A 115,343-nucleotide genomic window follows, 5' to 3' on the forward strand; every position below is an offset into this window, starting at 1 on the left:
AGCCCTGGCTCACGCACCAGCTGATCGCCTGACCTCCATCCCTTTCCAACTTCCGAACAGACCTTCATGAAAATCGCAGTCCTTCCCGGTGACGGCATCGGCACCGAAATCGTCGCGGAGGCCATTCGTGTCCTCGACGTGCTCGATCTCTCCTTTGAAATGGAATCGGCGCCGGTCGGTGGCGCGGCCTACGAGGCGCACGGGCATCCGCTGCCCGACGCCACGCTCAAGCTGGCCAAGGAAGCCGACGCCGTGCTCTTCGGCGCGGTGGGCGACTGGAAGTACGACAAGCTGGAGCGCTCGCTGCGGCCCGAGCAGGCCATCCTCGGCCTGCGCAAGAACCTCGGCCTGTTCGCCAACTTCCGCCCGGCCATCTGCTATGAGCAGTTGGTCGATGCGTCCAGCTTGAAGCCCGAGCTCGTCGCCGGACTCGACATCCTGATCATCCGCGAGCTGACCGGCGACATCTATTTCGGCCAGCCGCGCGGACGCCGCACCGCAGTCGATGGCCATTTCCCGGGCGCCGAGGAAGCCTTCGACACGATGCGCTATTCGCGTCCCGAGATCGAGCGCATCGCCCACGTCGCGTTTCAGGCGGCGCGCAAGCGCAGCAAGCGCGTGACCAGCGTCGACAAGGCCAACGTGCTCGAGACCTTCCAGTTCTGGAAGGACGTGGTCACGGAGGTCGGCAAGGAGTATCCCGACGTCGAACTCGACCACATGTACGTGGACAACGCCGCGATGCAGCTGGTCAAGGCACCGAAGAAGTTCGACGTGGTTGTCACCGGCAACATGTTCGGTGACATCCTCTCGGACGAGGCGGCGATGCTGACCGGCTCGATCGGCATGCTGCCCTCGGCCTCGCTCAACGCGGGCAACCAGGGCCTCTACGAACCGAGCCATGGCAGCGCGCCCGACATTGCCGGCAAAGGGGTTGCCAATCCATTGGCTACAATCCTGTCCGCTGCCATGATGCTCCGCTTTTCCCTGAACCAGCCCGAAGCCGCCGACCGAATCGAGTCGGCGGTCAAGCATGTGCTCGCGAAAGGCCTGCGCACGGCAGACATCTGGTCCGCAGGCACCACCAAGGTCGGCACCCGCGAAATGGGCGACGCGGTGGTGGCGGCCCTGTCTTCCTCGATCACCAAAACGGCGATTACCGGCTAACCACAGCCCGATTCGTCACGCCCCTCCCCGGCTCTGACGAGCCGGGCGCAAAGAGAAAACAGCTTTCTTTTTTCACAAGGGCAATCTGAAAATGGCGAACGCAAATCAACCTCTGGTCGGCCTCGTGGGCTGGCGCGGCATGGTGGGCTCGGTCCTGATGGATCGCATGCAGGCCGAAGGCGACTTCGAACTGATCGAGCCGGTCTTCTTCTCGACCTCCAACGCCGGCGGCAAGGCCCCGGCGATGGCCAGGAACGAGACCCGGCTCCAGGATGCGCACGACATCGAGGCGCTCCGGAAGTGCGACATCGTCGTCACCGCCCAGGGCGGCGACTACACCACCGAAGTGTTTCCCAGGCTGCGCGCCGCAGGCTGGAAGGGCCACTGGGTCGACGCAGCGTCCACGCTGCGCATGAACGACGACGCGATCATCGTGCTCGATCCGGTCAATCTCCCGGTCATCCAGAACGCGTTGGCCAAGGGCGGCAAGAACTGGATCGGCGGCAACTGCACGGTGAGCTGCATGCTGATGGGCGTGGGTGCTCTCTACAAGGCCGGGCTGGTCGAGTGGATGACCAGCATGACCTACCAGGCGGCCTCTGGCGGCGGCGCGCAGCACATGCGCGAACTGCTCACGCAGTTCGGCTCGCTCCACAGCGAAGTGCGTGCGCTGCTGGACGATCCGAAGTCGGCGATCCTCGAGATCGACCGCAAGGTGCTCGGCCGGCAACAGGCGCTGAGTGCCGCCGAGACGGCGAATTTCGGCGTACCGCTCGGCGGTAGCCTGATCCCGTGGATCGACAAGGATCTCAGCGACGGCATCAGCAAGGAAGAATGGAAGGCCGGCGCCGAGACCAACAAGATCCTGGGCCAGGGCGCTGCCTTCGGAACGGCCGCGACGCCGGTCGACGGCTTCTGCGTGCGCGTCGGCGCCATGCGCTGCCACAGCCAGGCGCTGACCTTCAAGCTGAAGAGGGACGTGCCGGTCGCCGACATCGAAGCCTTGATCGCCGCGGACAACGCATGGGTCAAGGTGGTGCCGAACACGCGGGAAGCCACCATGAGGGATCTCACGCCGGTGGCAGTCACCGGCACCATGGGCATCCCTGTCGGCCGCATCCGCAAGCTGGCGATGGGACCGGACTATGTGGGCGCCTTCACCGTCGGCGACCAGCTCCTGTGGGGCGCCGCCGAACCGCTGCGCCGCATGCTGCGCATCCTGCTCGAAGCCTGAGCCACCGCAGGACGGCCGAAACGGCGTTCTGCGTTGCTGCATCACAACGCGACAGGCATGCCGAAGTTGGCACGCACTGGGTAGATAAGGCCTGTCGCCTTGTCAGTGCAGGGTGATGATGTTAACGTCCCCTTACACTTTTGGGCCGCGCTGCCCCTACCAGCATGACACGACATCCGTTGCCTGCGGCCCGCCTCCCGGCGCCTTGCCAGACCCCGACGTTTTCCGGCCGGGGGCGGCTGTCCCTTCTGAGCGCGGCGATCACTCTGGCCCTGGGCTTCGTCAGCACCGATGCTTCGGCGCTCGCGCTCGGGCGGCTCAATGTCCAGTCGGCGCTGGGTGAACCGCTTCGCGCCGAAATCGACGTCACCGAGATCAGCGCATCCGAAGCCGACGGCCTGCGGATCGCCATCGCTTCGCCCGAGGCCTTCCGCGCTGCGGGCGTGCCTTACAACGCCGTGCTGTCGGACATGAGGGTGGGCCTGCAGCGACGCGCCAACGGGCGCTATGTCGTGCGCCTCACCAGCAACCGCCAAGTCAGCGAACCTTTCATCGACCTGCTGCTCGAGGCCAACTGGAATTCGGGCCGCATCGTGCGCGACTACACCGTGCTGCTCGATCCGCCGGGCAGCCGGCTGGCCGCGGCGCCGGTTGCGCCGATCGCACCGCAAATCAGCGCAGCCCCGCCGCCGCCGCTGCGTTCCACCGCGCCGGCCGCCGTCGAACCCCCGATCCGCCGCCCATCGCCGGCGGCGGTGCCGAGCGCTCCGGCCGCAGCCGCGACGCAGGCAGCGCCGAGGGCGGCAAACGCGAGTCCGGCCGTTCGCACCCCCGCGGGCGGCGATCAGCACGTCACGGTACAGGCCGGCGATACCGCCAGCAAGATCGCCGGCGCCTACAAGACAGCGGACGTATCGCTCGACCAGATGCTGGTGGCGCTGCTGCGTGCCAATCCCAATGCCTTCATTCGCGGCAATGTCAACCGCATCAAGGCCGGTGCCGTGCTCGACTTGCCGGATCCGTCCCAGGCGAGCGCCGTTCCTGCGACCGAAGCGCGGCGCATGGTGACAGCGCAGAGCCACGACTTCAGCGAGTACCGCCGCCGCCTGGCGGATAACGCCCCCGAATCGAACGTCGCCGACGCCGGCCGCCAGGCCTCGGGCAAGCTGCAGGCCAATGTCGAGGATCGCAATGCGGCGAATGCAGCAGCCGACAAACTCAAGGTCACGCAGGGCGGCCCGGCGAACGTGTCCGCCGAAGACAAGCTGGCGCAGACCCGGCAGGCACAGGAGAGCAGCGCCCGCGTTGCCGAACTGTCGAAGAACATCAGCGAGCTGAACAAGCTGCAAAGCGCCAGCGGGACCGCTGCTACGGCAAGCAGCGCCGCACCCGCTGCGGCAAGCGCTCCGTCGGTCGCAGCCTCCGCTGCGGGAAGCACTGCGGGCACGGGTAACGCGGCATCCGCAGCAAGCGCGATCAGCCTGCCGACGCCCGCTGTCGTCGCGCCCGCTGCCGCGGCATCTGCCACAGCAGCCGACGGGGCGACGCAAGCCGCCTCGTCGGCCGCAGCCACCGCCTCCGCTGCGCCCAAGGCACCGGTCATTGCCAAGCCGGCGGCCACGCCTGCGCCGACAGAGCGCGGGTTCTTCGCGGAACTGCTCGACAACCCGCTCATGCTCGGTGCCGCTGCACTGATCGCGCTGCTGGTCGCCTTCCTTCTCTATCGCGTGCTGGGCCGCAAGCGCCCCCAAAGCGGCGACAGCGTGTTCATCGAAAGCCGCATGCCCAAGGACTCCTTCTTCGGCGCCAGCGGCGGCGAGTCGGTCGACACCAAGAACCGGGGCAATTCGGTCGTTTCCTCGCTGTCTTACTCTCCCAGCCAGTTGGACGCAGGCGACGTGGACCCGGTGGCCGAAGCCGATGTCTATCTGGCCTACGGCCGCGATCTGCAAGCCGAGGAAATCCTGCGCGAAGCACTGCGGGTCAATCCTGAACGCACCGCCATCCACCTCAAGCTGCTCGAGATCCATGCCAAGCGCCGCGACCTGCGCGCCTACGAGGCGCTCGCGGCCGATGTGCACAAGCTGACCGGCGGCACCGGCAGCGACTGGGGTCGCGTGGCGGAGATGGGCAAGGACCTGGATCCCGGTAACCCGCTGTATGAATCCGGCAGCCGCGGCGTCTCCGCCGCCGAAGCCGCCGCATTCGCAGGCACATTGGCAGCGGCGACATCCTCGCCCGCGCCGGCCCTGAGCCCGAGTTCCAGCCCGGTCATGCCACAGGTCGTCGCAGCGCCTCCACCGGCCTTCGTGCCTTCCGTGGCGCCGCTCGATTTCGATCTCGACCTGGCCAAGCCCTCGACGCCGGCGCCGCTCACGGCCAGCCTGCCGCCGACACCGTCGCCGGAGCCATTCCCGTCGACGGTGCGCGAGGTTCCGCGCACCCCGACGCCCGCAGCCGCTGCGACGACCGACGCCGCTCCGCTGAGCGCCATCGCAGCACTTCATCTCGAGAACGACTTCGACACCGCACCGGGTGTGCTCGAGCCGATTCCGCGCGCGCCCTCGCCCGAGGACGAAATGACGCAGCCGGCAACCCTGCGCGCGGGCTTGCCCGGCGATTCCGGCTTCATCGAATTCGACATGAGTTCGCTGGCCGGCCTGCCGGATCGCAACCCGTCCGACACCGAGCGTGGCCGGCTCGAACCGCTCGAAGAAGGCGCGGAGAGCCCGCATGCGATCAAGCTTTCGCTGGCGCGCGAACTGAAGGCACTCGGCGATGTCGAAGGTGCCCGCTCACTGATCGAGGAAGTCGCTGCCGAGAGCTCGGGCGACGTCAAGGCCGAAGCCAAGCAACTGCTCGGCCAATTGCGCTGAGCGGCCATGGCGCCGCCCACTCCACCGTGAGGCTGGCGCTCGGCATCCGCTACAACGGCCAGGGCTACCAGGGCTGGCAGAGCCAGCTGTCGGGCCAAACCGTCCAGGACAAGCTCGAAGCGGCGCTCACCCGCTTCGCCGCCCAGCCGATCTCCACGCTCTGTGCGGGCCGCACCGATGCCGGTGTCCATGCCTTGATGCAGGTGGTGCATTTCGACACGGCCATTCACCGCACCCCCTTCTCCTGGGTGCGCGGCACCAACCGCTTCCTGCCCGCCGACATCGCGGTGCAATGGGCGCAGCCGGTGCCCGACCAGTTCCATTGCCGCGCTAGCGCGCTCACGCGCCGCTACCTCTACGTGCTGTCGCAGTCGCCGGTGCGGCCGAGCCTGGATGCGGGCCGCGTGGGCTGGTCGATGCGCGCACTCGACGGCAACGCGATGCGCGAGGCGGCCACGATGCTGCTGGGCCAGCACGACTTCAGCTCGTTCCGCGCTTCGGCCTGCCAGGCACGTTCGCCGATCAAGGACCTGCGGCGCATCACGGTCACGCGGCACGGCGAGACGGAACGCTGCCAATGGCACTTCGAATTCGAGGCCGATGCGTTCCTGCATCACATGATCCGCAACATCATGGGTTGCCTGGTGCGCATCGGCCATGGCGACGAGCGTCCGGAATGGATGCGCGAGGTACTGGAAGCCCGCAGCCGCAAGGTCGCCGCCCCGACTTTCTCGGCGGATGGCCTGTACTTTCTGGGACCGCTCTACGACGCCGGCTGGGGCTTGCCGCCGGAGGCAACGCTGCAGGCGGGAGGCGTTGCGTATGATGGTCCGCCATGACTTCCGTTCGCCACGCTGCCCGTACACGCATCAAGATCTGCGGGCTGACACGCGAGGAGGACGTGGACGCAGCCGTCGGTGCCGGTGCCGATGCGATCGGCTTCGTGCTGTATCCGGCCAGCCCGCGCGCAGTCACCGTCGAACGCGTGGCGCGGCTGGCCGCCAGGTTGCCGCCCTTCGTGACGCCGGTGCTGCTGTTCGTCAACGAAGAGGCCGCAGCCGCAAGGGCCGCTCTCGCTGCCGTGCCCGGTGCCGTCGCGCAGTTCCATGGCGATGAGACACCTGATCAATGCTGGCAGGCGAGCGGTCGGGGCGCGCACCGCTTCCTGCGCGCGGCTCGCATTCCGATCGGTACGGCCGGCGCCGGCTTCGATCTCGTAAAATACGCGTCCGATTACTCCCGCGCCCACGCCATCCTGCTCGACGCCCACGTCGAAGCCTATGGCGGTGGCGGCAAGGCATTCGATTGGTCACATCTTCCACCCGCCGTCGACGCTCACCTCGTCTTGAGTGGTGGGCTCACACCTGCAAACGTGGGCGATGGCATTCGCCAGCTGCGGACGGCGGCCCGGTCGCTGTCCGTTGACGTGAGCTCCGGCGTCGAGGTCTCCAAAGGCATCAAGGACGCCGTGAAGATTCGCGAATTCGTGGCCGCCGTGCGTGCGGCCGACGCCCTGTTCTAGCTGACTGCGCCTCGATCGTCTGGCGCGGCCGGCCCACCGATCGAGACCATGACCACCTACCAGCAACCCGACGCCACCGGCCATTTCGGCATCTACGGCGGCACTTTCGCCAGCGAAACGCTGACCCACGCGATCAATGAATTGCGCGACGCCTACGCCCGGTACAAGGACGACCCCGAATTCCTGGCCGAATTCCACTACGAGCTCGCGCATTTCGTGGGCCGACCCTCGCCGATCTACCATGCGGCGCGCACCAGCCGCGAAATGGGCGGCGCGCAGATCTACCTCAAGCGCGAGGACCTGAATCACACCGGCGCCCACAAGGTCAACAACACCATTGGCCAGGCCATGCTCGCCAAGCGCATGGGCAAGCCGCGCGTGATCGCCGAAACCGGCGCCGGCCAGCACGGCGTGGCCACGGCCACCATCTGCGCACGCTACGGGCTCGAATGCGTGGTCTACATGGGCAGCCAGGACGTGAAGCGCCAGAGCCCGAACGTCTACCGCATGAACCTGCTGGGCGCAACCGTCGTGCCGGTGGAATCGGGCAGCAAGACCCTGAAGGACGCGCTCAACGAAGCGATGCGCGACTGGGTCACCAACGTCGAAAATACCTTCTACATCATCGGCACCGTCGCCGGCCCGCATCCCTATCCGACCATGGTGCGCGACTTCCAGAGCGTGATCGGCATCGAATGCATCGAACAGATGCCCGCCATGCTGGCCGCACAAGGCCTCGGCGGCGCAGTTGGAGATCGGCAACCCGACGTGGTGGTCGCCTGCGTGGGCGGAGGCAGCAATGCGATGGGCATCTTCCATCCCTACATCCCGTTCGAAGGCACGCGCCTGATCGGCGTGGAGGCCGCGGGCGAAGGCCTGGACAGTGGCAAGCATTCGGCTTCGATCCTGCGCGGCAGTCCCGGCGTGCTGCACGGCAACCGGACCTACCTGCTGCAGAACGAGGACGGTCAGGTGACCGAAACGCACAGCATCAGCGCCGGCCTCGACTACCCCGGTGTCGGCCCGGAGCATGCCTACCTGGCCGACATCGGCCGCGCCGAATACGTCGGCATCACCGATGCCGAGGCGCTCGAAGCCTTCCACTACCTGTGCCGCACCGAGGGCATCATTCCCGCCCTCGAATCGAGCCATGCCTTCGCCCACGCGATGAAACTGGCGAAGACCATGCGCCCCGACCAGTCGATCCTGGTCAATCTCTCGGGTCGCGGCGACAAGGACATCGGCACGGTGGCCGATCTCTCCGGCGTCGACTTCTACGACCGGCCGTCGATGCGCGGCCTCAGCGTGAAGGGAGGCCGCGCATGAGCCGAATCGCCGCCACCTTCGAAGCCTTGCGCAAGGACGGCCGCAAGGCACTGATCCCCTACGTGACCGCGGGCTTTCCTTTCGCCGACATCACGCCGGAACTCATGCACGGCATGGCCGAAGCGGGCGCCGACGTGATCGAGCTCGGCGTGCCCTTTTCCGATCCGATGGCCGACGGTCCGGTGATCCAGAAGGCCGGCGAGGCCGCGCTCGCGCTGGGCATCGGCATGAAGCAGGTGCTGGCCATGGTCGCCGCCTTTCGACGCCAGAACGACAGCACGCCCGTGGTGCTGATGGGCTACGCGAATCCGGTCGAACACTACGACCTGGTGCACGGCAAGGATTCGTTCATCCGCGATGCCGCGGCGGCCGGCGTCGACGGCCTGCTGGTGGTCGACTACCCGCCCGAAGAGTGCGAGGAATTCGCCGCCAAGCTGCGGGCGAGCGGCATCGACCTGATCTTCCTGCTCGCGCCCACCAGCACCGGCGAGCGCATGGCACAGGTTGGCCGCATTGCCACCGGCTACGTCTACTACGTCTCGCTCAAGGGTGTGACCGGTGCGGGCCATCTCGACACCGAAGCGGTCGGCCGGATGATCCCGCGCATCCGCGAGCACATGCAGCTGCCGGTCGGCGTCGGTTTTGGCATTCGTGACGCACGCACCGCGCAGGCCGTCGGCTCGGCCGCCGATGCGGTCGTGATCGGCACCCGCATCATCCAGCTGATCGAGAACCAACCGCGAGAGGCGGTGGTGCCGGTGGTGCGCGAATTCCTGTCCGTAATCCGGCAGGCACTGGACGCCCTGCCCACGGCGACGCCCAAGAACACGGCTGGCCGATAATCCGCATGCCCTCACCCCGGATGGAGACTTCATGAGCTGGCTCGAAAAACTGCTTCCCCCCAAGATTGCGCCCACCGATCCGAGCGAGCGCCGCCAGATGCCGGAAGGCCTCTGGATCAAATGCCCCAGCTGCGACACGGTGCTCTACAAGACCGACCTCGAACACAACCAGAACGTGTGCCCGAGCTGCGGCCACCACCACCGCATCGGCGCGCGCGCGCGGCTGGACGCCTTCCTCGATCCCGAAGGTCGCTACGAAGTCGGCCAGGAAGTGCTGCCGGTCGACGCGCTCAAGTTCAAGGACAGCCGCAAGTACCCCGAGCGGCTCAAGGAGGCGCTCGAGAACACCGGCGAGACCGACGCGCTCGTGGTCATCGGCGGCTCGGTGCACAGCATCAACGTCGTGGTGGCCTGCTTCGAGTTCGACTTCATGGGTGGCAGCATGGGCAGCGTGGTCGGCGAGCGCTTCGTGCGCGGCGTCGAGACCGCCATCGAGCAGAAGGTACCGTTCATCTGCTTCACGGCCACCGGCGGCGCGCGCATGCAGGAAGGCTTGCTGTCGCTCATGCAGATGGCCAAGACCAACGCGTCGCTCACCCGGCTGGCCAAGAAAGGTCTTCCCTACATCAGCGTGCTGACCGACCCGACCATGGGCGGCGTGAGCGCAGGCTTTGCCTTCGTCGGCGACGTGGTCATCGCGGAACCGAAGGCGCTGATCGGCTTCGCCGGGCCGCGCGTGATCGAATCGACCGTGCGGGTGACGCTGCCGGAAGGCTTTCAGCGCGCCGAGTTCCTGCAGACCAAGGGCGCAATCGATTTCATCTGCGACCGGCGCGAACTGCGCAAGACCGTGGCCAGCACGCTGGCGATGCTGCTGCGCCAGTCCGCCGACGCAGTGGTCTGACGGCCGGTACGGACCTCAGCGTCCGAGGGTGAACACCGAGCCCATCAGATTGCCGAGCACGATGGCAACGATCTGCAGCAGCACGATGGCGGCCAGCGGCGACAGGTCGACGCCGCCCACCAGCGGAATGAAGCGCCGCAGCGGTCGCACGAGCGGCTCCGCGAGCCGCGCGATGAGATCCTGCAACATCGAGGATGCGCTCGGCACCCACGACAACACGGCATAGACGATCAGCAGCGCGGTGAGCCCCGACACCGCGAGCTGCAACAGCCCGATCAGCGACACCAGCGGCAGGATCGTCCAGCGGCCCAGGCCGCCCATCAGCAGCCAGAGCAGCAGGAACTTGGCCATCACCAGCAGCCAGGCGGCGATCGCGCTGGCGAGATCCCAGCGCTTGACCGGTGGCACCACGCGCCGCAGCGGCAACACAATCCAGTCGCTGATGGCGAACACGAAGCGGCCCAGCGGGTTGCCGAAAGGCACCCGGTGATACTGCATGTAGAGGCGCAGCAGACAAGCGCCCCCGAGGAGGCCGACGATCACGTCGAGCAGGAACGCGGGGATTTGATAGAACATGGGTCGCGGTCGTGAACGGAATGCGATGATAGCCATGCAAGGTTCATCGATGACGACACCCTCCCTCCTGCACGACCTGCCGTTGTTTCCGCTGGGCACCGTGCTGTTTCCCGGCGGCTTGCTGCCGCTGCGCATTTTCGAGGTCCGCTACCTCGACATGATCGGCAAGTGCCACAAGACCGGCGCGCCGTTCGGCGTGGTCGGCCTCACGCAGGGCAGCGAGGTTCGCCGGGCCGGCGCAGAGGCCGAAAGCTTCTCGGCCATCGGGACGCTCGCCGTCATCCGCGAATTCGACGTTCCCCAGGCCGGCCTGATGCAGATCGAATGCGTGGGCACGCAGCGCTTTCGCATCCATTCCAGCGCGCTGCAGAAGCATGGACTGTGGACGGCCAGCGTCGAAGCGCTGCCCGATGACCAGGCGCTCGAAGTCCCGCAGGATCTGCAGCAGAGTGCGGATTCGTTGCGCCGGCTGGTCACCGCGCTGGAAGAGCGGCGGCGGATGGAGGGCAACGACCGCGTGCGGCTGCCGATCGAGCCGCCCTATCGGTTCGACGACTGTGGGTGGGTGGCCAATCGCTGGTGCGAGCTGCTGCCGGTACAGCCCGAGATCAAGCAGCGCCTGATGGAACTCGACAGCCCGCTGATGCGCCTCGAACTCGTCGGCGATCTGCTCGCACGCACCGGCATCGTTGAATAGGCCGCTATCGATTGGATAGCAGCCGACAAAGCATCGGCGTGCGCTGGCGGCCGGTCCGGCAGGAAGCGCTGGCGGCTAAAATGGCGGGTTGCGTTCGCGCCCCTACCCTGCCTCCATGTCCGATTCATCGACTCCTTCCGCTTCCGCCACTGTCGCAGCGCCCGCTTCCACGGCGGCCGCCACGATCGACGACAACCAGCTCATCGCCGAGCGGCGCGAAAAGCTGAAAGGCCTGCGCGCGGCGCAGGCCGCAGGCCAGGGCGTCGCGTTCCCGAACGATTTCAAGCCCGGCCACCGCGCCGCGGGACTGATCGCAGCGCACGGCGACACGCCGGCCGAGCTGCTCGAAGCCGCGCCGATCGCCGTCAGCGTGGCGGGCCGCATGATGCTCAAGCGGGTGATGGGCAAGGCCAGCTTCGCGACGGTGCAGGACGCCACCGGCCGCATCCAGCTCTACATCACGCGCGACGCGGTGGGCGAAGACGCCTACGCCGCATTCAAGCACTGGGACCTGGGCGATATCGTCGGCGCCGAAGGCTCGGCCTTCAAGACCCGCACCGGCGAACTCTCGGTCAAGGTCACGAAGCTGCGCCTGCTGACCAAGAGCCTGCGGCCGCTGCCGGACAAGTTCCACGGCATGGCCGATCAGGAGCAGAAGTACCGCCAGCGCTATGTCGACCTGATCACCGACGAATCGGCGCGCGAGCGCTTTGCGGCGCGCAGCCGCGCCGTGAGCGCGCTGCGCGAGTTCATGGTGGCCAACGACTTCCTCGAGGTCGAGACGCCGATGCTGCATCCGATCCCCGGCGGCGCCAATGCCAAGCCCTTCAAGACACACCACAATGCGCTCGACCAGGAGATGTTCCTGCGCATTGCGCCCGAGCTCTATCTGAAGCGGCTGATCGTCGGCGGCTTCGAGCGCGTGTTCGAGATCAACCGGAGCTACCGCAACGAGGGCATCTCGGTGCGGCACAACCCCGAGTTCACGATGATGGAGTTCTACGCGGCCTACTGGAACTATCGCGACCTGATGGACTTCACCGAGACGCTGATCCGCACCATCGCAGAGAAGACCGTCGGCCGGCTCGCGCTCGACTACCAGGGCCAACCTGTCGACCTGAGTCTTCCGTTCGAGCGGCTCACGATCCGCGAGGCGATCCTGCGCCACACCGACGCGGGCGACCATGTCGACGATGCCGCCTGGCTCGTCAACGCCCTGCGCAAGCTGGGCCTGACCGAGGACAAGGGCAAGCTCTCGCAGCGCAGCCTCGCCAGCCTGCAGGTGATGTACTTCGAAGAGACGGTGGAAGAAAAACTCTGGCAGCCGACCTTCATCATGGAGCACCCGACCGAGATCTCGCCGCTGGCGCGCGCCAACGACGAACGTCCCGAAGTGACGGAGCGCTTCGAGCTCTACATCACCGGCCGCGAATTCGGCAACGGCTTCAGCGAGCTCAACGATGCCGAAGACCAGGCCGCGCGCTTCAATGCGCAGGTGGCGGCCAAGGACAGCGGCGACGACGAGGCGATGTTCTACGACCATGACTTCGTTCGCGCGCTCGAATACGGCATGCCGCCGACCGGCGGCTGCGGCATCGGCATCGATCGGTTCATGATGCTCCTGACCGATTCGCCGAGCATTCGCGACGTCATCCTCTTTCCTGCGTTGCGCCGGGAATCTTGAACCGCTCTGCGCCCGCGATCGGCATCGATTTCGGCACCTCCAACTCCGCGGTCGCGTCGGTGCAGGGCGATTCGCTCGCCCGCCTCTTGCCGCTCGAAGGATCGGCCACGACGATGCCGACCGCGGTCTTCTTCAACGCCGAGGAGCGCAGCACGCATTTCGGCCGCGAGGCGATCGCGCTGTACTTGGCGGGCACCGAAGGCCGGCTGATGCGCTCGCTCAAGAGCCTGCTCGGCACGCCGCTGATGCAGGACCAGACCGAGATCGGCAACGAGAAGGTGAGCTTCGAGGACATCATCGCCCTCTTCCTGCATGAGCTCGCGAAGCGCGCGCAGACGCAGTTCGGCGCGCCGCCGGCGCAGGTCGTCATCGGCCGCCCGGTCCGCTTCGTGGACGACGACGACGAGCGAGACCGGCAAGCCGAAGCCGCGCTGCGCCGGGCCGCGCGCCATGCAGGGCTGGGCGAAGTCCGCTTCCAGTACGAACCCATTGCCGCCGCGTTCGACTACGAGCGCCGGATCGATCGCGAGGCGCTGGTCCTGATCGTCGACATCGGCGGCGGCACCTCGGACTTCACGGTGGTGCGCCTGGGGCCGAAGCGCGTCGCACTGGCTGATCGCGCCGGCGACCTGCTGGCCACCGCCGGCGTGCACATCGGCGGCACGGATTTCGACCAGCGGCTCAGCCTCGAATGCGTGATGCCGCATCTCGGCTTCCGGCATGTCGGCCCGCGCGGCCGCGAGGTGCCGAGCAAGTCCTTCTTCGATCTGTCGTCCTGGCATCTGATCAACTGGCTGTATGCGCCGCGGGCGATCCGGCAGGTGCAGGCGCTGCGGATCAACTATGCCGACACGCGGCTGCATGACCGCCTGGTCGACGTGCTCGTGCATCGCCATGGCCATCGCATCGCCAACGAAGTCGAGCAGGCCAAGATCCGCAGCGGCACGAGCGACGAGGGCGATGGCGTGGCGATCGATCTGTCGTGCGCGCAGGCGGGCCTCGCGTCCGCGCTCACGGCCGGCGACATGCAGCGGCATCTCGCCACGCCGATCGACAACGTGGTGTCGTGCGCGCGCGATTGCGTCCGGCGCGCGAACCTCGGCACCGACAGGCTCGATGCCATCTACCTGACGGGCGGCTCTGCGGCGCTGCACCCGTTCCAGCAGGCACTGCGTGACGCATTTCCGCGCACCGAGCTCATCGAAGGAGATCTGTTCGGTGGCGTGGCCGCCGGCCTGGCCTACGCCGCTGCCGCCGTCGGCGCACGCGCGCCGCAAGCGGCATGAAGTACCTCGCTGCCTATCCCGCGGCGCTGCAGGCGCAGGTCGCGCAGCTGGTGGTGCAGGACCGGCTCGGCGAATGGCTGCAAAAGCGCTATGGCCGCACGCACGACATCCGCACCGACCGCGCGCTGTACGACTACGTGAGCGATCTGAAGAGCCGTTTCATGCGCAATGCCGAGCCGCTGTCGAAGGTGGCGTTCGACGGCAAGCTGCACGTGATCCGCAATGCGCTCGGCACCCACACGACGGTGTCGCGCGTGCAGGGCGGCAAGCTCAAGGCCAAGCGCGAGATCCGCGTCGCGAGCCTGTTCAAGGAAGTGCCGATCGAATGGCTGCGCATGATCGCCGTCCATGAGCTGGCGCACATGAAGGAACGCGCGCACGACAAGGCCTTCTACCAGCTGTGCACGCACATGGAGCCGGACTATCACCAGTTGGAGTTCGACCTGCGGCTCTATCTGACCCATCTCGACGGCGGCGGCGGCCCGCTCTGGCAGGCCGCAGGCTGAAGGCCGCTGTTCAGGCCGTACGGCCGGGCAGCGCCATCTCCAGCGCACGCTGGTAGGCGGGAGAACGTCGCAGCGCATCCCCATCGAGCGCCGGCGCACGCGGCAGCAAGGCCCGCCGGCGCGCCTCGCTGGCGGCATCCGGCCGCCAGCGCCGGCTGCGCCGTGCCGCGGCAAAGCCGTCGAGCAGTTCGTCGAGCACCCTGCCTTCGCCCACGCTCTGGTTGCACAGCAAGGCGAGATCGCAGCCGGCGTCGAGCGCCGACAGTGCGGCATCGGTGTAGCTCAGCAGTTGGCCGTCGATGCGGCGCGCGGCCTCCATGCTGAGGTCGTCGCTGAAGACTGCGCCGTCGAAGCCCAGTCGGCCGCGCAGGATCTGCCGCAGCCACTTCGACGAGAAGCCGGCCGGCCGCGCATCCACCTTGGGATAGATCACGTGCGCCGGCATCACGGCCGCGAGGGTGCCGGCCAGCCAGTCGTAGGGCCGGGCGTCGTCCGCCAGGATCGTCTTCAGCCCGCGCCGGTCCACGGGTATCGCGACGTGCGAGTCGGCCCGCACGAAGCCGTGGCCGGGGAAGTGCTTGCCGCAGTTGGCCGTCCCAGCCTGCAGCAAGCCGTGCATCAGGCTCTTGGCGAGCAGCGCGACGACGCGCGGATCGCGATGAAAGCTGCGATCACCGATCACGCTGCTCGCGCCGTGATCGAGATCGAGCACCGGCGTGAAGCTGAAATCGACACCGCAGGCGCGCAGTTCGGCGGCGAGCACGAAGCCGCATGCCGTGGCCGCCTGCGTGGCGCGCATCGGATCCGCCATCCAGAGTTCGCCGAGTGCGCGCATGGACGGCAATCGCGTGAAGCCATCCGTGCGAAAGCGCTGGACCCGGCCACCTTCGTGATCGACGCAGATCAGGAGGTCCGGCCGCAGCGCCTTGATCTCCGCGTTGAGGGCGGCGAGCTGCGCACGGTCCTGCCAGTTGCGGGCGAAATGGATCACGCCGCCCACCAGCGGGTCGGCCAGCCGCCGCCGGTCGGCATCGTTCAATGCGAGCCCCGCGACGTCGATGATCAGCGGGGCATGCGATGCGGCCTGGGTCATTCGCGGCGCTCGACGACGACGAAGCTCACCGCGAAGTCGGTCTCGTCGGTGACGGTGACATGCGCCGTCAGCCGCTCTGCGTCGAACCAATCCTTGAGGCCGCCGTGCAGCACGATCACGGGCTTGCCGCTGCGCTGGTTCGCGATCTCGCACAGCCGCCAGGCCATCGGCGTGCGCATGCCGGTGCCGATGGCCTTGCTGAAGGCCTCCTTGGCGGAAAAGCGAGTGGCCAGGTAACGCAGGCCGCGCTCAGGCCAGCGCGCGCTGCGCGTGCGCCAGACACCGAGCTCCGCGTCGCTGAGGACGCGCTCGGCGAAGCGTTCGCCCTGGCGCGCGAAGGTGGCAGCGATGCGCCGGACGTCGCAGATGTCGGTGCCGATACCGTAGATCATCTCAGCCGTCCCGACATGGGCATGCGCACGTGGAGCGACCGGTGCCGAAGACGCATCTACTTCGCCTCGCCGATGCAGCGCAGGTACTCGCGCGTGGTCGCGGCATAGCCGAGCTCCAGCGCGTCGGCGACGAAGGCATGGCCGATCGACACCTCGCGCACGCCCGGGACGGCGCGCAGGAATTCGGTGAGGTTCTCGCGGCTGAGGTCATGCCCAGCATTGACCTCGAGTCCCGCGGCCTGCGCCGCGCGCGCTGCCTCCACATACAGCTGCAGAACGGCGTCCGCCCGGGAGGTGTTGCGCGAGGCGGCATAACCCTCGGTGTAGAGCTCGACGCGATCGGCACCGACGGCCTTGGCGGCCGCCATCATGCCCGGCTCCGGGTCCATGAAAAGACTCACGCGAACCCCGAGCGCGTGGGTTTCGGCGATCAGCGGGCGCAGGCGAGCAGCGTCTTCGGGAAAACTCCAGCCGTGGTCGCTGGTGGATTGCGTTTCGCTGTCGGGCACGAAGGTGGCCTGGTGCGGACGCAGCTCGCGCACGTAGTCCATCAGGTTGTGGAACGGATTGCCTTCGATGTTGAACTCGATCCCGGGCCAGTCCTTCGCCAGCAGGGCCGACAGGTCGCGCACGTCCTGCGGGCGGATATGGCGCTCGTCTGGCCGCGGATGCACCGTGATGCCATGCGCGCCGGCATCCAGGCACAGCGCGGCGGCAAAGAGCACGCTGGGGATGCCGAGGGGCCGGGTGTTGCGCACCAGCGCCACCTTGTTGAGGTTGACCGAAAGGGATGTGCTCATAGGGCTTGCAGGTCTCTCATCATCTGCCGCGTGCGCAGCGTTGCGACACCGCAATGGTAGTTGAGCAGCGTGCGCAACTGGTTGCGCAGCGAACTGTTGGTTCCGGCATTCATCAGGGCGACCTGGCGCAGCGCGGCAGGAAACGGCGCGCGCTCGCCGAGTGTGTGCTCCACCGCCCGCCATTCCGAACCTTCGAGCGCGGCCTCGTCCTGCGCGGCCTGACGCAGGCCGGCTTCCGGCACGAGGGCGTAGCGCACGTCGTCCTCGAGCGGCGCCAGCGTGAGCGTCTCGGCATCGAGTGCCGGCAGCAAGCCGACTTCGCGCAGCAGCAGCAGCTCGAAGGCGCGAAGGGCCGCGGCTTGCGTCGCGGCCTGAGCGCCCGCATGGTCGCCGGCCAGCACCTGGACGACGCCGGCGTAGGCGTCGAACAGCGCCTCGTGCGCGTCGTCGCGGGCCAGCAGGCGCAGCAGGAGTTCGTTGAGGTAGTAGCCGGACAGCAGCGCTTCGCCGGTCGGCATCACGTGGCCGCCCATCCACTCGGCCGCCTTGAGGCTGCGGATCTCGGCATCGCCGCCATAGGACAGCTGCAGCGGCTGCAGCGGGAGCAGCACCGGCCGGAAGTTGGAGCTCGGTCGCTTGGCGCCCTTGGCGACCAGCGCGATGCGCCCATGGTGCCGGGTGAAGACCTCGAGAATCAGGCTCGATTCGCTCCAGTCGTAGCGATGCAGCACATAAGCCGGCTCATGGGAGGTGCGCTTGACCGCCATGCAAGCTCATTCATACCCGAAAGATCGCACGCGCGCCTCATCGTCCGCCCAGCCCGAGCGCACCTTGACCCAGAGCTCGATGAAGACCTTGGCATCCATCAGCTTCTCGAGTTCCTGCCGCGTCTCGGTGCCGATGCGCTTGATGCGCTCTCCCTTGTCGCCGATCACCATCGCCTTGTGGCCGTCCCGCTCGACCACGATGGTGGCGGCGATCTTGAGCAGGCGCTTCTGGCCCTTGCGCGCGGGCGGCTCTTCCTCGAACTTGTCGATGATGACCGTCGAGGTATAGGGCAGCTCGTCGCCGGTGAGCCGGAACAGCTTCTCGCGCACCAGCTCGCTGGCCAGGAATTGTTCGCTGCGGTCGGTCAGCTCGTCCTCGGCATACCACCAGGCCTGCTCGGGCAGGTATTTCTCGCAGATGCCGAAGAGGCGCTCGACATCCTTGGCATTCTTGGCCGACATCGGCACGAACTCGGCGAAGGCGTGCTTGCCCTGCATGGTCTGCAGCCAGGGCGCGATATCGCCGCGGCGATGGACGTTGTCGAGCTTGTTGGCGATCAGCACCGTCGGAATGCCGGTGCCGAGCAGCTTCAGCACCCGTTCGTCGGCCGGCGTGAAACTGCCGGCCTCCACCACGAACAGGATCAGATCGACATCCGAGACGGCACCCACCACGGTCTTGTTGAGCGACCGGTTCAATGCGTTGGCATGCAGGGTCTGGAAGCCGGGCGTGTCGACGAAGACGAACTGCGTCGCGCCTAGGGTGCGCATGCCGGTGATGCGGTGCCGGGTGGTCTGCGCCTTGCGCGAGGTGATGCTGATCTTCTGGCCGACCAACGCATTGAGCAGTGTCGACTTGCCGACATTGGGCTTGCCCACGATGGCCACGAGACCGCAGCGCTGCGAGGATGGAGTGCCCTCGGCACCGCCTGGCTCTTCGGGCCGGGTCATGGAAGGATCGGTTGCGTCGTTCATTGGGATGCCTTCGCGCCGCGCGCCTTGAGCCGGATCAACATGGCCGCCGCGGCGGCCTGCTCGCCGGCGCGGCGCGAGCCGCCGATGCCGCGTTCGCACAGGCCCAGTTCGGCCACCTCGCACTCGACATCGAAAGTTTGTTTGTGGGCCGCACCCAGCGTCCCGACGACGCGATAGGCCGGCAGCTTCATTTTGTGGCCCTGCAGCCATTCCTGCAATTCGGTCTTCGGGTCCTTGGCCGCCGCTTCCATGCGCGGATTGATCTCGACCGCCTCGTAAAGGCGATGCACCAGCGCCTGCGCGGGACCGTAGCCCGCATCGAGGTATACCGCACCGATCAACGCTTCCAGCGCATCGGCCAGGATCGAAGGCCGGCTCGAACCACCCGAGCGCGCCTCTCCTTCACCGAGGCGCAGCAGCGGTGACAGGGCCAGCTTGATCGCAAGCTGATGCAGCGTCTCCTGCCTGACCAGGTTGGCGCGCACCCTGGACAGATCGCCTTCGGGCAGCGCCGACAGACGCGCGTAGAGCAGATGAGACACGGCGAGGTTGAGCACCGAGTCGCCCAGGAATTCGAGCCGCTCGTTGTGGTCCGCCGAAAAGCTGCGGTGCGTCAGCGCAAGCTGGAGGAGGCGTCCGTCCGAGAACGAATGCTGGATGCGCGCCTGCAGCGCGGCAAGGCCGCCCTCCGGGGGGTGTTTCATTCAGTGCGACTGGCCCTGGTACTTGAGCGTCAGGTAGGCCGGGCCGAAGAGATGGATCTCGCGCTGGTACGCAAACGACACCACGACCTTGTCGCCGACCTTCTGGACGTCGAGGTCCTTGCCGGCGACGGAGGTGAAGTCGTCGATGGCCTGGGCGCGATCGAAGATGGCCCGTACCTCGGGAACCGTCGCACCCTCCGTGGCCTTGTTGGCTGCCTTGAGAATCGCCTGGTATTCGATCAGCGTCGGAATCACCTGCGCCACGACGACGCCGAGGCAGGCCAGCACGATGGCCACGAACAGCAGCCCGATGAAGGAGATGCCGCGCTGCTTTTGTTTCGACTCGATTGCTCTCATGCTTGCCCTCTTCCCCTCGAATGAAAAATCTGAATCGTTATTGGAATCCGCCGATGCGCTTGAGATTGCCGAAATTCATCCACACGAAGAACGCCCGGCCCACGATGTTCTGGTCCGGAACGAAGCCCCAGTAGCGCGAATCGAGCGAGTTGTCACGGTTGTCGCCCATCATGAAATAGTGGCCCGGCGGCACCTTGCAGACGACACCCTCGACACTGTAGCGGCAATTTTCCTGATTCGGGAAGGGCATGATCTCGGCCTCGGACAGGCCTGCGCGACGGTTGTCGTCATTGAGCAATTTGTGCTGTTTTCCGCCAAGATTTTCCGAGTACTGCTTGAGGTAGCTCATCGTCTCCTCATCGAAATAGTCGGGCACCGGGTCCTTGCTGATCGGCTGCCCGTTGATCGTGAGCTTCTTGTTGAGGTAGGCCACCTCGTCGCCCGGCACGCCGACCACGCGTTTGATGTAGTCCATGCTCGGCTTGGGCGGGTAGCGGAACACCATCACGTCGCCACGTGCGGGCGGCGTCCCCTCGGTGATCTTGGTGTTGATGACCGGAAGCCGCAGCCCGTAGGTGAACTTGTTGACCAGGATCAGATCGCCGGTCAGCAGGGTCGGCATCATCGAACCTGACGGGATCTTGAACGGCTCGAACAAGAATGAGCGCAACAGGAAAACCGCCAGGATCACCGGGAACAGGCCTGCGGTCCAATCCAGCCACCACGGCTGCATGATCAGCCGTTCGCGCGTCGTGGTGTCGACCTTGTCGACCTGCGTGATGCCCTGACGGGCCAGCTCTTCGCGCCGCTGCGCCAGCGAGGCGTCGAGCGTCTCGGCCGCACGCCGGCGCTTCGGCAGGAAGTAGAACCGTTCCGCCAGCCAATAGATACCCGTGACGACGGTGGCCAGGAAGAGCAGCAATGCGAAGTTGCCTTCGATCGCGCCGAAGTACCAGGCGCCGATATAGCCCGCAAAGGCGGCGAGGATCAGTGAGGTGAGAAATGCCATCGTTAGTCTTCGACTTGCAGGATGGCGAGAAAGGCCTCTTGCGGGACCTCGACCGTGCCGATCTGCTTCATTCGTTTTTTGCCCGCCTTCTGCTTCTCGAGCAACTTCTTCTTGCGAGTGATGTCGCCGCCGTAGCACTTGGCGAGCACGTTCTTGCGGAGGGCTTTGATTGTCTCACGCGCGATGATGTTGACGCCGATCGCGGCCTGGATCGCGACGTCGTACATCTGGCGGCTGATGATCTCGCGCATCTTGGAGACGACCGCCCGGCCGCGGTACTGGCTCTGGCTGCGGTGAACGATGATCGACAGCGCGTCGACCTTGTCGCCGTTGAGCAGGATGTCGACTTTGACGACGTCCGATGCGCGGTATTCCTTGAACTCGTAGTCCATCGACGCATAGCCGCGAGAGACCGATTTCAGCTTGTCGAAGAAGTCCAGCACGATCTCGCCGAGCGGCATCTCGTAGGTCAGCATGACCTGTCGGCCGTGGTAGGCCATGTTCATCTGCACGCCGCGCTTCTGATGGGCAAGCGTCATCACGGCGCCGACGTATTCCTGCGGCATGTAGAGATGAACCGTGACGATGGGCTCGCGGATCTCCGACATCCTGCCGATGTCGGGCATCTTCGACGGGTTCTCCACCATCACCACTTCGCCGTCGTTCTTCATGACCTGATAGACGACGCTGGGCGCGGTCGTGATCAGGTCCTGATCGAACTCGCGCTCCAGCCGCTCCTGCACGATTTCCATGTGCAGCAAGCCGAGGAAACCGCAGCGGAATCCGAAGCCCAGCGCCTGGGACACTTCCGGTTCATAGTGCAGCGACGAATCGTTGAGCTTGAGTTTTTCCAGCGCGTCGCGCAGCGAGTCGTACTCGCTGGCCTCGGTCGGATAGAGGCCGGCGAAGACCTGCGGCTGGATTTCCTTGAAGCCGGGCAAGGCTTGCGTCGCCGTGGCGGCTGCGCCACCCGTGCCGGGCTTGATCAGCGTGACGGTGTCGCCCACCTTCGCGGCCTGCAGTTCCTTGATGCCCGCGATGATGAAGCCCACCTCGCCCGCTTCGAGCGATGGACGAGGCTCCGTCGCCGGGGTGAAGACGCCGAGGTTGTCCGCGTTGTAGGTCGCACCCGATGCCATCAGCTTGATGCGCTCGCCCTTTGCGAGGCGGCCATCGACCACGCGCACCAGCATCACGACGCCCACGTAGGCATCGAACCAGCTGTCGACGATCATGGCCCGCAAGGCGGCGTTGGGATCGCCTCGGGGCGCGGGCACCTTGCTGACGATGGCTTCGAGGATCTCGTCGATGCCCATGCCGGTCTTGGCCGAGCAGGGAATCGCATCGGTCGCATCGATGCCGATCACGTCCTCGATCTCGGACTTCGCATTGTCGGGATCGGCTTGCGGCAGATCCATCTTGTTGAGCACCGGCACCACCTCGACGCCGAGATCGAGCGCGGTATAGCAGTTGGCAACCGTCTGCGCTTCGACACCCTGGCTGGCGTCGACGACGAGCAACGCGCCTTCGCACGCGGACAGCGAGCGGCTCACTTCGTAAGAGAAGTCGACATGCCCCGGCGTATCGATCAGATTGAGGTTGTAGACCTGTCCATCGCGCGCCGTGTAGTGCAGTGCTGCGGTCTGCGCCTTGATGGTTATCCCACGCTCTTTCTCGATGTCCATCGAGTCGAGAACCTGTGCTTCCATATCGCGGTCGGCCAGTCCGCCGCAACGCTGTATCAAGCGGTCCGCGAGCGTCGATTTGCCGTGATCGATGTGCGCGATGATCGAAAAGTTTCTGATGTGATTCATCAACGAGAACGCTTAAGTACTTGAATTGGTTCGTGCGCGGAAAGCGACAGGCAAGAAAAAAGGGCGCGTCCCCGAGAGACGCGCCCTGAACCAACAAGCAATGGCAACTGCAGTAGTTGGAACTTCATTGTAGGCAAAAAGGGGGGCGCGTACAGCCGGGCCGAAGCCCCGGAACCGTCGTTGCAGGTCAGCAACATGGAGGTTATGAACAGCTTATCAACACGATCGGTGGACCGTTTCCTTAACAACTTGTGGGCGATCTGTGGAGCGCCGGTGGACGGGTGCCTCACATCTCGCATGGTGAAGAGAGGGCCCTTGCTTATGCGCACTCCGGCGAGGCGATGGAGCCTATTCTACTGAAATTCATCGTTAGCTCGACAACAAGTTAGTGAATACAAACAAATATAGATCTTTCGATGCGCCAAGAATTTTTTATTTCCGTGCTCGCCGTCGTCGCAAAGCTACCAAAAAAGGGCCCCAAACCCGACTGCGGGGTGGGGCCACTTGACGCTGAGCGCCGGATCAGCGTGAAGGCCGGATCAGTGCGTATTGGGCCCAGTCACCTCGCCTGAAAAGCACGCTGATCGGCTTGGCCTTGTCAGCCTTCGCCAGCACCGACTCGAATTCCTTGACGCTGGAAATCTCGACGTTGCTGATCGCAAGCACGATGTCACCCTCGCGCAAGCCAGCCCTGGCGGCGGCTTCGGCGGCCGCGTCGACCCTGACGCCGTTCTTGAGCTTGAGCTCCTTTTTCTGCGCCTCCGTGAGATCGCTGAGTGCGAGTCCCAGCGATTTGGCGGCAGCGGACGCGGGCGACTTGGCGGGTGACTCATCCCGCTCCGACGCACGCTTGGCAGGCTTGTCGGGCTCGATCTCCGCCACCGTTACGGACAGATCGCGCGTGCTGCCGCGGCGAAACACCGTAACGGAACTCTTGGTGCCCGGCTTCGTGTTGCCCACGAGGCGCGGGAGGTCGCTGGGTTTTTCGATGGTCTTGCCGTCGAACTTGGTGATGATGTCACCCGGCTCGATTCCGCCCTTGTCGCCCGGCGATCCGGCTTCGACGCCGCGCACCAGAGCGCCCTGGGCCTTGCCCAGGCCGATGGACTCGGCAACGTCCTTCGTGACCTGGTCGATCTGCACACCGATGCGCCCACGCGAAACCCGGCCGGTAGCACGCAGTTGATCGCTGACGCGGATGGCTTCGTCGATCGGGATCGAGAACGAAATGCCCATGAATCCGCCCGAGCGCGAGTAGATCTGGCTGTTGATGCCCACCACCTCGCCCCGCATGTTGATCAGCGGGCCGCCGGAATTTCCGGGATTGATGGCAACGTCGGTCTGTATGAACGGCAGGTAGTCGCCTGTGTCGCGCTGCTTGGCGCTCACGATGCCTGCTGTCACGGTATTTTCGAGGCCGAACGGCGACCCGATGGCCATCACCCATTCGCCGACGCGCAGTTTGGATACGTCGCCCACCTTGACCGCTGGCAGCCCCGTCGCATCGATCTTCACGACAGCTACATCGGTCCGCTTGTCGACGCCAATCAACTTCGCCTTGAATTCGCGCTTGTCGGTCAGCGTGACGAGCACCTCCGACGCATCTTCCACCACATGTGCGTTGGTCATCACAAAGCCGTCGGACGTGAGGATGAAGCCGGAACCCACACCTCGCGGGCGCTCTTCCTCCTGCGGCGCTTGCGGCCGGTTCGAGCGCGGTCCCTGGCGTGGCGTCCCGGGCATCGGTTGGCCGAAGAAACGGCGGAAGAACTCCTGCATTTCCTCGTCCATCTCGCCATTGCCCTGCGGCGTCACCTTTTCGACGGTTCGGATATTGACCACCGCCGGTCCGACTTGATCGACGAGATCGGTGAAGTCGGGAAGGGTCCGCACCTGCGCGTGGGCCGGCATGGCCGGCAGGAAAGCAGCGGCGGAAGCAAGGGCAAGCGCGCCCGCCATCAGGTATGAACGGATTTTGTTCCCCTCGATCTTGAACATCATCGGTTTCTTTCGTGTGAGAGAGAGCTAAGACAACAACAATACCTTCAACGGCTCGCCGAAGTTTTCAGGCGTCCGGAAAGCGATCAATGCGTGTGGACAAGACTGCGGGCAAACGCGTCGAGCGTCTGTGGCGGCACTTCGCCGACCGCCGTCAGCCACCAATCGCCATCCTTGCCGGTCAGTCGGCGCGTCAGCGTGTAGGTGGCGCCCAGCGCAAGAACGACTTCCCGAGGCTGACGCTGCGCATCGTAAGGCTCGACGAACAGCGAAACCGATGCAAGGCCGTCCGAAAAAGTCCATTGCATCGTGTGGCCCTGCGGACCGTCACCCATCGGACGCCGGTAACAGCTGATCGGCCTGAAGCCGGCGATCGGCGTCTTGAGCGACCAGCCTTCTTTCGACGCCGTGGTGCGCTCGAGCTCGGACTTCTCGATCCGGTAGCCCGCAGTGCTGCTCATCATCTGTGCGAGCGCATGCGCCTTGACCGGCGCATCGAGTTGAAGCTCAGAAAATGCGGACTGCTCGATCACCCGGTTCTCGTTGTCGATGGTCTGAAGCTTGACCACCAGGCCCGTGCGCCGTTCGCTCCAGACGCGGTAGCCGAAGCGCAGGCCGTCGCTCGGCTCGAGTTGGACCACGTCCGCATCGAACCCGGCAACCCGGTCCTTGCCGAGCACGCGCGCGTTGTAGAAATCGTCAATGGAAGAATCAGGACTGCCGAGGAGATTGGGAAACAGTTCGAGATTTTCGCGTTTCTCGCTCTTGACGATCTTGGCCTCGGGCAAGAAGGTCATGACCTGATCGTTGCGGCGGAAGGTCGAGCGCGGCGGCCCCGAAAGAGCCTCGATGCGCTCCATCTGGAGATCGCCCTCGCACACGTGCCAGATACGGGCGCTCGACAGGTTGCCCACCGCAGCGGAAACCACGAAGGTGCCCGCATAGCTGCGCTGTCGTGAGGCGGCATGCATGCGCTGCAGCCATTCGACCGCCCCGAGCTTTGGCATCTCCCCGCCTGAGGCGTTGGCCCAGCTTTTTGGAGGCGGCACGGGCGCGCGACCTTGTGCCACCGCGGCCTGTCCGGCGCACAAGGCAGCCATCAGAACCACGGCTCCACGGGCGGAAGTCGACATTGGAACAATCATCTCGACGGCTGCAGGCGCGCGTTCAGCGCGAGGGTCCTTCGAAGGTGGCATTGCGCAGGAAGCCGGAAGGCATTTGCGCGCCGCCGACCTGCCGATGCGCTTCGAGCAACTGATCCAGACGAGGATCGCGCAGCATGACCTGCGGGCCGCCGCTTCCGACAACCACCCGCGTCGGCGTGAACGAGGACATGGCCTGCTGAGGCGAAATCGACGCGGCAAGAACCGAATTCGAGGTCTGCTGCTGCGCCAGTTGTGCATCGCCCGGCTGGGGGGCGGCGCTGCCGCCGACCCAATTCCATCCGATCGCCGCCGCCGCCGCCAACGAGGCCGCCCCCGCAACGAGCTTCCATCGAAAGACCGGCTCATTGGCTGCTTCGAGATGAGGCGTGGCAGCAGGCTGCGGCTCGACGAACAGCGAAACAGGCGCGGCCGGCTCGGCCTCGAGGCGACGCTGCAGCCGGGAAAGGAATTCGGAGGAATCGCTGCAGGCGGTATGAACACCGGAACGCAGCACGTCGCCGACGAGGTGGTACGTGTGCCAGGTCGCGCGCAACTCACCTTCGCTGCCGACCTTGCCGATCGCCTGCGCGAATTCATCGCCTTGCAAATAGCCATCGACGAGTGCCGACACCTGCTCGCGACCTGTACTTGTGTGGTTCATTTCATTCACCTGCTTACCAACGTTTGCCGGACTGGTTGTCCAGCAATGGCTTGACCTTTGCCGAAATGGCTTCACGCGCCCGGAAAATCCGCGACCGCACCGTGCCGATCGGGCAGTTCATCACTTCGGCGATCTCTTCATAACTCATCCCTTCGATCTCGCGCAGCGTGACGGCCTGCCGCAATTCGGCGGGTAGCGCCTCCATGGCCGTTTCGACGGCCTCGGCGATCTCGTTGGCAGCCATGACGGATTCGGGCGTCTCGTCGCTGATTGGTTCGTTTCCGGGCCGGTAAGTTTCATCGTCGTCTTCGGAAGACGAGCGCAGGGCGCTTTCGGAGACGGTCGGGTCGCGCTTCATGTCGACCAGGGCTTTCTTGGCCGTATTGACGGCGATGCGGTAGAGCCAGGTGTAGAACTGCGCTTCGCCGCGGAACTGATGCAACGCCCGGTAGGCTCGGATGAAGGTTTCCTGCGCAATGTCCTCGACCAGATTCACGTCCCGCACCATCCGGCCGATCAGCCGCTCGATGCGCCGCTGGTACTTGATCACCAGCAGTTCGAAGGCCTTCTGGTCGCCGGCGACCGTTCGCTGCACGAGTTGAAAGTCAACTTCGCCAGGCTTCGGCTCTGCGGCGGGCGCGCCGATCAAACCGGCGTCCGGTGGCACGGGCGGCAAGGAAGCGGTCATGAAAGGGGTTGATGTCCGCCGGTGGACGTTGCGCGCCCGGAGCCGGCGGCCGATCCCGCTGACGGAGCGCGCGAATATACCGCACGGCGCAGATCTCGCCAGCGTTCCGGCTTTGCATGCCGGTCGAGCCAGATCCAGCGCCGCGTGCGACCGGACTCGATCACGCGCACCAGCAGCAAGGATTGCAAGTCGAGCGCCACGTGCGCTGCCGCGGTCCGCAGCACCGTGCTGCCTGAAAGCGACCAATGCTGGCCGTCGAAACTCAGTTCGGCGGGCGCGGCACGGCGGCTGAAATCGCGCAAGGCCAGCGCGCTGGCAAGGGCGACGCCCAGGGTCAACGACGCCTGCCGCCAACCGAAGGCCTCGAATCGAATGCTCACGAAAACGGACGACCCGACGCCGAAGATCCAAATGATCAGGACCAGCAGATCCGCATTGCGCGAGCGCCCCACCGGATAACTCACCGACGGGGCGCGGTGCATGGGTCGGAGGAAATCAAACGCGCTTGAACACCAGCGAGCCGTTGGTGCCGCCGAAGCCGAAATTGTTCTTGAGCGCGACGTCGATCCTGAGATCGCGCGCCTCGTTGGCGCAATAGTCGAGATCGCACTCCGAATCCTGATTGAAGATGTTGATCGTAGGGGGGCTCTTCTGCTCATGCACCGCCAGCACGGTAAACACGGACTCGATGCCGCCGGCACCACCCAGCAGGTGACCCGTCATCGACTTCGTCGAATTCACGACCAATTTGCGGGCGTGGTCGCCAAAGGCATTCTTGATCGCGTTGGTTTCATTGACGTCGCCGATCTGCGTCGAGGTGCCGTGCGCATTCAGATACTGAATCTGATCGGTGTTGACGCCCGCGTTGTTCAAGGCCATCACCATGGACCGACGCGGCCCGTCGACGTCAGGAGCGGTCATATGAAACGCATCGGCGCTCAGGCCGAAACCGGACACCTCGGCGTAGATCTTGGCTCCGCGTGCCTTCGCGTGCTCGTATTCCTCGAGCACCAGCACGCCAGCGCCTTCTCCGAGAACAAAGCCATCGCGATCGCGATCCCAGGGACGGGAGGCGGTGGCCGGATCGTCATTGCGCGTCGACAGCGCACGCGCCGCAGCGAATCCGCCGATGCCGAGCGGCGATACCGTGGATTCCGAACCACCGGCGATCATCACATCCGCATCGCCATATTCGATCATGCGCGCGGAGACGCCGATCGCGTGCAGGCCGGTGGTGCATGCGGTGACGATCGCAATGTTCGGGCCCTTGAACCCGTATTTGATCGACACGTGACCCGAGATCATGTTGATGATCGACGCCGGCACGAAGAACGGCGATACGCGGCGTGGCCCGCGATTGACCAGTTCGCCATGGGTTGCCTCGATCAGAGGCAGCCCCCCGATTCCGGAACCGATATTGCAGCCGATGCGTACCGCCTCCTCGTGAGGCAGCGCGTCGCCGGTCGGCAAGCCGCTGTCCTGCACTGCCTGTATCGCAGCCGCGAGCCCCAGATGGATGAAGCGATCCATATGGCGCGCTTCCTTCTCGGGTATGTACTTCGTGATGTCGAAACCCTTGACCTCGCCCGCGAATTTGCAGGCGAAGGCACTCACATCGAACTTGGTGATCGTGTCGATGCCCGACTTCCCGGCCAACAGGTTGGCCCAGGATTCGGCGACGGTATTTCCGACAGGAGAGAGGCAACCGAGCCCGGTCACGACGACGCGGCGTTTGGTCATGCCGGCAAACCTTTCTGGAAGCGCCGAGGCTGTCGTGCGACGCATGCGGACATCAACGCCGCAGGCCGGAACGAGCGTTCAGCGAGGCCGATTTCAGGCCTTTTGATTCTTGGTGGCGTAGTCGACGGCATTCTGGACCGTCGTGATCTTCTCGGCATCTTCGTCGGGGATCTCGATGCCGAACTCGTCTTCGAGCGCCATCACGAGTTCGACCGTGTCGAGCGAGTCTGCGCCAAGGTCGGCGACGAAAGCCTTTTCGTTGGTGACCTGGGACTCTTCAACGCCGAGTTGCTCGGCAATGATTTTCTTGACACGTGCTTCGATATCGCTCATTTGGTTCCCTCTGAGGGTTGTAGGTAATCGGGGATTTTAGCCGGCCGCATTGTGGCATTTGCCACGCGGCCGTTCGAGAAAAGTGGGTGGCCCCGCGGGCGCTCACATGTGCATGCCGCCGTTGACGTGCAACTCCTGCCCCGTGACGTAAGCCGCCTGGGGTGAAGCCAGATACGCGACCGCATGCGCAATATCGGCTGGTTTGCCGAGATGGCCTAGCGGAATCGCCGAAAGCAGCGCCTGCTGCTGCGCTTCGGGCAGGCTGGCCGTCATGTCGGTCTCGATGAAGCCGGGCGCCACGCAATTGACCGTGATATTGCGACTGCCGAGCTCGCGCGCCAAGGCACGCGTCATTCCAGCAACACCGGCTTTGGCGGCCGCATAGTTGGCCTGGCCAGCGTTGCCCGCCGCGCCCACGACGCTGGTGATATTGACGATACGGCCATAGCGCTGCTTCATCATGGGGCGAATCACCGCACGGGACACGCGGAAAACGGCCTTGAGATTGGTGTCGAGCACAGCATCCCAGTCGTCGTCCTTCAATCGCATGGCGAGGGTGTCGCGGGTGATGCCGGCGTTGTTGACCAGCACATGAATGGCACCGTAAGCCTTGACGATTTCATCGACCAGCGTTTCGACCGCCTTCACGTCGTTGACGTCAAGCACCCGCCCTCGGCCGTCATGGGCACTCAGAGCGGACGTGATCTTGGCAGCCCCTTCGTCTGTGGTCCCGGTTCCGATGACCTTGAGACCACGCTGTGCCAGCTCGAACGCAATCGCCGCGCCGATGCCGCGCGACGCGCCAGTGACCAGTGCGATCTGGCCTTCGAATCTTGGTGTACTCATAGAAGAAAATCCGGAATCTCGGCCTTCAGCCACCGAGCAGTTGCCTGGTTTCGGCGAGCGTCGCCGGGTCATACACCGATACAGCGGCAAGTTCCGGCGCGATGCGCTTGGCCATCCCCGCCAAAACCCTGCCCGGACCACATTCGACAATGGCGTCGACGCCCCTGCTTTTCAACGCCTGAACGCTTTCCACCCATCGCACCGGCCCGGCCGCCTGACGGACCAATGCCGCCCGAATGCGATCGGCGTCGACTTCGATGCTGACATCGATGTTGTTGACAACGGGAATCTGTGGCGTGGCCAGGCTGATCGACGCCAGCCGCTCGCGCAACGCCTCGGCAGCCGGCTTCATCAGGCTCGAATGGAAAGGCGCGGATACCGGGAGCAGCAGCGCGCGCTTGGCGCCGTTGCCCTTGAGGATCTCGCAGGCTTTGTCGACGGCCGCCTTGCTGCCTGCGATCACGGTCTGCACCGGATCATTGAAATTCACCGCCTCGACGATTTCAGCGCTACCGGGACCGAACGTGGCCGTCGCTTCGGCGCAACCTTCCTTCACCTTCTCAGCATCCATGCCAAGGATCGCCGCCATCGCGCCGACGCCAACGGGCACGGCATGCTGCATGGCCTGTGCCCGAAAACGCACCAAAGGCGCGGCCTGCACCAAGGTCAAGACTTCGGATGCCACCAATGCGGAATATTCACCCAGCGAGTGGCCCGCCACGACCGACGGCTTGGCGCCGCCTTCTGCAAGCCATGCCCGCCATGCCGCGATGCTCGCGACCAACATGACGGGCTGCGTGTTGGTGGTCAAGGCAAGCGCTTCTTTCGAGCCTTCGTGGATGAGCCGTGCGACATCTTCGCCCAGCGCATCGGATGCCTCGCGCAGCGTTTCAGCGACCGCAGGATGATCGCCCCAGGCGTCCAGCATCCCCACCGCTTGAGAGCCCTGTCCCGGAAAGACAAAAGCAAAGGACTTCATTCTTGGTATCTCCGATCGCGTCACAGCCTTTCCCAAGGCAGCGCCCGCGCTACAAGTCCAGCAGTATTGCACCCCAGGTGAAGCCGCCACCCACGCCTTCGAGCATGACGGTATCACCCTTTTTGACCTTGCCTGAACGCACGGCCTCGTCCAGGGCCAGCGGAACTGAAGCAGCCGAAGTGTTGCCGTGCTCGCCGACCGTCACGATCAGCTTTTCGAGCGGCACTTTCAGCTTTCTTGCAGTTCCCTCCATGATGCGGATGTTGGCTTGATGAGGAATCAGCCAATCGATATCCGCCTCCGTCTTGCCCGCCTTCTGCAATGTGTTGCGTGCGGCATCCTCCAGCACACGAACGGCCAGTTTGAAAACAGCCTGTCCGTCCATGTGAAGCAGTGGCGTCCCGAGCACGTTGCCACCGGACACATGACCGGGGACGCACAGGATGCCCACGTGCTTGCCATCGGCGTGCAAGTCACTCGCAAGGATGCCCGGCTCTTCGCTGGCCTCGAGCACCACGGCGCCGGCGCCGTCGCCGAACAGAACGCAAGTCGTGCGATCGTTGAAGTCAAGAATGCGCGAAAACACTTCTGCGCCGACGACCAAGGCGCATTTGGCGGTGCCGGTACGAACCATTGCGTCGGCGACCGTGAGCGCATACACGAAGCCGCTGCAAACCGCCTGGACGTCGAATGCCGGACATCCGGCAATGCCGAGTTTGTTCTGAAGGATCGCCGCCGAGGAAGGGAACACCATGTCGGGCGTCGAAGTGGCAACGACGATCAGATCGATGTCGGCGGCAGTGCGGCCGGCTGCCTCGATGGCATGCCTGGCGGCTTCCAGTGCCAGATCACTGCTCGTGACCTCAGGCGCTGCGAAATGTCGAGCGCGAATGCCGGTGCGCTCGATGATCCATTGGTCGGAGGTCTCGATGCCGCGTGCAGCGAGTTCGAGCGCGAGATCATCGTTGGTCACCCGGCGTGGGGGCAGATAGCTGCCAGTGCCGGTAATGCGGGAAAAAGCGGTCATCAAGCGTGGAGTGCCGCCGCGTCGGCCGGCACCGCCGATTTCTGCCGGGCAAGCAATGGCGCGGCGTGGGCGATGCGGGCCCGCACGCGATCGAGCAGGTTGTTGCGAGCGGCATCATAAGCGCGATCCAGCGCATGGCCGAAGGCCACTTCGTCCGCGGACCCATGGCTCTTGAACACCAGCCCCCGCAGCCCGAGCAAGGCTGCGCCGTTGTAGCGACGGTGGTCGAGTCGACGCTTAAGTGCCTTTAAAACAGGATAGGAGACGATGGCAGCAAATTTACTGAAAAAGCCGTTCGAATACTCAATCCTGAGAAAGTCCACGATCATGGAGGCAACGCCTTCGGTTGCCTTCAATGTCACGTTGCCGACAAAACCGTCACACACCACGATGTCGGTCGTGCCCTTGAAAATATCGTTGCCCTCGACGTTTCCATAAAAATTCAGATCCTGAGAACTCGCGGCCTTTTGAAGCAGTTGACTGGCTCTTTTGATCGTTTCACTGCCTTTTATCGCTTCTTCGCCCACATTCAGCAATCCCACGCTGGGCGATTCGTTGCCTGTGAGTGCGGATACGAGAGCCGATCCCAGCACGGCAAACTGCAGCAGATCCTCGGCGTCGCAATCCACATTGGCACCAAGGTCGAGCACCGTGGTGGCTCCGCCCTTGCTGTTGGGAAGCTGAGGAGCGATGGCGGGTCTGTCGATGCCATCGAGGGTTTTCAGAAGATAGCGGGCAATAGCCATCAAAGCGCCAGTGTTGCCAGCAGATATTGCTGCCTGTGCAGCACCGTCCTTGACCTGCTGGATTGCTACACGCATCGAGGAGTCTTTTTTCTTGCGCAGGGCAACCTCGATAGAGTCATCCATGCCAACCACTTCGCTGGCACCAATCACCGTGGCGCGCGGATGAGAGAAGTCTGCGAGCGCTGCGGGCGCTCCGACCAGGAGCAGCGAGGCTTCGGCATGCCGCTCAAGAAATGCCCTGCAGGCCGTGAGCGTGACGCGCGGCCCGTGATCGCCGCCCATGCAATCAACTGCAAGGGTGATCACAGGACGCCCTGTAGGGGCTTCGGAAGAAGTGACCATCAAAACAAAGGCCCGACGCTACAAAGAAAGTAGCCTCGGGCCTTGGCCTTGAAATAGGAATCAGGCTTCGGACTTGGTCTTGAGGACCTTGCGACCGCGATAGAAACCGTTCGGGCTGATGTGGTGGCGCAGGTGGGTTTCACCCGTGGTCGGTTCGACCGCGATACCAGGCACGCCCAAGGCGTTGTGCGAACGGTGCATGCCGCGCTTGGACGGCGACTTCTTGTTTTGCTGGACGGCCATGCTGGCTCCTGAAGAAATGCGGATGGATTGGTGAGCATGCGAGGCGACAGCAACGATAAAACGTCCACAGCGGCGCGCGCGAAGCCCATGATTATAGCCCAAGCCGCCCAAGTGGCGCCAAGCACTCGCGTCTGTGCTTCATTCCGGCTTTCGGGGGCGAAGGGTGCCCAGAACGGCGAAGGGATTGGGACGCGCACCCTCTTCGCCATTGAAATCGGGATCCTCGGCAGAAAATCGAGTCGGCTCTGGGCACACCTCATGCCGCGGCGTGATAGGGATTTCCATCAGCAACTCGTCCTCGACCAGCGCGCGCAAGTCGAAGTCGCGGCTCGACACCAGGACATCTTCCTCCGACGCTTCATCCTCTGCCGCCGCAATGGCTTCGTCCTCGGCGAAACGGAACCAGCGGTCGATCTGCAGGTCCACGTCGACCGGACCGAGGCAGCGCTGGCAAACCAAAGGAACGCGAGCCCCCGCCGACAAATGCAACCAGGGAACCGTCCCCCCGGCAGAGCCGCCTCGGCAAGCCCCTGTGGCTTTCCAATGGACGGTCGATCCAGGAGCCGGGGCGGCCAGTTCCGCTTGCAGGCGCGGGTAGCTTGCGAGCGGATCCTCTCCCGAAACAGTGGCCGCGGTCTCGGCAAAAGCATCTACGTCGAGTCGGCTGGGGTGAAATTCTCTCGTCATCGGGCTCAGTCTAAACCGCTCGCGCACAATCATGGCCCATGCAACGTGCCGTCATTCTTGCCTCGACCTCGCGCTACCGTCGCGAACTTCTTGCGCGGCTGCGCCTGCCTTTCGACGTGCGGGCATCCGAAGTCGACGAAACGGCGCTGGCTGGCGAAACGCCGCGTGCGCTCGCGGAGCGTCTCGCGCTGGAAAAGGCAAGCGCTGTCGCCACCCGCTTTCCCGAGGCCGTCGTGATCGGCTCCGACCAAGTGGCCGATCTTGCAGGTGAAGCGCTCGGCAAGCCCGGGGATCACGCGCGCGCAACAACTCAACTGCAACGCATGAGCGGTCAGACCCTGGTCTTTCAGACAGCGGTTGCGGTAGTCTGCGGGGCAACAGGCTTCATGCAGCGCGACCTGGCCTCCGTGCGTGTCACATTCCGTGACCTCAGCGAGGCAGCGATCGAAGCCTATCTTCGTGCGGAGCAGCCCTACGATTGCGCCGGAAGTGCCAAGAGCGAAGGCCTCGGCATTGCCCTGCTCGACACCATCGAAAGCGATGATCCGACAGCCTTGGTCGGCCTGCCTTTGATTCGCACCGCCAGGATGTTGCGCGCTGCGGGAATCGCGCTGCTGTGAGCTGCGGAAAACTCTATCTGGTGCCAGCGCCACTGGACTTCGGCTGCGATACGCAGGCGCCGCTCCAGGAGGTGCTGCCGCTCGGCACCCTGCTAACTGCCGCCGGCATCACCCATTGGATCTGCGAGAACGCCAAATCGGCCCGCGCCTACCTGAGGCGCATCGATGCCGTCGCCCCGCTTGCTGCGCCGTTGCAGGCTCAGCACATCCAAGAGCTTCCTCGCGAGGTTCACAAGAAGGGCGACCATGCCGGCCAGTTCGACGCCCGCCCCTTGCTTGCGGCCGCACTCGAAGGCCATGACATCGGACTGCTCAGCGAGGCGGGCATGCCGGCCGTTGCCGATCCGGGGTCTTCGGTGGCGAGGGCGGCGCACGACCTGGGCATCCAGGTGGTTCCGCTCGTCGGACCCACATCGCTCCTGCTCGCACTTGCAGCGAGCGGACTCAACGGTCAGAACTTCGCGTTCGTGGGCTACCTTCCGCAGGACGGCGCTGCACGCGTGCAGCGCATCCGGGAACTCGAAGTGCTCGCGCTCAAGACCGGGCAGACACAACTTTTCATTGAAACACCGTACCGCAACGCCGCGTTGCTGCACTCGCTGATCCAGACCTTGCAGCACAACACAAGGCTCGCGGTGGCCCGCGGACTGACGCTCGCCGATGCGAGCCTGCGCAGCGAAACCGTGAAAGCATGGCGCGCCCGCCCGTCGGCTGCCGACGAGCGAGCACCGGCGATCTTTGCCATCGGACGCTAGCGTTGTCGAACCCATTGATGATCGTTGCCCGCACGCGCTGGGCTTCACGCGCACAGTTTTTCGGTTCGGGGTTCATCTTCGCGACGTGGGGAGTTCACATTCCGACCGTCAAGACCCACTACGGTGTCGATGAAGCAGCACTCGGCCTCGCCATGCTGGCCGCAGGGATCGGGGCACTTCTGGGTCTGACGCAAGCAAGCCGTTGGATCGGCCGCCAGGGCGCACGGAACACTGCTCGATTCTGCGGGGCGGTCTACGCACTTCTTTTGGCCGGCTTGCTGGTCATGCCAGGCTATGCCGCGCTGCTGGGATTGCTCGCCGTGTTCGGCGTCGTCACGAGCGTTTTCGACGTGGCGATCAACACCGAGGCGGCGCAGCTCGAACTTCGAGGCGGCAAACCCTTGATGAGCGGCATGCACGGGATGTTCAGCCTGGGGGGCATGGCGGGCGCCGTGACCGGCGGCGCAGCGCTCGCAACGGGCATGCCGCCGCAGCATCATCTGACACTGGTTGCCGTGGCAATGGCTCTCGTCATCGCCCTTTCCGCCAGAGACATGCTGCCCAAGGCAGCGACTGCTTTCGCCAGCACGGAGAGCGGCTTCCGGCTCCCTCGCGGCGCGCTCATCGTGCTTGGGCTGTTGGCGGCACTGGGGCTGATCGCCGAGGGCGCGATCTACGATTGGAGCGTGCTCTATCTGAAGCAGGAGCTCGGCAGTCCTCAGCACCAGGCCGCACTGGCCTACGCAAGCTTCTCGGCGGCCATGGCAGCGGCTCGCTTCAGCGGCGATGCGATGCGGGCCCGCGTGACGCCTTCGGCCCTGCTGCGCGCAAGCGCCTTGCTGGCGGCCGCGTCAATGACACTGGTATTGATCAGCCATGCACCCTGGCTGGCCCTGATCGGGTTTGCAGGCGTGGGCGTCGGCTTCGCCAATGTGGTGCCGATCCTGTTCGCTGCGTCGGCGCGCGTGCCGGGCGTCGAGCCCGCGCGCGGCATCGCGGCGGTTTCGGCGGCGGCTTACCTGGGTTTCATGGCCGGGCCGCCGGTAATCGGCTTTCTGGCCCAAGTGAGCACGCTGACCGCTGCGCTCTATGTCGTGGTGGCCTTTGCCGCTGCGCTCGCTGCATCGGCTCGATACGCAAGTCCCGACTGACTCAGTGCAATGCCGGTGCCAAGCGCATCGCCCGCACCGAAGCATCGCCCATCGCCGCGCCGAATTTCTTGGCCAGCTTCTCGGCCACATTGTCCCGCCGCGTGTAGTCGATCACGTCCTCTGCCTTGATCACCTCGCGTGCAACGAAGTCGACGTTCCCGAGTTGGTCGGCCAAGCCCAGGTCCACCGCTTCTTGCCCGCTCCAGAACAGGCCGCTGAAGAGACCGGGCGTATTGACTTTCAATCGATCGCCACGGCCCTTCTTGACCACGTCGATGAACTGCGCATGAATCTGGTCGAGCATCTGCTGCGCATGCGCACGCTGGGCGTCGTTCATCGGACTGAAAGGATCCAGGAAGCCCTTGTTTTCGCCGGAGGTCAACAACCTGCGCTCCACGCCGAGCTTGTCCATGAGGCCCGTGAAGCCGAAGCCATCCATGAGGACGCCAATGCTTCCGACGATGCTGGCCTTGTCGACGTAGATCTTGTCGGTCGCCGCGGCGATGTAGTACGCCGCCGATGCGCAGCTTTCCTCGACCACGGCGTAGATGGGCTTGTTGTACTTGGCACGCAGGCGTTTGATCTCGTCGTTGATGATGCCCGCCTGCACCGGGCTTCCGCCCGGCGAATTGATCAGCAGGATGATGCCTTTGGCACCGTCGTCTTCGAAAGCGGTCTTCATGGCTGCGACCACGAATTCCGCACTGGCATCGGCGCCGGCGGCAATCTCGCCCTTGATCTCGACCACGGCAGTATGCGGCGTGGCCTTGGTGCTGGTCGGCGCGGCGCGCGACATGGCGAACCAAACCAGGAAGACGAAGAAGGCAAGCCAGCTGAGGCGAACGAAGGTCTTCCAGCGGCGAGTGGCTTTCTGTTCCCGCAACGAAGCAAAAGCCAATTTCTCCAGCGTCGCGCGCTCCCAGCCGGATTGCTGCGTCGGATCGTTTCTGGACATGTTTCTTGTGCCACCTTGAACAGGAGAATTGGGCGCTGTGCGCTCGAAAGGCTCGAAACCTTCAGGTTCCGTGCGGTTGGAATCGGTCATGTCAGAACGCCAGGGGTTGGAGGTTCCAGGCAGTATGCCAGTGCACCACACCGTCCCGTTCGCTGAGCTCGATCTTCACGAGACCGCCTCGGCAGGGGCCTCCGACGCACGCGCCAGTGTCCGGCTTGTAGACCGCACCGTGCGTGGCGCAAAGCAGCCATTGGCCGCTGTCGTCGAAGAAGCGATCGGGCTGAAAATCCAGTTCCATGGCGACGTGGCTGCAACGGTTCAGATAGGCGTGCGGCAGACCTTCGTAGCGAACGGCAAAGGCACGACATGTTTCGCCGCCGTGGACCACATCGAAGGGAACGGCACGCCCACCCTCGACCAGATCGGCGGCGTTACACAAGGGAATGCTTTCGCTCATCGGCGAATTTTCAGGCGTTCTCGAGAAGCCATTGCTGGAGATCGGAAACCGAATGCGCCACGTGAAGAGGCGTCAGCGTGTCGAAACTGTCCGGCTCGTGCGCACCGTAGCTCACGCCCACACTCGCGCAACCCGCGTTGACCGCGAGTTGGAGATCGTGCGTGGTGTCGCCGATCATCAAGGTTCGATCGGCCGGCACCTCGAGCTCTTCCATCAATTCCAGCAGCATGCGCGGGTGCGGCTTGCCGAAGGTCTCGTCGGCCGTGCGTGATGCATCGAAGCGATCCCGCAGCGCCACGGTCGTGAGCGCTTCATTCAGGCCGCGCCGCGATTTCCCGGTGGCCACGGCCAGCTTGTGGCCACGGTCGCGAAGCGCGTCCAGCATCGGCAGAACGCCGTCGAACAACACCAGATCATCCTTGCGCTGCAGATAGTGGTAGCGGTAGCGTGCCCCCAGCTCGGGGTACTTTTCCTTCGGCACGTCGGGCGCGGCACGGGCAAGCGCCTCGGCCAAGCCGAGACCGATCACCCATGCGGCATCGCTCTCGCTAGGCTTGGCGCCTCCGACGTCGATCACGGCGGCCTGGATGCAGCGCACGATGAGGCGGGTCGAGTCGTACAGGGTGCCGTCCCAATCGAAGGCGATCAGGTCGAAGCGGCGAGGACGGGCATCAGTCATGCGGAACCAGTCGAAAGATAGGTGGCAAGTGCATCTTGTACTTCCTGCGGCGTCAATGCCTTCAGCTCCGGTGGCAAGGCGGCCTGAAGCGACAGGCGCGCGCCTGTCGCAGGATGTGTGAACTGCAGGCGCCAGGCATGCAGGAACATGCGCTTGAGGCCGAGCTTCTGGAGCGCGCGATTGCGCTCGAAATCACCGTACTTGTCATCGCCGGCGATCGGATGCCCGGCCGATGCAAGGTGGACCCGGATCTGATGGGTGCGACCGGTCTTGATGGTGACCGCCAGCAGCGAGCATTCGCCAGTTTCGGGGCCCAGCGTCAACCCCGCGATGACCTTCACGAGCGTCACCGCACGCATCGCATCGGGATGATCCTTGGCGACGACCTTCACCCGCCGCTCGCCGGCCTCGGGGGCTCCGTTCTGGCCCGGCAGCAGGTATTTGGCGAGCGGAGCATCGAGCACCTTCCTGTTCGCGGGCCAGCGCCCTTCGACCAGCGCCAGGTAGGTCTTGCCGGTCTCGCGCTCGCGAAACTGTTCCTGCAGCGCCGTCAATGCACTGCGCTTCTTGGCGACCAACAGGATGCCCGAAGTCTCGCGGTCGAGCCGATGGACCAGTTCCAGGAAACGCGCGGCTGGACGGGCGGCGCGCAATTGCTCGATCACCCCGGAGCTCACGCCGCTGCCCCCGTGCACCGCGACGCCGGCCGGCTTGTCGATCGCGAGCACTGCTTCGTCCTCCAGCAGCACCGGGAATTCGCGAGCAGGCGCCAGCGGTTGGCCTCCCGCCTGCGCCGGTGCCGATGTCCGCACCGGCGGCAGCCGCAATACGTCGCCGGGCGCGAGGCGTGTCTCCGCCTGCGCGCGCCCCTTGTTGATGCGCACCTCTCCCGACCGGATGATCCGGTAGACATGGGTCTTGGGCACGCCTTTCAGCTGTTTAAACAGGAAGTTATCGAGTCTCTGACCCGCGGATTCCCCATCCACCGTCAGGAAGCGAACTTCTGCTGCCGCGGGACTTGGCTTCGCACCTATAATGTTTTTCACCAGCGCGGTCTTGTAAGTGCTTGATTAATCAGAAGTTTAGAGCACTGCGGGAAGCGTTGCGAGGTCGATGCCGCTTTGGCGTTGGGCCTGCAAGCCACGCGCAAGCGCGCAAGGCGGCAGGCCCTGCATCCAAGTCAAGCCGACGCCCACGAAACACCGATACGGAATACCCAGCCTGCAGGCTCCAGCTGCCGGCGGATCGAAGCGAGTACCTTGTGTTGATGCTGCTGATTCAACTGTGCCTCCGCTGGCTGCTGCCGGCGACCCGGGCTATTGAGTCATCGGAGATACGCGCCACCATTGCGCCAAGCGCCATGGAAAACACGGCGAATCAGCACCACATCGGGCTCGCGCCCATCCATGCGCCCCCACCCCGTCTGCTATTGAGTTGACACTCGATGGCATCGACGCGCCACGCGCCGATGCCACCACAGCAGCCAGGGCACAGCGGCAATTCCTTCGTTTCGCGAGCGTCGTCCGTGCATCGTTAGGTCCGTCATGGACCGGTAGAGCGATACGAACAGATATAAGGACAACGCATCATGAAACGGATGCTGATCAATGCCACGCAGGCCGAAGAACGCCGCCTGGCCATCGTCGATGGGCAGAAGCTCCTCGACTATGAAATCGAAATCGAAGGACGCGAACAGCGCAAGGGCAATATCTACAAGGCGGTCGTGACGCGCGTCGAGCCGTCGCTCGAAGCCTGCTTCGTGGACTACGGCGAAGATCGCCACGGCTTCCTGCCCTTCAAGGAAATCTCCAAGCAGTACTTCGCAGAGGGGGTCTCGGCCAGCCAGGCCCGGATCCAGGACGCGATCAGGGAAGGCCAGGAACTGGTCGTCCAGGTCGAAAAGGAAGAACGGGGCAACAAGGGCGCGGCGCTGACCACGTTCATCTCGCTGGCCGGCCGCTACGTGGTGCTCATGCCGAACAACCCGCGCGGCGGCGGCGTGAGCCGGCGTATCGAAGGCGATGATCGCGCCGAACTCAAGGAGGCGATGGATCAGCTCGAATATCCCAAGGGAATGAGCATCATCGCCCGCACGGCGGGCATCGGTCGCTCGGCGCCCGAACTCCAGTGGGACCTGAACTACCTCCTCAAGCTCTGGGCCGCCATCGACGGCGCGGCCAAGGGCGGCAAGGGTGCGTTCCTGATCTACCAGGAGTCGTCGCTGGTGATCCGGGCCATCCGCGATTACTTCAATCACGACATCGGCGACATCCTGATCGACACCGACGACATCTACGATCAGGCGCAGCAGTTCATGGCGCACGTGATGCCGGAACACGCGGCACGCGTGAAGCGCTACCGCGACGACGCCGCGCTGTTCAGCCGCTTCCAGATCGAACACCAGATCGAGTCGGCCTACGCGCGCACGGTGCAATTGCCCAGCGGCGGCGCCATCGTGATCGACCATACGGAAGCGCTCGTCTCGGTCGACGTGAATTCCGCCCGCGCCATCAAGGGCGGTGACATCGAGGAGACGGCCACCCGCACCAACCTCGAGGCCGCAGACGAAGTGGCCCGCCAGATGCGCCTGCGCGACCTGGGCGGACTGATCGTGATCGACTTCATCGACATGGATGAATCGAAAAACCGCCGCGAAGTCGAAAGCCGCTTGCGTGACGCGCTGCGGCAAGACCGTGCCCGCGTGCAATTCGGCTCGATCAGCAAGTTCGGCCTGATGGAAATGAGCCGTCAGCGCCTGAAGCCGGCGCTGAGCGAAGGCTCCTCGATCCCCTGCCCGCGTTGCGGCGGCTCTGGCCACATACGCGACACCGAATCGAGCGCACTGCAGATCCTGCGCATCATTCAAGAGGAATCCATGAAGGACAACACGGCGGCCGTGCATGTCCAGGTGCCGGTCGAAGTCGCGTCCTTCCTGCTGAATGAAAAGCGTCCCGAGATTGCGAAGATCGAGCTCAAGCAGCGCGTGACCGTGCTGATGGTGCCCAACAAGACGCTCGAAACGCCCAACTACAAGCTGGAGCGGCTCAAGCACGACGATCCTCGCCTCGACCATATCGAGGCCAGCTACAAGATGGCCGACGAGATCGAAGACCCCACTTCGGTCACGCGTCGCTCGCAAGAACCGACCAACAAGCAGACGCCGGTGATCAAGGGCGTGTTGCCGGATGCGCCCGCGCCCATCGTCGCGCCCAAGCAGGAAGCCCCGCGTCCGCCGGCCGTTGCGCCCGCCCCCCTGTCAACGCCGCCTGTGCCCGTCGCCGCCAACAAAGCTGCCGAAACGGGCTTCATCGGCTGGCTCAAGAGCCTGTTCGCTGCCACACCTGCGCCTGCAGCTGCGCCGACGCCGCCGGTCGCGATTCCTGTCGAGGCACCGAAGCCACGCCGCGAAGGCCGACCAGGCCGTGATGGCGAGGCCCGCACCCCGCGCGACGGCGATCAGCGCCGCGGCGGTCGCGGCGAGGGCCGCAATGGTCGCGACGGCGAACGCCGGGGCGGCCGATCAGGTGAACGCCGCGACGGCGAGCGTCGCGAGGGACGCGAAGTTCGCAGCGATGCCCAGCCACGAGAGCAGCGCGAAGCACGCGGCCCGCGCGACGGCGAACGCCGGGGTCGCGGCGAGCGCCGCGACGGTGAAGCCCGTCTTGCACCGCAGGAATCGGGCGATGCTCAGCTCGACGCGCGCACCATTGCCCCCGTGGCGTTCGCCGGCGATGAAGGCGCCGCACCAGCGGAACGTGCGCCGCGTGGACGCGGAGAGCGCCGGGAACGCGGTGAGCGCAACGCCGATGCGACACGCGAAGGCACTACCGACGCCGCACGCGAGATCGACGGCGACGCATCGCAGCTGCAGGACAGCGCGGCCCCAGACCGCGGCGCCCGCAATGCACGCGAGGAGCGCACCCCTCGCGGCGAGCGCAACGAGGGCCGTCGCGAGCGGCGCAGCGACGTTGCGCCGCGGGCCGTCGAAGAACCTGCGGACTCGCAGCCACTCGACGCCGGCGCTGTCGGCACTGCCGCGAACGAAGAGGATTCGGGCGCCTCTGCACCGCGCAAGGACGGCGACGAACGCCGCGGGCGCTCGCGCGATCGCTACGGACGTGACCGCCGCGAGCGCAGCCCGCGCGAGGAGGCCGACGCGACCACCGCACAAGCGTTCGCAGCAAGCTCTGCCGGCGACGCTCAGGCCACTGAGCAACCTGCCGGACGCGCCGAACGACCCGCGATGCCCTCGTCGCCCTCGTCGCCCTCGTCGCCCATCGTGGTCGACCTCAAGGCGCCGACCTCGCGCGCACTTCCCAAGGTCCAGCCTTTCGAACTGCCGATCGATGAACTCGCGCAGATCGCCGAAGGCTCAGGGCTGCATTGGGTGAATTCCGACGCCGACCGGGTCGCGCAGGTTCGCGCCGCCATTGCGGCGGAACCCAAGCCTGCTCATGTGCCTCGCGAGCGTCCGCCAATGATCGTGGTGGACGAAGGCCCGCTCGTCCTCGTCGAAACTCGACGCGACCTGAGCACGATGCTGCTGCCGTTCGAGCAACCCTTGGACGACGCGACGCGTCACTGAGGAAAAAGGGAGGCCATCGCGCCTCCCTTTTTTTGCGCCGGCGCCAAGACACGCCAACCGGTGCAAGGGGTCGCGCCAGGCCGCCCTGACACGCCACGGCACCGTCCTTGGCATCACGGTCTCCTGTGTAACCTTTTGAATTCACGCGTATCGGTACGTTCTTGCTGCATTGCAGCAGGTTCGGCCGCAGCATTAAGTCACAAGAATGCAAAACGCCGCATCTCTACAACACTTGTTGGTCCAGAAGCGTTAACATATTGTCATACAAAAGGACTACACTCTCGACGAAGATGTTGCGCCGCACAAGGAGCCTTCTGAACTCACCTTACAGAGGGACGGTGCACTTCATTTATCGGAAGATGTACGGCTTTTGTTCACAACACAGCGCCTTCATGATGTGTTCAAATTCTTGCCAATAGTAGTAAAGCGTTACACTGCCGCGCATTGAAGATTGAGGCAGCACCCGACACGGGGGACTTTCAAAATGTTTCGTTCCGACTCGACTGCACACGGCCACGTAGTTCGACGCTTTACGCCAGACGGCGGCGGCTCTTCGACCCCGCCCGTGCATGTACAGCCGCGCAGGCTCAGCTATCTCGAGCGCACGACGAAACGTGCAATGGACATCGTTGGTGCATTGATTTTCTTTGCCGTTTTTGGCCCCTTGTACCTCCTTGTCGCGTTGGGCGTGCGGATCAGCATGGGACGTCCGGTGCACTTCTGGCAGAACCGCCTCGGGGAACGCGGCCAGAGGTTTCGCTTCTACAAGTTCCGCTCGATGGTCCACAACTCGGAGCATGTGCTGGACGAATTCCTGAGCCGCAACGACATGGCCCGCACAGAGTGGGACACCTTCCAGAAGCTGGAAAAGGATCCGCGCATCACGCCCATCGGCCAATTCATTCGCAAGCTCAGCCTCGACGAGTTGCCTCAGTTCTGGAACGTGCTCAAGGGCGACATGAGCATCGTCGGTCCGCGTCCCTGCATGGAGCGGCAGCGCAGTCTCTACGGCAAGGGTTGGGAGCACTATTGCGCAATGCGTCCCGGCATCACCGGACTGTGGCAGGTCAGCGGCCGCAATCGACTTTCGTATGCACGGCGCGTTGAGCTCGATGTGGAATACGTCAACAACTGGTCGCTCTGGCTCGACATCAAGATCCTGTTCAAGACGGTCCGCGCAGTGATCACCGGCGAGGGCTCGCGGTGACAGTCATTCGGCCGGTCGTTCTTTGCGGCGGCAGCGGCACGCGACTGTGGCCGCTCTCGCGACAGACCTTGCCCAAGCAATTCGTGCCCTTGATCGGCGGCAGGAATCTCCTGTTGCTTACGCTCGAGCGTCTGCGGCTCCTCAATGAGGAAGTCACATGCGTCGCTGCAGAGGAGCACCGCTTTCTGGTTCAGGAAAGCATCGAGGCTGCCCACGTGTGCGGCAAGCAACTGCTCGAACCGGTGGCTCGCAACACCGCTGCCGCAATGGCGGCGGTGGCGCTTCTCGCCGCCCCTGACAGCCTGCTGCTGTTTGCGCCTGCAGATCACCATATCCCGGACGCCGATCGCTTCGTCAAGACGATCCGAAAAGGCGTTCCCGCCGCACTCGCCGGCTACCTCGTGGCATTCGGCGTGGAGCCGACCTTCCCCAGCACCGCGTATGGCTATATCCGCCAGGGCGACCCGCTGGACACGCTGGGCACCGACGCAGGCCATGCCGTGGCCGCGTTCATCGAGAAGCCTGCGGCACCGAAGGCCGAGCAGCTGCTGCTGGCCGGTGGTCATCTCTGGAACGCCGGCATCCTGCTGGTGCAGGCCAAGGTATTGATCGCCGCGCTCGAGCAGCATGCGCCCGATATCCTCGAGGCCTGCCGGCTCGCAACGGCTGCCGTCGAAGCGGACGGCGATTTTCTGCGCATGGACAGTGCCGCGTTCGGACGCTGCCGCAGCCAGAGCATCGACTACGCAGTGCTCGAAAAGTGCGAACGGGTCGCTGTTCTTCCCTTTCAGGGCCGCTGGAGCGATGTCGGCAGCTGGAATGCCGTCGCCGAATTGCACACACCCGACGACCATGGCAATCGGGTCAGCGGCCAGGGCTTTGCCATGGGCGCGCACAACACCTTCGTCTACGCCCCCAACCGCCCTGTCGTGGCGCTGGGCACGAAGGACCTGCTCGTGGTGGACACGCCGGACGCTCTTCTGGTGGCGCACATCGATTCTGCCGAACAGGTCAAGGACGTGGTCGCGCTGCTCGCTACGCGAGGTCACAGCCAGGCGACACGGCATCGTCGCATCCCCAGACCATGGGGCGCCTACGACAGCATCGATGATGGTGAACGTTTCGCCGTCAAGCGCCTGACGGTGAAGCCCGGCGCGCAGCTCGCGCTGCGGATGCATCATCATCGGGCAGAGCATTGGGTTGTCGTCAAGGGCACGGCCAAGGTGAGATGCGACGACAGGACGCGACTCGTCAAGGAGAATGAATCCATTTACATCCCCGTGGGCGCCATGTACAAACTGGAAAATGCCGGCAAGACAGTCCTCGAGGTGATCGAAGTGCAGACGGGCGGCTACCTCGGCGAAGACGACATCGTGCGCTTCGACGACATGCCCTTGCCGGCGGTCGATCGCGAAAAGAAACTGGCCTGACCTTCGCGCCGGCAACTCGCCGGCTTCCATTCCATCCGCAACGCCGACATTCCAATGAGCGAGTTTCAGAAGCGAATTTTCGTTGCAGGGCATCGCGGCATGGTGGGCAGTGCCATCGTGCGCTGCCTCGAAGCCCGGGGCTACACCAACATCCTCAGCCGTAGCCGCTCCGAACTCGATCTGACCGACCAGGCGCACGTCCGGTCTTTCTTCGCCGAAGAAAGACCGCAAGAGGTCTACGTCGCCGCGGCGAAGGTCGGCGGCATTCATGCCAACAACGCCTATCCGGCAGAGTTCATCTACTCGAATCTGATGGTGGAAGCGAACCTGATCCACGAAGCCTGGCGCACGGGCGTGGAGAAGCTCCTGTTCCTCGGCTCGAGCTGCATCTATCCGCGGCTTGCGGCGCAGCCCATGGCCGAGGATGCGTTGCTCACCGGCAAGCTGGAGCCGACCAACGAGCCCTATGCCGTCGCGAAGATCGCAGGGATCAAGCTCTGCGAGAGCTACAACCGCCAGTACGGGACCGATTTCCGCAGCGTGATGCCAACCAATCTCTATGGCCCGGGCGACAATTACCACCCCGAAAACAGCCATGTGTTGCCTGCCATGATCCGGCGTTTCCACGAAGCCAAGCTGGCCGATGCGCCCTCCGTCGTCATCTGGGGCACGGGATCACCGAAGCGGGAGTTTCTCTACGTCGACGACATGGCAAGCGCATGTGTCCACGTCATGGACCTTCCCCGGGAAACCTATACGGCCCACACCGAGGTCACCATGAGCCACATCAATGTCGGCACAGGCGAAGACCTGTCGATCGCAGATCTCGCGCACTTGGTGAGCGACGTGGTGGGTTATCGTGGCACCATCCGCTGCGATGCCAGCAAGCCGGACGGGGCGCCGCGCAAGCTGCTCGACATCTCCCGGATTCGCAAGCTCGGATGGCAGCCCAGCACGTCGCTGCGCGCAGGCATCGAGCGTGCGTATGAAGACTATTGCAACGAAGTGCTCGTGGCCTGACGGCCTGCCTTTCCGGTCCTGATCCTGCGTATGAACGCTGCGTCCATCTCACTCATTCCACCAGGCTCCGGGGGAGTGCGAGACTATGCGTCCATCCTCGGCAACCGGCTCGGTGCGCCGGCGATGGAGCTGACGCACAGCACCGACGTCGCGTCCCTCTCCGGTGAATTCCTGTTCCTGCATTTCAGCGGCTACGGATTCCAGAAGCGCGGCATCCCGCTGTGGCTGGTCAGCAAGATCCGCAGCCTGCGCACCCGCTTCAAGGCTTTCGGCATTGTCTTTCACGAGCTCTTTGCGACCGGGCCGCCCTGGGGCTCCGCCTTCTGGCTCAGCGGTTGCCAGCGACGCATTGCGCGCGAACTTCTCTCGCTCGCCGATTTCTGGCTCGTCAGCGGGGAAACCTACGCACATTGGCTGCTGAAGCAGGCGCACGACACGCCCCACCGCGTCCTTCCGGTGTTCTCCACCGTCGGAGAGCCGGTGTCGACTGGCACCGAACGCGAGCGCAAGCTTGTCGTCTTCGGTTCCGGCTCCGTTCGAGCCCGTGCCTATGAATGGGCGGACGGCGAGATCTTCCGCTGTGCCCAACGCCACGGCCTCGAGATCCACGATATCGGCACGCCGCTTCCCAAAGGCCCGCTTGCGCAGCGACTGGCGCAGGAAGGCGTCATTGCGCGCGGCATGCTGCCGGCCGAGGAAGTGAGCCTGGCGCTGTCCCGGGCCAGCTACGGCGCACTGGCCTATCCGACACGATTCGTGTCCAAGAGCAGTATCTTCGCCGCCTACTGCGCGCATGGCATTTGCCCTCTTCTGCTTTCGAAAACCTACGACATGCACGACGGCCTGAAAGCCAACGTCCACTATGCGGCGGGCATCGATGCGCTCGATCGCTCGATCGTCGATCCGCGCACGATCGGTGGTCAGGCGCGCCAATGGTATGAGCAGCATGACATCGAGGCCCATGTCGTGGCCTTGAAGACAATGACCACCGAGGTGCGCAGGTGAGCAAGAGCACGAAGCCGGCCGCCGGCGCCCAATCACCCGGTACCCACACATGAACGTGGCCGCAACAACAACCTATCCCCGGGCGCTGAGCAGACCGACGTCGCTCAGCCGCGCCGGGTATCTCTTTCTGGCCGTCTTCCTGCTCGTCGTTTTCGAGGGCGCGGTACGCAAGTGGGTCTCGTCGTCGCAATCGGTATCGCTGTTGCTGGTCCTGGTGCGCGACCTGCTGGCCTTCATTCTGATCATCCAGGCCTGGAAGGGTGGCCACTTCAAGAAAGAAAAGAAGATCGCCGCGATCATGTTCGCGTGGTCCTGTCTGGTGCTCCTGTGGGGTCTCGTGCAACTCGTCGGCGGAGAAAGCTCGCCGATCGTGCTGATCATCGGGATGCGCTTCTGGCTCCTCTATACGTGGTTCGCCGTCGCCGCTGCATGCACGATGAACGAAGCGGACTATCGCGCCGCGATCATGGTGGCCGCCATCATCATGCTCATCCTGGCGCCATTGGCCCTGGTGCAGCATTACTCGCCGCCGGGAGCTCGCATCAACATGCAGCTGGACGGCAACGAGGACGACGTCTTCGTGGTCGTCGCGGGCGTGGTTCGAACCACCGGCACGTTCAGCTTCACGACCGGCTTCGCCAACTTCATGACGCTCGTGGCGCCGATCGTGTTCGGTCTCCTCGGCGCGAAAAAGAGAACGACCTTCCAGTACCTTTTGGCGCTCGCTGTTTTCCTGGCCTTCGGCATAGGCGCCGTGATGAGCGGATCCCGGACGGCGGTGATCTCGTCGGGTGCAATGTTCGGGGCCTACCTGGTCGGCAGACTGCTGTTCTCGAAGATGCGCAACAAGCCGGCGGCGGCGGTCGCCGTCGTCGTCGCGCTGGCATTCACCGCGCTCCTTGCCTACTTCTTCCAGGATGCGATCGACGTCACGCAGACACGTTTCGAACAGGCCTCCGCGGCCGAGGATTTCGGCGGACGCGTTTTCACCGTCCTGTTCGGCGAGTCCATCGCCTACAACCTCATGACGTGGCTGGGCTACGGCATCGGATTCGGCTCGAACCTGGCCACGTTCTTCCGCACCGGTGGAGCCTTCTTCGCGCTCGCCGAATCCGAGGGCGGCCGCATCGTGTTGGAAGGCGGCCTGGTGGGCGTCGTCTTCCTCGCCCTCAAGGCGATCGCGCTCGGCCTCGGCATCGCGAAAAGCGTCAGGATTTCGGCCAGGACGAATTCGCCCTTTCCCCTTCTCGTCTGGCTGACGACAGCCATCGCGCTGCTCACGTGGTCCTCCATCGGGCAATTGACCGCGAACGGACTGCTCGGCGTGATGCTCACCTTCGCTCTCCTGCTCTTCCGGTATCCGAGGCTCGAGATCTTCCCGCCCCGCACCTCGCGACAGTGAGGCTGCTCCACCTCATCCCCTCCGTCGACCCTCGTGGCGGAGGCCCCATCGAGGGCGCGCGTCGAATCCACGACGCCTTGAGTGCCATGGGGCACCATGGCGAGCTGGTGAGCCTGGACAATCCGGACGCCACATTCGTCGCCGACTTTCCGGGCAAGGTGACCGCGCTGGGGCCTTCGGTCGCCGGCTACGGCTACAACTCGCGCCTGGTCCCGTGGCTCAAGGCGCATGCGGGCGACTACGATGCCGTCATCGTCAACGGTCTGTGGCAGTACATCGGATTCGGCGCCTGGCGTGCGCTGCACGATTCACCCACGCCCTACTTCGTCTACAGCCACGGCATGCTCGATCCGTGGTTCAAGCGCCGCTACCCGCTCAAGCACCTGAAGAAGTGGCTTTACTGGCCCTGGGCCGAGTACCGCGTGCTGCGCGACGCGGCCGCCGTGCTCTTCACCTGCGAGGAAGAGCGGCTGCTGGCCCGCGAATCGTTCTGGCTGTATCGCTGCCGCGAGGCGGTCAGTTCGTACGGCACCTCCGCACCACCGCAGAACGCACAAGCCCTGTCCGAGACTTTCCTCTCTGCGTTTCCCGACCTGAGGCAAAAACGCCTGCTCCTCTTTCTCGGCCGCATCCATGAAAAGAAGGGCTGCGACCTGCTGATCGAAGCCTTCGCACGCGTGGCTGCTGCGGCGCCGGAAGTCCAGCTCGTGATGGCCGGGCCGGGCGAAGAAGCCCTGACCCGCCAATTGCAGAGCCGAGCAGCCGCACTGGGCCTTTCTTCGCGCATCACCTGGACCGGCATGCTGGCGGGCGATCTCAAGTGGGGGGCTTTCTACGCCTCGGAGGTGTTCTGCCTGCCGTCGCACCAGGAAAACTTCGGCATCGCCGTCGCCGAAGCCCTGGCCTGCAGCCGGCCGGTCCTGATCAGCAACAAGGTCAACATCTGGCGCGAGATCGAAGAAGATGGCGCAGGCTTCGTCGAGACCGATACGCTGGATGGCACGACGTCGCTGCTGCAACGCTGGCTGGCCTCCACGCCGGCCGAACTCGCTGCGATGCGCATGGCCGCATTGCGTTGCTTCGATCATCGATTCCAGATGGAGCACGTGGCGGAAAAGCTGGTCCGGATCATTCGCGAGCACTCGCCGCTAAGCTCGTGATCCATGAAACTGCTCGTCTACGGCATCAACTTCGCACCAGAGCTCACCGGCATCGGCAAATACACCGGCGAGATGGTGGCATGGCTGGCAGCGCAGGGGCACGACGTGCGCGTCGTGACGGCGCCGCCCTACTACCCTGACTGGGCGGTCTGGCCCGGCTACAGCGCCTCTCGCTACACCACGGAGAACTGGCGCGGAGCCAAAGTGTTGCGCACGCCGCTGTGGGTTCCGCGCAAGGTGAGCGGCGCGAAGCGCCTGCTCCATCTGGCGAGCTTCGCACTGACCAGCGTGCCCGCACTGCTCGCGCAATGGCGCTGGAAGCCGGACGTGGTGTGGGTCACGGAACCGCCGATGTTCTGCACGCCGGCCGCACTGATCTTCGCGCGGCTGCGCTCGGCCAGGGCATGGCTGCACATCCAGGACTACGAAGTGGATGCCGCCTTCGACCTCGGGCTGCTCAAGGGCGCATGGCTGCGCGCACGCGTGGCCTCGATGGAACGCAGCCTGATGCGCCGCTTCGACCGGATTTCCACCATCTCCCAGCGCATGATCGAGCGCGCACGCAGCAAGGGCACCGACGACGCGCGACTGGTGTTCCTTCCCAACTGGGCCGACGTCTCGGCCATCCAGCCGCTCGGCGCCGACAGTCCATACCGCGCCGAACTGGGCATTCGTTCCGATGCGGTGGTGGCGCTCTACTCGGGCAACATGGGCGCCAAGCAGGGCCTGGAACTGTTGGCCGAGATGGCACTGCGGCTGAAGGACCAGCCCGGCCTGGAGTTCGTGTTCTGCGGCAACGGAGCAGGCCGTGCGGAGCTCATGAAGCGCTGCGAAGCGCTGACCAACGTCCGCTTCCTCGATCTTCAACCGGTCGAACGGCTGGGCGATCTGCTTGGACTGGCGGACATCCACCTGCTGCCGCAGCGCGCGGATGCCGCGGACCTGGTGATGCCCTCCAAGCTCACCGGCATGCTGAGCAGCGGCAGGCCCGTGGTGGCCGGTGCGCGCCCCGAAACCGAACTCGGCCAGGTCGCTGCCGAATGCGGCATCGCCGTGGCGCCGGACGACGCACAGGCCTTTGCCGATGCCGTCGTCTCGCTGGCCTCGAACGCCGAACGGCGGCGCGAGCTCGGCATCCGCGCGCGCGCCTATGCGGAGCAGCGTTTCGATCGCAACGCGGTGCTGGCCCAGTTCGAGCGCGACCTGGAAGCCTGCCTGGCCGGCAACTCGCGACGCTGAAAGCGAAACGGCCCGCTGTAGCGGGCCGTTTCGGCAAGGGTGCGAGGCCGGTCGCGACATCGCGTGTCGCCTGGCCCCTTTCTTCACTGCTCTTCGGGCAGGATGCTCTCGTAGTTGTAGTTGGTGTAGCGATAGCGGCCGTACTTGTAGGCAGCGTAGGCGCGACGTCCGACGTTCATGGCGTTGAGCAGCACACCCGTCGCCGCCTTGCCGCTCATGGCCAGCCGGCGCGTGCTTTCCTTGAGTTCACCCATGGTGGAATGATCGACCCGCGCGACCAGCAGCACCGTGCCCGCGTGCGCCGCCACGGTCGACGAATCGGCCGCCACCAGGATCGGCGGCGTGTCGATGACGACCAGGTCGTATTGCTCCGACAGACGCTCCAGCGTGGTCTTGAACGAATCGGACACCAGCAGTTCCGCCGGGTTGGGAGGCAGTTGGCCCGTGGCCAGGAAGTCGAGATTGGGAACCACCTGGCGATGCACCGTCTGCTGCACCGTCAGGCTGCCCGCGATCAATTCCGACAGGCCGCCATGGCGCTGCAGGCCGAAGTACTGGTGCGTATGCCCACGCCGCAGGTCGGCGTCGATCAGCAGCGTGCGCCGTCCGGCAGCCGCCATCAGCGCGGCGAAGTTCGCGGTCACGAAGCTCTTGCCGACGCCGGGTGTCGGGCCCGAGATCATCACGCGGTTGTTGGGCGACTCCAGCATCGCGAACTGCATCGCAGTACGCAGGCTGCGCAGGCTTTCCACGGCACTGTCGTCCGGATTCTCGATCGCCAGCAGGCGCACGCCGGTCGCACCGCTCAGGCGCCGCTTGGCGATGGCCGTCTGCGCGGAACTGAGTGGAATGGTCGAGAAGACCGGCAGGCCGCTGTCGGCCTCGACCTCGTGCGGGTCGCGGATGCGCTGCTCGATGAACGAATTCCTGACGAACGCGACGATGATGCCCAGCAGCAGACCCAGCGCCAACGCGGCCGAGATGATGACCGAGCGCTGCGGCTTGATCGGGGCCTCGGGCAGGATCGCCTCGTCCAGCACACGAACGTTGCCAACTTTGCCTTCCTTCACCAGCCGCAATTGCATCGCATTGTTGAGCAGAGACGAATACAGATCCGTATTCACCTTCACGTCGCGCTCCATGCGCACCGCCTCCTGCGGATCGCAGGCAGGCCCTTGATGCGCATCTGGATGTTGGCGATATCGGTCTTCAGCGTCGCGATCTGGGTGTCGAGGGTCTGGACGCTCGGATGGTTGGCAGTGAATCGGGCCTCGAGTTCGGTCCTGCGCTGCTGCGCTTCGAGCAGCTTCGTCTGGCGATCCACGGCTTGGCCGAGAATCAACGCCGCTTCCTCGTTGAAAGCCACCGTCCCCTTCTGGTTGCGATAGCGGTTGTAGATCTCCTCGGACGCTTCCATCTGCTTCTTGAACTGAGGCAGTTGGACATCGAGGAACGCCAGGGTCTTCTGCGCTTCAGCAGATTTGCGCTCGACGTTCTGCTTGACGTACTGGTCACCCACCGCATTCAGCACGCGCACCAGCTTGTAGGGGTCGCCATCCTGCAGGGAAACGTTGATGATGCCGGAGGCCTTCACGCGCTCAGCCAGATTGAGGCTCGACTGCAGCCCGATGATCGTCGGCAGCTTGGGGTTGCGCACCACATTGAACTGGGCACCCGGCTTGCCAGCCAGTTCGGTGATCAGCAACTCGATCGGCCCGCTCGCGGTGTTCGCCTTCAGCGGCGTTCCCACGGTGCCCGTGATCGCCTGCAGGCCCGGGTATTCGAGCGAATACTGTCCGCCGGCCCTGGCCGTCACCGTGAAAAGCCGGCCTTCCAGCGAAACCGGCACGTCGAAATCCGCCACGGTGATGCGCTCGAGCCCCGACACATAGCCACCGAAGCCCATGAATCCCGGATCGGACAGGCCGGTCGCGCGCCGCGCCATCCAGCCGCCGATATAGGGAACGTAACGCGGACTGGCCGCGATGTAGAGCTTGCTGGCATCCACGGCCTCACCGACGATCCTGCGCGAACGGATGATCTCGATTTCCGCACTGGCCGGCGTCTTGACGTCGACCAATCCACCGGCCTGGCTCAGGATGCTCTTGGAGCCGGTGTCCGGATCCTCGACCTGGATCACCATGTTGGATTCGTAGATCGGCCGTTCGAGGAACGCATAGATGATCCCGATCGCGAACACCACCAGCGTGATGATGGCGATCAGCCACTTGTTCGCGAGCAGGACATCGACGTAGTGCCCGAAGTCGAGGCTGTCCTCCTCCTCCGCGCTCGAAAGGGGAGGGGTCGTTTTGGGAGTGAGAGAGGAATTCATCGACTGGATACTCTTGAAATTCGTTTGACCCATTGCTGCGCACCGTCCTCAATGAGCGCGAGCGAGCGCTGGAAAATGCTGCGATCCGCGCGATACGGGTCGGGCACGTCCTGATCGCTGAACTCGCAAAGACGAAACACCTTGCCGGCGGCGAAAAGATAGCGCTCCTCGATCGCACGTCGCTGCTCGCGGTCCATCACCAGGATCAGATCCGCGCGCTGAACCAGTTCGAGCTCGATCTGGCGCGTCTGATGCTGGCTGATGTCGATGCCCCGCTCGTTCATCAGTTCACAGGCGATCGGGTCGGCTCCCCGGCCGAGCAAAGCGTGCAGTCCCGCCGAACCGACGTCCCGGCCGGGCAAGGCCTCGCGCATCAAGCCTTCGGCCATCGGACTGCGGCAAATGTTTCCTATGCACACAATGAGAACGTTCTGAATGGTCACTGTCCGGCTCGCCGAGTGCTCAGATCGCGGTAAGAGGTCGCGGTCGTCGACGTCGGGAGGATCAGGCTCAGCACACGGTTCCACTGCACCAGCGGGACCGGGTCGACGTAGACCACGTCTTTGGGCCGCAACGCGAAACCTTCCGCCATGGCCAGCGACGTGGGCGTCCGGGCATCGAGGTGGAAGATCGATTGACCACCCTGTGCTTCATTGCGGATCACATAGATCTGGCGCGGGTTCGCGGAAGCCAGGTTGACGCCACCGACTTCGGTCAGCGCGTCGTTCAGACTGAGCTTGCCGTTGCGCATCAGGACGCCGGCCTGCTGGCTGACTTCGCCGAACACCGACACCTTGCGCTCTTCGCGGCTGCGCACGAAGATGAGATCGCCGGACTTCAATGGAATCTGGCTCGGCGCGATGCCGGCGTCGGCCATCGCATTCAGATCGAGCTGCGTCGTCTTGCCGTCGCGCGTAAGCGTGACGGCAGAGCGGTCGCCCGTCGCCAGCACGCCGCCGGCACGGGCCAGCGATTCCGCCAGGGTCATCGGAATGTCGGTGAAGATCTGCAGGCCGCGATTTCCGACATCACCTTCGACGTAGGCGCGCTTGCTGCGAAACGCCTCCACGCGAACGCTGAGCTGCGGCGACTTGAAGACACGGGACAACCGCTGCACCAGCGTGTCCTGCAGCTCCTGGATGGTCATGCCGGCGGCGTTCACCGTTCCCGCGTAGGGAAAGCTCAACTGGCCGGAACCCGAGACGATGTAGCCGGGCGCGGGCGAGATGCTGGCCGGATCGGCCACCGTGGTCGCCGGCGTCGCGCTGAAGACGATCTCGGGATGGTCGTAGACGACGATGCCCACGACGTCACCCGGACCGATCTTGTAGGGCTGCGGCTCGCCGATGAGCGCCATCACGTCCGGACTCAAGGCCCTGGACACGGCCGCGCGCTGCGCACGCAGCAATGCAGGCGTGATCTCGGTGATCGCCCCCGGCGGCGGCGGATCGATGTCGGGGGTCGAGAAACCCGACGGGGAGACTGCCTGGGCCGCATCGCTGCTGGCAGAGCTGAACCCGGGCGCAAGGGGCGCACAGGCCTGCAGCAACAGACTGGTCGAGGCAAATACAGCGACGTGTAATAGAAAACGTTTCAAACCCAACTCCGCGTCGTGACTCTAAATGAATACTTTTGCAAACAGTTACGACTGTACCTCAGGGAACCGAATCACTCAAATTCTTTCTTGGGGTAGATCGTTAGGACGAGCAGAAACACACGGCCGAGGCCAAAAAGAAGTCCTGGAACAATAGCCGCAAGCTCGCCCAACATGCAATGCATCGGTATCTCCTGCTATCAAAAAAATAGCGCCCCGCCCTTTCAGGGCGTAGCCTCAGGGGCTTTCGGTCTGGGCCGCGCGCTTCCAGGCGGCCGACGCCTGATCGGCGTCGTCGCGGGCTTCGGCAAGCTGTGCCAGCGCTTGCCAGGCGCGACGATGCAGGTTGGCATCCTGAAGCCCAAGGCCCGCCTGCGTCAACAACTGTTGCGCCTTGCCCCAGAGCTGACGCTTCATGCAGGCCATGCCGGCCAGATATTGCAGGTTCGGGTCGCGCGGGTTGTTGCGCTGCGCCGATTCGATGCGCGCCAGCCATTCGGCGTCGATCGATTCGAGGCCGGCCTCCAGCGCGCGCACGAGTTTCACGCGCCATGCCTCCCCGAGGCCGTTCGCGTGCTCGACCATGCGCTCCCACACGGGCAGCAGCCAGGCGCGCGCCAGGATGAGATCGCCGCGCAGCACGACCATTCGCTGCGCCGCATGGATCGCCACTTCGGGCATCTCGCGCTCCGGCGTCTCCAGCTCGCTCCAGGCGCGCAGCAATTGGGCCGGATCGTGCGCACCCGACAGCAGCTCCGTCGCGAGCCCTCGCACGATGCTCTGTGCAGCCGATTCCGAAAAAGCGCGATGCTTGGCCAGCAGACGGGCCGTCTCCAGCGCTTCCAGGGTTCGCCGGTCCTGGCGCGCGGCCTTCAGCCGCAGACGCAACGCCAGCGTCCGCCGCTGTGCGCCGAGCGGGAGCTCCTCGAGCCTCGCCAGAGCGGCAGGCGCATCGCGATCGTCGAGCGCCCAGCGCGCTGCGCGCAACTGCACGCCCTCACGGGTTTCGGAGCCGGGCAGCGCGCTGCGACCGGCACTTTCGGTGAGCGCCTGCTGGAGATGGGCATCACGCGCCGCCCTGTCCTGCAAGGCCTGCGCGCTTTCCGCCGCCAGCAGGTGCGAGAGCACGCGTATCTGCTGGGCTTGCGGCAGGTGGGCATCGAGTGCCGCGATCGTGCGCTCCTGCGCCAACGCCGCCTGCGCAGCCTTGCGCGAACGCGAGAAGCGGCCGGCGAGCAATTGCGCCAGCGCGTCGAGCAAGGCGGCGTGCAGGGCCCGCTCCTTCTGCTGCAGGCGCCATTGCCGCGCCTGTCTGGGCAAAGAGAACAGCGCTGACAGGCCGCGCAATGCGAGATGCAGCAGCACGAAGGTGCCCAGCAGGATCAGCAGGACCAGATTCAGCGAGAGATCGACCCGCCAGGGCGGCCAGAAGACGGTGATCGTGCCCTGGTTGTTGCCGGCGAACAGCGCCACCGCCGACGCGATGCCGAAGAGTGCGAGAAACCAGAGTACCGCCCGCATGGTTCGACTAGCGCCCGGCAGCGGCCGTCGCGAGAGCGGCCAGCGTTTCATCGATGCGCGGCGGCTCGCTTGTCTTCATCTGCGCCTGCAGCTGCTGCAGCAGCGTCGCGGCGGCCTGCACGCGACGCGAGGCCGGATCGAAATAGCGGTTGATCGAGGCCGACACGTTGGCCAGTTCGTTGCGTGCCGTGTCGATCTGCCTCGACAGCAGCGCCAGCCGCGCATTGAGCAGCTTGAGCTTGAGGTTCTCGCGCAGGAAAAAGGTCTGGTCCGGCGTCAACAGCACCGCCTCCGGGCGCTCGATCCGTCCGACCCGCAACAGGGAACGCGCCTCGGCCTGGACCATCAGCAGGAAGCGCTGCCACCAGGGCGCATCGGCCGGGATCGGTTCGGGCTGCCATGAATTCAGGCCATCGCCGCGCGTGGCCACCGCATTGAGCGGCGGCAGCTCGTCGATGCCCCGCATCAGCTCGTCGAGCTTCTGGAGCGCTTCGCCGCTGTCGGCACTGGCGCTGCTGCGAAGGCGGTCCGCATCGTGCTGCATCGCGCGTTGCAGGGGTGCCAGCCGCGGCTGCGCGGCGCGCGCGATACGAAGATCCCCGGCCTTGAGCGCCGCCAGCAGCGGCTGAACGTTGCCGGTGACCTGCGCCTGCTGCAGCGCGAGGCGCACGGCCGATTCGATGTCGACCACCAGGTTCTCGTCACGCGAACGCGACAGGCTCTGCATCAGCTCCTCGAGCTGCGCGCGCTGCAGGGCGACTTCGCCGACACGGGTTTCGGTCAGCGCAAGCCGGGCGGCCGTGTCGCGCACCACCTCTTGCGCCTGACGCGCGAGGGTGCGGGCTTCCAGGGACTGCGCCAGCGCATCGGCGCTCTGCCGCGCGAGCTGCTCCTGCATGCCGTTGACCTTCTGCCACAGCGCCAGCCCGATCACAAGCGCCAGCAGTGCAACGATCGCCAGCAGGCCGAATGCGATCCTCGACAGCAGCACGGCGGCCGACGAAGGCACCGTCTGCAGCGGGGCCGGCACCGGCGCACGCACCGCGGGGCCCTGAAGATCGTCGTTCAACACGGAGGCGTCGCTCATTCGAAGGATTCTATCGACGCGACCAGCGATGTCAGCGATGGCCGCGACACCCGCACGGAACCGAAGCCCGCATCCCGCGCAGCCTCGCCGATGCGCGGATGGGTGGCGACGGCGCGTGCCGACGTCCAGTCGATATCGGGCACTGCGCGGCACAGGTTGGCGATCGCCTGCGAGCTGCTGAACAACCAGATCGAATGGCCGTCCATGCTCTCGCCGATCAGCTTCTTCTCAACGTCTCCGAAGATCGGGGTCAGCCGACGGTACGCAGCCACGGCGTCGCAAGTGCCACCGGCCGCCGCGATCTGGCGCGCCAGCCAGTCGCGTCCCTCGGCCTGTCCGGATGCATCGCCGCCGCGCACGACCAGCACGCGCACGCCGGCACGAACCTGCGAGCGCACGCACGCCCACAAGGCTTCGGAATCGAACTGCGCCGCATCGGCGGGCGGCGCGTCGATGGCGGAGGCCGGCACACCCGCGTGCTGCAACGCGCGCGTCGTGCCCGATCCGGTCGCCCAGAAACGCATGCGCAGCGCAGCGGCAGCTTCGGCATACGTATCGAGAAAGAAATACTCGGCCGCGGCAGCGCTCACGAACATCAGCGCGTCGTAGTCGGACAGACACTGCCACGCCGAGCGAAGCGGCGCTGGATCATCGAGCGCGTCGATCACGATCAAGGGCAACGCGATCGCGTCCACCCCCGCCGCGCACAGATCGTCGACCCACCGCGCCGCTTCGCGCGCAGGGCGGGTGACGATCACTCTCGCCGTCGGCATCTCAGTGCGCACCGGCAGCGCGCAGCATCCTCGCAGCATCCTCGCCGAGCGCGGCGGCCTCTGCGAGATCGGCTGCGGCCGCCACCGAGTGCGCTCGCACCAGCGGGGTCGCGCCTTCGGGATCGCCCCAGGCCGCGTCGATGCGCAGGCGGCCGTCGGGCTCCCAGCGCGCATGCGCCGCCAGCGGCATCGAGCAACTGCCGCCCATGGCACGGCTGACGGCACGCTCGGCTGCGGTGGCCAATCCATCGGCCCGGTGCGAGAGCGGCTGCAGCGACGCGATCAGGTCATGGCGGTCCGCACGCACCTCGATGCCGAGCGCGCCCTGCCCTGCCGCGGGCAACATCACATCCGGCTCGAAGGCCATGCGGATGCGGCTTTCGAGACCAAGCCGCTTGAGCCCTGCGACGGCCAGCACGATCGCGTCGTAATGTCCCTCGTCGAGCTTGCGCAGCCGCGTGTCGAGATTGCCGCGCAAGGGTTCGATGCGCAGATCCGGCCGCAGCGCGCGCAGCAGCACCACGCGGCGCAGACTCGACGTGCCCACCACGGCGCCTTGCGGCAATTCGTCGAGCGATGCGTAGCGCGGCGAGACGAGTGCATCGCGCGGATCCTCGCGTTCCAGCACGCAGGCCAGCGCGAAGCCCTCGGGCAGGTCCATCGGCACGTCCTTGAGCGAATGGACCGCGATGTCGGCGTGTCCCTGCTCGAGCGCGAGTTCGAGCTCCTTGACGAACAGGCCCTTGCCGCCGACCTTGCTGAGCGAACGGTCGAGGATCTGATCGCCCTGCGTGGTCATGCCGAGCAGACGGACCCCGTGACCCTGTTGCTGCAGCAGCGCCTTGACGTGCTCGGCCTGCCACATGGCCAGGCGGCTTTCGCGCGTGGCGATCACGATGTTGCTCACAGCCGTTTTCCAATGATGAAGAGAAGCTGAGGGATGCTAGCATGCTGCGGCGCAGCAACGATGCCACCGCTCACCCCGACGAGGAGAAGTTTCGAATGAAGAAGAAGACGAGCCCCGCACCCGCCGTGTCGAAGCGGCGGCACAGCGAAGACCAGCCGCTGATCGACGACATTCGCCTGCTCGGCCGCATCCTCGGCGATGTGATCCGCGAGCAGGAGGGCGAGGACACCTATGCGCTGGTCGAAAAGATCCGCACCCTCTCGGTCGCGTTCCGCCGCGATGCCGACCACGCTGCCGATCGCGCGCTCAAGACGCTGCTCAAGGGCCTGAGCGCCGCCGAGACGGTGCGCGTGATCCGCGCCTTCACCTACTTCAGCCACCTGGCCAACCTGGCCGAGGACCGCCACCAGATCCGTCGCCGCACCGAGGCCGAGCGCGGCGGCGAGAGCGCCGAGGGCAGCCTGCAGACCGCGCTCGCGCGCATCCGCAAGGCGGGCATCACGCAAGAGGCCGTGGTCGAGTCGCTCGCGCACAGCTACGTGTCGCCGGTGCTCACCGCGCACCCGACCGAGGTCCAGCGCAAGAGCATCCTCGATGCCGAGCGCGCCATCGCGCAGCTGCTCGCGGCACGCGATGAAATCCAGTGGCGCCAGCAGGCCTTCGCGGGCGGCAAGGACGCGCTGACGCCACTGGAATATGCGGACAACGAAACGCAGATGCGCACGCGCGTCACGCAACTCTGGCAGACGCGGCTCTTGCGCTTTTCCAAGCTCACCGTCGCCGACGAAATCGAGAATGCGCTGAGCTATTACGAAGCCACCTTCCTGCGCGAGATTCCGCGCGTCTATGCCGACCTCGAAAAAGCGCTCGGCCAGAACGGCACGGCGCCTTCGGTCGCATCCTTCCTGCGCATGGGCCAATGGATCGGTGGCGACCGCGACGGCAACCCGAACGTGACCGCCGACACGCTCAACTACGCGCTGCGCCGCCAGGCCGAACTGGTGCTGCGCCACTACCTGACCGAGGTCCATTACCTCGGCGGCGAGCTGTCGCTGTCGGCCACGCTGATCGACGTCTCGGTCGAGATGCAGGCGCTGGCCGAGCGCTCGCCGGACAAGAACGAGCACCGCGTCGACGAGCCCTACCGCCGCGCGCTGACCGGCATCTACGCGCGGCTGGCGGCCACGCTGCGCGAGCTCACCGGCGGCGAGGCCGCGCGCCACGCCGTCGCACCGCAGAACCCCTATGTCCATGCCGAAGAATTCCTCGCCGACCTGCTTACCATCGAGGAGTCGCTCGCCGACAAGCACGGCGCGGTGCTGGTCACGCCGCGCCTCGGCCCGCTGATCCGCGCGGTCGAGGTGTTCGGCTTCCACCTCGCCACCGTCGACCTGCGGCAGAGCTCGGACAAGCACGAGGCCGTGGTGGCCGAACTGCTCGCCACCGCCCGCATCGAACCTGATTACGCGGCGCTGGCCGAGGACGCCAAGCAGACGCTGCTGCTGCGCCTGCTCGACGACGCGCGGCCGCTGCGCGTGCCGGATGCCGGCTACTCGCCGCTGGCGCAGAGCGAACTCGCGATCTTCGCTGCCGCGCGCACCGCCCGTGCGCGCTACGGCGCGGCGGCCATCCGCCACTACATCATCAGCCACACCGAAACCGTCAGCGATCTGCTGGAAGCGCTGCTGCTGCAGAAGGAAGTCGGCCTCCTGCGCGGCACGCTCGAGCACAACGCCACGGCCGACCTGATCGTGGTGCCGCTGTTCGAGACCATCGAGGATCTGCGCAACGCGGCGCCGATCATGCGGGCCTTCTATGCGCTGCCCGGCATCCATGCGCTGCTGCAGCGCTCGGGTGCGGAGCAGGACGTGATGCTCGGCTACAGCGACAGCAACAAGGACGGCGGCATCTTCACCAGCAACTGGGAACTCTACCGCGCCGGCCTGGCGCTGGTGGCGATGTTCGATGAGCTCAACGCGCAATCCGGCGTGCCGATCCGCCTGCGCATGTTCCACGGCCGCGGCGGCACCGTCGGTCGCGGCGGCGGCCCGAGCTACCAGGCCATCCTCGCGCAGCCGCCGGGCACGGTGCGCGGACAAATCCGCCTCACCGAGCAGGGCGAAGTCATCGGCTCCAAATACGCCAACCGCGAGATCGGCCGGCGCAATCTCGAGACGCTGGTCGCTGCCACGCTCGAAGCCACGCTTTTGCCGGCGACCAAGGCCGCGCCGGCCACCTTCACCGCCGCCGCGGCCGAACTCTCTGCCGCCAGCATGGCGGCCTACCGCGCGCTGGTCTACGAGACGCCCGGCTTCGGCGACTACTTCTTCAGCGCGACGCCGATCCGCGAGATCGCCGAACTCAACATCGGTTCGCGGCCTGCCTCGCGCAACCCGAGCCGGAGCATCGACGACCTGCGTGCCGTCCCCTGGAGTTTCAGCTGGGGGCAGTGCCGTCTCACGCTGCCCGGCTGGTACGGCTTCGGGTCCGCGATCGAAAGCTTCCTGGCCACGGACGGCAGCGCTGCGGCGCGCAAGGAACGCCAGGCCCTGTTGCAGCGCATGTATGCGCAGTGGCCCTTCTTCCGCACACTGCTGTCGAACATGGACATGGTGCTCGCCAAGAGCGACCTCGCGCTGGCCTCGCGCTACGCGGAACTGGTGGCCGACCGCAAGCTGCGCCAGAAGGTGTTCGCGATGATCGAGGCCGAATGGCATCGCACCTCCGATGCGCTGACGCTGATCACAGGCGCCAAGCAGCGCCTGGAAGGCAACGCCGACATGCAGCGCTCGATCCGCTACCGCTTCCCGTACATCGATCCGTTGCACCATCTGCAGGTCGAGCTGATGCGGCGCTACCGTGCCGGACAGGACGAGGATCGGCTGCAGCGCGGCATCCACATGTCCATCAACGGCGTCGCGGCCGGGCTGCGCAACACCGGTTGACGCGCGGCGCGCGCACGTTGTGCGCGCTCTCCTACGTGAACAGGCGGCGAAGGCGACGGGGGGCCGGCTGGATAGGGAGTACCCTGTCCTCCACGTTCTCAGCTCTCGCAATCGCGCGGCGGCTTCAAAGGTCGTTCACAGGAATCCCGCCATGTCTTCCCCGCAATCGCTTGCCCATTCCCACATCGACTTCGTCACCGGCGATTTCGAAGCGCTTGCCTCCCACATGCGACATTGCGCCAGCGCACAGGGCCGGTGGTTTTCCGTCAGGAGCCATTTGCAACGGGTGCGCTCGGTCGCCGCCGGCCGCATCGTGACCATGGCCTGCGTGGCCGTGGTGCTCGGCATCGGACTGTTCGCAATCGCTTGAGCGCCGCGGCGGTCGTCGACCGGCTCGATTCGCTCACACAGTACGCGCGCAAGCTTCTCCTCGGCCCCCACGAGCCGGTCGAGCCTCCCATCCGGGCCGAGCTGTTCGGCGCCCAGCGCTTCGAACAGCATGGCCATAGCCTGGCGCGTGCCCAGGCCATTCAGAGCGAGGCCTCGCGCGGCGACGCCACGCCTTTCTTTCCGCGCGTCGACAAGAACCTCGAGTCGCTGCGCCAGGCCTTCGACTACATCGCGCTCACCTCCCGCAGCGGCCGCTACGTCGCGCCGGCAGCCGAGTGGCTGCTCGACAACTTCCACCTCGTCGAAGCGCAGCTGCAGCAGATCCGCGAAGGCGTGCCGCGCAGCTATTACGCGCGACTGCCCAAGCTCGCCGCGCCGCCGCTGGCAGGGCTGCCGCGCGTCTACGGCATCGCGTGGGCCTACGTCGCGCACACGGACAGCGTGCTGAACAAGGAGCTGTTCACCGCCTTCCTCAATGCCTACCAGGACATCGACGAACTCACGCTCGGCGAGCTGTGGGCGCTGCCGACGACCTTGCGCGTCGTGCTGCTCGAGAACCTGCGGCGCGTGGCCGAAAGCATCGCCGAGAGCAAGGTGGCGCGCGAAGTCGCGCATGCGGTCTGGGACGCGGCCGAAACGCTGTCGACGCAGGACCTCGACGTGCTCTACCGCGCGCTCCAGAGCCGCGGCATGCAGGAAAGCTACCTCACGCAGCTGTGGCAGCGCGTGCCCGTCGAGCACGACGAAAAGGTCGCGCCCCTGGTGAAGTGGACCGAGCAGCACTGCCCGAACGGCCCCGCATTGATCGGCGATGCGCAGACCGCGCAGGCCGCGGCCAACCTCACCGTCGGCAACATCATCACGACCCTGCGCATGGTCGGGCAGGTCGAATGGGCCGACCTGATCGAGCCGGTCAGCCGCTCGCTGCGCGTGCTGCGCGAACTGCCGAGCTTCGGCCGCGAAAGCGAACTCACGCGCCAGCAGATCACCCACGCGATGGAACAGATCGCGCGCACCAGCCGCCAGCCGGAGCGCGAGGTCGCGCAGACCGTGGTGCGTCTGGCGCTCGACGCGGCCAGTCTCGCACCGGCCGAGGAAGACGACGAAACCCGCTGGTCGCGCGCCGAACGCACCGCGGGCTACTACCTCTTCGGGCAGGGACGCCCGGCGCTGGCCGCGGCGCTGAATCCGCGACGCGGCGCGAAGGCGGCCGCGCTGCCCCGTGCCGGCGCCGCGCGCGACTGGCGCCTGCCGCTCTATGCCTTCGTCATCGTCGCCAGCACCGCGCTGCTGCTGGTGGCCGCCGTGCACGGCCTCGACCGCAACGGCTGGCCCGATGCGCGATGGACTGCGGTGGTCGCGCTGTTCCTGGTTGCCTGGCCGCTGTCCGAAGCGGTGATGGCGCTGGTGCACCGCATCGTCGCCGAGTCGGTGCGCGTGCGGCGACTGCCTCGGCTCGAGTTCGCGGCCGGCATTCCGCAAGCCCATCGCGTCCTGGTCGTCATTCCCTCGTTCCTGAGTTCGGTCGAGGCCAATGCCGAGCTCGTGCACCGCCTCGAGCTGCACTGGCTGGCCAACCGCGAAGACCATGCGCAGTTCGCGCTGCTGACCGACTGGGCCGATGCACGGCTGGCATCGATGCCCGGCGACGCGGCCTTGCTCGACGATGCGCTGCAACGCATCGCCGTGCTCAACCAGACCTATCCGGCATCCGATGCCGCGACCCCGCGCTTCGTGCTGCTGCACCGTCCGCGGACCTGGTCCGAGACCGAGCAGCGGTGGATGGGATGGGAACGCAAGCGCGGCAAGATCGAAATGCTGCTGCGCCTGCTGGCCGCGGGCGACGCGAGCGGATTTCTTCCGATGGCGCCGGGCCTGCGCCTGGCTGCGCGCATCCCTTACGTGATGACGCTCGACGGCGATACCGGCCTGCCGCCGGGCGCGCTGCGCGAGCTCGTCGCCGTGGCAGCCCACCCGCTGAATGCACCGCAGATCGACGCCGCCAGCCGCCGCGTGGTCGCGGGCTTCGGCATCTTTCAGCCGCGCATCGCCACCCCCTTTCCGCAACGCAGCGAACGCTCGTTCTTCCACTGGCTGTTCGCGGGCCAGTGCGGATTCGACCCCTACAGCAGCAGCGCGTCCGACATCTACCAGGACGTGTTCGGCACCGGCTCCTTCACCGGCAAGGGCCTGCTCAACGTGGAGGCCGTCCACGCGACGCTCGACCGCCGCCTGCCCGATGGCGCGGTGCTCAGCCACGACCTGCTCGAAGGCACGGTCGCGCGCTGCGCCGTGGTGAGCGACCTGGTGCTGATCGAGGACCATCCGCACCATGCCGGCGTCGCCGCGTCGCGCGTGCACCGATGGACACGCGGCGACTGGCAGCTGCTGCCGTTGATGCTGCGCGCGCGGCGCTACGGCATCGATGCGCTGGGCCTCTGGAAGATGGGCGACAACCTGCGCCGCGCCATGGTGGTGCCGGCATCGACCGCGCTGCTGGCCTGGGTGGTCTTCACGGATTCGTTTCCGCTGCCCTGGGCCTTCGCCGCCGTCGCCGCGGCGCTCGTGCTGGGGCCGCTGCTCGGCGCGCTCGCGGGACTGGTGCCGACCCGGCGCTCGATCGAACTGCGCCACTTCTTCGATGTCGGCTCGACCGAGCTGCTGCGTGCGCTCGCCGGCGCCGCATGGCGTTTCGTGCGGCTTGCCGCCCAGACGCGGCAGCTGCTCGACGCCACGGCGCGCGCCGCATGGCGGCTGGCGGTGAGCCGCCGGCATCTGCTGGAATGGACGACCGCCGCCGAAGCGCAGGCGAAGGCCCGGTACGAGCTGGCGCCCTTCATCCGCCGCGGCGCGCTCACGAGCGGCCTCTGCGTGCTGCTGGCGCTGGCTGCGTCGTTGAGCCCGCATCCCTGGGTCGGCGCTCTTCTCTTCCTGCTCTGGGCGCTGTCGCCCTTCGTCGCCTGGTGGAGCAGCCGCGTGCCGGCCGCGACCGAGGGCGCGCTCGACCCCGGCCATCGCGCCTATCTCGAGCAGGTCGCGCGCGACACCTGGCATTTCTTCGAGCATGTCGTCGGCCCGGAGGACAACCACCTGCCGCCCGACAACCTGCAGCTCGAGCCCGAGCCCACGGTCGCGCACCGCACCTCGCCCACCAACATCGGCATGTACCTGCTGGCGTGCTGCTGCGCGCGCGAGTTCGGATGGATCGACACGCACGCGCTCGCCGCGCGGCTCACGGCCACGCTCGACACCGTCGACCGCCTCGACAAGCACCAGGGCCATCTCTTCAACTGGTACGACACGCAGTCGCTCAAGATGCTGCCGCCGGCCTATGTGTCCAGCGTCGACAGCGGCAACCTGGCCGGCCACCTGGTCGCGGTGGCACAGGCCTGCCGCGACTTCGATGCCGAAAGCCCGCCGGGCACGGCGCTCGAAACCCTCGCGCGGCGCTGCGAGGCCTTGTGCGCCGGCATGGATTTCCGCGGCCTCTACGACGCCAAGCGCCACCTCTTCCACATCGGCCTGCGGGTCGAGGACAACGTGCTCGACGCGAGCTACTACGACCTGCTCGCTTCGGAATCGCGCCTGCTGAGCTTCCTTGCGATCGCCAAGGGCGACGTGCCGCTGCGCCACTGGATGGCGCTGGGGCGGCCCTTCCTGTCCGTGGGCGTGAAGCCGGGGCTCAAGTCCTGGTCGGGTTCGATGTTCGAGTACCTGATGCCGGCGCTGGTGATGGCCGAGCCCGAAGGCGGTTTGCTGCAGGTCGCGAACCTGGCCGCGATCATCGAGCAGCAGGCCTTCGCCACCGTGCAGGATCTGCCTTGGGGCGTCTCCGAGTCGGCCTATTTCGCACGCGACCATTCGCTCGCCTACCAGTACTCGCCCTTCGGCGTGCCGCGACTGGCCCTGCGCCGCACGCCGCCGACCGACCGCGTGGTCGCGCCCTACGCCACCGCGATGGCGACGCTGCTGGCGCCCGACGATGCGGTGATCAACCTGAAGCTGCTCGAATCGCTCGGCGCGCGCGGCGACTTCGGTTTCTTCGACGCGATCGATTTCACCGTCTCGCGCCAACCGGAGGGCCAGCCCTTCACCGTGGTGCGCAACGTGATGGCGCATCACCACGGCATGTCGCTGGTGGCGCTGTGCAACGCGGTCTGCGACGACGCGCCGCGCCGCTGGTTCGGCAGCTCGCCATTGGTGCAGGCGCACGACGCGCTGCTGCACGAGCGCACGCCGCGCCAGATCATCGGCAGCGCCGATCCGCGCACGCCGCCCGAGCCGGCCACCGGCGAGGCGGCGCCCGTGTTCCAGCCGCGCGTGGTCGATCCGATGGCGCCGGCCTTCCAGCCCACGCACTTGCTGTCGAACGGCAGCTACACCGTCGCGCTGCGCGCCAACGGTGCGGGCGTGAGCCGCTGGCGCGCCTTCAACATCAGCCGCTGGCGCGACGATCCGCTGCGCGACGGCTACGGCACCTTCCTCTACGTGCGCGACGTGCAGAGCGGCGCGCTCACCTCGCTGACCGCGCTGCCCGCGCCGGGCGAGGGCTGGCGCTACCGGGCCCGCTTCCTGGCCGACCAGGTGCAGTTCGACGCCAGCGGACCCGAGCTGCAGGCGCGCACCACCGTGCTCATCAGCCCGGAAGACGACACCGAGCTGCGCACCGTCGCGCTGCACAACAGCGGCAGCGAGACGCGCACGCTGGAGCTCATCTCGTACTTCGAGCCCGTGCTGTCGAATCCGAAGGCCGACGAGTCGCATCCGGCCTTCGCCAACATGTTCATCAAGTCGCGCTGGGAGCCCGGCTGGCGCGCGCTGCTGATGTGGCGCAAGCCGCGGCTGCATGGCGATCCGGTGGTGGCCGCGGCGCATTTCGTCGCCTCGGCCGATGCAGAGGTGCTGTCGGTCGACTGCATGGTCGACCGGCGCGCCTTCGTCGGCCGCAACCGCTCGCTCGCCGCGCCGGCGCTCGATGCGCAACCGATGGCCGCCGACGGCACGCCGGTGACCGGGCTCGATCCGATCGCCTCGCTGCGGGTGCGTCTCTCGATCGCGCCCGGCGCCACCGCGCGCGTGACCTTCGCGACCGCGGCCGACGACAACATCGACGACCTGATGCCCTGCATCGACCGCTACCTGCAGCCGATGCACGTCGAGCGCGCAATGCGCATGGCGGCCACGCTCGCACAGGTGCGCCTGCGCGACCTCAGCATCGACCCGGCCAAGAACCTGGCGCTGCAGGACCTGACCACCATCCTCACTTACACCACGCCGCGCGTGATGAAGGACCGCGGCCTGATCGACCTGCGGCAGATCTGGCGCTTCGGCATTTCGGGCGACAAGCCGATCGTGCTGGTCTACATCCATTCGCTGGCCGGCAAGGGGCTGGTCGACACCCTGCTGCGCGCGCAGCCGTGGTGGGGCTTCGGCGGCGTGGCCTGCGACCTGGTGGTGCTCAACGGCGAGCCCAACTCCTACCTGATGCCGCTGCAGCGCGAGATCGAAGCCCTGCGCGACCGGGTGGCGAACCAGACCCAGAACAGTTTCCCGCGCAACGATGCGGCCGGCTTCTATCTGCTGCGCGATCAGGAAGTCGCACCCTCGGAGAAGGCAGCGCTGTCGAGCCTGGCCCGCGCGGTCTTCACCGCGGACGGGCGGGCGCTCGAAGTGCAGGTGGCAGCGCTGCGGGACGCCGCCACCGGTCCGACGGATGACGAGATCGGGCCGCGCGTCGCGCTCTCGGTGCTGCCGTCCGCGGCGCAGGCGGCCGGGCCGGTGACGGCACCGCAGGGCGACTTCGATGCCGACAGCGGCGAGTTCCGTTTCGAGGTGGACCTGAGCCGCCGCACCGCCAGGCCCTGGATCAACGTGATCGCCGCCAACGCGTCCTTCGGCTTCCAGATTTCCGAATCCGGCACCGGCTACACCTGGGCGGCGAACAGCCGCCTGCACCAGTTGACACCATGGTCCAACGATCCGGTGCAGGACCCGGCCTTCGAGCACTACCTGCTGCAGGACCTCGACTCGCGCGAGCTGCTGCCGCTGACGCCGGCCGGCCGCGGCGGCACAGGCGCGGACACGCACCGCGTGCGCCATGGCCAAGGCTACACGGTCTTCGAATGCCGGCACGGCAGCATGATGCTGGAGACCACCTTCTTCGCCGATCGCGACGAGCGCATGAAGCTGGTGCAAGTGAAGGTCCGCAATCAGGGCACGGGCCCACGCCGCCTGCGCGCGCTGGCGATGGTCGAGTGGCAGCTCGGCGCGGCCCGCGGCGAACGCCGCACCGTGCACACGTGGAAGCCCGAAGACCTGCCGGCGGCGTTCGGCCAGCAGCGCGAGTCGAGCGCCGGCTTCGGCGGCAGCACGGCCTTCGTGATGCTCGCGGGCCTGAAGGGCGCGACGCAATGGACCTGCGACCGCAGCGAATTTTTCTCCGGCCGCGGCGCGATCGAATGGCCCGAGCTGCTGCTGCAGCGCGCCGGCAGCGGCCTCGATGCCTGCGCCGCCGTGGCCGGCGAACTCGCGCTCGCGCCCGGCGAGAGCGCCAGCTTCGCCTTCATGCTGGGCCATGCGGACGATGCCGAAGCCGCGATGCAGCTGGCGCGCCGCTGGCAGCAGCGCGACGTGCCGCAGGCGCTGGCACAGGCGCGCGGCTTCTGGGACGAACTGCTCGGCCGTCTGCAGGTGCGCACGCCCGATCCGCTCTTCGATGCGCTGGTGAACCGCTGGCTCGTCTACCAGACGCTGGCCTGCAGGCTCTGGTCCAAGGCCGGCTTCTACCAGGCCGGCGGCGCCTTCGGCTTTCGCGATCAATTGCAGGACGCGATGGCCTTCGCGCTCACCGACCCGGCACGGCTGCGCGAGCAGATCCTCGTCAATGCGGCGCGCCAGTTTCCCGAAGGCGATGTGCAGCACTGGTGGCACATGCCCGGCGGCAACGGCGTGCGCACGCATTTCTCCGACGATCTGCTGTGGCTGCCCTACGCGTCGTCGCACTATGTCGAGGTGAGCGGTGACCGATCGGTGCTCGACGAGGTCGTGCCTTTCATCGAAGGCCCCGCGATTCCCGCTGGCGCCGAGGACGCCTACTACGCGCCGCAAATCAGCGGCCGCACCGCCACCGTGTACGAACATGGCGCGCGCGCCATCGATCGCAGCCTCGCGACCGGCGCGCACGGCCTGCCGCTGATGGGCACCGGCGACTGGAACGACGGCATGAACCGCGTCGGCAACGAAGGCCGCGGCGAATCGGTCTGGCTCGCGTGGTTCCTGTGCAGCGTGGTCGAGCGCTTCGCCCCGATCGCCGAAGTGCGCGGCGAGCGCGAACGCGCCCAGCGCTGGCAGTCGGCGCGCAAGGGCTGGATCGCGGCGCTGCACGCTGCCGGCTGGGACGGTGCGTGGTTCCGCCGCGCCTTCTTCGACAACGGCGCGCCGCTCGGCTCGTCGGCCAACGACGAGTGCCGCATCGACCTGATCGCGCAGGCCTGGTCGGTGCTTTCGGGCGCTTCGGACGACGCGCACACGACGCCGGCGCTGGCCTCGATGAAGCAGCAGCTGCACGACGAGCCCGCCGGCCTGTTGCGCCTGCTGCATCCGCCGCTGGCCCACTCGTCCAACAACCCGGGCTACATCCAGGCCTACCCGCCGGGCGTGCGCGAGAACGGCGGCCAGTATTCGCATGCCGCGGTGTGGGGCCTGATGGCGCAGGCGCTGCATGGCGACATCGAGGGCGCGTGGCAGAGCTTCGAAGGCCTGAGCCCCGCGCATCGCGCGCGCGATGCGGTGCGTGGGCCGGCCTACGAGATCGAGCCCTACGTGATGGCGGGCGACGTGTATGGCGCCGCACCGTATGTCGGGCGCGGCGGCTGGAGCTGGTACACCGGCTCGGCCGCCTGGATGCATCGCGCCGCCATCGAGACCCTGCTCGGCCTGACGGTGCGCGGCGAGCGCCTCTCGCTGACGCCGCGCGTGCCGGCGCACTGGCCGGGCTTCGAGATCACGCTGAAGCTGGCCGGCCGCGAACTGACGATCCGGCATGGCGCCGCAGTGACGCCGCCGACGCACCATGCGGGCATCGGCGAATGGGTGGTATGGCGCACCCTGCCGGACAAGGCCGTGCTGCAGGTGGGCTGAGGATCAATCCCCGAGCAGCTCTCCGATGGGCTGCAGGTCTTCGACGCGCTCGCAGATGGACTTGACGACCATCATGATCGGAATCCCCAGCAGCAGCCCCCAGATGCCCCACAGCCAGCCCCAGAAGATCACGCCGACGAACACCGCGACGGGATTCATGCGGCTGGAACGGCTGGTGAGATAGGGCACCAGCAGGTTGCCGACCAGCGTGTGGATCACCAGCGACGTGCCGCCCACCAGCAGGGCCATCTGGATGCTGTTGAATTGCAGAAAGGCGACCAGTCCGGCCGCCGCCATCACGATGACGGAACCGATGTACGGAATGAGATTGGTCACGGCCGCCACGATGCCCCACACCGCCGCGTTCTCCAGCCCGATCGCCCAGAAGGCCAGCCCGGTCGCGACGCCGATCAGCGCGCTCGAGAAGATCTGCACCAGCAGGTAGCGCTCGATATGGCCGGTGATGTCGTCGAGCACATGCACCGTGATCTTTTTCTTCTGCAGGCTGGGCCCGGTGATCTTGACCAGCTTGCGGCGGAAGGTGTCGCCGGAGCCCAGCGAGAAGTAGGTGAGGAAGGCGATCAGCGTGAGCTGCCCGGCCGCGTTCAGCAGCCCCACCGTGCCGGTCCACAGGTAGTCGCGCACATTGAAGGCCGGCCGCTCGATGACCACCCGCGCGACGCCCTTGCGCGCGGCGACCTTCTCCGAATTCTCCTGCGCGGCCTGCTCGAGTTGCGCCGCCGCCTTCTGCACCGTGTCGATCGCGCTGGGATCGGCAGGCCGGTTGCCGCTGCGCATCGCGAGCCGCAGCTTCTGCGCCGCGAGGGGCAGCGAATCGACCAGCGCGGTGGCGTTCCCGTAGAGCGAATAGCCGGTCCAGCCCACCCCGCCGCCGATCGCGATCAGGACCGCTGCCGCGCCGATCCAGCGCGAGATCTTCCAGCGCTCCAGCCGGTCGACCAGCGGCGCGAGCGCATAGGTCAGCATCAGACTCACCATCAGGGGAATGAAGACCGCCTGCGCCCACTGCAGCACGAACACCGTGGCCAGCACGGCGAGCACCACCAGCGATGCGCTGCGCACGTCGACCGGCATGTGCAGCAGCACGCGATCGGGCTCGCGCTGCGGGATCGCGGGTTCGGTCGGGTCCTTGTCCTGCGCGTTCATCGTGGATCCTTGAGCACTTCGCGCACCGCGCTCAGCTGACGGCGCGAGACCGCCACCGGCTCGGGAATGCCCTCGAGCCGCAGCGCCCAGCCTTCGGCGTCCTCGCCGTCGTCGTACTTCTCGAGCGCGCGGATCGCCTCGCGCGCGACCAGCGCATTGCGATGCACGCGCACGAAGCGCGCCGGATAGCGATCCTCGATCTCGGCCAGCGAGCCGTCGAGGATGTGGCTGCGCGATGCGGTCCGCACGGTGAGGTACTTGTATTCGGACTTGAGGTAGAGCACCTCGGCCAGCGGCACGCGCTCGGTGCGGCCGCGGTCCTGGATGACCAGCGCTTCCTGCGTCGCTTCCGTCGACGGCGCGCGCCGTTCCTTCAGGTGGCGTTCCGCCTTCTGCAGCGCCTGCTGCAGGCGTTCGGCCCGCACCGGTTTGGTCAGGTAGTCGACGGCCTCCAGCTCGAAGGCCGTGACGGCATGCACCGCGTGCGCGGTGACGAACACGATGGCCGGCGCCTCCGGCCGGCTGCGCAGGCTGCGCGCGAGTTCGATGCCGTCGATGCCCGGCATGTGGATGTCGAGCAGCACGAGGTCGATCTGCGTGTCGTTCAGTTGCTTCAGCGCATCCTCGCCATGCGCGGCCTCCGACACCACTTCGGCCGCCGGCGATCGGCAATCGGCCAGCAGGTTGCGCAGGCGCGACCGTGCCAGCGCTTCATCGTCGACGATCAGGGTTCGAAGTGAAGTCATGAGGAGGCGGGGATGGCGATCCGCACGCGGTAGTTCTTCTGGTCCATGCCGGCGCTGAACTGCGCCTGCACGTCGTGCAGCAGGCGCAGCCGGTCGCGCACGTTGGCCAGCGCGATGCCGTGGCCGCGCGGCAGCGGCGCATCGGCCCAGCGCAGCGGCGGCAGGCTGTTGACGACCTCGATCACCACCATGCCGCCACGGCGCTGGGTGCGGATGCGGACCCGGGCGCCGTCGGGGCTCGGCTCCACGCCATGCTTGACCGCGTTCTCGACCAGCGGCTGCAGCAGCAGCGGCGGCAGACGCGCGTCGCTGGCCGCGGCGTCGAGGTCCCAGCGAATGCGCAGCCGCTCGCCGAAACGCACCTGCTCGATGGCCAGGTAGCGCTCGGCCAGTCCGATCTCGTCGGCCAGGGTGACCGATTCGCCCGGATCGGCCAGCGCCTGGCGGAACAGCTCGCTGAGGTCTTCCAGCATGGCTTCGGCCTTGGCCGGCTCCTCGCGCACCAGTGCGATGGCGCTGTTGAGCGTGTTGAAAAGAAAATGCGGGCGGATGCGCGACTGCAGTTCCTCGAGCCGTGCGGTGGTGGCCGCGGGCGTTCGGCCACGGGCGCGCAGCACCAGCGCCGTGACGGCCACGCCGGCGAACAACGCGCCGGCCAGCGCGCTCGCGAGCCACGGCGCGGTGCCGAGCACGCCGGTCAGCCGCAGCAGCCCGCAACCGTAGAGCCCGGCCAGCGCGCCGAGCAGCACGCCGGCACCGTACTGGGCCTGGCTCGGCAGGCGGCCGAGCGGCTTCTTCAGACCGCAGGCCGCGAGCAGCCAGAGCAGTGTCGCAGGCAGGGCGCCGCCCGTCACGACGGCCGTCAGCGACAGCCACTCGGCCAGCGTCGACGCAAGAAACAAGGCGGCGACCGCCGCCACCGCCTCGACGAAGAGCACGGCCCGCAGCACCACCCCGATCTGGCATGCATCGAACGATGCCGCCGGCTGGCGCGCGAGCACCCGCGGGCGAACACCGGCCGGCGCTGCGGAGGTGGCCGATAAAATCGATGGGTTGCGCATCACAGAAACATCGGGTGACAAACCCATTATTGCCTCCCAGGCCGTCTTCCATGACCCAAAACCAACTCGACAAGAAATCCGAAGCCTGGTCCGCCCTGTTCTCCGAGCCGATGAGCGACCTGGTCAAGCGCTACACCGCCAGCGTCTTCTTCGACAAGCGGCTGTGGCAGGCTGACATCGAGGGTTCTCTGGCGCATGCAGGCATGCTGGCAGCCCAGGGCATCATCGGCACGCAGGACCACGCCGCGATCGAACGCGGGATGACGCAGATTCGCGAAGAGATCGAAGCCGGCCGCTTCGACTGGAAGCTCGACCTGGAAGACGTGCACCTGAACATCGAGGCGCGCCTCACGCAGCTGATCGGCGATGCCGGCAAGCGGCTGCACACCGGCCGCAGCCGCAACGACCAGGTCGCCACCGACGTGCGCCTGTGGTTGCGCGGCGAGATCGACCTCATCGGCGGTCTGCTGACCGACCTGCAGAAGGCGCTGATCGAGATCGCCGAGAAGAACGTCCAGGTGATCCTGCCGGGCTTCACCCATCTGCAGGTGGCGCAGCCCGTGAGCTTCGGCCACCACATGCTGGCCTACGTCGAAATGTTCGCGCGCGATGCCGAGCGCATGGCCGACGTGCGCAAGCGCGTGAACCGTCTGCCGCTCGGCGCCGCCGCGCTCGCCGGCACCAGCTACCCGCTCGACCGCGAGGCGGTCGCCCGCACGCTCGGCATGGACGAGGTGTGCCAGAACAGCCTCGACGCCGTCAGCGACCGCGACTTCGCGATCGAATTCACCGCCGCCGCCTCGCTGGCCATGGTGCACATCAGCCGGCTCAGCGAGGAGCTGGTCCTGTGGATGAGCCAGGCCTTCGGCTTCATCGACATCGCCGACCGCTTCTGCACGGGCAGCTCGATCATGCCGCAGAAGAAAAACCCGGACGTACCCGAACTCGCGCGCGGCAAGACCGGCCGCGTGGTCGGCCACCTGATGGCGCTGATCACACTCATGAAAGGCCAGCCGCTGGCCTACAACAAGGACAACCAGGAAGACAAGGAGCCGTTGTTCGACACCGTCGACACGCTCAAGGACACGCTGCGCATCTTTGCCGAGATGGTCGGCGGCATCACCGTCAAGCCCGAGACCATGGAAAAAGCCGCGCTGCGCGGCTATGCCACCGCGACCGACCTGGCCGACTATCTGGTCAAGAAGGGCCTGCCCTTTCGCGACGCGCACGAAACGGTGGCTCATGCCGTGAAGGCCGCCATTTCCCACCAGGTGGACTTGTCGGAATTGCCGCTGGCCGTGCTGCAGACCTTCCATCCGAAGATCGAGAAAGATGTCTACGACGTGCTGAGCCTGCGCGGCTCGCTCAATGCCCGCAACATCCTCGGCGGCACCGCGCCGGCGCAGGTTCGGCAACAAATCCTGCGACATCGTGCACGATTGGGCTGATGCATCGGGGTTTACCCCCGAGATTTGTTCCTAAATGTAATAATGTAGTGCTAAAGTTTGGCATTCATTGGCAGGCCGCACGGCGGTGAACGTACCGTTCCACAGCGCCTGCCATCCGCTCCGAATGCCATGGAACATCCCAGCTGCGTCGTCGTCCTTCTCACTTTCAATTCCGCGTCGATCATCCGGGAGACCGTGGGCGCGGCGAAGAAGGTCAGCCCGCACGTGTTCGCGGTCGATTCGCACTCCACGGACGACACGCCCGCCATCCTCGAGGAACTGGGCTGCACCGTCGTGCAGCGGCCCTTCGTCAACTACAGCGACCAGCGCAACTGGGCGATCGCGCAGGTCGAGAAGTCCTACCCCTGGCAGCTGCACCTGGACGCCGACGAGGTGCTGGACGCCCAGGCGGTCGAGGAGATCAGGGCCCTGCTGGCCGGCACGCCGCGCTTCGACGCCTACATCCTGCGCCGGCGCGATTACTTCATGGGCAGGATGCTGCGCCACAGCGGCGTCAATCCCTGGCATCTGAGGCTCTTCCGATCGGGCCAGGGGCGCTGCGAAGCGCGGCTCTACGACCAGCACTTCATCAGCCCTGCGAGGCCGGGCCGCATCGACGGCTTCATGCATGACAAGAATTCGGCGCAGCTCAGCGACTGGATCGCGAGCCACAATCGCTGGAGCGATGCCGAAGCCAAGGAGAAGCTCGGGCCCAGCGCCTTGCCGGACGAGGTCCTGAAGCCGCGCCTCACGGGCGATGCCCGTGAGCGCACGCGCTTCATCAAGGAGGTCTACTACAAGCTGCCGATCGGCCTGCGCGCGCTCAGCTATTTCGTCTACCGCTACTTCTTTCGGCTTGGCTTTCTGGACGGCAAGGAAGGCTTCTATTTCGCGTTTTTTCAGGCATTGTGGTTTCGCATGCTGATCGACGCGAAGATGTACGAACAGCGCAGCGCGAACGCGCAACGCCCTCACTGACTTTTTACGGAGTGACCACACCCATGCGGCAATACAACGCATCCAAGCGAATGCTCGTCACCGGCGGCGCCGGTTTCCTCGGCAGCCATCTGTGCGACCGGCTGATCGAGCAGGGGCACGACGTCCTGTGCGTCGACAACTTCTTCACCGGCACCAAGCACAACGTCGAGCACCTGCTCGACCATCCGCGCTTCGAGCTGATGCGTCACGACGTGACCTTTCCGCTCTACGTGGAAGTGGACGAGATCTTCAACCTCGCCTGTCCGGCTTCGCCGGTCCACTACCAGCACGACCCGGTGCAGACCACCAAGACCAGCGTGCACGGCGCCATCAACATGCTCGGCCTGGCCAAGCGGGTGCGGGCCAAGATCCTTCAGGCCTCCACCAGCGAGGTCTACGGCGATCCCGAGATCCATCCGCAGGTCGAGGCCTACTGGGGCCGCGTCAATCCGATCGGCATCCGCAGCTGCTACGACGAGGGCAAGCGCTGCGCCGAGACGCTGTTCTTCGACTACCACCGCCAGCACAAGCTGCGCATCAAGGTGGTTCGCATCTTCAACACCTTCGGACCGCGCATGCACCTGAACGACGGCCGCGTGGTGTCGAACTTCATCGTGCAGGCGCTCAAGGGCCAGGACATCACCATCTACGGCGACGGCCAGCAGACGCGCAGCTTCTGCTACGTCGACGACCTGGTCGAGGCCATGCTGCGCATGATGGCCACCGGCGACGAGGTGCCGGGCCCGATCAACATCGGCAATCCCGGCGAGTTCTCGATGCTGGAGCTGGCCAACAAGGTGATCGAGATCACCGGCTCCAAGAGCAAGCTGGTGCGCATGCCGCTGCCGGCGGACGACCCCAAGCAGCGGCGCCCCGACATCTCGATGGCGCAGAAGGAGCTCGGCGGCTGGGCCCCGCGCACCCAGCTCGACGAAGGGCTCAAGAAGACCATCGCCTACTTCGACCAGATCCTGTCGGAACCCAAGACCGCCTGACGCTCCCATGAACATCACCATCATCGGCACCGGCTATGTCGGGCTTGTCACCGGCGCATGCCTGGCGGACATCGGCAACAACGTGTTCTGCCTCGACCTCGACGCGCGCAAGATCGCGACCCTCAACGAGGGCGGCATCCCGATCTACGAGCCCGGCCTCGAGGACGTCGTCGAATCGAACGCGGCGGCCAAACGGCTGACCTTCTCCACCGACGTCGAAGCCGCCGTCGCCCACGGCGACATACAGTTCATCGCCGTCGGCACGCCGCCCGACGAGGACGGCAGCGCCGACCTGAAATACGTGCTCGCCGCGGCCCGCAGCATCGGCCGGACCATGGAAAGCTTCAAGGTCGTGGTCGACAAGTCGACCGTGCCGGTGGGCACCGCCGAACGCGTCACCGCCGCGATCCAGGAAGAGCTCGACAAGCGCGGGCGTTCCGACCTGCGCTTCTCGGTCGTGAGCAATCCCGAATTCCTCAAGGAAGGCGCGGCGGTCGAGGACTTCATGCGCCCGGACCGCATCGTCATCGGCTACACCGACGACGAGCCCGGCCGCGAGGCGCTGGCCGCGATGCGCCGGCTCTATGCGCCCTTCAACCGCAACCACGAGCGCACGCGCGTGATGGACGTGAAGTCCGCCGAGTTCGCGAAGTACGCGGCCAACGCGATGCTGGCCACCCGCATCAGCTTCATGAACGAGCTGGCCAACCTCGCCGACCGCGTCGGCGCCGACATCGAGGCGGTGCGCCAGGGCATCGGCTCCGATCCGCGCATCGGCTACAGCTTTCTCTATGCCGGCACGGGCTACGGCGGCAGCTGCTTTCCGAAGGACATCCAGGCATTGACGCGCACCGCGCGCGACCACGGGCAGGCGCTGCGCGTGCTCGAGTCGGTCGAAGCGGTCAACGACGAGCAGAAACGCGTGCTCACCAACAAGGTGCTGGCACGCTTCGGCAACGATCTCACCGGCCGCACCTTCGCGCTCTGGGGCCTGGCCTTCAAGCCGAACACCGACGACATGCGCGAGGCGCCCAGCCGCGTGGTGCTCGACGTGCTGGTGCGTGCGGGCGCCAGCGTGGTGGCGCACGACCCGATCGCGGTCGAGGAGACGAAGCGCGTGCTGCAACTCGACTTCGCCGATGCGCCGGCGCTGCTCGACCGCATCAGCTTCGTCGCCGGCAAGGATCCGATGGAAGCGCTCGCCGGTGCCGATGCGCTGATCATCGTCACCGAGTGGAAGGCCTACCGCAGCCCGAACCTCGAGCGCCTCAAGTCGCTGATGAAGTCGCCCGTGATCTTCGACGGGCGCAATCTCTATGAGCCCGCCACCATGAAGGAAGCGGGCGTTGTCTACCAGGGCATCGGGCGCAACAGCGTCTGAACGCCGGCCGCAGCGCACCGCGAGCCGCCGGGTATCCACTCGGCGCTTTCGAATTGCGGCCTCATACAGGCTTGCGCAGAGACGCGGCCTTCGGATTCAGGACCCCGGCCTTGAATCCGACGGGGTACCGGGACCGTACCGCTAACATGCCGATCGATGTCCGACAATCCACGCATGAGTGCACCCAGTCCCGACGCCGAACTGATGGCGCTGATCGATCGCGTTGGCCATCGAGACGAAGCAGCCCTTCGCCTGCTCTACGACCGCACTTCCCCCAAGCTCTTCGGCCTCGCCATGCGCGTCGTGCGGCAGCGCGAGTGGGCCGAGGACGTGCTGCAGGAATCCTTCCTGACCATCTGGCGCGTGGCCGGCGACTACCGCGCCTCGCTCAGCCCGCCGCTGGCCTGGCTGGGCCTGATCGTGCGCAGCCGATCGCTCGACCTGCTGCGCCGGCGCACGGCCGACCGGGCGCAGCTCACGCAGGAATTCGACGACGTGATGGCCGAGACTTTCGAATCGGATGCGACCAATCCGATGGACAGCGCCGATGCGAGCGAACAGGCCTGGGCGCTGCACCAGTGCCTGAGCCAGCTCGAGGGACGTCAGCGCGAGGTCGTGAGCCTGGCCTATCTGCGCGACCTCAGCCACAGCGAACTGGCGCAGCAGCTCAAGCTGCCTCTGGGCACCGTCAAGACCTGGATCCGGCGCGGCCTGGAGAAGCTCCGCACCTGCATGCAGCGATTCGCGTGAGGACCGCATGAACCTGTCCGCCCATCCCCGACTGCTCGAACTGCTGGCCGCCAGCCATGCGCTCGGCACGCTGCGCGGCGGCGCGCGGCGCCGCTTCGAATCCATCGCCCGCGAGCAGGCGCCCGTGCGCGCGGCCGCGCTGGTGTGGCAGGGCCGGCTCGCCAGCATGACCGAGATGCAGCCGACCGTGGTGCCCGATGCCGCCGTCTGGGTGCGCATCCGCAACCTGATCGAGGCCGAGCAACAGCAGCAGGCGCTCTCGCGCCAGCGCGAAACGCCGGCGCCGCAGCGCGCTGAGGGCGGCTGGCTGCGCAGCCTTGCGCTCTGGCGCGGCGCGGCAGCGGCGGGCGCGCTCGCGACCGTCGCGGCCGTGGTGGTCGGCGTCAACCTGAGCGAGCAGCTGCGCCATGCGCCGGCCGTGCAGTACGTGGCCGTGCTGTCGGACGACAAGGCCGCCGCCTCGATGCTGGTGACCTTCGACCCCAAGAACCGCCAGCTGGTGTTGCAGCGCGTCGGCAGCTACCAGGAAGGCAGCGACAAGTCGCTGCAGCTCTGGGCGCTGCCGCCCGGCGGCGCGCCGCGCTCGCTCGGCGTGCTGACCCATGAACAGGCCCTGAAGCTCAAGGCCACGGAAGCCGACGTGCGTGCCGTGCCGGCGCTGGCAGTAAGCCTCGAGCCGCGCGGCGGCGTGCCCAGCGAACGCGGTCCGACCGGACCGGTGCTCTTCAAGGGCCCCCTGATCGAGAAGACGCTCTGACGATGAAGACCGCGATCCGTCTGGCCGCGCTGGCGCTGACGCTGCTGGGGGCGTTCGCGTCGCAGGCGCAGACCGCGACCGACGCGCCGCCCTCGCCCGCGTACCTCGCAGCCCAGACCCGCTGGCAGGGCGAGCTCGCCGCCTTCGCGCGCGCCGACCAGAAGAGCCCGCCCGGCAGGAACGGCGTGCTGTTCGTCGGCAGCTCCACCATCCGGTTCTGGACCCACGTGGCGCAGGACTTCAGCCAGCAGCCGGTGGTCATCAACCGCGGCTTCGGCGGCTCCACCATGGCCGACTGCAGCCTGTTCGCGCACGAGCTCGTGGTGCGCTACCAGCCGCGCGAGGTGCTGGTGTACGCCGGCGACAACGACCTCGCCGAAGGCCGCACGCCGATGCAGGTGCTCGAAAGCTTCGCCAGTTTCGCCAACACCGTGCGCACGGAACTGCCGGACACGCGCATCGCCTTCATCTCGGTCAAGCCCAGCCCTTCGCGCGAGAAGCTGATGCCGCAGATCCGCGAGACCAACCACATCATCGAGGCCTACCTGAGCCGCCTGCCCAACAGCGAATACATCGACGTCTTCACGCCGATGCTCGACGCCGACGGCCGGCTGCGGCCCGAGCTCTTTCGCAGCGACATGCTGCACCTCAACGACGACGGCTACCGGCTCTGGCAATCGGTCATCGGGCCGCATCTGCCGCCGCCCGCGATGCAGGCCGATGCCGCGGCACGGTAGCGGCCCTCAGGCCTTGCCCCGCCCTTCCCACCAGAGCGTGGCCCGCGCGACGCCATAGAGCCACATGAACACCGAGCCCAGCAGCAGCACGTCGCCCCACCAGGGCCGCACCGTCTGGCTGTCGCCGTAGAAGGCCAGCACCGACAGCACCGCCACCAGGTGCGCGCAGAACACCGGCAGCGACGCCGAGCCCATCGCTTCGAGCCAGCGCAGGCGCGGGATGCGCTGCATGAAGCCCGGCCCGAAGCGGACCACCAGGATGCCGAGCGCCACCAGGTTGACGATCCGCAGTGGACCGAGCTGCCACTTGTCGAACAGCAGGTTGCGCTGCACGTCGCCGCCGAACGGTGCCTGGCCATTGATGCCGTGATGGCGCCAGCAGATGCCGTAGACGGCCACGGCCATGGCCAGCGCCAGCAGCCAGCGCGGGAACCGGAACGGCCGTGCGTCGGGCGCGTTGCGGCTCGCGCCCATCCACAGCCCGACGAACCACAGGAACTGCCACGCGAAGGCATTGAACGCGCCCATCTCGTGGAACGGCACCGGCAGGCCCAGCCAGCGCACGGCGAGTTCGTAGAGCCACTCGCTCAGGCCGAACTGCGCCAGTCCCCACAGCGTCGCGCTCGCCACCATCACGCCGGTCCAGCCATGGCGCAGCGCGAAGGCCAGCACCCAAGGGCTCATCAGCATGAAGAAGATGTACATCGGCAGGATGTCGAGCAGCGCCGGCTCGTAGACCAGCAGCAGCGAGTAGACGAAGGCCTTGTGCGGTTGCGCGAGGTAGTACGACAGCAGATTCTTCACCGCCGGCTGGTCGATGTGCAGTCCGACCGCCGTGATGATCGTGAACAGGAACAGCAGCGTCGCCGCCTGGCACAGGTAGATCTTGAGTGCCCGCCGCCAGAAGGCGCGGCGCATCGCGTCGACGCCTTCGCGATAGGCGCGCCGGCTGTAGACCAGCCCGGCCACGAAGGCCGACAGCAGCACGAAGCCTTCGGCCGCCGAGACGAAGCCGATGGGCTGCCCCATCGGATCGGTCAGGCGGCTGGGCAGATGGGTGAGCGTCATCAGCACGAGCATGAGCCCGCGCAATGCATCGATTTCCCAGTAGCGCTTCATCGACCCCTGCGCGTCGGACAGTGATGCGGTTCGGCGGTCAGGCGAGTTGGCGAATGGCATCGACCACGACATCGCCGTAGTGCTTCCAGGTGTAGGTGGCGGCGTGCTGCACGGCGGCCTCCCGCATCGCCGGCAGCGCCTGCCGGTTCTGATTGAACCAGGCGAGCTTTTCGGCGATGGCCTCGGGCGCGCGGATCGGCACCAGGAAGCCGGTGCGGCCGTCGATCACCAGATCGTCGCCGCCCGTGTTGGGCGTGATGACCACCGGCAGCCCTTGGCTCATGGCTTCCTGCATCACCAGCGCGCGGCCTTCGTAGAGCGAAGGCAGGCAGAACACGTCGCAGCTGCGCATCAGCGCCAGCACCTCGGCATGCGGCCGGCCTCCTTCGTGCGTGAAGCCGTCGTACTGGCGCCGGTAGAAGGCCAGGTCGGTCTGCGGCGCACCCATGACGATCAGCTCGATGTTCTCGCCCTTGAGCAGGCGCATGGCCGCGAACAGGTCGGCCAGCCCTTTGCGCTGGCCCATCGAGCCGACGAACAGCACGCGCAGCGCCCGCGCGGGATCGTCCGGCGGCCGCGCTGCGCCGCCGCGCGACACCGGCGAACCGAAGGGCGACAGAACCTGCGCCTTTTGCGACGCCCAGGCCGGCAGCGAATCGGCCACGAAGCGGCTGGGCACCACCACCAGGTCGGCCAGTTCCAGCTCCTGCGTCTTGCGGTCCAGCTTGGCCTGCGAGTCGGCGATGCCGCCGCCCAGCGTCTCGGCCCATTCGGGCACGCGCTGCATTTCCTCCTGCATCAGCCGGCGGCCCGTTTCCCAATAGGAGATCGGCAGGTCGTAGATGCGCCTCAGGCCCAGTGCCCTGGCCGCCCGGAAGGTGTCGAGCGCGGCGTCCTCGTAGGTATAGACGGCGTCCAGCCGATGCCGACGGTGCAGCCCGGGCAGCGACTTCGCGACGAAGCGATCGAAGTCGCGGATCACGCCGTCGATCGAGGCGAAGCCTTCCTCGTGCCGCAGCCAGTGGTTCCAGCCGGCCTTGCCGCAGACCGCGCGCGCGACTTCGCGCCACGGATGCTGCAGGATCTTTTCCGGCGGCAGGTCGAACTGCCGCCGCTGGAGCTCCCGGCGAAGCCCGCCCGGCAGCAGCTTCGCCGCCAGGCCGTGCGTCGAGGCGGCGAGCGTGGTCGCGAACCGGGCCAGCATGTCCGCCCTGTCCAGGGCGTCGAGCATCGCGCGGACGTTCTGGTTGCCCGCGGGATGGCTGAACAGGAGTTTCATACCGATCGATCATAGTGGAGCGATCCTGCGCATCACGGGCCTGGGCGTCGAGTTGCGCTACGCTGCGAGCCCGAAGGAGAAGACTGTTGAAAACAAGAACGACGATGCGTGCGCTGGCCGCCGCCACGCTGACCCTGGCCGCCCTCGGCGCCCATGCGCTGCAGATCACCAGCCTCACGCCGCAGGGCGAAGTCGCCCGCGTGCGGCAGGTGGTCGCCAAGTTCGACCAGGCCGCCGTCAGCTTCGGCGACCCGAAGGCGCCGGCACCGCTGGCCGTGAGCTGCAGCGACGCGCAGGCCGGCAAGGGCAACGGCCGCTGGACCGCCGACCGGCAATGGGTCTTCGACTTCGAGGATGACCTGCCGCCCGGCGTGCGCTGCACCGTCACGCGGGCCGCCGCCTTCAAGTCGGCCTCGGGCTCCGACCTGAGCGGCCCCGAGCGCTACCAGTTCAGCACCGGCGGCCCCTTCATCCGCAGCTGGCAGCCGAGCTACGGCAAGATCGACGAGCAGCAGCTCTTCATGCTGCAGCTCAACGGCCCGGCCACGCTCGACAGCGTGCGCGACAACGTGTGGTGCGCGGCCGAGGGCATCGGCGAGCGCATTCCTGTGCGGCTCATCGAGGGCGAGCAGCGCGCGGCATTGCTCAAGTCCCTGGGCCTGGACAAGCAGGCCGAGAAGGCGCCGCTGCGTTTCGTCACGCTGCAATGCAACCGCACGCTGACGCCGGCCAGCCGCGTGCAGCTGGTCTACGGCAAGGGCGTGGCCACGCCCTCGGGTGTGGCCAACACCATCGAGCGGCGCCTGAAGTTCGAGGTGCGCGAGCCCTTCGCCGTGTCCTTCACCTGCGAGCGCGAGAACGCGCAGTCCGCCTGCCTGCCGCTCAAGCCGCTGGTGCTGCGGTTCAACGCGCCGGTGTCGCGCAAGCTGGCCGCGGCGATCACGCTCAAGGGCGGCGACAAGGTCTTCAAACCCAAATTCGACGACGACGGCAACGCGCCGCCCGACGACGACGCAGTGGTCGATTCGGTTAGCTTCCCGCCGCCCTTCGCGGAACAAGGGCAGTTCAGCATCGAGCTGCCGCCGAAGTTCCAGGACGCATCGGGCCGCGCGCTGGCCGCACCCGACAGCTTCCCGATGAAGGTCGCCAGCGGCGCCATGCCGCCGCTGGCCAAGTTCGCGGCCTCGCCCTTCGGCGTGGTCGAGCGCCTGGCCGAACCCGGCGGCGTGGCGCTGATGCCGGTCACGGTGCGACGTGTCGAGACCGCGCTGCAGGTGCAGGCGCTGACGCCCGGCAAGGTCAGCGACATGAATCCGAAGACCGATGCCGAGATCATCGCGTGGTTCCGCAAGGTGCGCCGCTACGACAGCAACACCACGATCTCGCGCAAGGAGGCGGCGCGCGACGTCAAGGCCGCGCTGCCGAAGGTGATCGACAAGGACGATGCCGACGACATCCAGACCCGCATGGTGTCGCTGCTCGGTGGCCAGGGCGGCGTCAGGACGCTGGACATGCCCAAGTCCGAGAGCGGCGACCCGCGCCCCTTCGAGGTGATCGGCATCCCGCTCACGCCCGGCTTTCACGTGCTCGAGATCGCGTCGCAGAAACTCGGCGATGCGCTGCTCGATGATCGTTATGGCAGCGGCCGCACGATGTACGTGCGCACCACCGCGCTCGCGACCAACCTCGCAGTGCATTTCAAGCTCGGTCGCGAGAACGCGGTGGCCTGGGTCACGACGCTGGACAAGGGCCGGGTGGTCGCCAATGCCGCCGTGCGCGTGTCGAGCTGCGACGGCAAGCAGGTGGCCACCGGCACGACCGATGCGCGCGGGCTGGTCGAGCTCGCCGGCATCTCGCCCAATGCGCCGGGCTGCCCTGGTGCAGCCGACGAAGATGCCGACGACAGCGGCAGCGGCGCGTACTTCGTGAGCGCCCGCGCCAAGGATGCGCAAGGCGTGGACGACCTGGCCTTCACCTGGAGTGACTGGCAGCGCGGCATCGAGCCCTGGCGCTTCAACGTGCCGACCAGCCTGCAGCCCGAGCCCGACCGCATCGCGCACACGATCTTCGACCGCACGCTGCTGCGCGCCGGCGAAACGGTGTCGATGAAGCACCTGATCCGCACCCAGACCCGCACCGGCTTCGGCCTGCCCGACACGTTGCCCGAGACGCTGGTCATCACGCACGTCGGCAGCGGCCAGCAATACACCCAGCCGATCAAGTGGCGCAAGACCGCGACCGGCGGCGAGAGCGGCGAAAACACTTTCGCGATCCCGCCGGCTGCCAAGCTCGGCGTCTACCAGGTCGAGCTGCGCAACGGCAAGAACGGCGCCGACGCCGATGCCGGCGAAGACGGACAGCGCAGCTACGCCACCGGCGAGTTCCGCGTCGAGGAGTTCCGGCTGCCCGTGCTCGAAGGCCGCATCACGCCGAGCGACAAGAAGCCGCTGGTGGCCGCCACGACACTGCCGACCGACGTGCAGGTCAACTACGTGGCCGGCGGCGGCGCGGCCAACCTGCCGGTGCGCGTCTCGGCGATGGTGCGCGGCAAGAGCCTCGCCTTCGCCGACTTCGATGCCTTCAGCTTCTCGCCGCCGACCAAGGATGGCACCGTCGCCACTGACACCGGCGATGCGCCCGCCGTCGGCGATGACGCGCGCGTCATCGCCGACAAGCTGCCGCTCACGCTCGACCGCAACGGCGCCGGCAAGCTCAGCATCGACAAGATCCCGCTCGCCAAGGCGACGCCGCGCGAGCTGCTGCTCGAAGCCACCTACGCCGACCCGAACGGCGAGATGCAGACGCTGAGCAGCGTGCAGACGCTGTGGCCCGCCTCGGTGATCGCGGGCGTGAAGACCGAAGGCTGGGTCTCCACCAGCCAGAAGCTCAAGTTCCAGGCGCTGGCGCTCGACCTGTCGGGCAAGCCGCAGGAAGGCGTGACGCTCAACGTGCGTGCCGTCGCCCGCATCACCACCACCAGCCGCAAGCGCATGGTGGGCGGCTTCTACACCTACGACAACAAGACCGACGTCAAGGACATCGGCACCATCTGCAGCGGCAAGAGCGATGCGCGCGGCCTGCTGCTGTGCGAGGCCGAGCTGAAGCAGGCGGGCGAGGTCGAGCTGATCGCCAGCGCCACCGACAAGGACGGCCGCGACAGCCGCGCCGCGAGCTCGGTCTACGTGACGAAGCAGGGCGAGCTCTGGTTCGGCGGCGAGGACCATGACCGCATCGACGTGCTGCCCGAGAAGAAGAGCTACCAGCCCGGCGAGATCGCCAAGTTCCAGGTGCGCAGCCCGTTCCGCTTCTCGACCGCGCTGGTGTCGGTCGAGCGCGAGGGCGTGATCGAAACCCACGTGGTGCAGCTCGACGGCAAGGACCCGACCGTCACGCTGCAGGTCAAGCCCGAGTGGGGACCGAATGCCTACGTGAGCGTGCTCGCGCTGCGCGGGCGGCTGCGCGAGGTGCCGTGGTACAGCTTCTTCACCTGGGGCTACAAGGCGCCGCGCGAATGGTGGACCGCCTTCTGGTACGAGGGCAAGGAGTACGTCGCGCCGACCGCGCTGGTCGATCTCAGCAAACCGGCCTTCCGGCTCGGCCTCGCCGAGATCCGCGTCGGCACGCAGGCGCACCTGATCGACGTCAAGGTGACGAGCGACAAGCCCAGCTATCCGGTGCGCGGCAAGGCACAGATCACCATCTCGGCCAGGCTGCCCGGCGGCAAGCCGGCCGCGGGCGCCGAAGTGGCGCTGGCCGCGGTCGACCAGGCGCTGCTGGAGCTGATGCCCAACGACAGCTGGAACCTGCTCGATGCGATGCTGCAGCGGCGCAGCTGGGGCGTGAGCACCTCGACCGCGCAGATGGAGATCGTCGGCCGTCGCCACTACGGCCGCAAGGCCGTTCCGGCGGGCGGCGGCGGCGGCAAGGCCCAGACACGCGAGTTGCTCGACACCCTGCTGCTGTGGAACCCCGCGGTGGTGCTCGATGCGAACGGCCAGGCCACCGTGACCGTGCCGCTCAACGACGCGCTGACCACTTTCAAGATCGTCGCCGTGGCCGATGCAGGCACCGGCCTCTTCGGCACCGGCCAGACCTCGATCCAGGCCACGCAGGACCTGCAGATCGTCAGCGGCCTGCCGCCGCTGGTGCGCGAGGACGACCAGTTCCGCGCCCAGATCACGCTGCGCAACACGACGCAGAAGCCGATGAAGGTCGAGGCCGCGCCGCGCGCGACGCTGCTCACGCTGGCGCCGCAAACGGTCGACATCCCGGCCGGCGAAGCGCGCGAGCTGGCATGGACGGTGACCGCGCCCGCGCAGCTCGCGCAGACGCGTGCCGAAGCCATCCTGTGGGAGATCGAGGCCCACGACACGCTCGGCGGCGCGCGCGATGCGCTGAAGGTGCGCCAGCGCATCGTGCCGGCCGTGCCGCTTACCGTGCAGCAGGCCACGCTGGTGCAGCTCGAGGGGCCGTTCACGCTCGACGTCGCGCCGCCCGCCGATGCGCTGCCCGGGCGCGGCGGGCTCAAGCTCTCGCTGCAGCCGCGGCTGGCCGAAGGGCTGACCGGCGTGCGCGACTGGTTCGCCAACTATCCCTACATCTGCCTGGAGCAGAAGACCAGCAAGTCGGTCGGGCTGCGCGACGGCAAGGCCTGGCAGCAGGTGGTCGCGCAGTTGCCGAGCTACCTCGACGGCGACGGCCTGGCCAGCTACTTCCCGCCGCGCGACGGCGAGGCCAACCGCGGCAGCGACACGCTGACCGCCTACGTGCTCGCGGCCACCAACGAAGCCGCGGCGCTCGACCCCGCCTTCGCGCTGCCCGACGACGTGGTGACGCCGATGACCGAGGGCCTGATCGCCTTCGTCGAGGGCAAGATCCAGCGCGACTTCTGGAGCCCGCGCAAGGACCTCGACGTGCGCAAGCTCGCCGCACTCGAAGCGCTGTCGCGCTATGGCAAGGCGCAGGGCCGCATGACCGGCAGCATCACCATCGCGCCCAACCAGTGGCCGACCAGTGCGGTGATCGACTGGCTCAACATCCTCAAGCGCGTGACGGACGTGCCGCAGCGCCAGCAGCGCATGGACGAGGCGAACAACGTGCTGAAGGCGCGCCTGAGCTACCAGGGCACCAAGCTGATCTTCAGCACCGAGCAGGACGACTACTGGTGGTGGCTGATGGTCAACGGCGACGTCAACACCGCGCGCCTGCTGCTCGCGGTGATGGACGACCCGGCCTGGAAGGACGATACGGCCAAGCTGGTCAACGGCTTCATCGGCCGCCAGCAGAACGGCGCCTGGCACACCACCACCGCCAACCTGTGGGGCGGGCTCGCGCTGGAGAAGTTCTCCAAGCAATTCGAGAGCGCGCCGGTCGCCGGCATCACCGCAGCGACCCTCGGCGCGGCCAAGGCGCAGGTCGACTGGCGCAAGGTCGAGCGCATCAAGACCGGCGACGCGGGTGGCGCACCGAACCAGACCACCTTCTTCGGTGCACCGGCCTCGCCCGGCAACCTGCGCAACAACAGCATGTTCCTTCCGTGGCCCGCGGGCGCGGCGCACGACACGCTGCTGGTGACGCAAAGCGGCAGCGGAAAGCCCTGGCTCACGCTGCAGTCGATCGCCGCGGTGCAGCTCAAGGCGCCATTCGCGGCGGGCTATGCGATCAAGAAGACCGTCACGCCGGTCGAGCAAGCCGTGAAGGGCATCTACACGCGCGGCGACGTGCTGCGCGTGACGCTGGAGGTCAATGCCAGCGCCGACATGACCTGGGTCGCGGTGACCGATCCGATCCCCGCCGGCGCAACCATCCTCGGCGGCGGCCTGGGCCGCGACTCGCAGATCGCGACCCAGGGCGAGAAGAAGACCGGCGTCGGCTGGGCGACCTTCGAGGAGCGCAGCTTCGAGGCCTTCCGCAGCTACTACGAGTACCTGCCCAAGGGCGTGGTGAAGATGGAGTACACGGTGCGCCTCAACAACGTCGGCGACTTCGCGCTGCCGCCGAGCCGCGTCGAGGCGCTGTATGCGCCGGAGATGTTCGGCGAGGCGCCGAACGAGCGTGTCAAGGTGGAGGCGGTGAAATAGACCAGCGGCACGCGCCGCATCACGATGAAGGAAATCCCATGACCCGCAGACTCATCAGCTCCGGCTCGACCTTCGAAGCCGAGATCGGCTATTCGCGCGCCGTCGTCGACGGCGACTGGGTCTTCGTCTCCGGCACCACCGGCTTCGACTACGCGACCATGTCGATTGCCGACGACGTCGTCGCGCAGGCCGAGCAGTGCCTGAAGAACATCGAGTCCGCCTTGCGGCAGGCCGACGCCAGCCTGGCGGACGTGGTGCGCGTGACCTACGTGCTGCCCGACGGGGCCGCGTTCGCGTCCTGCTGGCCGGTGCTGCGCCGCTACTTCGGCGAGGTGCGGCCAGCCGCGATGATGATTTCCGCCGGCCTCGCGGATCCGCGCATGAAGATCGAGATCGAAGTCACGGCGCGCAAGCGTTCCTGAACTTGGCGCCGGCACGCGATGGGGTGTGCCGGCGAATCCAGCGTAGGATATTTCCCGCGCGATGTTTTCAGCACAAGCGCCAGTTCGTCGAATGCCCATGCATGCCAAACGAGACCTCCATTTCCTTCGCCCAGACCAAGGTCCAGCCGCCGCGCTTTCGTGCTGGCCTGGTCGAGCGCAGTGGCCTTGAGGAACGCCTCGGCGCGGCGCTGCTGAGCCGTCGCCTGGTGCTGTTGATCGCAGCGGCGGGCTACGGCAAGACGGTGGCGCTGTCGCGCCAGCTGCTGAATCTGCCGCCCGGCTGCGCGACCGCTTGGATCACGGCGGACGAGCAGGACGATCTGCCGCGACTGCTGGCCTGCCTGACGGAGGCGCTCGAAGCGCACGACCCGCCGTGGCGCGTCGCGACCCAGAGCCTCGTCGAGCAGGTGTCCAAAGCGCGGGAACTGCACGCGGTCGTCGCCGAATTGACGAACGCATTCGCCGCCATGCCGGTCGATCACGGCGTCATCGCCTTCGACGACATGCACCTGGTCGCCGACCCCAGGGTGTTCGAGTTCCTGCAATTGCTGATCGAACGCGCGCCGACGAACTGGAGTTTCGCGATCGCCTCGCGGATCGCTCCGCCGTTGTCGCTGGCGCGTCTTCGGGTGCATCACGAACTGGCCGAGTTCGGGGCCTCGGATCTGAGCTTCAGCCTGCAGGAGATTCGCAGCCTCTGCAACGCCGCCGGCCAGCACCATGACGACCAGTCGGCCGAGAGTCTGCTCGAGCGCACGCAGGGCTGGGTGGCCGGGTTGTGCCTCACGCTGGATGTCCTGAGCCGCGCCGGCACGCCGACGGCCGGCCGACGCCTGAGCCAGAGGCATCAGTTCGACTATCTGGCCAGCGAAGTGTTCGGGAGCATGTCCGAATCATGGCGCGACTTCCTCATGCGCTGCTCGGTGCTCCCGGAACTCACGGCCACGCGCTGCGCGAGGGTCAGCGGCAACGCGAATTCGGCCCGCATGCTCGAGGAGATCGAGCAACGCGGCATGTTCGTCTCGGTGCTCGATGGCGAAGAGCTGACGCTGCGCATGCATGATCTGTTCCGCGATTTCCTCGACGATCGCCTGCGCCGTGAACATGCCGAAGAGATTCCGGAGCTGCTGCAGCGCGCTGCGCAAGACGAACCGGATCCGATGCGCAAGACCGACATGCTGCTGCGTGCCGGCGCCTGGCGCGAGGCCGAGGAACTGCTCTGCGAGGTGGCGCCGATCCTGTTGGCACAGGGCGACAGCGGCCGGATCGCCGGCCTGATGGAGCGCTTTCCGGCCGACGCGCGCGCGCGCTCACCGCGTCTGGCCTATGTGCGCGGCGTGGTGGCCTGGAGCGAAATCGATATCGCGAGCACGAAGCACATGGGCGAGGCGGCCGCGGGTTTCGAGCGCGAAGGCGACCTGCGGCGCATGCGGCGTGCGCTCGCGCACCAAGCGCATGCCAACGCCACGTTGCGACCCCATGTCGCGACATCCGAGGCCATCGCCGCAGCGCTGGACCACGAAGACGCCGACCCGGACCTCGAAACGGAACTGGCGAAGGCCAGCCACCTGCACTGGAGGGCGGTCCTCAACGGGCCGCAGAGTGCAGTCCACCAGCACCTGGCGCGCTTGACCGAACTGCTGGAAAGCGGCGCCCCGCCCGCACTCTGGTTCAGCTTCTTCCCTTGGGTGCACTTCCACTTCGGGATACCGGGGGCGCGCGCGCTGGCCATGCGTCTGGTCTCGGGTGCGCTGGCCGCGGCGGGGGACGGGTATTTCCCGCTGCAATTGCAGGCCCGAAGCGCCGAAGCGTATCTCTTCTTCTGGCAAGGACGCGTGGACGAAGCCCAGGAGCGGATACGGCAATTGCAGCTGGACGAGCAATGGGCCGGCCGGCCGGCGCAGTCGCGTTTCGGCTCGTGGAGCCTGCTGGGCGTCGCAGGCATGGTGACCGGCGATCGCACAGTCCTGCAGGATTCACGAGGCAAGTCGACAGAATTCTTCCGGCGGTTGACCACGCTCGAATACGGCACGATGGGCGTCACCGGCATCACGCTGTGCAACATGGAAATGGTCGCGGGCGCTCTCGCGGGATTGACTCAGCACCCCAATCTGAGCTTCTCCTACTGGGGCATTTTCCCGGCTCTGTTCGAGGCCAGGCTCGCTTTGCACGACCAGCGCGATGAAGATGCGCTCGCGCTCCTGCGCGAATGCGTCAAGACCTCCAGCGATCGCGATCGCTTCGGCTTCGACGCGCTGGTGCGCGTCTTTCTGGCCATCGCCGAGATGCGCACCGGTTCGGCGACGGCCGCATGGCGCGCGGTCGAGCCGCTGGTGGGGAAGATCCGGAGTTCCGGTGAGGTGCTCGGCGTGCTGTTCTGCGGACCGGCCGCCCTCGCCGAGCTGGCCCGTTTCCCATGGCCCGGCGAAGTGCCGCGCGAAGGACTCGCCGAGCTGCAGCATTGGGCGCAGCGCTCGCAGGCGCTGCAGGTCGGTGCGCATCCCGCCGAGGCGACCACGCCGGCGGCGGCGCTCGACGCCCCCCTGAGCGCGCGCGAGTTCGAGGTGCTGATGCACATCGCCGCGGGCGACAGCAACAAGCTGATCGCACGCGCATTGGACCTCAGCCCGCACACCGTCAAGCGCCACGTGGCACGCATCTTGGACCGCCTGGACCTGGCCTCGCGCGGCGAGGCCGCGGCCTGGTACCACCGGCGCCTGGCGAAGGGCTCGTCCGGCTGAACCGACGTCCGCGCGGCATCGCAAGATAGATGAAACCTCGCGCTGCCGTCGGGCCGACGGCGGCTCTCCCTGGAGCAACGATGTGTAGAAATATCAAGACCCTCTTCAACTTCGAGCCGCCCGCCACCGACGACGAGGTGCGCGCCGCCTCGCTGCAGTTCGTTCGCAAGCTCAGCGGCTTCACGGCGCCCTCCAAGGCCAACCAGGCAGCCTTCGATCGCGCGGTGGCCGAGGTGGCCGCCAGCGCGCGCATGCTGATCGAATCGCTGGTCACCACCGCCGATCCGCGCGACCGCGAGATCGAGGCGGTGCGGGCGAAGGCTCGGTCGGCTGCGCGTTTCGCCGCCCCGTACAAAGTCATCTCACCGGACTGACGCCATGCCATCGATCGAGGAAATGCAACGGGCTCTCGAACCCCTGTTCCCCGGACTCATGGGCGTGCGCCTGCTGGCGCTCGAACCCGAACGCGTGCTGGCCGAAATGCCGGTGCGCGCCGCGCTCTGCACCGCCGGCGGCATCCTGCACGGCGGCGCCTACATGGCTTTCGCCGACACGCTCGGTGCGGTCGGCACGATCATCAATCTGGCCGCGGGCAAACGCACCACCACCACCGACTCCAGCACCAAGTTCATCGGCGGCGCGCGCGTCGATACCACGGTGACCGGCGAATCGATCGCGCTGCACCGCGGACGCACGACGATGGTGTGGCAGACCAGCATCCGGACGGCCGAAGGCAAGCTGTGCGCGGTCGTCACGCAGACGCAGCTCGTGATGGACGCCTGAGCGCAACGACGATGCGGCCCGCCAACCGGCGCGCGCCGCCGCGTTGTAATCTCCACCATCCCAAGGAGTGCCTCCCATGCCTGTTGAACTCTGGCTCGCTTTCGTCGCCGCCTCGGCGGTGCTGCTGATCATTCCCGGCCCGACCATCCTGACGGTCATCAGCTATTCCATGGCGCACGGCCGGCGCGCCAACGTGCCGCTGGTCGCTGCCGTCGCGCTCGGCGATTCGACCGCGCTGGTGGTGTCGCTGCTCGGCCTGGGCGCGCTGCTGGCCAGCTCGGCGTTCTGGTTCATGGTCATCAAGTGGATCGGCGGCCTGTATCTGCTGTACCTCGGCATCAAGCTGCTGCGTGCCGGCGTCTCGACGGCCGAACTGGCCGCGCCCGCCGCACCCCGCTCGCGCTGGCGGCTGTTCGCCAACACCTACCTGGTGACGGCCCTCAATCCCAAGGGCATCGTGTTCTTCGTCGCCTTTCTGCCGCAGTTCATCGACCCGCACAGCGAAGTCACGCACCAGCTCTGGGTACTGGCGCTGACCTTCGTCGCGATGGCGACGATCAATGCGACGCTCTATGCGGTGTTTGCCGGCTCGGCACGCAAGCTGCTCGCGTCGCCGCGCGCGCAGAAGCGCTTCCACCTGGCCGGCGGCTCGCTGCTGTCCGCGGCCGGCATCTGGGCGCTGCTGGCCAAGCGCCCGGGCTGAGGCGCTTCAATTGCGATTCGGATTGTTGGGCGCGCGGTCGTAGCGATTGGGCACGCCATCGTTGTCGCGATCGCGGTCGGAGCGGTTCGGAACGCCGTCGCGATCGCGGTCGCCATAGGCCCGCGGCGGCGGGCGGCCGTTGTCGTAGGGCACGGCGATGCAACCGGCGAGCGTGGCGGACGCGATGAGCAATGCGGCGAGTGTTTTCATGAGATCTCCTGTTTCCTGAAAGACCCCAAGGTGCCCCGCCGCCGCGCAGGGAAGGCCGGGACGGACGCCCGTCTGCGGGTAGGCCTCGTTCTCGTCTTGCGGCGCCCGGACGACCGGGCTGTGGCAAGCTAGCGAGGTGCCGCGCCTTCGCTCCATCCGCCCTCTTCTCCTGGTCATCGCGCTGGCCGGCACGCTGGCGCGCCCCGCCTGGGCGCTCGCCAGCTTCGATGAGGTGCGGCGCGACTTCCATCCTTCGGACACGCGGGTGCTGGACCGCGATGGCGCGCTGTTGCAGCGCATGCGCACCGACGCCAGCGCGCGGCGCGGCCAATGGGTCGCGCTGGCCGACATCTCGCCGGCATTGCGCACGGCCATGGTGCTGAGCGAGGACAGGCGCTTCTACGAACACAGTGGCGTCGACTGGCGCGCCGTGTCCGCGGCGGCCTGGGGCAATCTGTGGAACACGCGCACGCGCGGCGCCTCGACCATCACCATGCAACTCGCCGGCCTGCTCGACGACGACCTGCGGCGTGGCAGCGGCGGACGCAATCTGGCGCAGAAGCTGGGCCAGACGATGGCGGCGCAAAGGCTGGAGCTGAACTGGCGCAAGGACCAGATCCTCGAGGCCTACCTCAACATCGTGCCGTTCCGCGGCGAGATCGTCGGCATCGACGCGCTCTCGCGCACGCTGTTCGGCAAGACGCCGCACGGACTCGACGTGCGCGAGGCCGCGGTGGCGGCGGCGCTGGTGCGGGCACCCAACGCCAGTGCGGCGCGCGTGGCACAGCGCGCCTGCGAGGTGATGCGCGCGATGGAAGCGCCGCAGAAGACGGACTGCGAGGCGCTCGACATGTTCGCGAGCGCCGCGCTGCAGCGGCGCGACTTCGATGCGAGCGAAGGGATTGCGCCGCATCTGGCGCGGCATGTGTTGAGGGAAGTTGCGCGCAATCAGGAGGCTGCGGCCCTCACCCCAGCCCGCCCCCAGAAGGAGAGCGAGCAAGCCGGGATCCGCACCACTCTGCGCGCGCCGCTGCAGCGCTTCGCACTCGGCACGCTGCAGCGGCATCTGCGCGAGCTGCGCGGACGCCATGTCGAGGACGGCGCGCTGGTGGTGCTCGACAACGCGAGCGGCGAGGTGCTCGCCTGGGTCGGCTCCTCGGGCGCGCTCAGCCGCGCGGCCGAGGTCGATGGCGTGCTCGCGCAGCGGCAGCCGGGCTCGACGCTCAAGCCGCTGCTGTACGCGCAGGCGATCGCCGAGCGACGGCTCACGGCGGCGTCGCTGCTCGACGACTCGTCGGCGCAGATCAACACGGCCGGCGGGCTCTACATTCCGCAGAACTACGACCACCAGTTCAAGGGCTATGTGTCGGTGCGCACGGCACTGGCCGCCTCGCTGAACGTACCGGCGGTGCGCACGCTGGTGATGGTGTCGCCCGAAGCCTTCGCACGGCAGCTGCGCGCCGCGGGGCTGGCGCTGCCGCAGAGCGGGGACTACTACGGCTACAGCCTGGCGCTCGGCAGCGCGGAAGTGTCGCTGCTGGGGCTGACCAACGCGTACCGGACGTTGGCGAATGGGGGGCGGTATGGGGAGACGCGGTTCCTGCCGGCATCGCCACCCTCACCCCGGCCCTCTCCCGCCAGCGGGAGAGAGAGCGAACGGCGCGCGCTCGATGAGCGCGCGAGCTTCATCATTGGCGACATCCTCAGCGACGGCAATGCGCGCGCGCGGACCTTCGGCTTCGACAGCGTGCTCGGCACCCGCTTCTGGACGGCGGTGAAGACCGGCACCAGCAAGGACATGCGCGACAACTGGGCCGTCGGCTGGTCCCAGCGCTACACCGTCGGCGTGTGGGTCGGCAATGCGAGCGGCGCGCCGATGTGGGACGTGAGCGGCACCAGCGGCGCCGCGCCGGTGTGGGCCGAGGTGATGGGATTCCTGCACCGCGATCTGCCGAGCCGCGCGCCGGTGCCGCCCGCAGGCCTGGTGCAGACGCAGGTGCGCTTCGGCAACGAACTCGAGGCGGCGCGCAGCGAATGGTTCATCGCGGGCACCCAGCAGGCCCTGTTCACGCTGCCGCCCGCGGGCTCCGCGACCGACTCGGCGGCGCGCATCACCGCCCCCTCGGACGGCACCATCATCGCGCTCGACCCCGACATTCCCCCCGAGCACCAGCGCGTGCGTTTCGAGGCCGAGGGACGCGGCCTCCGGTGGCGCATGGACGGCCGGCCCTTCGCACGCGGCGCCAGCGCGCAGTGGCTGCCCTGGCCGGGCCGGCATGTCGTGGAACTGCTCGATGCCGACGGCCAGGTGGCCGATCGGGTGCGGCTCGAAGTGCGCGGCGCCGGCGTCGTGAAAAGCGCCAAACGCTGACGGGCGCTGCGGATTGCCGCACAATCCCGCGCTGGAAGAACCAAGGCTTGCGCCGACACGGACCATGAAGACCCCCACCCTCGGCCTGATCGTGCCCCCTGCGGCCGGACGCGTCCCCATCGACGGGCAAGCGCTCTACGCGGGCCGCGATGTCCGCTTCATCGCCCGCGGCCTGGCCTTGCCGGCCATCTCGCCCGAGGGATTCGACACCGTGGTCGACCGCATCCTTCAGTGCGGGGTGGAACTGCGCGATGCCGGCGCGCAGGCCATCTCGCTGATGGGCACCTCGCTGAGTTTCTACCGCGGCGCCGACTTCACCGATGCATTGCGCGACCGCATGCACGAGGCCACCGGCCTGCCCTGCACGACGATGAGCCATGCGATCATCGCCAGCCTGCGCTGGCTGGGCATCGAGCGCGTGGCGGTCGCCACAGCGTACATCGACACGCTCAACCACCGGCTGGTCGCCTATCTCGCGAGCCGCGGCATCACGGTCACGCACATCGAGGGCCTGTCGATCACCGACGTCGATGCCGTCGGCCAGGTGCCGGCCGAAACGCTGATGGCGCTGGCCGAACGCACGGTCGCGGCCGCCCCTTCGGCGCAAGGCCTGCTGATTTCCTGCGGCGGGCTGCTGACGCTGGACCTGCACGTACCGCTCGAAGACAGGCTCGGGCTGCCGGTCACGTCGAGCTCGCCGGCCGGCTTCTGGGACCTGATGAGGGCCGCCGGACTCGATGCCTCGTCGCCCGGGTACGGACAGCTCTTCGCAGCCGAACGGGCTCTTGAACGCGCCGCTTGATCTCACGACGCTGCGCGTGATCGTCGCGGCGGCCGAGCTCGGCTCGCTCAGCGCGGCGAGCGATCGGCTGCAGCTCGCCGTGGCCGCGGCCAGCGCGCGCGTGACGGCGCTCGAAGACGCGCTCGGCCTGCGCGTGTTCGAGCGCTCCTCGCGCGGCGTCCGCCTCACGCCGGCCGGCCAGATGCTGGTGCGGCGCGGGCGCGAACTGCTGGCCGATTCCGACCGTCTCTCGGTCGATCTGCACGACTATGCCAAGGGCCTGCAGGGCCACGTGCGGCTGGTCGCCAACACCTCGGCGATGCTGGAACTGCTGCCCGACCGGCTCGAGCAGATGGCGCGCGAGCATCCGCTGATCCGCATCGACGTCGAAGAGCACGGCAGCCTCGACATCCCGATGCTGCTGCTCGACGGCCGCGCCGACCTCGGCATCGTGGACATGGCGCATGCGCCGCACGGCATCACGCTGCGCGACTGCTTCACCGACACGCTGGTGCTGGTGGTGCCCGCCGGCCACGCGCTGGCCGGTGCGAGCACCATCGCCTTCGAGGATGCGCTGGACGAGAACTTCATCGCGCTCTCGAACGGCACCGCGCTGTCGAGCCGGCTGGTGGCCTCGGCCTCGGTCTTCGGCAAGCTGCTGAAGATCCGCATGCAGATGCGCAGCTTCGACACGGTCTGCCGCATGGTGGCCGGCAACCTGGGCGTGGCGGTGCTGCCGCTGGAAGCGGTGGCGCCGCAGTTGGCGAGCCTGCCGCTGCGCGCGGTGCGCCTGAGCGATGCCTGGGCCGCGCGCACGCACCGCATCGCGCTGCGCAGCGGGACACCGCCGGCGCCGGCCACGCGCACGCTGGTCGAGTTGCTCACGCGCTGAGCATCCACTGCGGGCAAACCCTTGATTTCGCCATTGGCGAAAGCGGCGTTCGGCGCGCGTGCTTGTGGGCGGCCACGGGTGCTCCCTAGACTGCGCGCGAACCTGGAGACATTCGCATGAAGATCGCCCGCGTCACCGCCACGCCGCTGCACCTGCCGATATCGGTCGAGGTGTCGGGTCGCAGCAAGACCACCTCCCTGTCGCTGTGCCTGGTCGACATCGAGACCGACGACGGCCTGGTCGGCACCGGCATGACCGCCATCACCGAGGAGGAGGTGATCGCCTCGGTGGTCAACGAGATCGCGGCGCACGCGCTGGTCGGCATGGACCCGATGCGGCACGAGCAGGTCTGGGAACGGCTCTACTGGCTGCTCACGCCGCGCGGGCAGTCCGGCTATGCGAGCCATGCGATGGCGGCCATCGACCTCGCGCTGTGGGACCTGAAGGGCAAGGTGCTGGGCCAGCCGTGCTGGCGCCTGTTCGGCGGCGCGCGCGCCGAGGTGCCGGTGTACGCGACCTTCGGCTTCGCCTTCTTCGACCGCGACGAGCTCGCCGCCGCGGCGCGCAGCTGGGTCGAACGCGGCTTCACGCGCCTGAAGATGACGGTCGGCCACCATGGCCTGCAGCGGCGCGACGAGCCGCGCTCGCTCGATGCGCTGATCGCCGAGGACGTGCAGCGCGTGCGCGCGGTGCGCGACGCGGTCGGGCCCGAGGTGGAGATCTACATCGATGCCAACTGCAGCCTCGACTACTTCCACGCGCTCTCGCTGGCGCGGCGCATCGAGGACTTCGGCATCAGCTTCTTCGAGGAGCCGGTGTCGCAGAACGACATCCCCAATCTCGTGAAGCTGCGCCAGAAGACCTCGATCCCGCTGGCCGCCGGACAGAACGAAGGCCTGGCCAGCCGCTTTCGCGACATGCTGGTGACGCAGGCGGTCGACGTGGTGCAGCCCAACGCCTGCATCACCGGCGGCTTCACGCAATGCATGCGCATCGCCGGCATGGCCGCGGCCTTCAACACCCGCTTCGCCAACGGCGGCGCCTGGCCGCATCACAACATGCACCTGCATGCGGGTCTGGCCAACGGCTCGCTGGTCGAGTACCACTCGGTGGCGGTCGATTGCTGCAAGCTGGTGTTCGACGATCTGCCGGTGCCGTCGAACGGCGTGCTCGCATTGCCCGAACTGCCGGGGCTCGGCTTCGCGCCCAACCGCGAGCGCGTGGCGGAACTCGCGAAGCGGCCCGGCTCGCACGGCGTCGGCAAGGCCTGATGCGCGCAGCGACCCTCGAACGATTTCCGGAGACAAGACAAATGAACGCATTCACCTCACGGCGCACCATGCTCGCACTCGGCGCCGCCCTGCTCGCAGCAGGCGCCACGCTGGCCCACGCACAGACCTATCCCGAGCGGCCGATCCGCCTCTTGGTCGGCTACTCCGCCGGCGGCGGGGTCGACGCGGTGGCGCGCCTGCTCGCACCGCGCCTGTCGGCGCTGCTGGGCCAGCAGGTGGTGGTGGAGAACCGGGCCGGCGCGGCCGGCGTGATCGCGGGCGATGCGGTGGCCAAGGCAGCGCCCGACGGCTACACGCTGCTGCTGGGCGACAGCTCGACCTTGATCGCGAAGTACATGCAGCCGAAGCTGGCCTTCGATCCGATCAAGAGCTTCACGCCGATCGCGGGCGTGTTCAAGTCACCGCTGCTGATCGTCGCCAACAACGATTTCCCGGCGAAGACGCCGCGCGAGCTGGTGGCCGCGCTGCAGGCCAGGCCGGGCGTCTACGCGTTCGCGACCTCCGGCGTCGGCACGGTGCAGCATCTGGGCTTCGAGATGATGAAGGGCCAGACCGGCACTTTCGCGCTTCATATCCCGTACCGCGGCGCGGCACAGATCGTGCCGGACGTGATCAGCGGACAGGTGCCGCTCGGCGTGGTGAGCGCAACCGCCGGCATGGCGCAAGCCAGGGCCGGCAACCTGCGCGCGCTGGCCATCATGAGCAACGACAAGCTGCCCGGCGCGGAAAGCGTCGCGGCCCTGTCGACGGCCGTGCCGGGCATCGACGTCGCGCCGCGCCTGTTCCTGCTGGCGCCGGCCGGCACGCCGCCCGCGATCGTGGACCGGCTCGGCGAGGCGGTCCGCACCGTGATGACCGCGCCCGACATGGCGCAGGCCGCCGCGGTGCAGGGCGCGGTGCCGGACTTCCTGCCGGCGGCCGCGCTCGCCACCAGCCTCGCGCAGGAATCTGCGCGCTGGGGCAAGGTGATTCACGAGCAGCACATCTCGGCGCAGTAGGCGTGCGCCGCGCGATGGTCGCGACTCAAGCTGCCGCTTCGGCGGTCCGCGCTCGCCCTGCTTCGTAGGCCTTGAGATGCGCATGGACGATACGCAGCAGGTGCGCATCGCGGCCGTCGTTCGGCGCTCGCCGCAGCAGGTCGCCGATGATGTGCTCGCCCTCGATCTGCGCGCCGCGCTGGATGTCCTTGAACATCGATGCCGTGATCGGCGAGCCGGCCGCCGTCAGCATGCCGCGTGCGCGCGCGATCATCGCGGCACGCGGTGCGAAGCCGTTGTGGGCCGCGATCGCCGCGCATTCGTCGAGCAGGCCGCTCGCGATGCCGGCGCCGCCGCCCTGCTCGATGTCGCCGATGGTCGCGCGCATCAGGCAGGTGATGCCGGCCACCGAGGCGATGAAGATCCACTTCTCCCACATCTCCTGCAGCATCTCGCCGGAGGCGCGCGCCTCGAATCTGGCTTTCGAGAAGGCCGCCTCCAGCGCCTGCACGCGGGCGGAGCGCGAGCCGTCGAGTTCGCCGTAGGTCAGGCCATGCGTGTCGTTCAGATGAAGCACCGTGCCCTGCGGGTCGAGCGCGGCGGAGATCAGACACAGGCCGCCGAGCACACGCTCGCGGCCGAAGCGCTGCGCCAGTTCGTCCAGATGCCGCATGCCGTTGAGCAGCGGCAGGATGGCGGTCTGCGGCCCGACGGCGGGCGCGAAGGAGGCCATCGTGTCCGCCAGGTCATAGGCCTTGCAGCCGACGATGACCACGTCGAAGGGCGCGCCGATGCCGTTCGCGAGCACGTGGGGCGGCGACGGAATGTGGAGATCGCCGAACAGACTGCGGACCACGAGGCCGGTCTGCGCGAGCTGCGCCGCACGCCGCGGCCGCAAGAGAAAGCTCAGGTCTTCGCCGGCCTCCAGCAGCCGCCCACCGAAATACCCGCCCAGCGCACCGGCGCCTACAACCAGGAACCTCATTGCATTCTTCCTCTTCGCGTTGATGGAGGGCGAATTCTGCACTTGTGAACTTTTGTTGTTCACGCTGCGGATAATGCGGGCTTGCGCAATCAGCGAACGACCCAGGAGATCCCCGAGTGCCCGACCTCTCGAAAATGACTTGCATCGAAGACCTGCGCGTGGTCGCCCAGCGGCGTGTGCCGCGGATGTTCTACGACTATGCCGATTCCGGCGCCTGGACCGAGGGCACCTACCGTGCCAACGAAAGCGACTTCCAGAAGATCAAGCTGCGCCAGCGCGTGGCCGTGAACATGGACGGCCGCTCGACCCGCAGCACCATGGTCGGCGAGGAGGTCGCGATGCCGGTGGCGATCGCGCCGACGGGCCTGACCGGCATGCAGCATGCCGACGGCGAGATCCTCGGCGCGCGTGCGGCCAAGGCCTTCGGCATTCCGTTCACGCTGTCGACCATGAGCATCTGTTCGCTGGAGGACATCGCCGAGAACACCGACCGCCATCCGTTCTGGTTCCAGCTCTATGTCATGAAGGACCGCGACTTCATCGAGCGCCTGATCGAGCGAGCGCGCGCGGCCAACGTGTCGGCGCTGCAGCTCACGCTCGACCTGCAGATCCTCGGCCAGCGGCACAAGGACATCAAGAACGGCCTCACCGCGCCGCCCAAGCCTACGCTCAGGAACCTCATCGACCTCGCCACCAAGCCGCGGTGGTGCATGGGGATGCTGGGCACCAAGCGCCGCACCTTCGGCAACATCGCGGGCCACGCGAAGGGCGTGAAGGACCTGTCCTCGCTGTCCTCGTGGACGGCCGAGCAGTTCGACCCCACGCTGAGCTGGGCCGACGTGGAATGGATCAAGAAGCTGTGGGGCGGCAAGCTGATCCTGAAGGGCATCCTCGATGTCGAAGACGCGCGCCTCGCGGCGGCCAGCGGCGCCGATGCGCTGATCGTCTCGAACCACGGCGGCCGCCAGCTCGATGGCGCACCCTCGTCGATCGAGGCGCTGCCGGCCATTGCCGAAGCGGTCGGCACCGAGATCGAGGTCTGGATGGACAGTGGCGTGCGCAGCGGCCAGGATGTGCTGAAGGCACGTGCGCTGGGTGCCCGCGGCACGATGATCGGCCGCAGTTTTCTCTATGGCCTGGGTGCCTATGGCGAGGCCGGCGTGACGCGCGCGCTGCAGATCATCCAGCGCGAGCTCGACCTCACGATGGCCTTCTGCGGTCGCACGCAGATCGACGAGGTCGATTCGAGCATTCTGCTGCCGGGCACCTTCTGATGGAGAAGGATATGCGGCGCTGGCTGACAGCGCTTGCGCCGCCGGTGGCGCACGATGCCGTCGCCACCACAACATGCAGAGAGGCGATCGCATGAGCACCATCACGCCCGCCGCCGGTTCGATTCCGGCCGGCTCCATGCCTGTCCATCGAGCCTATACCGCCGAGGAGAAACGGCACCGCATCTTCGCGATCATGGCGGCGTCTTCGGGCAATCTGGTCGAGTGGTTCGACTTCTACGTCTACGCCTTCAGCGCGCTCTATTTCGCGCCCTCCTTCTTTCCCAAGTCCGATCCGACGGCGCAGTTGCTCAACACGGCCGGCGTGTTCGCGGCCGGCTTCCTGATGCGGCCGATCGGCGGCTGGCTGTTCGGCCGCATCGCCGATCGCTACGGGCGCCGCATCTCGATGCTGATCTCGGTCACGATGATGTGCGCCGGCTCGCTCGCGATCGCGTGCCTGCCGACCTATGCGGCCGTCGGCGCGCTGGCGCCGTTCCTGCTGCTCGTCGCGCGGTTGGTCCAGGGGCTTTCGGTGGGCGGCGAATACGGCACCACGGCCACCTACATGAGCGAGATCGCGCTGCGCGGGCAGCGCGGCTTCTTCTCGTCGTTCCAGTACGTCACGCTGATCGGCGGCCAATTGCTCGCGGTGCTGGTCATCGTGGTGCTCGAGCAGCTGCTCAGCGAGGCCGAGCTCAAGGCCTGGGGCTGGCGCATTCCCTTCGTGGTCGGCGCGGTCGCGGCCGTGGTGGCGCTCTTCCTGCGCCGCACGCTGAACGAAACCCAGAGCGCCGAGGCGCGCGCCAACAAGGAGGCCGGCAGCCTGGCCGGCCTGTTTCGCCATCACAAGGCAGCGTTCTTCACGGTGCTGGGCTACACGGCGGGCGGCTCGCTGATCTTCTACACCTTCACGACCTACATGCAGAAGTACCTGGTGAACACGGTCGGCATTCCGATCAAGACCGCCAGCTATGTGATGACCTTCGCGCTGTTCGTCTACATGTGCATGCAGCCGCTGTTCGGCGCGCTGTCGGACCGCATCGGAAGGCGTACCAACATGATGCTGTTCGGCGCGCTGGGCGCGATCGCGACGGTGCCGATCCTGACCGTGCTGCAAGGCGTGAAGAGCCCGATGGTCGCGTGCGCTCTGATCGTCGTGGCGCTGGCGATCGTGAGCTTCTACACCTCGATCAGCGGCATCGTGAAAGCCGAAATGTTTCCCGCCGAAGTGCGTGCGCTCGGCGTCGGGCTCGCCTATGCGGTGGCGAATGCGATCTTCGGCGGCTCGGCCGAGTACGTGGCGCTGGGCCTGAAGTCGATGGGCCACGAATCGGCGTTCTACTGGTACGTCACCGGCATGATGGTGATTGCCTTCCTGGTGAGCTTGCGGCTGCCTCGGCAGGCGAGCTACCTGCATCACGATCATTGAGGCGGGCAAGGGCCCGCGGCCTGCGGGCTCGCGCGGCGGCGACCGGATCAGGTCTCGGCTTCCCAGAGCTTCGGATAGCTGCGCACGAAACCGTCGCCCGTGACCTCGAGCATCGCCGCGTAGTCGAAGCGCGGCGCGGTGTACCAGTAGCCGCTTTCGCTGCGCCGCTCGTAGCGCTGGTGCAGCTCGGCCAGGCTGCCGTTGTCCAGATCGATCCATGCGACCGGCGCGTCGGAAGCCTCGCCGGGCGCAAGGTGCAGGCGGCGCAGCTGCAGCAGGTTGGTGGCCGGGGTGAAGCCCATGTCGAGATCCACGCAGTGGCCGAGTTCCGGCACCGGCGTGTCGTTGAGCTTCCATCCGCCATGGGCGTCGTGCACGATGGAGAGGTCGATCGCCTCGCCGCCGAGCCAGCCGCGCACGGTGCCCCATTGCGTGTGCCAGGCCCGGTCGCAGCGCACGCGGTAGTGCAGCTGCGCGACGCGGCCGTCCTCGCCGCGGAACACGGCGGCACCATCGATCTGCCAGTGTTCACCGGCGCGCTCCAGACGACAGGCGTCATGGCCCGGTGTTCCGAGCCGGCGCCAGAGCATGGAAGCGACGGTTTGCATCCGCCGCATGATGGCACCGGCAGCCCGCTCCGCGCAACCCTGACCCGGATCATGTTCAGGCGACATGGCCGCGCGAATCGAACGGCGCTCGTCGAAGCGAAGATCGAAGGCTCCGACGACAATGGCGGATGTGACGACCGCACCGATTCGCCGCATCGCGCATCTCGACATGGACGCCTTCTATGCGTCGGTGGAGTTGCTGCGCTACCCGCAGCTCAAGGGCTTGCCGGTCGTGATCGGGGGCAGCCGCCGCAGGGTCGATGAAGCACTGCGCAACCTGCCCGAGGGCGGGACGCTGGCCGACATTCCGGTCGAGACTTTTCCGCTGCTCAAGGACTATGTCGGACGCGGCGTGATCACCACGGCGACCTATCCGGCCCGGCAGTTCGGCGTCGGCTCTGCGATGGGAATGATGAAGGCTGCCAAGCTGTGTCCGCAGGCACTCGTCCTGCCGGTGGACTTCGACGAATACCGGCGCTATTCGCGGCAGTTCAAACAGATCATCACGGAGATCGCGCCGGTGATGGAGGATCGCGGTGTCGACGAGGTCTACATCGATTTCACCGAGGTTCCAGGCGGCCAGCGCGAGGGCGGGCGTGTGCTGGCACGGCTGATCCAGAAATCGATCTTCGAGGCCACGGGACTGAGTTGCTCGATCGGCGTGGCGCCCAACAAGCTGCTGGCCAAGCTGGCGAGCGAGTTCGACAAGCCCAACGGCATCTCGATCGTGTTCGAGAGCGACCTGCAGACACGGATCTGGCCGCTGCCATGCCGCAAGGTGAATGGCATCGGTCCCAAGGCCGACGAGAAGCTTCAGCGCCACGAGATCCGGACCATCGGCGAACTGGCGTCCAGGGAGCGCGACTGGCTGATCGCGACCTTCGGCAAGGCCACGGGCGGCTGGATGCACGAGGTGGCGTGGGGCCGTGATGACCGTCCCGTGGTGACAGAGAGCGAACCGATCTCGATGAGCCGCGAGACGACATTCGATCGCGATCTGCATGCGACACGTGACCGCGCGGAGCTCGGCGCCATCTTCACGCACCTGTGCGAGAAACTCGCCGAAGACCTCCAGCGCAAGGGCTATGTCGGCAAGACCATCGGCATCAAGCTGCGCTACGACGACTTCAAGATCGCAACGCGCGATCAGACCATCGATCGCTTCACGGCTGATGGAAAGGAGATCCGCCACACGGCCGGCCAGTGCCTCAAGCGCGTGCCGCTCGCGCGCTCGCTGCGCCTGTTGGGCGTACGGGTCGGCGCGCTGGTGAAGGCTGACAGTGCCGATGCTCGCGCAGGCACTGCCTCGGTAATGAGCGGCCAGCGGGCGCTCCGTGCCGAAGAGCCGGCAGCGAGGACGGCATCGCTCTTCTGACGCGCTCGCGTTCGGATGCCGGATGCGCCCGGCAGAAGGCAGGTGATTGCTGGAATTTCCGTCAGTACCTCGGCGGGAGGTTCAATGAAGTCGCATGCACCACTCAGATCGCGAGTACATTCGAAATTGCTAGCGCACAAACAAGAACGCCCAACCAAGGGATTGGTTGGGCGGTTCAGGGGGCTGTAAGAGCCTGACGATGACCTACTTTCACACGGGAACCCGCACTATCATCGGCGCTGAGGCGTTTCACTGTCCTGTTCGGGATGGGAAGGAGTGGGACCACCTCGCTATGGTCATCAGGCATAACTGGTTGCTGTCTTGAGGGTAGGTCAAGACAACGAATTCATAGAGTTTGGAATCAGCTTTTGGTATTTTGAATGCGTCAACTTGGCATAACACCTTGATCGGAGATCAAAGTTATAGGGTCAAGCCGCACGAGCAATTAGTATCGGTTAGCTTAACGCATTACTGCGCTTCCACACCCGACCTATCAACGTCCTGGTCTTGAACGACTCTTCAGGGGGCTCGAGGCCCCGGCAGATCTCATCTTGAAACGAGTTTCCCGCTTAGATGCTTTCAGCGGTTATCTCTTCCACACTTAGCTACTCGGCAATGCCACTGGCGTGACAACCGATACACCAGAGGTGTGTCCACTCCGGTCCTCTCGTACTAGGAGCAGGCTTCCTCAAATCTGCAGCGCCCACGGAAGATAGGGACCAAACTGTCTCACGACGTTTTAAACCCAGCTCACGTACCTCTTTAAATGGCGAACAGCCATACCCTTGGGACCGGCTACAGCCCCAGGATGAGATGAGCCGACATCGAGGTGCCAAACACCGCCGTCGATATGAACTCTTGGGCGGTATCAGCCTGTTATCCCCAGAGTACCTTTTATCCGTTGAGCGATGGCCCTTCCATACAGAACCACCGGATCACTATGTCCTGCTTTCGCATCTGCTCGACTTGTCAGTCTCGCAGTTAAGCACGCTTATGCCATTGCACTATCGTCACGATGTCCGACCGTAACTAGCGTACCTTCGAACTCCTCCGTTACGCTTTGGGAGGAGACCGCCCCAGTCAAACTGCCTACCATGCACTGTCCCCGATCCAGATAATGGACCTAGGTTAGAACCTCAAACACACCAGGGTGGTATTTCAACGTTGGCTCCACAAGATCTAGCGACCCTGCTTCAAAGCCTCCCACCTATCCTACACAGATCTGTTCAAAGTCCAATACAAAGCTACAGTAAAGGTTCATGGGGTCTTTCCGTCTTTCCGCGGGGAGATTGCATCATCACAAACATTTCAACTTCGCTGAGTCTCAGGAGGAGACAGTGTGGCCATCGTTACGCCATTCGTGCAGGTCGGAACTTACCCGACAAGGAATTTCGCTACCTTAGGACCGTTATAGTTACGGCCGCCGTTTACTGGGACTTCAATCAAGAGCTTGCACCCCATCATTTAATCTTCCAGCACCGGGCAGGCGTCACACCCTATACGTCCACTTTCGTGTTTGCAGAGTGCTGTGTTTTTAATAAACAGTCGCAGCCACCGATTTTTTGCAACCCATTCATGCTCCGTTGTTCACTTCACACTAATAGGGCACACCTTCTTCCGAAGTTACGGTGTCAATTTGCCGAGTTCCTTCTCCTGAGTTCTCTCAAGCGCCTTAGAATACTCATCTCGCGCACCAGTGTCGGTTTGCGGTACGGTCGTGTGTAGCTGAAGCTTAGTGGCTTTTCCTGGAACCTCGTTCAGTCACTTCACAAGCAAGCTTGCTCGATCGGCAGCCTCGGTATATGACGGGCGGATTTGCCTACCCATCGCCTACTTCTGCCTAAACCGGGATATCCAACACCCGGATGACCTATTAAGATCCGTCCCCACATCGCACTACACATCGGTACAGGAATATTGACCTGTTTCCCATCAGCTACGCATCTCTGCCTCGCCTTAGGGGCCGACTCACTCTACGCCGATGAACGTTGCGTAGAAAACCTTGCGCTTACGGCGAGGGGGCTTTTCACCCCCTTTAACGCTACTCATGTCAGCATTCGCACTTCTGATACCTCCAGCACGCCTTACGACGCACCTTCACAGGCTTACAGAACGCTCTCCTACCACTTGCAATAAATTGCAAATCCGCAGCTTCGGTAACTGGCTTAGCCCCGTTACATCTTCCGCGCAGGACGACTCGATCAGTGAGCTATTACGCTTTCTTTAAATGATGGCTGCTTCTAAGCCAACATCCTGACTGTTTTAGCCTTCCCACTTCGTTTCCCACTTAGCCAATTTTAGGGACCTTAGCTGGCGGTCTGGGTTGTTTCCCTCTTGAGTCCGGACGTTAGCACCCGGTGCTCTGTCTCCCAAGCTGTACTCGTCGGTATTCGGAGTTTGCCTTGGTTTGGTAAGTCGCCATGACCCCCTAGCCAAAACAGTGCTCTACCCCCGACGGTAATACTTGAGGCACTACCTAAATAGTTTTCGGAGAGAACCAGCTATTTCCAAGTTTGTTTAGCCTTTCACCCCTATCCACAGCTCATCCGCTAGTTTTGCAACACTAGTCGGTTCGGACCTCCAGTACCTGTTACGGCACCTTCATCCTGGCCATGGATAGATCACTTGGTTTCGGGTCTACACCCAGCGACTATCGCCCTATTCGGACTCGATTTCTCTACGGCTTCCCTATTCGGTTAACCTTGCCACTGAATGTAAGTCGCTGACCCATTATACAAAAGGTACGCAGTCACCCTTGCGGGCTCCTACTTTTTGTAAGCATGCGGTTTCAGGATCTATTTCACTCCCCTCCCGGGGTTCTTTTCGCCTTTCCCTCACGGTACTAGTTCACTATCGGTCGATGATGAGTATTTAGCCTTGGAGGATGGTCCCCCCATATTCAGACAGGATTTCTCGTGTCCCGCCCTACTTTTCGTCAGCTCAGTACCACACAGGTCTTTTCACGTACGGGGCTATCACCCGCTATGGCCAGCCTTTCCAAGCTGTTCCGTTAAGTCTTGTGCTATCACTGACAGGCTCTTCCGATTTCGCTCGCCACTACTTTCGGAATCTCGGTTGATGTCTTTTCCTCGAGCTACTGAGATGTTTCAGTTCACCCGGTTCGCCTCGCATGACTATGTATTCATCATGCGATACCTTTCGGTGGGTTTCCCCATTCGGAAATCTCCGGATCAAAGCTAATTTGCCAGCTCCCCGAAGCTTATCGCAGGCTATCACGTCCTTCGTCGCCTATCATCGCCAAGGCATCCACCACATGCTCTTATTCACTTGACCCTATAACTTTGACGTTTCTTCACAGAAACCAAAGCCAATCAAGGAATCGTCAGGTCTCTCACCTGACGCGTTATGCCGTCTTCATACTTTTCGATTTGACTCGAAATTGAAGTTCATTTGACGCAATCAAAAATTCATGTCGCTGATGGCACGGTCTGCACGAAACCTTTACGAATGTGCAGTTTCCATCAGCAACGCTGATTCGACTCTATGAATTTTTAAAGAACAGCCGATCGATCGGGAGATCCCGATCAACAACAAAGAAGCCTCATGCTCGCGCACGAAGCCGCTTTGGTGTTGAGTGTGTGGTCAGTACCGCTTGTTGCCGCACCCAAATGGTGGAGGATGACGGGATCGAACCGACGACCCCCTGCTTGCAAAGCAGGTGCTCTCCCAGCTGAGCTAATCCCCCATGTCAACCATTGGACGGGATGGTGGGTCTGGTTGGTCTCGAACCAACGACCCCCGCCTTATCAAGACGGTGCTCTAACCAACTGAGCTACAGACCCAAGCCGGTCGCTTTGGACCAGGCCTGGGCCTGAGTCGTCGGGCGACAACCTTCCAACAACCGATAAGTGTGGGCGTTCAACTTGAACAGCTTTATTTCCAGAAAGGAGGTGATCCAGCCGCACCTTCCGATACGGCTACCTTGTTACGACTTCACCCCAGTCACGAACCCTGCCGTGGTAATCGCCCTCCTTGCGGTTAGGCTAACTACTTCTGGCAGAACCCGCTCCCATGGTGTGACGGGCGGTGTGTACAAGACCCGGGAACGTATTCACCGTGACATTCTGATCCACGATTACTAGCGATTCCGACTTCACGCAGTCGAGTTGCAGACTGCGATCCGGACTACGACTGGTTTTATGGGATTAGCTCCCCTCGCGGGTTGGCAACCCTTTGTACCAGCCATTGTATGACGTGTGTAGCCCCACCTATAAGGGCCATGAGGACTTGACGTCATCCCCACCTTCCTCCGGTTTGTCACCGGCAGTCTCACTAGAGTGCCCAACTAAATGTAGCAACTAATGACAAGGGTTGCGCTCGTTGCGGGACTTAACCCAACATCTCACGACACGAGCTGACGACAGCCATGCAGCACCTGTGTTACGGTTCTCTTTCGAGCACTAAGCCATCTCTGGCAAATTCCGTACATGTCAAAGGTGGGTAAGGTTTTTCGCGTTGCATCGAATTAAACCACATCATCCACCGCTTGTGCGGGTCCCCGTCAATTCCTTTGAGTTTCAACCTTGCGGCCGTACTCCCCAGGCGGTCAACTTCACGCGTTAGCTTCGTTACTGAGTCAGTGAAGACCCAACAACCAGTTGACATCGTTTAGGGCGTGGACTACCAGGGTATCTAATCCTGTTTGCTCCCCACGCTTTCGTGCATGAGCGTCAGTGCAGGCCCAGGGGATTGCCTTCGCCATCGGTGTTCCTCCGCATATCTACGCATTTCACTGCTACACGCGGAATTCCATCCCCCTCTGCCGCACTCCAGCGATGCAGTCACAGATGCAGTTCCCAGGTTGAGCCCGGGGATTTCACAACTGTCTTACATCACCGCCTGCGCACGCTTTACGCCCAGTAATTCCGATTAACGCTCGCACCCTACGTATTACCGCGGCTGCTGGCACGTAGTTAGCCGGTGCTTATTCTTACGGTACCGTCATGAGCTCTCTTTATTAGAAAGAACCTTTTCGTTCCGTACAAAAGCAGTTTACAACCCGAAGGCCTTCATCCTGCACGCGGCATGGCTGGATCAGGCTTGCGCCCATTGTCCAAAATTCCCCACTGCTGCCTCCCGTAGGAGTCTGGGCCGTGTCTCAGTCCCAGTGTGGCTGGTCGTCCTCTCAGACCAGCTACAGATCGAAGGCTTGGTGAGCCTTTACCTCACCAACTACCTAATCTGCCATCAGCCGCTCCATTCGCGCAAGGCTCTTGCGAGTCCCCTGCTTTCATCCGTAGATCTTATGCGGTATTAGCACAGCTTTCGCTGCGTTATCCCCCACGATTGGGCACGTTCCGATGTATTACTCACCCGTTCGCCACTCGCCACCAGGATTGCTCCCGTGCTGCCGTTCGACTTGCATGTGTAAGGCATGCCGCCAGCGTTCAATCTGAGCCAGGATCAAACTCTATAGTTCGATCTTGATTTTTGCGCCCGATTTCTCGAGCAAACTCATAAAAACGGAATTGAAGTGAACTTCACTTCTATTCTCATGAGCGTTTAAAGTCTAAAAGACTTCGTTCCGAAGAACTTGGCCATTCGCCTCAAACGCCCACGCTTATCGGCTGTATATTTTTAACGATCCCAAGCACCAGACTCATCGTCTCGCACTTCCCTTCGCTGCGATCAGCGAAGCCCTCGATTATGACACGTTTTTCTAAACACGTGCAAACTTTTTATTCTCTTCAGCCCCCAAGACCCCTCTCTCAAGAAGCCCCTCCCCACCAACCACCTCATCAACTTCTCAATCAATGAACTCAGTCAGCCGAGCCTTCGATTATGACATGGATCGAAGCACCTGAGCAACAGGCCGCTTCATTTTTTTGATGAGCCTACTGGCGCGCCATCCGGATGTTCGCCGGTAACGCCTGCGGCCAACTCGCCCGGAACGGATTGATGTCCAGTCCCCCACGACGGGTGTAGCGCGCATACACCGCCAACTTCGTCGGCTGGCACTGACGCCAGATGTCCGTGAACATGCGCTCCACGCACGGCTCATGGAACTCGTTGTGGTTGCGGAAGCTCACGATATAGGCGAGGAGACCCGCCTGATCGATGGGCGGTCCGCTGTAGCGGATCTGAACACTGCCCCAGTCGGGTTGACCGGTCACCAGGCAGTTGCTCTTGAGCAACCGGCTGCAGAGCGTTTCAGTCACGGGGATCTGCGTTGTATCGCTTGCGAGCAGTTCCGGTGCCGGCTGATAGTGCGTGCATTCGATGTCGAGACGGTCGAGGTCCAGCCCATCGAGTTCGTGCGCCCGCTCCTGATCGAACACGGCGGGCATCAGCAACTTCACGCCGATGCCGCCCGCGCGGTCACTGCCACGCCACAACGCCGCGCTCAGGTCTGCACGCAGACGTTCGCGCGCAGACTCCGAGTCGACGAATACGGTGTTGTTGAAGCTGTTGAGGTACAGCTTGAACGACTTGCTCTCGATGATGTTCGGCGTCTCGCAAGGCACGGTGAAGTGCGCGATGGCCAGTTGCGGCTTGCCCCGCGCGTTGAGCCAACTCAGCTCGAAGGCAGTCCAGAGATCGGCCCCGAAGAACGGCAATGCGTCGCCTGCGATGCCCATCGCTTCGCGCTGCGTTGCGCGCGAGATGGGAAACAGCAGGCTCGCGTCGTAATGGTCCGCATAGGCCGACGCGCGGCCCAGTTGCGATTGTTCCGGTGTGTTGTCCAGGCTCATGCGCGTCTTTCTGCGATCTGCAGGAAAGGGACGATCTGCTGCAGAAGAATGTCGATCACCTGCGGCGGCAAATCGTGCCCCATGCCCGGCACGGCGACGAAGCGCGCGCCCGGGATGCGGCGCGCGGTGTCCTGGCCACAAGCGATGGGAACCAGCGGATCGGCATCGCCATGCAGGACCAAGCTCGGGCTGCTGATGCGTCCCAGCAGCGAATCCCGCCCGCTGTCGGCGCCGATCGCAAGCATCTGCCGCACGACACCCGCCGGACGGTATGCGCGGCGCAGCGATCGGGTGATGCGATCGGTCAGCACACGGTCGTCCTGCGGGTACGCCGGACTCGCGATCAGACGGACCAGTCCCAGACTGTGCGCGACCAGCGCCGCTTCCGTGCGGCTCGGCGGACGCCGCATGAGTGCGGCCGCCACGTCAGCCCGCGGCCCGGGAAGATGGCGTGCGCCACTCGAACTCATGATGCTGACGAGACTGGTCGTACGCTCGGGCGCGCTCGCCGCCACGCGCTGCGCAATCATCCCGCCCATCGAGGCACCCAGCACATGGGCGCGACCGATGCCGAGCGCATCCAGCACACCAAGCGCGTCATCCGCCATGTCCTGCAGCGAATAGGCGGACCGCACCGGCAGGCCGATGCGCTGGCGCAGGCTCTGCCAGATCAAGTTGCCGGTGCCGGCCTCGTCGAAGCCCTCGCTCAGGCCGATGTCCCGGTTGTCGTGGCGCACGACCCGGAAACCGGCGTCCACCAGCGACTGCACGAAATCAGTCGGCCATGCGATCAACTGCATGCCGAGACCCATGATGAGCAGAACGACAGGCCGCCCCTCGCCGCCGCTGTCTTCGACTTCGATCCGTATGCCGTTGGCAGTGAGTTTCATGATTCAGGTGAATTCGCGCTCGCGCAGCCACTTCGTGGCGACCCACTTCTCGCCTGCCAGCACCGGCGCACCGCCATGCAGTGTGCGCGTTGCCGGATCGGGCCGGTCATAGCTGAAGAAGACGCCGGTGCCGCGCTTGGGTGCGATTTCGAGTCCGACATCCGGAAAGATCGTCCCGCCCCCGGCATCCGGCTCCTTCAGGTACATCACGAGCGTCCCCACGCGCTGGCCGCCGCGCCGCAGAATGGTGGGCGTGCCGGGCTCGGCCGGGTCGAAGTAATCATAGTGCGGCCGGTACTGCGCACCCGGCGAATAGCGCAGGATCTGCAACCCTTCGCCGAATTCGAGTGGCCACTGCAACAGCGCAGCGATGCGCCGCTCCAACCGGGCGACGATCGGATTCTCACCGCGCTCGAAGAACATGCCGTCGCTGGTGCGGTCGACGTTGAGCGCCTCGCCGCCGGTTTGCGTCTCGACCGTGAGCGAGCGCGCGAGCCGCACCCGTGCTGCGGCGATCAGGCCTTCGCATTCGTCGTCTGACACCAGGTCGTCGAACACGATGACCCGCGGATGCCGGATCGTCTGCAGGATCCGCACCTGCCGGTCGCCGGCATCGACATGGAGCGGCGATGCCGACAGATCCGGCCCCGGCATGCGGGTGCGCGGGGCGGCGAAGGCAGCCACGCCCGCCGCCTGCGCCTCGACCTCGGCCAGCACGGCATCGGCCACGTCGTTGTGCCATCCGGCAGCACGCATCGATGCGCGCAGGCTCGGCACCGAGTGACCCGCCACCAACTGCGCGGCCAGCCATTCGCGCAGCTCGGGGCTGATGGGCTGGCCCAGGCTCATGCGGTTTTCCTCCGGAATACCAGTCGGTCGGGCCTCGATGCCTCGACATCGAACGCATAGGCCTCGAGGGCGAATTTTTCCAGCGCCTTCGGCGTGGCCGCCTTGTGCAGCACCGCCCAGCGCGCCATCAGGCCGCGCGCGCGTTTGGCGAAGAAGCTCACGACCTTGTAACGGTCGCGCTTCCACTCCTCGAAGACGCACTCGACGACG

95 protein-coding genes, 2 tRNA genes and 3 rRNA genes (2 of these 100 cut by a window edge) are annotated in these 115,343 nt (G+C 65.9%); 48 read left to right on the forward strand and 52 right to left on the reverse strand.

Translation table 11 applies throughout. From position 1 onward, the window contains the following. The 9 genes from leuD to accD all read left to right on the forward strand — a co-directional run. Positions 1 to 32 carry the 3' portion of a 3-isopropylmalate dehydratase small subunit gene (gene leuD / locus E5P2_RS20075; RefSeq protein ID WP_162568845.1) on the forward strand. The gene continues 619 nt to the left of window position 1, outside the view, so 32 of the gene's 651 nt are visible here — the last part of the coding sequence; its start codon lies beyond the left edge, outside the window; its stop codon occupies positions 30 to 32. 34 nt (positions 33 to 66) lie between these two features. Then, entirely contained in the window at positions 67 to 1,167 is a 1,101-nt protein-coding gene (gene leuB / locus E5P2_RS20080) for a 3-isopropylmalate dehydrogenase (RefSeq protein ID WP_162568846.1), read from the forward strand. 91 nt (positions 1,168 to 1,258) lie between these two features. Further along, positions 1,259 to 2,401: an aspartate-semialdehyde dehydrogenase gene (gene asd, locus E5P2_RS20085; RefSeq protein WP_162568847.1), complete on the forward strand. Its 1,143-nt coding sequence runs from the start codon at positions 1,259 to 1,261 to the stop codon at positions 2,399 to 2,401. A gap of 179 nt (positions 2,402 to 2,580) precedes the next feature. Beyond that, entirely contained in the window at positions 2,581 to 5,277 is a 2,697-nt protein-coding gene (locus E5P2_RS20090; protein WP_332107552.1) for a FimV/HubP family polar landmark protein, read from the forward strand. 26 nt (positions 5,278 to 5,303) lie between these two features. Further along, positions 5,304 to 6,116 (forward strand): tRNA pseudouridine(38-40) synthase TruA, encoded by an 813-nt coding sequence (gene truA / locus E5P2_RS20095; protein WP_162568849.1) that lies wholly within the window; start codon positions 5,304 to 5,306, stop codon positions 6,114 to 6,116. Then, positions 6,113 to 6,799, forward strand: a complete 687-nt coding sequence (locus E5P2_RS20100) for a phosphoribosylanthranilate isomerase (protein WP_162568850.1) — start codon at positions 6,113 to 6,115, stop codon at positions 6,797 to 6,799. Before truA ends, E5P2_RS20100 begins: the two co-directional genes overlap by 4 nt. Positions 6,800 to 6,847: 48 nt before the next feature. Next, entirely contained in the window at positions 6,848 to 8,125 is a 1,278-nt protein-coding gene (gene trpB / locus E5P2_RS20105) for a tryptophan synthase subunit beta (protein ID WP_162568851.1), read from the forward strand. Then, positions 8,122 to 8,967 (forward strand): tryptophan synthase subunit alpha, encoded by an 846-nt coding sequence (gene trpA, locus E5P2_RS20110; RefSeq protein ID WP_162568852.1) that lies wholly within the window; start codon positions 8,122 to 8,124, stop codon positions 8,965 to 8,967. Before trpB ends, trpA begins: the two co-directional genes overlap by 4 nt. 31 nt (positions 8,968 to 8,998) lie before the next feature. Then, a complete protein-coding gene (gene accD, locus E5P2_RS20115) occupies positions 8,999 to 9,871 on the forward strand; it encodes an acetyl-CoA carboxylase, carboxyltransferase subunit beta (RefSeq protein WP_162568853.1) in 873 nt (290 codons plus the stop codon). Between the two features lie 15 nt (positions 9,872 to 9,886). Here accD and E5P2_RS20120 read toward each other — a convergent pair whose 3' ends face one another. Continuing rightward, on the reverse strand, positions 9,887 to 10,447 hold the full coding sequence (locus E5P2_RS20120; RefSeq protein ID WP_162568854.1) for a YggT family protein: 561 nt from the start codon (positions 10,445 to 10,447) through the stop codon (positions 9,887 to 9,889). Positions 10,448 to 10,496: 49 nt separating this feature from the next. On the opposite strand from E5P2_RS20120, the gene E5P2_RS20125 reads away from it, so the two are divergent. From E5P2_RS20125 to E5P2_RS20140, 4 genes are all read left to right on the forward strand, one after another. Further along, a complete protein-coding gene (locus tag E5P2_RS20125) occupies positions 10,497 to 11,144 on the forward strand; it encodes an LON peptidase substrate-binding domain-containing protein (RefSeq protein WP_232080769.1) in 648 nt (215 codons plus the stop codon). 115 nt (positions 11,145 to 11,259) lie between these two features. Then, entirely contained in the window at positions 11,260 to 12,828 is a 1,569-nt protein-coding gene (gene lysS / locus E5P2_RS20130) for a lysine--tRNA ligase (protein ID WP_162568856.1), read from the forward strand. After that, on the forward strand, positions 12,825 to 14,114 hold the full coding sequence (locus E5P2_RS20135) for an Hsp70 family protein (protein ID WP_162568857.1): 1,290 nt from the start codon (positions 12,825 to 12,827) through the stop codon (positions 14,112 to 14,114). The genes lysS and E5P2_RS20135 overlap by 4 nt, the downstream gene beginning before the upstream one ends. Continuing rightward, positions 14,111 to 14,620 carry a YgjP-like metallopeptidase domain-containing protein gene (locus E5P2_RS20140; RefSeq protein ID WP_162568858.1) on the forward strand — a complete coding sequence of 170 codons (510 nt, stop codon included), beginning with the start codon at positions 14,111 to 14,113 and terminating at the stop codon, positions 14,618 to 14,620. Before E5P2_RS20135 ends, E5P2_RS20140 begins: the two co-directional genes overlap by 4 nt. Positions 14,621 to 14,630: 10 nt before the next feature. On the opposite strand, the gene nagZ is transcribed toward E5P2_RS20140, so the two are convergent. From nagZ to E5P2_RS20250, 22 genes are all read right to left on the reverse strand, one after another. Next, positions 14,631 to 15,713, reverse strand: a complete 1,083-nt coding sequence (nagZ, locus tag E5P2_RS20145) for a beta-N-acetylhexosaminidase (protein ID WP_162568859.1) — start codon at positions 15,711 to 15,713, stop codon at positions 14,631 to 14,633. After that, positions 15,710 to 16,105, reverse strand: a complete 396-nt coding sequence (gene acpS, locus E5P2_RS20150; RefSeq protein ID WP_162568860.1) for a holo-ACP synthase — start codon at positions 16,103 to 16,105, stop codon at positions 15,710 to 15,712. Before acpS ends, nagZ begins: the two co-directional genes overlap by 4 nt. A gap of 56 nt (positions 16,106 to 16,161) precedes the next feature. Next, positions 16,162 to 16,905 (reverse strand): pyridoxine 5'-phosphate synthase, encoded by a 744-nt coding sequence (locus tag E5P2_RS20155; RefSeq protein WP_162568861.1) that lies wholly within the window; start codon positions 16,903 to 16,905, stop codon positions 16,162 to 16,164. Beyond that, positions 16,902 to 17,672, reverse strand: coding sequence for a DNA repair protein RecO (gene recO, locus E5P2_RS20160; protein WP_162568862.1), 771 nt, complete (start codon positions 17,670 to 17,672; stop codon positions 16,902 to 16,904). Before recO ends, E5P2_RS20155 begins: the two co-directional genes overlap by 4 nt. Positions 17,673 to 17,678: 6 nt before the next feature. Then, on the reverse strand, positions 17,679 to 18,623 hold the full coding sequence (gene era / locus E5P2_RS20165) for a GTPase Era (RefSeq protein ID WP_232080926.1): 945 nt from the start codon (positions 18,621 to 18,623) through the stop codon (positions 17,679 to 17,681). A gap of 20 nt (positions 18,624 to 18,643) precedes the next feature. Further along, positions 18,644 to 19,351: a ribonuclease III gene (gene rnc / locus E5P2_RS20170; RefSeq protein WP_162568864.1), complete on the reverse strand. Its 708-nt coding sequence runs from the start codon at positions 19,349 to 19,351 to the stop codon at positions 18,644 to 18,646. Then, positions 19,352 to 19,708 (reverse strand): DUF4845 domain-containing protein, encoded by a 357-nt coding sequence (locus E5P2_RS20175; RefSeq protein WP_162568865.1) that lies wholly within the window; start codon positions 19,706 to 19,708, stop codon positions 19,352 to 19,354. Between the two features lie 37 nt (positions 19,709 to 19,745). Continuing rightward, positions 19,746 to 20,717, reverse strand: a complete 972-nt coding sequence (gene lepB / locus E5P2_RS20180) for a signal peptidase I (RefSeq protein ID WP_162568866.1) — start codon at positions 20,715 to 20,717, stop codon at positions 19,746 to 19,748. Between the two features lie 2 nt (positions 20,718 to 20,719). Next, positions 20,720 to 22,531, reverse strand: a complete 1,812-nt coding sequence (gene lepA / locus E5P2_RS20185; RefSeq protein ID WP_162568867.1) for a translation elongation factor 4 — start codon at positions 22,529 to 22,531, stop codon at positions 20,720 to 20,722. Positions 22,532 to 23,053: 522 nt separating this feature from the next. Continuing rightward, on the reverse strand, positions 23,054 to 24,532 hold the full coding sequence (locus E5P2_RS20190) for a DegQ family serine endoprotease (RefSeq protein WP_162568868.1): 1,479 nt from the start codon (positions 24,530 to 24,532) through the stop codon (positions 23,054 to 23,056). Between the two features lie 83 nt (positions 24,533 to 24,615). Continuing rightward, a complete protein-coding gene (locus E5P2_RS20195) occupies positions 24,616 to 25,674 on the reverse strand; it encodes a MucB/RseB C-terminal domain-containing protein (RefSeq protein ID WP_162568869.1) in 1,059 nt (352 codons plus the stop codon). Positions 25,675 to 25,696: 22 nt separating this feature from the next. Then, positions 25,697 to 26,335: a sigma-E factor negative regulatory protein gene (locus tag E5P2_RS20200; protein WP_162570574.1), complete on the reverse strand. Its 639-nt coding sequence runs from the start codon at positions 26,333 to 26,335 to the stop codon at positions 25,697 to 25,699. A 13-nt stretch (positions 26,336 to 26,348) separates the two neighbouring features. After that, positions 26,349 to 27,023 carry an RNA polymerase sigma factor RpoE gene (gene rpoE, locus E5P2_RS20205; RefSeq protein ID WP_162568870.1) on the reverse strand — a complete coding sequence of 225 codons (675 nt, stop codon included), beginning with the start codon at positions 27,021 to 27,023 and terminating at the stop codon, positions 26,349 to 26,351. Further along, positions 27,020 to 27,505: a hypothetical protein gene (locus E5P2_RS20210; protein ID WP_162568871.1), complete on the reverse strand. Its 486-nt coding sequence runs from the start codon at positions 27,503 to 27,505 to the stop codon at positions 27,020 to 27,022. The genes rpoE and E5P2_RS20210 overlap by 4 nt, the downstream gene beginning before the upstream one ends. A gap of 13 nt (positions 27,506 to 27,518) precedes the next feature. Further along, positions 27,519 to 28,763: a beta-ketoacyl-ACP synthase II gene (fabF, locus tag E5P2_RS20215; protein WP_162568872.1), complete on the reverse strand. Its 1,245-nt coding sequence runs from the start codon at positions 28,761 to 28,763 to the stop codon at positions 27,519 to 27,521. Between the two features lie 93 nt (positions 28,764 to 28,856). Further along, positions 28,857 to 29,096 (reverse strand): acyl carrier protein, encoded by a 240-nt coding sequence (gene acpP, locus E5P2_RS20220; RefSeq protein ID WP_007830471.1) that lies wholly within the window; start codon positions 29,094 to 29,096, stop codon positions 28,857 to 28,859. Between the two features lie 102 nt (positions 29,097 to 29,198). Further along, complete coding sequence (gene fabG, locus E5P2_RS20225; RefSeq protein WP_162568873.1) at positions 29,199 to 29,942, reverse strand: 3-oxoacyl-ACP reductase FabG; 744 nt, start codon at positions 29,940 to 29,942, stop codon at positions 29,199 to 29,201. 25 nt (positions 29,943 to 29,967) lie between these two features. Continuing rightward, positions 29,968 to 30,921, reverse strand: a complete 954-nt coding sequence (fabD, locus tag E5P2_RS20230; protein ID WP_162568874.1) for an ACP S-malonyltransferase — start codon at positions 30,919 to 30,921, stop codon at positions 29,968 to 29,970. Positions 30,922 to 30,970: 49 nt separating this feature from the next. After that, the gene (locus E5P2_RS20235; RefSeq protein ID WP_162568875.1) at positions 30,971 to 31,948 is read right to left on the reverse strand and encodes a beta-ketoacyl-ACP synthase III; all 978 of its coding nucleotides are present in this window, start codon (positions 31,946 to 31,948) and stop codon (positions 30,971 to 30,973) included. Next, positions 31,948 to 33,000, reverse strand: coding sequence for a phosphate acyltransferase PlsX (plsX, locus tag E5P2_RS20240; RefSeq protein WP_162568876.1), 1,053 nt, complete (start codon positions 32,998 to 33,000; stop codon positions 31,948 to 31,950). The genes E5P2_RS20235 and plsX overlap by 1 nt, the downstream gene beginning before the upstream one ends. 96 nt (positions 33,001 to 33,096) lie before the next feature. Next, positions 33,097 to 33,279, reverse strand: a complete 183-nt coding sequence (gene rpmF / locus E5P2_RS20245) for a 50S ribosomal protein L32 (protein WP_028248601.1) — start codon at positions 33,277 to 33,279, stop codon at positions 33,097 to 33,099. A gap of 138 nt (positions 33,280 to 33,417) precedes the next feature. Continuing rightward, the gene (locus E5P2_RS20250) at positions 33,418 to 33,999 is read right to left on the reverse strand and encodes a YceD family protein (protein ID WP_332107553.1); all 582 of its coding nucleotides are present in this window, start codon (positions 33,997 to 33,999) and stop codon (positions 33,418 to 33,420) included. 5 nt (positions 34,000 to 34,004) lie between these two features. Here E5P2_RS20250 and E5P2_RS20255 point away from each other — a divergent pair, with 5 nt between their 5' ends. The 3 genes from E5P2_RS20255 to E5P2_RS20265 are packed head-to-tail and all read left to right on the forward strand — an operon-like array spanning position 34,005 to position 36,492. Then, positions 34,005 to 34,586 carry a Maf family protein gene (locus E5P2_RS20255; protein ID WP_162568877.1) on the forward strand — a complete coding sequence of 194 codons (582 nt, stop codon included), beginning with the start codon at positions 34,005 to 34,007 and terminating at the stop codon, positions 34,584 to 34,586. Then, the gene (locus E5P2_RS20260) at positions 34,583 to 35,341 is read left to right on the forward strand and encodes an SAM-dependent methyltransferase (protein ID WP_162568878.1); all 759 of its coding nucleotides are present in this window, start codon (positions 34,583 to 34,585) and stop codon (positions 35,339 to 35,341) included. Before E5P2_RS20255 ends, E5P2_RS20260 begins: the two co-directional genes overlap by 4 nt. 17 nt (positions 35,342 to 35,358) lie before the next feature. Then, positions 35,359 to 36,492 (forward strand): MFS transporter, encoded by a 1,134-nt coding sequence (locus E5P2_RS20265; RefSeq protein WP_162568879.1) that lies wholly within the window; start codon positions 35,359 to 35,361, stop codon positions 36,490 to 36,492. Between the two features lies 1 nt (position 36,493). Here the strand turns inward: E5P2_RS20265 and E5P2_RS20270 are convergent, their stop codons facing one another. The 4 genes from E5P2_RS20270 to E5P2_RS20285 are packed head-to-tail and all read right to left on the reverse strand — an operon-like array spanning position 36,494 to position 39,629. Continuing rightward, positions 36,494 to 37,537: a S49 family peptidase gene (locus E5P2_RS20270; protein WP_162568880.1), complete on the reverse strand. Its 1,044-nt coding sequence runs from the start codon at positions 37,535 to 37,537 to the stop codon at positions 36,494 to 36,496. Between the two features lies 1 nt (position 37,538). Beyond that, positions 37,539 to 37,904 carry a Rieske (2Fe-2S) protein gene (locus tag E5P2_RS20275; RefSeq protein ID WP_162568881.1) on the reverse strand — a complete coding sequence of 122 codons (366 nt, stop codon included), beginning with the start codon at positions 37,902 to 37,904 and terminating at the stop codon, positions 37,539 to 37,541. Between the two features lie 10 nt (positions 37,905 to 37,914). Continuing rightward, on the reverse strand, positions 37,915 to 38,583 hold the full coding sequence (locus E5P2_RS20280; RefSeq protein ID WP_162568882.1) for an HAD-IIIA family hydrolase: 669 nt from the start codon (positions 38,581 to 38,583) through the stop codon (positions 37,915 to 37,917). Then, positions 38,580 to 39,629: an RluA family pseudouridine synthase gene (locus E5P2_RS20285; RefSeq protein ID WP_162568883.1), complete on the reverse strand. Its 1,050-nt coding sequence runs from the start codon at positions 39,627 to 39,629 to the stop codon at positions 38,580 to 38,582. The genes E5P2_RS20280 and E5P2_RS20285 overlap by 4 nt, the downstream gene beginning before the upstream one ends. 542 nt (positions 39,630 to 40,171) lie before the next feature. Between E5P2_RS20285 and E5P2_RS20290 the strand changes: the two genes are divergently transcribed. The 8 genes from E5P2_RS20290 (at position 40,172) to E5P2_RS20325 (ending at position 51,631) form a co-directional block, all read left to right on the forward strand. Further along, positions 40,172 to 43,168: an Rne/Rng family ribonuclease gene (locus E5P2_RS20290; protein WP_162568884.1), complete on the forward strand. Its 2,997-nt coding sequence runs from the start codon at positions 40,172 to 40,174 to the stop codon at positions 43,166 to 43,168. 484 nt (positions 43,169 to 43,652) lie between these two features. After that, positions 43,653 to 44,375 carry a sugar transferase gene (locus tag E5P2_RS20295; protein ID WP_162568885.1) on the forward strand — a complete coding sequence of 241 codons (723 nt, stop codon included), beginning with the start codon at positions 43,653 to 43,655 and terminating at the stop codon, positions 44,373 to 44,375. Then, on the forward strand, positions 44,372 to 45,805 hold the full coding sequence (locus E5P2_RS20300) for a mannose-1-phosphate guanylyltransferase/mannose-6-phosphate isomerase (protein WP_162568886.1): 1,434 nt from the start codon (positions 44,372 to 44,374) through the stop codon (positions 45,803 to 45,805). Before E5P2_RS20295 ends, E5P2_RS20300 begins: the two co-directional genes overlap by 4 nt. A gap of 54 nt (positions 45,806 to 45,859) precedes the next feature. Then, entirely contained in the window at positions 45,860 to 46,825 is a 966-nt protein-coding gene (gene fcl / locus E5P2_RS20305) for a GDP-L-fucose synthase (protein WP_162568887.1), read from the forward strand. 123 nt (positions 46,826 to 46,948) lie between these two features. Then, complete coding sequence (locus E5P2_RS20310) at positions 46,949 to 47,830, forward strand: hypothetical protein (RefSeq protein ID WP_162568888.1); 882 nt, start codon at positions 46,949 to 46,951, stop codon at positions 47,828 to 47,830. Between the two features lie 49 nt (positions 47,831 to 47,879). Continuing rightward, complete coding sequence (locus E5P2_RS20315) at positions 47,880 to 49,232, forward strand: hypothetical protein (protein ID WP_232080770.1); 1,353 nt, start codon at positions 47,880 to 47,882, stop codon at positions 49,230 to 49,232. Between the two features lie 86 nt (positions 49,233 to 49,318). Further along, positions 49,319 to 50,392: a glycosyltransferase gene (locus E5P2_RS20320; protein WP_232080771.1), complete on the forward strand. Its 1,074-nt coding sequence runs from the start codon at positions 49,319 to 49,321 to the stop codon at positions 50,390 to 50,392. Between the two features lie 3 nt (positions 50,393 to 50,395). Further along, the gene (locus E5P2_RS20325) at positions 50,396 to 51,631 is read left to right on the forward strand and encodes a glycosyltransferase WbuB (RefSeq protein ID WP_162568891.1); all 1,236 of its coding nucleotides are present in this window, start codon (positions 50,396 to 50,398) and stop codon (positions 51,629 to 51,631) included. 83 nt (positions 51,632 to 51,714) lie between these two features. On the opposite strand, the gene E5P2_RS37805 is transcribed toward E5P2_RS20325, so the two are convergent. From E5P2_RS37805 to hemC, 8 genes are all read right to left on the reverse strand, one after another. After that, positions 51,715 to 52,761 (reverse strand): polysaccharide biosynthesis tyrosine autokinase, encoded by a 1,047-nt coding sequence (locus E5P2_RS37805; RefSeq protein WP_232080772.1) that lies wholly within the window; start codon positions 52,759 to 52,761, stop codon positions 51,715 to 51,717. Then, on the reverse strand, positions 52,758 to 53,963 hold the full coding sequence (locus tag E5P2_RS37810; RefSeq protein ID WP_232080773.1) for a Wzz/FepE/Etk N-terminal domain-containing protein: 1,206 nt from the start codon (positions 53,961 to 53,963) through the stop codon (positions 52,758 to 52,760). The genes E5P2_RS37805 and E5P2_RS37810 overlap by 4 nt, the downstream gene beginning before the upstream one ends. After that, the gene (locus E5P2_RS20335; RefSeq protein WP_332107554.1) at positions 53,960 to 54,406 is read right to left on the reverse strand and encodes a low molecular weight protein-tyrosine-phosphatase; all 447 of its coding nucleotides are present in this window, start codon (positions 54,404 to 54,406) and stop codon (positions 53,960 to 53,962) included. The genes E5P2_RS37810 and E5P2_RS20335 overlap by 4 nt, the downstream gene beginning before the upstream one ends. After that, a complete protein-coding gene (locus E5P2_RS20340; protein ID WP_232080775.1) occupies positions 54,403 to 55,560 on the reverse strand; it encodes a polysaccharide biosynthesis/export family protein in 1,158 nt (385 codons plus the stop codon). Before E5P2_RS20340 ends, E5P2_RS20335 begins: the two co-directional genes overlap by 4 nt. Positions 55,561 to 55,794: 234 nt before the next feature. Then, on the reverse strand, positions 55,795 to 57,078 hold the full coding sequence (locus tag E5P2_RS20345; RefSeq protein WP_162570577.1) for a heme biosynthesis HemY N-terminal domain-containing protein: 1,284 nt from the start codon (positions 57,076 to 57,078) through the stop codon (positions 55,795 to 55,797). A gap of 7 nt (positions 57,079 to 57,085) precedes the next feature. Next, complete coding sequence (locus tag E5P2_RS20350; RefSeq protein ID WP_162568893.1) at positions 57,086 to 58,165, reverse strand: uroporphyrinogen-III C-methyltransferase; 1,080 nt, start codon at positions 58,163 to 58,165, stop codon at positions 57,086 to 57,088. Continuing rightward, positions 58,162 to 58,938, reverse strand: coding sequence for a uroporphyrinogen-III synthase (locus E5P2_RS20355; RefSeq protein WP_162568894.1), 777 nt, complete (start codon positions 58,936 to 58,938; stop codon positions 58,162 to 58,164). Before E5P2_RS20355 ends, E5P2_RS20350 begins: the two co-directional genes overlap by 4 nt. Position 58,939: 1 nt before the next feature. Next, complete coding sequence (gene hemC, locus E5P2_RS20360) at positions 58,940 to 59,803, reverse strand: hydroxymethylbilane synthase (RefSeq protein ID WP_162570578.1); 864 nt, start codon at positions 59,801 to 59,803, stop codon at positions 58,940 to 58,942. Positions 59,804 to 59,940: 137 nt separating this feature from the next. Between hemC and ppc the strand changes: the two genes are divergently transcribed. The 3 genes from ppc to E5P2_RS20375 all read left to right on the forward strand — a co-directional run bounded on the left by ppc (position 59,941) and on the right by E5P2_RS20375 (position 71,319). Next, the gene (gene ppc / locus E5P2_RS20365; protein ID WP_162568895.1) at positions 59,941 to 62,790 is read left to right on the forward strand and encodes a phosphoenolpyruvate carboxylase; all 2,850 of its coding nucleotides are present in this window, start codon (positions 59,941 to 59,943) and stop codon (positions 62,788 to 62,790) included. A 151-nt stretch (positions 62,791 to 62,941) separates the two neighbouring features. Then, entirely contained in the window at positions 62,942 to 63,160 is a 219-nt protein-coding gene (locus tag E5P2_RS20370; protein WP_162568896.1) for a hypothetical protein, read from the forward strand. Then, positions 63,157 to 71,319, forward strand: a complete 8,163-nt coding sequence (locus E5P2_RS20375; RefSeq protein ID WP_162568897.1) for a GH36-type glycosyl hydrolase domain-containing protein — start codon at positions 63,157 to 63,159, stop codon at positions 71,317 to 71,319. The genes E5P2_RS20370 and E5P2_RS20375 overlap by 4 nt, the downstream gene beginning before the upstream one ends. 3 nt (positions 71,320 to 71,322) lie before the next feature. Here the strand turns inward: E5P2_RS20375 and E5P2_RS20380 are convergent, their stop codons facing one another. From E5P2_RS20380 to E5P2_RS20390, 3 genes are read right to left on the reverse strand one after another with little or no spacing between them, the layout of a single operon-like run. Continuing rightward, the gene (locus tag E5P2_RS20380) at positions 71,323 to 72,486 is read right to left on the reverse strand and encodes an AI-2E family transporter (protein WP_162568899.1); all 1,164 of its coding nucleotides are present in this window, start codon (positions 72,484 to 72,486) and stop codon (positions 71,323 to 71,325) included. Beyond that, entirely contained in the window at positions 72,483 to 73,232 is a 750-nt protein-coding gene (locus tag E5P2_RS20385; protein WP_162568901.1) for a LytR/AlgR family response regulator transcription factor, read from the reverse strand. The genes E5P2_RS20380 and E5P2_RS20385 overlap by 4 nt, the downstream gene beginning before the upstream one ends. Continuing rightward, positions 73,229 to 74,293, reverse strand: coding sequence for a sensor histidine kinase (locus tag E5P2_RS20390; RefSeq protein ID WP_443083521.1), 1,065 nt, complete (start codon positions 74,291 to 74,293; stop codon positions 73,229 to 73,231). Before E5P2_RS20390 ends, E5P2_RS20385 begins: the two co-directional genes overlap by 4 nt. Positions 74,294 to 74,343: 50 nt before the next feature. On the opposite strand from E5P2_RS20390, the gene argH reads away from it, so the two are divergent. The 7 genes from argH to E5P2_RS20425 all read left to right on the forward strand — a co-directional run bounded on the left by argH (position 74,344) and on the right by E5P2_RS20425 (position 81,339). Continuing rightward, on the forward strand, positions 74,344 to 75,741 hold the full coding sequence (gene argH / locus E5P2_RS20395; protein WP_162568905.1) for an argininosuccinate lyase: 1,398 nt from the start codon (positions 74,344 to 74,346) through the stop codon (positions 75,739 to 75,741). A gap of 129 nt (positions 75,742 to 75,870) precedes the next feature. Beyond that, a complete protein-coding gene (locus E5P2_RS20400) occupies positions 75,871 to 76,719 on the forward strand; it encodes a glycosyltransferase family 2 protein (RefSeq protein WP_162568907.1) in 849 nt (282 codons plus the stop codon). A 23-nt stretch (positions 76,720 to 76,742) separates the two neighbouring features. Continuing rightward, on the forward strand, positions 76,743 to 77,714 hold the full coding sequence (locus E5P2_RS20405) for a UDP-glucuronic acid decarboxylase family protein (RefSeq protein ID WP_162568908.1): 972 nt from the start codon (positions 76,743 to 76,745) through the stop codon (positions 77,712 to 77,714). A gap of 7 nt (positions 77,715 to 77,721) precedes the next feature. Further along, on the forward strand, positions 77,722 to 79,095 hold the full coding sequence (locus E5P2_RS20410; RefSeq protein WP_162568910.1) for a UDP-glucose dehydrogenase family protein: 1,374 nt from the start codon (positions 77,722 to 77,724) through the stop codon (positions 79,093 to 79,095). A gap of 174 nt (positions 79,096 to 79,269) precedes the next feature. After that, positions 79,270 to 79,845, forward strand: a complete 576-nt coding sequence (locus E5P2_RS20415) for an RNA polymerase sigma factor (RefSeq protein WP_174259886.1) — start codon at positions 79,270 to 79,272, stop codon at positions 79,843 to 79,845. Between the two features lie 7 nt (positions 79,846 to 79,852). After that, the gene (locus E5P2_RS20420; RefSeq protein ID WP_162568914.1) at positions 79,853 to 80,602 is read left to right on the forward strand and encodes an anti-sigma factor; all 750 of its coding nucleotides are present in this window, start codon (positions 79,853 to 79,855) and stop codon (positions 80,600 to 80,602) included. A gap of 2 nt (positions 80,603 to 80,604) precedes the next feature. After that, positions 80,605 to 81,339, forward strand: a complete 735-nt coding sequence (locus E5P2_RS20425; protein WP_162568916.1) for an SGNH/GDSL hydrolase family protein — start codon at positions 80,605 to 80,607, stop codon at positions 81,337 to 81,339. A gap of 6 nt (positions 81,340 to 81,345) precedes the next feature. Here E5P2_RS20425 and opgC read toward each other — a convergent pair whose 3' ends face one another. Both opgC and E5P2_RS20435 read right to left on the reverse strand, forming a co-directional pair. Then, positions 81,346 to 82,458, reverse strand: a complete 1,113-nt coding sequence (gene opgC, locus E5P2_RS20430; RefSeq protein ID WP_162568917.1) for an OpgC domain-containing protein — start codon at positions 82,456 to 82,458, stop codon at positions 81,346 to 81,348. A 37-nt stretch (positions 82,459 to 82,495) separates the two neighbouring features. Next, positions 82,496 to 83,737: a glycosyltransferase family 4 protein gene (locus tag E5P2_RS20435; protein ID WP_162568919.1), complete on the reverse strand. Its 1,242-nt coding sequence runs from the start codon at positions 83,735 to 83,737 to the stop codon at positions 82,496 to 82,498. A gap of 104 nt (positions 83,738 to 83,841) precedes the next feature. On the opposite strand from E5P2_RS20435, the gene E5P2_RS20440 reads away from it, so the two are divergent. From E5P2_RS20440 to E5P2_RS20465, 6 genes are all read left to right on the forward strand, one after another. After that, positions 83,842 to 89,817, forward strand: a complete 5,976-nt coding sequence (locus tag E5P2_RS20440; RefSeq protein WP_162570579.1) for an MG2 domain-containing protein — start codon at positions 83,842 to 83,844, stop codon at positions 89,815 to 89,817. Between the two features lie 38 nt (positions 89,818 to 89,855). Beyond that, positions 89,856 to 90,239 (forward strand): RidA family protein, encoded by a 384-nt coding sequence (locus E5P2_RS20445; protein ID WP_162568921.1) that lies wholly within the window; start codon positions 89,856 to 89,858, stop codon positions 90,237 to 90,239. 101 nt (positions 90,240 to 90,340) lie between these two features. Further along, positions 90,341 to 93,001, forward strand: coding sequence for a helix-turn-helix transcriptional regulator (locus tag E5P2_RS20450; protein WP_162568923.1), 2,661 nt, complete (start codon positions 90,341 to 90,343; stop codon positions 92,999 to 93,001). 80 nt (positions 93,002 to 93,081) lie between these two features. Next, positions 93,082 to 93,375, forward strand: a complete 294-nt coding sequence (locus E5P2_RS20455) for a DUF2277 domain-containing protein (RefSeq protein ID WP_162568925.1) — start codon at positions 93,082 to 93,084, stop codon at positions 93,373 to 93,375. A gap of 22 nt (positions 93,376 to 93,397) precedes the next feature. Then, positions 93,398 to 93,784: a PaaI family thioesterase gene (locus tag E5P2_RS20460; protein ID WP_232080776.1), complete on the forward strand. Its 387-nt coding sequence runs from the start codon at positions 93,398 to 93,400 to the stop codon at positions 93,782 to 93,784. Between the two features lie 76 nt (positions 93,785 to 93,860). Next, positions 93,861 to 94,487 carry a LysE family translocator gene (locus E5P2_RS20465; protein ID WP_162568929.1) on the forward strand — a complete coding sequence of 209 codons (627 nt, stop codon included), beginning with the start codon at positions 93,861 to 93,863 and terminating at the stop codon, positions 94,485 to 94,487. Between the two features lie 6 nt (positions 94,488 to 94,493). Here the strand turns inward: E5P2_RS20465 and E5P2_RS20470 are convergent, their stop codons facing one another. Then, complete coding sequence (locus E5P2_RS20470) at positions 94,494 to 94,697, reverse strand: thrombospondin type 3 repeat-containing protein (RefSeq protein WP_162568931.1); 204 nt, start codon at positions 94,695 to 94,697, stop codon at positions 94,494 to 94,496. Positions 94,698 to 94,833: 136 nt separating this feature from the next. Between E5P2_RS20470 and pbpC the strand changes: the two genes are divergently transcribed. The 5 genes from pbpC (at position 94,834) to E5P2_RS20495 (ending at position 101,031) form a co-directional block, all read left to right on the forward strand. Then, the gene (pbpC, locus tag E5P2_RS20475; protein ID WP_162568933.1) at positions 94,834 to 97,068 is read left to right on the forward strand and encodes a penicillin-binding protein 1C; all 2,235 of its coding nucleotides are present in this window, start codon (positions 94,834 to 94,836) and stop codon (positions 97,066 to 97,068) included. A gap of 64 nt (positions 97,069 to 97,132) precedes the next feature. Next, positions 97,133 to 97,870: an arylmalonate decarboxylase gene (locus E5P2_RS20480; RefSeq protein WP_162568935.1), complete on the forward strand. Its 738-nt coding sequence runs from the start codon at positions 97,133 to 97,135 to the stop codon at positions 97,868 to 97,870. Beyond that, positions 97,854 to 98,741 (forward strand): LysR substrate-binding domain-containing protein, encoded by an 888-nt coding sequence (locus tag E5P2_RS20485; protein ID WP_162568937.1) that lies wholly within the window; start codon positions 97,854 to 97,856, stop codon positions 98,739 to 98,741. Before E5P2_RS20480 ends, E5P2_RS20485 begins: the two co-directional genes overlap by 17 nt. Before the next feature lie 116 nt (positions 98,742 to 98,857). Next, the gene (locus tag E5P2_RS20490) at positions 98,858 to 100,012 is read left to right on the forward strand and encodes a mandelate racemase/muconate lactonizing enzyme family protein (protein ID WP_162568939.1); all 1,155 of its coding nucleotides are present in this window, start codon (positions 98,858 to 98,860) and stop codon (positions 100,010 to 100,012) included. Positions 100,013 to 100,053: 41 nt separating this feature from the next. After that, a complete protein-coding gene (locus E5P2_RS20495; protein ID WP_232080777.1) occupies positions 100,054 to 101,031 on the forward strand; it encodes a Bug family tripartite tricarboxylate transporter substrate binding protein in 978 nt (325 codons plus the stop codon). Positions 101,032 to 101,056: 25 nt separating this feature from the next. Here E5P2_RS20495 and panE read toward each other — a convergent pair whose 3' ends face one another. Next, positions 101,057 to 101,995 (reverse strand): 2-dehydropantoate 2-reductase, encoded by a 939-nt coding sequence (panE, locus tag E5P2_RS20500; RefSeq protein ID WP_162568944.1) that lies wholly within the window; start codon positions 101,993 to 101,995, stop codon positions 101,057 to 101,059. A gap of 116 nt (positions 101,996 to 102,111) precedes the next feature. On the opposite strand from panE, the gene E5P2_RS20505 reads away from it, so the two are divergent. Then, on the forward strand, positions 102,112 to 103,269 hold the full coding sequence (locus tag E5P2_RS20505) for an alpha-hydroxy acid oxidase (protein ID WP_162568946.1): 1,158 nt from the start codon (positions 102,112 to 102,114) through the stop codon (positions 103,267 to 103,269). 136 nt (positions 103,270 to 103,405) lie between these two features. Further along, positions 103,406 to 104,698, forward strand: a complete 1,293-nt coding sequence (locus E5P2_RS20510; protein WP_232080928.1) for an MFS family transporter — start codon at positions 103,406 to 103,408, stop codon at positions 104,696 to 104,698. A 47-nt stretch (positions 104,699 to 104,745) separates the two neighbouring features. Here the strand turns inward: E5P2_RS20510 and E5P2_RS20515 are convergent, their stop codons facing one another. Then, the gene (locus E5P2_RS20515; protein ID WP_162568949.1) at positions 104,746 to 105,306 is read right to left on the reverse strand and encodes a putative glycolipid-binding domain-containing protein; all 561 of its coding nucleotides are present in this window, start codon (positions 105,304 to 105,306) and stop codon (positions 104,746 to 104,748) included. Positions 105,307 to 105,427: 121 nt separating this feature from the next. Here E5P2_RS20515 and E5P2_RS20520 point away from each other — a divergent pair, with 121 nt between their 5' ends. After that, on the forward strand, positions 105,428 to 106,681 hold the full coding sequence (locus tag E5P2_RS20520) for a Y-family DNA polymerase (RefSeq protein ID WP_162568951.1): 1,254 nt from the start codon (positions 105,428 to 105,430) through the stop codon (positions 106,679 to 106,681). Between the two features lie 191 nt (positions 106,682 to 106,872). Here the strand turns inward: E5P2_RS20520 and rrf are convergent. The 9 genes from rrf to yaaA form a co-directional block, all read right to left on the reverse strand. Further along, positions 106,873 to 106,985 (reverse strand): 5S ribosomal RNA (gene rrf / locus E5P2_RS20525). Positions 106,986 to 107,105: 120 nt separating this feature from the next. Then, positions 107,106 to 109,975, reverse strand: a 23S ribosomal RNA gene (locus E5P2_RS20530). A gap of 336 nt (positions 109,976 to 110,311) precedes the next feature. Next, a tRNA-Ala gene (locus E5P2_RS20535) sits at positions 110,312 to 110,387 on the reverse strand. A gap of 20 nt (positions 110,388 to 110,407) precedes the next feature. Continuing rightward, positions 110,408 to 110,484 (reverse strand) — tRNA-Ile (locus E5P2_RS20540). 101 nt (positions 110,485 to 110,585) lie between these two features. Next, positions 110,586 to 112,121 (reverse strand): 16S ribosomal RNA (locus E5P2_RS20545). The 16S, 23S and 5S rRNA genes sit together here with 2 tRNA genes alongside, the layout of an rRNA operon. A 415-nt stretch (positions 112,122 to 112,536) precedes the next feature. Next, on the reverse strand, positions 112,537 to 113,394 hold the full coding sequence (gene queF / locus E5P2_RS20550; protein WP_162568953.1) for an NADPH-dependent 7-cyano-7-deazaguanine reductase QueF: 858 nt from the start codon (positions 113,392 to 113,394) through the stop codon (positions 112,537 to 112,539). Next, a complete protein-coding gene (locus E5P2_RS20555) occupies positions 113,391 to 114,284 on the reverse strand; it encodes an alpha/beta fold hydrolase (protein WP_162568955.1) in 894 nt (297 codons plus the stop codon). The genes queF and E5P2_RS20555 overlap by 4 nt, the downstream gene beginning before the upstream one ends. A gap of 3 nt (positions 114,285 to 114,287) precedes the next feature. After that, the gene (locus tag E5P2_RS20560; protein ID WP_162570580.1) at positions 114,288 to 115,127 is read right to left on the reverse strand and encodes a 2OG-Fe(II) oxygenase; all 840 of its coding nucleotides are present in this window, start codon (positions 115,125 to 115,127) and stop codon (positions 114,288 to 114,290) included. A 2-nt stretch (positions 115,128 to 115,129) separates the two neighbouring features. Continuing rightward, on the reverse strand, positions 115,130 to 115,343 hold the 3' end of the coding sequence (gene yaaA / locus E5P2_RS20565; RefSeq protein WP_162568957.1) for a peroxide stress protein YaaA. It continues 572 nt past the right edge of the window; the window shows 214 of its 786 coding nt (coding positions 573-786); its start codon lies off the right edge, out of view; its stop codon occupies positions 115,130 to 115,132.

The organism is Variovorax sp. SRS16, assembly GCF_901827165.1.
GTDB lineage: Bacteria > Pseudomonadota > Gammaproteobacteria > Burkholderiales > Burkholderiaceae_C > Variovorax.

Coding starts and splice junctions, on each gene's coding strand:
- recO (WP_162568862.1), bottom strand. CDS start 17,672: ATGGCGGTCAAGCGCACCTCCCATGAGCCGGCTTATGTGCTGCATCGC.
- E5P2_RS20270 (WP_162568880.1), bottom strand. CDS start 37,537: ATGACCGATTCCAACCGCACGGAACCTGAAGGTTTCGAGCCTTTCGAG.
- acpS (WP_162568860.1), bottom strand. CDS start 16,105: ATGATCTACGGTATCGGCACCGACATCTGCGACGTCCGGCGCATCGCT.
- E5P2_RS20235 (WP_162568875.1), bottom strand. CDS start 31,948: ATGACCGCTTTTTCCCGCATTACCGGCACTGGCAGCTATCTGCCCCCA.
- E5P2_RS20415 (WP_174259886.1), top strand. CDS start 79,270: ATGAGTGCACCCAGTCCCGACGCCGAACTGATGGCGCTGATCGATCGC.
- accD (WP_162568853.1), top strand. CDS start 8,999: ATGAGCTGGCTCGAAAAACTGCTTCCCCCCAAGATTGCGCCCACCGAT.
- E5P2_RS20325 (WP_162568891.1), top strand. CDS start 50,396: ATGAAACTGCTCGTCTACGGCATCAACTTCGCACCAGAGCTCACCGGC.
- E5P2_RS20445 (WP_162568921.1), top strand. CDS start 89,856: ATGACCCGCAGACTCATCAGCTCCGGCTCGACCTTCGAAGCCGAGATC.
- rnc (WP_162568864.1), bottom strand. CDS start 19,351: ATGAAACACCCCCCGGAGGGCGGCCTTGCCGCGCTGCAGGCGCGCATC.
- E5P2_RS37810 (WP_232080773.1), bottom strand. CDS start 53,963: ATGAATTCCTCTCTCACTCCCAAAACGACCCCTCCCCTTTCGAGCGCG.
- fabF (WP_162568872.1), bottom strand. CDS start 28,763: ATGACCAAACGCCGCGTCGTCGTGACCGGGCTCGGTTGCCTCTCTCCT.
- argH (WP_162568905.1), top strand. CDS start 74,344: ATGACCCAAAACCAACTCGACAAGAAATCCGAAGCCTGGTCCGCCCTG.
- E5P2_RS20290 (WP_162568884.1), top strand. CDS start 40,172: ATGAAACGGATGCTGATCAATGCCACGCAGGCCGAAGAACGCCGCCTG.
- E5P2_RS20140 (WP_162568858.1), top strand. CDS start 14,111: ATGAAGTACCTCGCTGCCTATCCCGCGGCGCTGCAGGCGCAGGTCGCG.
- lepA (WP_162568867.1), bottom strand. CDS start 22,531: ATGAATCACATCAGAAACTTTTCGATCATCGCGCACATCGATCACGGC.
- fabG (WP_162568873.1), bottom strand. CDS start 29,942: ATGAGTACACCAAGATTCGAAGGCCAGATCGCACTGGTCACTGGCGCG.
- E5P2_RS20190 (WP_162568868.1), bottom strand. CDS start 24,532: ATGATGTTCAAGATCGAGGGGAACAAAATCCGTTCATACCTGATGGCG.
- fabD (WP_162568874.1), bottom strand. CDS start 30,921: ATGAAGTCCTTTGCTTTTGTCTTTCCGGGACAGGGCTCTCAAGCGGTG.
- E5P2_RS20480 (WP_162568935.1), top strand. CDS start 97,133: ATGAAGACCCCCACCCTCGGCCTGATCGTGCCCCCTGCGGCCGGACGC.
- rpoE (WP_162568870.1), bottom strand. CDS start 27,023: ATGACCGCTTCCTTGCCGCCCGTGCCACCGGACGCCGGTTTGATCGGC.
- E5P2_RS20355 (WP_162568894.1), bottom strand. CDS start 58,938: ATGCCGACGGCGAGAGTGATCGTCACCCGCCCTGCGCGCGAAGCGGCG.
- hemC (WP_162570578.1), bottom strand. CDS start 59,803: ATGTGGCAGGCCGAGCACGTCAAGGCGCTGCTGCAGCAACAGGGTCAC.
- E5P2_RS20515 (WP_162568949.1), bottom strand. CDS start 105,306: ATGCAAACCGTCGCTTCCATGCTCTGGCGCCGGCTCGGAACACCGGGC.
- E5P2_RS20265 (WP_162568879.1), top strand. CDS start 35,359: ATGATCGTTGCCCGCACGCGCTGGGCTTCACGCGCACAGTTTTTCGGT.
- queF (WP_162568953.1), bottom strand. CDS start 113,394: ATGAGCCTGGACAACACACCGGAACAATCGCAACTGGGCCGCGCGTCG.
- opgC (WP_162568917.1), bottom strand. CDS start 82,458: ATGAAGCGCTACTGGGAAATCGATGCATTGCGCGGGCTCATGCTCGTG.
- E5P2_RS20385 (WP_162568901.1), bottom strand. CDS start 73,232: ATGACTTCACTTCGAACCCTGATCGTCGACGATGAAGCGCTGGCACGG.
- E5P2_RS20495 (WP_232080777.1), top strand. CDS start 100,054: ATGAACGCATTCACCTCACGGCGCACCATGCTCGCACTCGGCGCCGCC.
- E5P2_RS20250 (WP_332107553.1), bottom strand. CDS start 33,999: ATGATTGTGCGCGAGCGGTTTAGACTGAGCCCGATGACGAGAGAATTT.
- E5P2_RS20420 (WP_162568914.1), top strand. CDS start 79,853: ATGAACCTGTCCGCCCATCCCCGACTGCTCGAACTGCTGGCCGCCAGC.
- era (WP_232080926.1), bottom strand. CDS start 18,623: ATGACCCGGCCCGAAGAGCCAGGCGGTGCCGAGGGCACTCCATCCTCG.
- E5P2_RS20295 (WP_162568885.1), top strand. CDS start 43,653: ATGTTTCGTTCCGACTCGACTGCACACGGCCACGTAGTTCGACGCTTT.
- E5P2_RS20555 (WP_162568955.1), bottom strand. CDS start 114,284: ATGAAACTCACTGCCAACGGCATACGGATCGAAGTCGAAGACAGCGGC.
- E5P2_RS20425 (WP_162568916.1), top strand. CDS start 80,605: ATGAAGACCGCGATCCGTCTGGCCGCGCTGGCGCTGACGCTGCTGGGG.
- asd (WP_162568847.1), top strand. CDS start 1,259: ATGGCGAACGCAAATCAACCTCTGGTCGGCCTCGTGGGCTGGCGCGGC.
- E5P2_RS20320 (WP_232080771.1), top strand. CDS start 49,319: ATGGGGCACCATGGCGAGCTGGTGAGCCTGGACAATCCGGACGCCACA.
- E5P2_RS20410 (WP_162568910.1), top strand. CDS start 77,722: ATGAACATCACCATCATCGGCACCGGCTATGTCGGGCTTGTCACCGGC.
- E5P2_RS20310 (WP_162568888.1), top strand. CDS start 46,949: ATGGAGCTGACGCACAGCACCGACGTCGCGTCCCTCTCCGGTGAATTC.
- lepB (WP_162568866.1), bottom strand. CDS start 20,717: ATGGCATTTCTCACCTCACTGATCCTCGCCGCCTTTGCGGGCTATATC.
- lysS (WP_162568856.1), top strand. CDS start 11,260: ATGTCCGATTCATCGACTCCTTCCGCTTCCGCCACTGTCGCAGCGCCC.
- E5P2_RS20275 (WP_162568881.1), bottom strand. CDS start 37,904: ATGAGCGAAAGCATTCCCTTGTGTAACGCCGCCGATCTGGTCGAGGGT.
- E5P2_RS20200 (WP_162570574.1), bottom strand. CDS start 26,335: ATGAACCACACAAGTACAGGTCGCGAGCAGGTGTCGGCACTCGTCGAT.
- fcl (WP_162568887.1), top strand. CDS start 45,860: ATGAGCGAGTTTCAGAAGCGAATTTTCGTTGCAGGGCATCGCGGCATG.
- E5P2_RS20470 (WP_162568931.1), bottom strand. CDS start 94,697: ATGAAAACACTCGCCGCATTGCTCATCGCGTCCGCCACGCTCGCCGGT.
- E5P2_RS20460 (WP_232080776.1), top strand. CDS start 93,398: ATGCAACGGGCTCTCGAACCCCTGTTCCCCGGACTCATGGGCGTGCGC.
- E5P2_RS20490 (WP_162568939.1), top strand. CDS start 98,858: ATGAAGATCGCCCGCGTCACCGCCACGCCGCTGCACCTGCCGATATCG.
- E5P2_RS20520 (WP_162568951.1), top strand. CDS start 105,428: ATGGCGGATGTGACGACCGCACCGATTCGCCGCATCGCGCATCTCGAC.
- rpmF (WP_028248601.1), bottom strand. CDS start 33,279: ATGGCCGTCCAGCAAAACAAGAAGTCGCCGTCCAAGCGCGGCATGCAC.
- E5P2_RS20440 (WP_162570579.1), top strand. CDS start 83,842: ATGCGTGCGCTGGCCGCCGCCACGCTGACCCTGGCCGCCCTCGGCGCC.
- E5P2_RS20405 (WP_162568908.1), top strand. CDS start 76,743: ATGCGGCAATACAACGCATCCAAGCGAATGCTCGTCACCGGCGGCGCC.
- E5P2_RS20155 (WP_162568861.1), bottom strand. CDS start 16,905: ATGAGCACATCCCTTTCGGTCAACCTCAACAAGGTGGCGCTGGTGCGC.
- E5P2_RS20400 (WP_162568907.1), top strand. CDS start 75,871: ATGGAACATCCCAGCTGCGTCGTCGTCCTTCTCACTTTCAATTCCGCG.
- E5P2_RS20435 (WP_162568919.1), bottom strand. CDS start 83,737: ATGAAACTCCTGTTCAGCCATCCCGCGGGCAACCAGAACGTCCGCGCG.
- ppc (WP_162568895.1), top strand. CDS start 59,941: ATGAAGAAGAAGACGAGCCCCGCACCCGCCGTGTCGAAGCGGCGGCAC.
- E5P2_RS20125 (WP_232080769.1), top strand. CDS start 10,497: ATGACGACACCCTCCCTCCTGCACGACCTGCCGTTGTTTCCGCTGGGC.
- panE (WP_162568944.1), bottom strand. CDS start 101,995: ATGAGGTTCCTGGTTGTAGGCGCCGGTGCGCTGGGCGGGTATTTCGGT.
- E5P2_RS20510 (WP_232080928.1), top strand. CDS start 103,406: ATGCCTGTCCATCGAGCCTATACCGCCGAGGAGAAACGGCACCGCATC.
- E5P2_RS20120 (WP_162568854.1), bottom strand. CDS start 10,447: ATGTTCTATCAAATCCCCGCGTTCCTGCTCGACGTGATCGTCGGCCTC.
- E5P2_RS20455 (WP_162568925.1), top strand. CDS start 93,082: ATGTGTAGAAATATCAAGACCCTCTTCAACTTCGAGCCGCCCGCCACC.
- E5P2_RS20255 (WP_162568877.1), top strand. CDS start 34,005: ATGCAACGTGCCGTCATTCTTGCCTCGACCTCGCGCTACCGTCGCGAA.
- E5P2_RS20100 (WP_162568850.1), top strand. CDS start 6,113: ATGACTTCCGTTCGCCACGCTGCCCGTACACGCATCAAGATCTGCGGG.
- E5P2_RS20380 (WP_162568899.1), bottom strand. CDS start 72,486: ATGAACGCGCAGGACAAGGACCCGACCGAACCCGCGATCCCGCAGCGC.
- leuB (WP_162568846.1), top strand. CDS start 67: ATGAAAATCGCAGTCCTTCCCGGTGACGGCATCGGCACCGAAATCGTC.
- E5P2_RS20195 (WP_162568869.1), bottom strand. CDS start 25,674: ATGATTGTTCCAATGTCGACTTCCGCCCGTGGAGCCGTGGTTCTGATG.
- E5P2_RS20370 (WP_162568896.1), top strand. CDS start 62,942: ATGTCTTCCCCGCAATCGCTTGCCCATTCCCACATCGACTTCGTCACC.
- E5P2_RS20350 (WP_162568893.1), bottom strand. CDS start 58,165: ATGAGCGACGCCTCCGTGTTGAACGACGATCTTCAGGGCCCCGCGGTG.
- E5P2_RS20465 (WP_162568929.1), top strand. CDS start 93,861: ATGCCTGTTGAACTCTGGCTCGCTTTCGTCGCCGCCTCGGCGGTGCTG.
- E5P2_RS20450 (WP_162568923.1), top strand. CDS start 90,341: ATGCCAAACGAGACCTCCATTTCCTTCGCCCAGACCAAGGTCCAGCCG.
- E5P2_RS20315 (WP_232080770.1), top strand. CDS start 47,880: ATGAACGTGGCCGCAACAACAACCTATCCCCGGGCGCTGAGCAGACCG.
- acpP (WP_007830471.1), bottom strand. CDS start 29,096: ATGAGCGATATCGAAGCACGTGTCAAGAAAATCATTGCCGAGCAACTC.
- E5P2_RS20175 (WP_162568865.1), bottom strand. CDS start 19,708: ATGAGAGCAATCGAGTCGAAACAAAAGCAGCGCGGCATCTCCTTCATC.
- E5P2_RS20390 (WP_443083521.1), bottom strand. CDS start 74,293: ATGCGCAACCCATCGATTTTATCGGCCACCTCCGCAGCGCCGGCCGGT.
- trpA (WP_162568852.1), top strand. CDS start 8,122: ATGAGCCGAATCGCCGCCACCTTCGAAGCCTTGCGCAAGGACGGCCGC.
- E5P2_RS20345 (WP_162570577.1), bottom strand. CDS start 57,078: ATGCGGGCGGTACTCTGGTTTCTCGCACTCTTCGGCATCGCGTCGGCG.
- nagZ (WP_162568859.1), bottom strand. CDS start 15,713: ATGACCCAGGCCGCATCGCATGCCCCGCTGATCATCGACGTCGCGGGG.
- E5P2_RS20210 (WP_162568871.1), bottom strand. CDS start 27,505: ATGCACCGCGCCCCGTCGGTGAGTTATCCGGTGGGGCGCTCGCGCAAT.
- trpB (WP_162568851.1), top strand. CDS start 6,848: ATGACCACCTACCAGCAACCCGACGCCACCGGCCATTTCGGCATCTAC.
- E5P2_RS20280 (WP_162568882.1), bottom strand. CDS start 38,583: ATGACTGATGCCCGTCCTCGCCGCTTCGACCTGATCGCCTTCGATTGG.